At 60.6% G+C, this 113,027-nt stretch carries 109 protein-coding genes, 4 tRNA genes and 2 pseudogenes (1 of these 115 running past the window's edge); 28 read left to right on the forward strand and 87 right to left on the reverse strand.

Annotated features, from left to right (window positions below; genetic code table 11):
* From AB4N41_RS01005 to AB4N41_RS01020, 4 genes are all read left to right on the forward strand, one after another.
* On the forward strand, positions 1-410 hold the 3' portion of the coding sequence (locus AB4N41_RS01005; protein ID WP_252876719.1) for an N-acetylglutaminylglutamine amidotransferase. It extends 1,363 nt beyond the left edge of the window; 410 of the gene's 1,773 nt are visible here — the last part of the coding sequence; its start codon lies beyond the left edge, outside the window; the stop codon is at positions 408-410.
* Positions 411-413: 3 nt separating this feature from the next.
* Entirely contained in the window at positions 414-2,162 is a 1,749-nt protein-coding gene (gene ngg / locus AB4N41_RS01010; RefSeq protein WP_252876720.1) for an N-acetylglutaminylglutamine synthetase, read from the forward strand.
* Positions 2,163-2,322: 160 nt separating this feature from the next.
* Complete coding sequence (locus AB4N41_RS01015; protein ID WP_024013890.1) at positions 2,323-3,513, forward strand: osmoprotectant NAGGN system M42 family peptidase; 1,191 nt, start codon at positions 2,323-2,325, stop codon at positions 3,511-3,513.
* A 170-nt stretch (positions 3,514-3,683) separates the two neighbouring features.
* The gene (locus tag AB4N41_RS01020; protein ID WP_003172962.1) at positions 3,684-3,911 is read left to right on the forward strand and encodes a YheU family protein; all 228 of its coding nucleotides are present in this window, start codon (positions 3,684-3,686) and stop codon (positions 3,909-3,911) included.
* A 5-nt stretch (positions 3,912-3,916) separates the two neighbouring features.
* On the opposite strand, the gene csrA is transcribed toward AB4N41_RS01020, so the two are convergent.
* The 3 genes from csrA to AB4N41_RS01035 all read right to left on the reverse strand — a co-directional run bounded on the left by csrA (position 3,917) and on the right by AB4N41_RS01035 (position 5,447).
* Positions 3,917-4,102 (reverse strand): carbon storage regulator CsrA, encoded by a 186-nt coding sequence (csrA, locus tag AB4N41_RS01025; RefSeq protein ID WP_024013891.1) that lies wholly within the window; start codon positions 4,100-4,102, stop codon positions 3,917-3,919.
* A gap of 133 nt (positions 4,103-4,235) precedes the next feature.
* Entirely contained in the window at positions 4,236-4,568 is a 333-nt protein-coding gene (locus AB4N41_RS01030) for a YnfA family protein (protein ID WP_016770946.1), read from the reverse strand.
* Positions 4,569-4,631: 63 nt separating this feature from the next.
* On the reverse strand, positions 4,632-5,447 hold the full coding sequence (locus AB4N41_RS01035; RefSeq protein WP_016770947.1) for an SDR family oxidoreductase: 816 nt from the start codon (positions 5,445-5,447) through the stop codon (positions 4,632-4,634).
* A gap of 330 nt (positions 5,448-5,777) precedes the next feature.
* Here AB4N41_RS01035 and AB4N41_RS01040 point away from each other — a divergent pair, with 330 nt between their 5' ends.
* Entirely contained in the window at positions 5,778-5,930 is a 153-nt protein-coding gene (locus AB4N41_RS01040) for a DUF3309 family protein (protein WP_003183939.1), read from the forward strand.
* Positions 5,931-6,002: 72 nt separating this feature from the next.
* Here AB4N41_RS01040 and AB4N41_RS01045 read toward each other — a convergent pair whose 3' ends face one another.
* From AB4N41_RS01045 to AB4N41_RS01090, 10 genes are all read right to left on the reverse strand, one after another.
* Positions 6,003-8,096, reverse strand: a complete 2,094-nt coding sequence (locus AB4N41_RS01045; RefSeq protein WP_150637678.1) for an LTA synthase family protein — start codon at positions 8,094-8,096, stop codon at positions 6,003-6,005.
* A 313-nt stretch (positions 8,097-8,409) separates the two neighbouring features.
* Complete coding sequence (locus tag AB4N41_RS01050; protein ID WP_071173184.1) at positions 8,410-9,015, reverse strand: START domain-containing protein; 606 nt, start codon at positions 9,013-9,015, stop codon at positions 8,410-8,412.
* A 40-nt stretch (positions 9,016-9,055) separates the two neighbouring features.
* Entirely contained in the window at positions 9,056-9,310 is a 255-nt protein-coding gene (locus AB4N41_RS01055; RefSeq protein WP_071173185.1) for a YkgJ family cysteine cluster protein, read from the reverse strand.
* A 163-nt stretch (positions 9,311-9,473) separates the two neighbouring features.
* A complete protein-coding gene (locus tag AB4N41_RS01060) occupies positions 9,474-9,947 on the reverse strand; it encodes a hypothetical protein (protein WP_056788307.1) in 474 nt (157 codons plus the stop codon).
* A 78-nt stretch (positions 9,948-10,025) separates the two neighbouring features.
* Positions 10,026-11,465, reverse strand: coding sequence for an aminotransferase-like domain-containing protein (locus AB4N41_RS01065; RefSeq protein WP_041478242.1), 1,440 nt, complete (start codon positions 11,463-11,465; stop codon positions 10,026-10,028).
* A 201-nt stretch (positions 11,466-11,666) separates the two neighbouring features.
* Positions 11,667-12,479: an OmpA family protein gene (locus AB4N41_RS01070; RefSeq protein ID WP_056788304.1), complete on the reverse strand. Its 813-nt coding sequence runs from the start codon at positions 12,477-12,479 to the stop codon at positions 11,667-11,669.
* Positions 12,476-12,838, reverse strand: a complete 363-nt coding sequence (locus tag AB4N41_RS01075) for a DUF4398 domain-containing protein (RefSeq protein ID WP_038860459.1) — start codon at positions 12,836-12,838, stop codon at positions 12,476-12,478. Before AB4N41_RS01075 ends, AB4N41_RS01070 begins: the two co-directional genes overlap by 4 nt.
* Positions 12,839-12,847: 9 nt before the next feature.
* The gene (locus AB4N41_RS01080) at positions 12,848-13,669 is read right to left on the reverse strand and encodes a substrate-binding periplasmic protein (protein WP_056788301.1); all 822 of its coding nucleotides are present in this window, start codon (positions 13,667-13,669) and stop codon (positions 12,848-12,850) included.
* A gap of 82 nt (positions 13,670-13,751) precedes the next feature.
* Positions 13,752-14,681 carry an electron transfer flavoprotein subunit alpha/FixB family protein gene (locus AB4N41_RS01085; protein WP_016770954.1) on the reverse strand — a complete coding sequence of 310 codons (930 nt, stop codon included), beginning with the start codon at positions 14,679-14,681 and terminating at the stop codon, positions 13,752-13,754.
* Complete coding sequence (locus AB4N41_RS01090; protein ID WP_007908338.1) at positions 14,682-15,431, reverse strand: electron transfer flavoprotein subunit beta/FixA family protein; 750 nt, start codon at positions 15,429-15,431, stop codon at positions 14,682-14,684.
* Between the two features lie 550 nt (positions 15,432-15,981).
* Here AB4N41_RS01090 and AB4N41_RS01095 point away from each other — a divergent pair.
* On the forward strand, positions 15,982-17,646 hold the full coding sequence (locus tag AB4N41_RS01095) for an electron transfer flavoprotein-ubiquinone oxidoreductase (protein WP_024013896.1): 1,665 nt from the start codon (positions 15,982-15,984) through the stop codon (positions 17,644-17,646).
* A gap of 183 nt (positions 17,647-17,829) precedes the next feature.
* Here AB4N41_RS01095 and AB4N41_RS01100 read toward each other — a convergent pair whose 3' ends face one another.
* Complete coding sequence (locus AB4N41_RS01100; RefSeq protein ID WP_090288604.1) at positions 17,830-18,720, reverse strand: AraC family transcriptional regulator; 891 nt, start codon at positions 18,718-18,720, stop codon at positions 17,830-17,832.
* A 190-nt stretch (positions 18,721-18,910) separates the two neighbouring features.
* Between AB4N41_RS01100 and AB4N41_RS01105 the strand changes: the two genes are divergently transcribed.
* A complete protein-coding gene (locus AB4N41_RS01105) occupies positions 18,911-19,963 on the forward strand; it encodes an NAD(P)-dependent alcohol dehydrogenase (protein ID WP_071173192.1) in 1,053 nt (350 codons plus the stop codon).
* A 9-nt stretch (positions 19,964-19,972) separates the two neighbouring features.
* Here the strand turns inward: AB4N41_RS01105 and AB4N41_RS01110 are convergent, their stop codons facing one another.
* From AB4N41_RS01110 to AB4N41_RS01135, 6 genes are all read right to left on the reverse strand, one after another.
* Positions 19,973-20,776, reverse strand: a complete 804-nt coding sequence (locus tag AB4N41_RS01110) for an IclR family transcriptional regulator (protein ID WP_016770958.1) — start codon at positions 20,774-20,776, stop codon at positions 19,973-19,975.
* A 62-nt stretch (positions 20,777-20,838) separates the two neighbouring features.
* Positions 20,839-22,149, reverse strand: coding sequence for an MFS transporter (locus AB4N41_RS01115; RefSeq protein ID WP_041479405.1), 1,311 nt, complete (start codon positions 22,147-22,149; stop codon positions 20,839-20,841).
* A gap of 177 nt (positions 22,150-22,326) precedes the next feature.
* Complete coding sequence (dgoD, locus tag AB4N41_RS01120) at positions 22,327-23,475, reverse strand: galactonate dehydratase (RefSeq protein ID WP_016770960.1); 1,149 nt, start codon at positions 23,473-23,475, stop codon at positions 22,327-22,329.
* A 61-nt stretch (positions 23,476-23,536) separates the two neighbouring features.
* A complete protein-coding gene (locus AB4N41_RS01125; RefSeq protein ID WP_056788288.1) occupies positions 23,537-24,157 on the reverse strand; it encodes a 2-dehydro-3-deoxy-6-phosphogalactonate aldolase in 621 nt (206 codons plus the stop codon).
* 19 nt (positions 24,158-24,176) lie between these two features.
* Positions 24,177-25,166 (reverse strand): 2-dehydro-3-deoxygalactonokinase, encoded by a 990-nt coding sequence (locus tag AB4N41_RS01130; RefSeq protein WP_150637665.1) that lies wholly within the window; start codon positions 25,164-25,166, stop codon positions 24,177-24,179.
* A gap of 178 nt (positions 25,167-25,344) precedes the next feature.
* The gene (locus AB4N41_RS01135; RefSeq protein WP_056788283.1) at positions 25,345-25,827 is read right to left on the reverse strand and encodes a GNAT family N-acetyltransferase; all 483 of its coding nucleotides are present in this window, start codon (positions 25,825-25,827) and stop codon (positions 25,345-25,347) included.
* A gap of 386 nt (positions 25,828-26,213) precedes the next feature.
* Here AB4N41_RS01135 and AB4N41_RS01140 point away from each other — a divergent pair, with 386 nt between their 5' ends.
* The 3 genes from AB4N41_RS01140 (at position 26,214) to AB4N41_RS01150 (ending at position 27,342) form a co-directional block, all read left to right on the forward strand.
* Positions 26,214-26,558, forward strand: coding sequence for a hypothetical protein (locus AB4N41_RS01140; RefSeq protein ID WP_076563793.1), 345 nt, complete (start codon positions 26,214-26,216; stop codon positions 26,556-26,558).
* A gap of 44 nt (positions 26,559-26,602) precedes the next feature.
* Complete coding sequence (locus AB4N41_RS01145; RefSeq protein ID WP_041479421.1) at positions 26,603-26,857, forward strand: hypothetical protein; 255 nt, start codon at positions 26,603-26,605, stop codon at positions 26,855-26,857.
* Between the two features lie 104 nt (positions 26,858-26,961).
* Positions 26,962-27,342: a Rho termination factor N-terminal domain-containing protein gene (locus tag AB4N41_RS01150; RefSeq protein WP_095182257.1), complete on the forward strand. Its 381-nt coding sequence runs from the start codon at positions 26,962-26,964 to the stop codon at positions 27,340-27,342.
* A gap of 134 nt (positions 27,343-27,476) precedes the next feature.
* On the opposite strand, the gene AB4N41_RS01155 is transcribed toward AB4N41_RS01150, so the two are convergent.
* The 29 genes from AB4N41_RS01155 to AB4N41_RS01295 form a co-directional block, all read right to left on the reverse strand.
* Positions 27,477-28,313 (reverse strand): IS3 family transposase, encoded by an 837-nt coding sequence (locus AB4N41_RS01155; protein ID WP_041475818.1) that lies wholly within the window; start codon positions 28,311-28,313, stop codon positions 27,477-27,479.
* Positions 28,310-28,612, reverse strand: a complete 303-nt coding sequence (locus AB4N41_RS01160; RefSeq protein WP_252876575.1) for a transposase — start codon at positions 28,610-28,612, stop codon at positions 28,310-28,312. Before AB4N41_RS01160 ends, AB4N41_RS01155 begins: the two co-directional genes overlap by 4 nt.
* A 93-nt stretch (positions 28,613-28,705) precedes the next feature.
* Positions 28,706-29,635 (reverse strand): PfkB family carbohydrate kinase, encoded by a 930-nt coding sequence (locus tag AB4N41_RS01165; protein ID WP_252876721.1) that lies wholly within the window; start codon positions 29,633-29,635, stop codon positions 28,706-28,708.
* Positions 29,628-31,094 (reverse strand): purine-cytosine permease family protein, encoded by a 1,467-nt coding sequence (locus AB4N41_RS01170; RefSeq protein WP_041479425.1) that lies wholly within the window; start codon positions 31,092-31,094, stop codon positions 29,628-29,630. Before AB4N41_RS01170 ends, AB4N41_RS01165 begins: the two co-directional genes overlap by 8 nt.
* 202 nt (positions 31,095-31,296) lie before the next feature.
* Positions 31,297-32,295 carry an ADP-ribosylglycohydrolase family protein gene (locus AB4N41_RS01175; protein WP_252868081.1) on the reverse strand — a complete coding sequence of 333 codons (999 nt, stop codon included), beginning with the start codon at positions 32,293-32,295 and terminating at the stop codon, positions 31,297-31,299.
* Positions 32,292-33,005 carry a GntR family transcriptional regulator gene (locus AB4N41_RS01180; RefSeq protein WP_095182261.1) on the reverse strand — a complete coding sequence of 238 codons (714 nt, stop codon included), beginning with the start codon at positions 33,003-33,005 and terminating at the stop codon, positions 32,292-32,294. Before AB4N41_RS01180 ends, AB4N41_RS01175 begins: the two co-directional genes overlap by 4 nt.
* A 1,058-nt stretch (positions 33,006-34,063) precedes the next feature.
* Positions 34,064-35,032 carry an L-arabinose ABC transporter permease AraH gene (gene araH, locus AB4N41_RS01185; protein WP_122507882.1) on the reverse strand — a complete coding sequence of 323 codons (969 nt, stop codon included), beginning with the start codon at positions 35,030-35,032 and terminating at the stop codon, positions 34,064-34,066.
* Between the two features lie 12 nt (positions 35,033-35,044).
* Entirely contained in the window at positions 35,045-36,592 is a 1,548-nt protein-coding gene (gene araG, locus AB4N41_RS01190; RefSeq protein WP_236168407.1) for an L-arabinose ABC transporter ATP-binding protein AraG, read from the reverse strand.
* Between the two features lie 53 nt (positions 36,593-36,645).
* Positions 36,646-37,650, reverse strand: a complete 1,005-nt coding sequence (locus tag AB4N41_RS01195) for a substrate-binding domain-containing protein (protein WP_016770973.1) — start codon at positions 37,648-37,650, stop codon at positions 36,646-36,648.
* Positions 37,651-37,787: 137 nt separating this feature from the next.
* Positions 37,788-38,606, reverse strand: a complete 819-nt coding sequence (locus AB4N41_RS01200) for an SDR family oxidoreductase (RefSeq protein WP_252876722.1) — start codon at positions 38,604-38,606, stop codon at positions 37,788-37,790.
* 270 nt (positions 38,607-38,876) lie between these two features.
* Positions 38,877-39,752 (reverse strand): SMP-30/gluconolactonase/LRE family protein, encoded by an 876-nt coding sequence (locus AB4N41_RS01205; protein ID WP_252876723.1) that lies wholly within the window; start codon positions 39,750-39,752, stop codon positions 38,877-38,879.
* A 134-nt stretch (positions 39,753-39,886) separates the two neighbouring features.
* Positions 39,887-40,603 (reverse strand): FadR/GntR family transcriptional regulator, encoded by a 717-nt coding sequence (locus AB4N41_RS01210; RefSeq protein WP_041479437.1) that lies wholly within the window; start codon positions 40,601-40,603, stop codon positions 39,887-39,889.
* A 192-nt stretch (positions 40,604-40,795) separates the two neighbouring features.
* A complete protein-coding gene (locus AB4N41_RS01215; RefSeq protein WP_056788265.1) occupies positions 40,796-41,356 on the reverse strand; it encodes a DUF1285 domain-containing protein in 561 nt (186 codons plus the stop codon).
* Positions 41,357-41,370: 14 nt separating this feature from the next.
* Positions 41,371-41,976, reverse strand: a complete 606-nt coding sequence (locus tag AB4N41_RS01220) for a DUF4823 domain-containing protein (RefSeq protein ID WP_016770979.1) — start codon at positions 41,974-41,976, stop codon at positions 41,371-41,373.
* Between the two features lie 165 nt (positions 41,977-42,141).
* The gene (locus AB4N41_RS01225; protein ID WP_041479439.1) at positions 42,142-43,110 is read right to left on the reverse strand and encodes a GTP 3',8-cyclase MoaA; all 969 of its coding nucleotides are present in this window, start codon (positions 43,108-43,110) and stop codon (positions 42,142-42,144) included.
* Positions 43,111-43,248: 138 nt separating this feature from the next.
* Positions 43,249-43,887 carry a TetR/AcrR family transcriptional regulator gene (locus AB4N41_RS01230; RefSeq protein ID WP_016770981.1) on the reverse strand — a complete coding sequence of 213 codons (639 nt, stop codon included), beginning with the start codon at positions 43,885-43,887 and terminating at the stop codon, positions 43,249-43,251.
* A gap of 351 nt (positions 43,888-44,238) precedes the next feature.
* The gene (locus AB4N41_RS01235; protein WP_236168404.1) at positions 44,239-45,030 is read right to left on the reverse strand and encodes a TatD family hydrolase; all 792 of its coding nucleotides are present in this window, start codon (positions 45,028-45,030) and stop codon (positions 44,239-44,241) included.
* 15 nt (positions 45,031-45,045) lie between these two features.
* Positions 45,046-45,402 carry a PilZ domain-containing protein gene (locus AB4N41_RS01240; protein ID WP_016770983.1) on the reverse strand — a complete coding sequence of 119 codons (357 nt, stop codon included), beginning with the start codon at positions 45,400-45,402 and terminating at the stop codon, positions 45,046-45,048.
* Positions 45,403-45,444: 42 nt separating this feature from the next.
* Positions 45,445-46,428 (reverse strand): DNA polymerase III subunit delta', encoded by a 984-nt coding sequence (locus AB4N41_RS01245; protein WP_076563804.1) that lies wholly within the window; start codon positions 46,426-46,428, stop codon positions 45,445-45,447.
* Positions 46,421-47,053: a dTMP kinase gene (gene tmk, locus AB4N41_RS01250; RefSeq protein ID WP_016770985.1), complete on the reverse strand. Its 633-nt coding sequence runs from the start codon at positions 47,051-47,053 to the stop codon at positions 46,421-46,423. The genes AB4N41_RS01245 and tmk overlap by 8 nt, the downstream gene beginning before the upstream one ends.
* Before the next feature lie 19 nt (positions 47,054-47,072).
* Positions 47,073-48,242: an endolytic transglycosylase MltG gene (gene mltG, locus AB4N41_RS01255; protein WP_252876724.1), complete on the reverse strand. Its 1,170-nt coding sequence runs from the start codon at positions 48,240-48,242 to the stop codon at positions 47,073-47,075.
* 3 nt (positions 48,243-48,245) lie between these two features.
* Positions 48,246-49,061 carry an aminodeoxychorismate lyase gene (gene pabC, locus AB4N41_RS01260; protein ID WP_252876725.1) on the reverse strand — a complete coding sequence of 272 codons (816 nt, stop codon included), beginning with the start codon at positions 49,059-49,061 and terminating at the stop codon, positions 48,246-48,248.
* Entirely contained in the window at positions 49,061-50,305 is a 1,245-nt protein-coding gene (fabF, locus tag AB4N41_RS01265) for a beta-ketoacyl-ACP synthase II (protein ID WP_252868088.1), read from the reverse strand. Before fabF ends, pabC begins: the two co-directional genes overlap by 1 nt.
* A gap of 108 nt (positions 50,306-50,413) precedes the next feature.
* Positions 50,414-50,650, reverse strand: coding sequence for an acyl carrier protein (gene acpP, locus AB4N41_RS01270; protein ID WP_003175607.1), 237 nt, complete (start codon positions 50,648-50,650; stop codon positions 50,414-50,416).
* Between the two features lie 196 nt (positions 50,651-50,846).
* Positions 50,847-51,590: a 3-oxoacyl-ACP reductase FabG gene (gene fabG / locus AB4N41_RS01275; protein ID WP_016770989.1), complete on the reverse strand. Its 744-nt coding sequence runs from the start codon at positions 51,588-51,590 to the stop codon at positions 50,847-50,849.
* A gap of 16 nt (positions 51,591-51,606) precedes the next feature.
* Positions 51,607-52,545, reverse strand: a complete 939-nt coding sequence (gene fabD / locus AB4N41_RS01280) for an ACP S-malonyltransferase (protein ID WP_252876726.1) — start codon at positions 52,543-52,545, stop codon at positions 51,607-51,609.
* 123 nt (positions 52,546-52,668) lie between these two features.
* On the reverse strand, positions 52,669-53,679 hold the full coding sequence (gene plsX / locus AB4N41_RS01285) for a phosphate acyltransferase PlsX (RefSeq protein WP_290127503.1): 1,011 nt from the start codon (positions 53,677-53,679) through the stop codon (positions 52,669-52,671).
* A 4-nt stretch (positions 53,680-53,683) separates the two neighbouring features.
* A complete protein-coding gene (gene rpmF, locus AB4N41_RS01290; RefSeq protein WP_003179396.1) occupies positions 53,684-53,866 on the reverse strand; it encodes a 50S ribosomal protein L32 in 183 nt (60 codons plus the stop codon).
* Between the two features lie 13 nt (positions 53,867-53,879).
* A complete protein-coding gene (locus AB4N41_RS01295; protein WP_003204262.1) occupies positions 53,880-54,407 on the reverse strand; it encodes a YceD family protein in 528 nt (175 codons plus the stop codon).
* 105 nt (positions 54,408-54,512) lie between these two features.
* Here AB4N41_RS01295 and AB4N41_RS01300 point away from each other — a divergent pair, with 105 nt between their 5' ends.
* Positions 54,513-55,091, forward strand: coding sequence for a Maf family protein (locus AB4N41_RS01300; protein ID WP_071173215.1), 579 nt, complete (start codon positions 54,513-54,515; stop codon positions 55,089-55,091).
* 86 nt (positions 55,092-55,177) lie between these two features.
* Here AB4N41_RS01300 and sppA read toward each other — a convergent pair whose 3' ends face one another.
* Genes sppA through rluC form a run of 3 tightly spaced genes read right to left on the reverse strand, consistent with a single transcriptional unit; the run spans position 55,178 to position 57,800 of the window.
* Positions 55,178-56,167, reverse strand: coding sequence for a signal peptide peptidase SppA (gene sppA / locus AB4N41_RS01305; protein WP_056788236.1), 990 nt, complete (start codon positions 56,165-56,167; stop codon positions 55,178-55,180).
* A gap of 24 nt (positions 56,168-56,191) precedes the next feature.
* A complete protein-coding gene (locus AB4N41_RS01310) occupies positions 56,192-56,854 on the reverse strand; it encodes an HAD-IA family hydrolase (protein ID WP_236168399.1) in 663 nt (220 codons plus the stop codon).
* Positions 56,841-57,800 carry a 23S rRNA pseudouridine(955/2504/2580) synthase RluC gene (gene rluC, locus AB4N41_RS01315; RefSeq protein WP_016770994.1) on the reverse strand — a complete coding sequence of 320 codons (960 nt, stop codon included), beginning with the start codon at positions 57,798-57,800 and terminating at the stop codon, positions 56,841-56,843. Before rluC ends, AB4N41_RS01310 begins: the two co-directional genes overlap by 14 nt.
* A gap of 699 nt (positions 57,801-58,499) precedes the next feature.
* Between rluC and rne the strand changes: the two genes are divergently transcribed.
* Positions 58,500-61,772, forward strand: coding sequence for a ribonuclease E (gene rne, locus AB4N41_RS01320; RefSeq protein ID WP_252876727.1), 3,273 nt, complete (start codon positions 58,500-58,502; stop codon positions 61,770-61,772).
* A 191-nt stretch (positions 61,773-61,963) separates the two neighbouring features.
* Here the strand turns inward: rne and AB4N41_RS01325 are convergent, their stop codons facing one another.
* From AB4N41_RS01325 to AB4N41_RS01380, 12 genes and pseudogenes are all read right to left on the reverse strand, one after another.
* On the reverse strand, positions 61,964-62,560 hold the full coding sequence (locus tag AB4N41_RS01325) for a nucleotidyltransferase family protein (protein WP_252876728.1): 597 nt from the start codon (positions 62,558-62,560) through the stop codon (positions 61,964-61,966).
* Positions 62,557-63,537 (reverse strand): XdhC family protein, encoded by a 981-nt coding sequence (locus AB4N41_RS01330; RefSeq protein ID WP_122507597.1) that lies wholly within the window; start codon positions 63,535-63,537, stop codon positions 62,557-62,559. The genes AB4N41_RS01325 and AB4N41_RS01330 overlap by 4 nt, the downstream gene beginning before the upstream one ends.
* Positions 63,538-65,859, reverse strand: coding sequence for a xanthine dehydrogenase family protein molybdopterin-binding subunit (locus tag AB4N41_RS01335; protein ID WP_236168396.1), 2,322 nt, complete (start codon positions 65,857-65,859; stop codon positions 63,538-63,540).
* The gene (locus AB4N41_RS01340; RefSeq protein WP_252876729.1) at positions 65,856-66,326 is read right to left on the reverse strand and encodes a (2Fe-2S)-binding protein; all 471 of its coding nucleotides are present in this window, start codon (positions 66,324-66,326) and stop codon (positions 65,856-65,858) included. The genes AB4N41_RS01335 and AB4N41_RS01340 overlap by 4 nt, the downstream gene beginning before the upstream one ends.
* Positions 66,327-66,576: 250 nt before the next feature.
* On the reverse strand, positions 66,577-67,596 hold the full coding sequence (murB, locus tag AB4N41_RS01345) for a UDP-N-acetylmuramate dehydrogenase (protein WP_095181616.1): 1,020 nt from the start codon (positions 67,594-67,596) through the stop codon (positions 66,577-66,579).
* Positions 67,593-68,057 (reverse strand): low molecular weight protein-tyrosine-phosphatase, encoded by a 465-nt coding sequence (locus AB4N41_RS01350; RefSeq protein ID WP_095181615.1) that lies wholly within the window; start codon positions 68,055-68,057, stop codon positions 67,593-67,595. Before AB4N41_RS01350 ends, murB begins: the two co-directional genes overlap by 4 nt.
* Positions 68,058-68,060: 3 nt before the next feature.
* Positions 68,061-68,822 (reverse strand): annotated as a pseudogene (gene kdsB, locus AB4N41_RS01355) (3-deoxy-manno-octulosonate cytidylyltransferase); the annotation flags it as partial.
* Positions 68,819-69,004: a Trm112 family protein gene (locus tag AB4N41_RS01360; protein WP_003179363.1), complete on the reverse strand. Its 186-nt coding sequence runs from the start codon at positions 69,002-69,004 to the stop codon at positions 68,819-68,821. The gene AB4N41_RS01360 and the pseudogene kdsB, both read right to left, overlap by 4 nt.
* Before the next feature lie 23 nt (positions 69,005-69,027).
* The gene (lpxK, locus tag AB4N41_RS01365) at positions 69,028-70,038 is read right to left on the reverse strand and encodes a tetraacyldisaccharide 4'-kinase (protein ID WP_252876730.1); all 1,011 of its coding nucleotides are present in this window, start codon (positions 70,036-70,038) and stop codon (positions 69,028-69,030) included.
* Positions 70,038-70,466, reverse strand: a complete 429-nt coding sequence (locus tag AB4N41_RS01370; RefSeq protein ID WP_041479458.1) for an ExbD/TolR family protein — start codon at positions 70,464-70,466, stop codon at positions 70,038-70,040. Before AB4N41_RS01370 ends, lpxK begins: the two co-directional genes overlap by 1 nt.
* Positions 70,463-71,098 (reverse strand): MotA/TolQ/ExbB proton channel family protein, encoded by a 636-nt coding sequence (locus AB4N41_RS01375; protein ID WP_016771007.1) that lies wholly within the window; start codon positions 71,096-71,098, stop codon positions 70,463-70,465. The genes AB4N41_RS01370 and AB4N41_RS01375 overlap by 4 nt, the downstream gene beginning before the upstream one ends.
* 101 nt (positions 71,099-71,199) lie before the next feature.
* Entirely contained in the window at positions 71,200-73,434 is a 2,235-nt protein-coding gene (locus AB4N41_RS01380) for a DNA internalization-related competence protein ComEC/Rec2 (RefSeq protein ID WP_252876731.1), read from the reverse strand.
* Positions 73,435-73,570: 136 nt separating this feature from the next.
* Between AB4N41_RS01380 and AB4N41_RS01385 the strand changes: the two genes are divergently transcribed.
* On the forward strand, positions 73,571-74,089 hold the full coding sequence (locus tag AB4N41_RS01385; RefSeq protein WP_039760200.1) for a DUF2062 domain-containing protein: 519 nt from the start codon (positions 73,571-73,573) through the stop codon (positions 74,087-74,089).
* A gap of 139 nt (positions 74,090-74,228) precedes the next feature.
* Here AB4N41_RS01385 and AB4N41_RS01390 read toward each other — a convergent pair whose 3' ends face one another.
* From AB4N41_RS01390 to AB4N41_RS01405, 4 genes are all read right to left on the reverse strand, one after another.
* Positions 74,229-75,008, reverse strand: a complete 780-nt coding sequence (locus tag AB4N41_RS01390) for an ABC transporter permease (protein ID WP_056788203.1) — start codon at positions 75,006-75,008, stop codon at positions 74,229-74,231.
* The gene (locus tag AB4N41_RS01395) at positions 75,005-75,937 is read right to left on the reverse strand and encodes an ABC transporter ATP-binding protein (protein WP_041479460.1); all 933 of its coding nucleotides are present in this window, start codon (positions 75,935-75,937) and stop codon (positions 75,005-75,007) included. The genes AB4N41_RS01390 and AB4N41_RS01395 overlap by 4 nt, the downstream gene beginning before the upstream one ends.
* A gap of 133 nt (positions 75,938-76,070) precedes the next feature.
* Positions 76,071-76,694 (reverse strand): glutathione S-transferase family protein, encoded by a 624-nt coding sequence (locus AB4N41_RS01400; protein WP_095181610.1) that lies wholly within the window; start codon positions 76,692-76,694, stop codon positions 76,071-76,073.
* Positions 76,695-76,737: 43 nt separating this feature from the next.
* Complete coding sequence (locus AB4N41_RS01405) at positions 76,738-77,397, reverse strand: transglutaminase-like domain-containing protein (protein ID WP_252876732.1); 660 nt, start codon at positions 77,395-77,397, stop codon at positions 76,738-76,740.
* A gap of 247 nt (positions 77,398-77,644) precedes the next feature.
* Here AB4N41_RS01405 and AB4N41_RS01410 point away from each other — a divergent pair, with 247 nt between their 5' ends.
* Both AB4N41_RS01410 and AB4N41_RS01415 read left to right on the forward strand, forming a co-directional pair.
* Positions 77,645-80,092 carry an acyl-CoA dehydrogenase gene (locus AB4N41_RS01410; protein WP_150637617.1) on the forward strand — a complete coding sequence of 816 codons (2,448 nt, stop codon included), beginning with the start codon at positions 77,645-77,647 and terminating at the stop codon, positions 80,090-80,092.
* Positions 80,093-80,165: 73 nt separating this feature from the next.
* Positions 80,166-80,573 (forward strand): PA2817 family protein, encoded by a 408-nt coding sequence (locus AB4N41_RS01415; RefSeq protein WP_007967565.1) that lies wholly within the window; start codon positions 80,166-80,168, stop codon positions 80,571-80,573.
* A gap of 638 nt (positions 80,574-81,211) precedes the next feature.
* Here AB4N41_RS01415 and AB4N41_RS01420 read toward each other — a convergent pair.
* Positions 81,212-82,210: a LysR family transcriptional regulator gene (locus tag AB4N41_RS01420; protein ID WP_039764152.1), complete on the reverse strand. Its 999-nt coding sequence runs from the start codon at positions 82,208-82,210 to the stop codon at positions 81,212-81,214.
* Positions 82,211-82,299: 89 nt separating this feature from the next.
* Between AB4N41_RS01420 and AB4N41_RS01425 the strand changes: the two genes are divergently transcribed.
* The 4 genes from AB4N41_RS01425 to AB4N41_RS01440 all read left to right on the forward strand — a co-directional run bounded on the left by AB4N41_RS01425 (position 82,300) and on the right by AB4N41_RS01440 (position 86,355).
* A complete protein-coding gene (locus AB4N41_RS01425; protein WP_024013941.1) occupies positions 82,300-82,926 on the forward strand; it encodes a serine-tRNA(Ala) deacylase AlaX in 627 nt (208 codons plus the stop codon).
* A gap of 90 nt (positions 82,927-83,016) precedes the next feature.
* Positions 83,017-83,787 carry a 2OG-Fe(II) oxygenase gene (locus tag AB4N41_RS01430; RefSeq protein ID WP_071173235.1) on the forward strand — a complete coding sequence of 257 codons (771 nt, stop codon included), beginning with the start codon at positions 83,017-83,019 and terminating at the stop codon, positions 83,785-83,787.
* Position 83,788: 1 nt separating this feature from the next.
* Positions 83,789-84,427 carry a LysE family translocator gene (locus tag AB4N41_RS01435; RefSeq protein WP_016773667.1) on the forward strand — a complete coding sequence of 213 codons (639 nt, stop codon included), beginning with the start codon at positions 83,789-83,791 and terminating at the stop codon, positions 84,425-84,427.
* Positions 84,428-84,615: 188 nt separating this feature from the next.
* Positions 84,616-86,355, forward strand: a complete 1,740-nt coding sequence (locus tag AB4N41_RS01440; RefSeq protein ID WP_252876733.1) for a dipeptidase — start codon at positions 84,616-84,618, stop codon at positions 86,353-86,355.
* Between the two features lie 134 nt (positions 86,356-86,489).
* Here AB4N41_RS01440 and AB4N41_RS01445 read toward each other — a convergent pair.
* The 4 genes from AB4N41_RS01445 to AB4N41_RS01460 all read right to left on the reverse strand — a co-directional run bounded on the left by AB4N41_RS01445 (position 86,490) and on the right by AB4N41_RS01460 (position 86,902).
* Positions 86,490-86,565 (reverse strand) — tRNA-Gly (locus AB4N41_RS01445).
* Between the two features lie 3 nt (positions 86,566-86,568).
* Positions 86,569-86,644: transfer RNA gene (locus AB4N41_RS01450), tRNA-Glu, on the reverse strand.
* Between the two features lie 104 nt (positions 86,645-86,748).
* Positions 86,749-86,824 (reverse strand) — tRNA-Gly (locus tag AB4N41_RS01455).
* Positions 86,825-86,826: 2 nt separating this feature from the next.
* Positions 86,827-86,902 (reverse strand) — tRNA-Glu (locus AB4N41_RS01460).
* A 384-nt stretch (positions 86,903-87,286) separates the two neighbouring features.
* Here AB4N41_RS01460 and AB4N41_RS01465 point away from each other — a divergent pair.
* Complete coding sequence (locus AB4N41_RS01465) at positions 87,287-88,045, forward strand: hypothetical protein (protein WP_039764159.1); 759 nt, start codon at positions 87,287-87,289, stop codon at positions 88,043-88,045.
* Positions 88,046-88,299: 254 nt separating this feature from the next.
* Here AB4N41_RS01465 and AB4N41_RS01470 read toward each other — a convergent pair whose 3' ends face one another.
* From AB4N41_RS01470 to AB4N41_RS01485, 4 genes and pseudogenes are all read right to left on the reverse strand, one after another.
* On the reverse strand, positions 88,300-89,193 hold the full coding sequence (locus AB4N41_RS01470; protein WP_370695148.1) for a methyl-accepting chemotaxis protein: 894 nt from the start codon (positions 89,191-89,193) through the stop codon (positions 88,300-88,302).
* A gap of 15 nt (positions 89,194-89,208) precedes the next feature.
* Positions 89,209-90,267 (reverse strand): annotated as a pseudogene (locus AB4N41_RS01475) (HAMP domain-containing protein); the annotation flags it as partial.
* Between the two features lie 108 nt (positions 90,268-90,375).
* Positions 90,376-91,776: an aminotransferase-like domain-containing protein gene (locus tag AB4N41_RS01480; protein WP_076563828.1), complete on the reverse strand. Its 1,401-nt coding sequence runs from the start codon at positions 91,774-91,776 to the stop codon at positions 90,376-90,378.
* Between the two features lie 191 nt (positions 91,777-91,967).
* On the reverse strand, positions 91,968-92,729 hold the full coding sequence (locus tag AB4N41_RS01485) for an SDR family oxidoreductase (protein WP_252876734.1): 762 nt from the start codon (positions 92,727-92,729) through the stop codon (positions 91,968-91,970).
* Between the two features lie 237 nt (positions 92,730-92,966).
* Here AB4N41_RS01485 and AB4N41_RS01490 point away from each other — a divergent pair, with 237 nt between their 5' ends.
* Complete coding sequence (locus AB4N41_RS01490; RefSeq protein WP_460138320.1) at positions 92,967-93,971, forward strand: NADP-dependent oxidoreductase; 1,005 nt, start codon at positions 92,967-92,969, stop codon at positions 93,969-93,971.
* A 126-nt stretch (positions 93,972-94,097) separates the two neighbouring features.
* On the opposite strand, the gene pyrF is transcribed toward AB4N41_RS01490, so the two are convergent.
* Positions 94,098-94,796, reverse strand: coding sequence for an orotidine-5'-phosphate decarboxylase (gene pyrF, locus AB4N41_RS01495; protein ID WP_122746841.1), 699 nt, complete (start codon positions 94,794-94,796; stop codon positions 94,098-94,100).
* Between the two features lie 262 nt (positions 94,797-95,058).
* On the opposite strand from pyrF, the gene AB4N41_RS01500 reads away from it, so the two are divergent.
* A complete protein-coding gene (locus AB4N41_RS01500) occupies positions 95,059-95,808 on the forward strand; it encodes a response regulator (protein ID WP_095181601.1) in 750 nt (249 codons plus the stop codon).
* On the forward strand, positions 95,808-96,890 hold the full coding sequence (locus AB4N41_RS01505) for an ATP-binding protein (RefSeq protein ID WP_252876735.1): 1,083 nt from the start codon (positions 95,808-95,810) through the stop codon (positions 96,888-96,890). Before AB4N41_RS01500 ends, AB4N41_RS01505 begins: the two co-directional genes overlap by 1 nt.
* Positions 96,891-97,538: 648 nt before the next feature.
* On the opposite strand, the gene AB4N41_RS01510 is transcribed toward AB4N41_RS01505, so the two are convergent.
* The 9 genes from AB4N41_RS01510 to AB4N41_RS01550 all read right to left on the reverse strand — a co-directional run bounded on the left by AB4N41_RS01510 (position 97,539) and on the right by AB4N41_RS01550 (position 105,725).
* Positions 97,539-98,579 carry an AI-2E family transporter gene (locus AB4N41_RS01510; RefSeq protein ID WP_041479597.1) on the reverse strand — a complete coding sequence of 347 codons (1,041 nt, stop codon included), beginning with the start codon at positions 98,577-98,579 and terminating at the stop codon, positions 97,539-97,541.
* A 69-nt stretch (positions 98,580-98,648) separates the two neighbouring features.
* Positions 98,649-99,455, reverse strand: a complete 807-nt coding sequence (locus AB4N41_RS01515) for a DUF4892 domain-containing protein (protein ID WP_056788158.1) — start codon at positions 99,453-99,455, stop codon at positions 98,649-98,651.
* A 115-nt stretch (positions 99,456-99,570) separates the two neighbouring features.
* The gene (locus tag AB4N41_RS01520) at positions 99,571-100,425 is read right to left on the reverse strand and encodes an alpha/beta hydrolase (RefSeq protein ID WP_460138321.1); all 855 of its coding nucleotides are present in this window, start codon (positions 100,423-100,425) and stop codon (positions 99,571-99,573) included.
* A complete protein-coding gene (locus AB4N41_RS01525) occupies positions 100,422-101,228 on the reverse strand; it encodes an alpha/beta fold hydrolase (RefSeq protein ID WP_252876737.1) in 807 nt (268 codons plus the stop codon). Before AB4N41_RS01525 ends, AB4N41_RS01520 begins: the two co-directional genes overlap by 4 nt.
* A 313-nt stretch (positions 101,229-101,541) precedes the next feature.
* On the reverse strand, positions 101,542-101,985 hold the full coding sequence (locus AB4N41_RS01530; protein WP_016773655.1) for a hotdog fold thioesterase: 444 nt from the start codon (positions 101,983-101,985) through the stop codon (positions 101,542-101,544).
* Positions 101,986-102,016: 31 nt separating this feature from the next.
* Positions 102,017-103,672, reverse strand: a complete 1,656-nt coding sequence (locus tag AB4N41_RS01535; RefSeq protein WP_252876738.1) for an AMP-binding protein — start codon at positions 103,670-103,672, stop codon at positions 102,017-102,019.
* A gap of 203 nt (positions 103,673-103,875) precedes the next feature.
* Positions 103,876-104,325, reverse strand: a complete 450-nt coding sequence (gene sixA, locus AB4N41_RS01540; RefSeq protein WP_150637596.1) for a phosphohistidine phosphatase SixA — start codon at positions 104,323-104,325, stop codon at positions 103,876-103,878.
* Complete coding sequence (locus tag AB4N41_RS01545) at positions 104,322-104,669, reverse strand: DUF4389 domain-containing protein (protein ID WP_016773653.1); 348 nt, start codon at positions 104,667-104,669, stop codon at positions 104,322-104,324. Before AB4N41_RS01545 ends, sixA begins: the two co-directional genes overlap by 4 nt.
* Before the next feature lie 30 nt (positions 104,670-104,699).
* A complete protein-coding gene (locus tag AB4N41_RS01550; RefSeq protein ID WP_041479589.1) occupies positions 104,700-105,725 on the reverse strand; it encodes an NAD(P)H-dependent glycerol-3-phosphate dehydrogenase in 1,026 nt (341 codons plus the stop codon).
* A 245-nt stretch (positions 105,726-105,970) separates the two neighbouring features.
* Between AB4N41_RS01550 and AB4N41_RS01555 the strand changes: the two genes are divergently transcribed.
* The 5 genes from AB4N41_RS01555 to fabB all read left to right on the forward strand — a co-directional run bounded on the left by AB4N41_RS01555 (position 105,971) and on the right by fabB (position 112,876).
* A complete protein-coding gene (locus AB4N41_RS01555) occupies positions 105,971-108,046 on the forward strand; it encodes a TonB-dependent receptor plug domain-containing protein (protein ID WP_460138322.1) in 2,076 nt (691 codons plus the stop codon).
* A 1-nt stretch (position 108,047) separates the two neighbouring features.
* Positions 108,048-108,980 carry an ABC transporter substrate-binding protein gene (locus AB4N41_RS01560; protein WP_150637594.1) on the forward strand — a complete coding sequence of 311 codons (933 nt, stop codon included), beginning with the start codon at positions 108,048-108,050 and terminating at the stop codon, positions 108,978-108,980.
* Positions 108,977-110,881 carry an ATP-binding protein gene (locus AB4N41_RS01565; RefSeq protein ID WP_056788141.1) on the forward strand — a complete coding sequence of 635 codons (1,905 nt, stop codon included), beginning with the start codon at positions 108,977-108,979 and terminating at the stop codon, positions 110,879-110,881. Before AB4N41_RS01560 ends, AB4N41_RS01565 begins: the two co-directional genes overlap by 4 nt.
* 247 nt (positions 110,882-111,128) lie before the next feature.
* The gene (fabA, locus tag AB4N41_RS01570; protein ID WP_024013962.1) at positions 111,129-111,644 is read left to right on the forward strand and encodes a 3-hydroxyacyl-[acyl-carrier-protein] dehydratase FabA; all 516 of its coding nucleotides are present in this window, start codon (positions 111,129-111,131) and stop codon (positions 111,642-111,644) included.
* 11 nt (positions 111,645-111,655) lie between these two features.
* Positions 111,656-112,876, forward strand: coding sequence for a beta-ketoacyl-ACP synthase I (fabB, locus tag AB4N41_RS01575; RefSeq protein WP_016773647.1), 1,221 nt, complete (start codon positions 111,656-111,658; stop codon positions 112,874-112,876).
* The last annotated feature ends 151 nt before the right edge of the window (positions 112,877-113,027 follow it).

Genomic DNA, 113,027 nt, shown 5'->3' on the forward strand with positions numbered 1-113,027 from the left:
ACCCGGTCAAACGCGTCGATAACATGACCATGGCCTGGGGCCTGGAAGCGCGCACGCCGTTCCTCGACTATCGACTGGTCGAGCTATCGGCTCGTGTACCAGGTCAATTCAAGCTGCCCGATGGCGGCAAGCAAGTGCTGAAAGAAGCAGCGCGTCGGGTCATTCCAAGCGAAGTGATCGATCGCAAGAAAGGCTATTTCCCGGTGCCGGGTCTCAAGCACTTGCAGGGTGACACGCTCAACTGGGTGCGCGAACTGCTGCTGGATCCAAGCCAGGATCGCGGCCTGTTCAACCCGACCATGCTCGACAAGCTTTTGACTGATCCGCAAGGCCAACTGACCCCGTTGCGCGGTTCGAAACTGTGGCAACTGGCGGCCCTGAACCTGTGGCTCAGTGAACAAGGAATCTGATTGATGAAACCCCATGCCACGTCCATCAACCAGCGCCTGTTGCGTGGTCAGGCCCCCTCGTATGAACGTTTGCAGGCGCGCCTGGCCGAAGACGGCAGCGAGCCTGCCAGCGCCCCGATTGCCGTGCATTGCGGCTGGGGCCGGCTGCTGATCGGCCATACCTTTCCCGACCCGGCATCGCTCGCGCAGGAGCTGCTCAACGAGCAGCCCGGCGAACGCGATATCGCCCTGTATGTTGCCGCACCGCAGCAGATTCTCGGCCTCGAGCCGACGCAGCTGTTTCTCGATCCATCCGACACCCTGCGTTTATGGTTCAGCGATTACCGACAGGCCACGCGGGTGTTTCGCGGCTTCCGCATTCGTCGTGCGCAAAGCGAAACCGACTGGCAGGGCATCAACCGTTTGTACCAGGCGCGCGGCATGTTGCCGATCGATCAGGAGTTGCTCACCCCACATCATCAGGGCGGCCCGGTGTACTGGCTGGCGGAAGACGAGGACAGCGGCGCGGTGATCGGCAGTGTCATGGGTCTCAATCATGAAAAAGCCTTCAACGACCCGGAACACGGCAGCAGCCTGTGGTGCCTGGCGGTCGACCCGCATTGCTCACGCCCGGGCGTCGGCGAAGTGTTGGTGCGGCATCTGGTCGAGCACTTCATGAGTCGCGGCCTGGCTTATCTGGACCTGTCGGTGCTGCACGACAACCGTCAGGCGAAAAACCTCTACGCCAAACTCGGTTTCCGCAACCTGCCGACCTTTGCCATCAAGCGCAAGAACGGCATCAACCAGCCGCTGTTTCTCGGCCCGGGGCCGGAGGCGAATTTCAATCCTTACGCGCGGATCATCGTTGAAGAAGCGCACCGACGCGGCATCGACGTGCAAGTGGATGACGCCGACGCCGGGCTGTTCACCCTCAGCCATGGCGGCCGTCGCGTGCGTTGCCGCGAGTCGCTCAGCGACCTGACCAGTGCGATCAGCATGACCCTGTGCCAGGACAAAAGCCTGACCCATAAGGTGCTGAAAAGCGCAGGTCTGAAACTGCCAGCGCAGCAACTGGCGGGCAATGCCGACGACAACCTGGCCTTCCTCGATGAACACCAACGGGTGGTGGTCAAACCTCTCGATGGCGAACAGGGCCACGGCGTCGCCGTGGATCTGCGCACCATCGAAGAAGTGCAGAAGGCCATCGAAACGGCGAAGCAGTTCGACAGCCGCGTGCTGCTGGAAAGTTTCCACGAAGGCCTTGATCTGCGCATCGTGGTGATCGGCTTTGAAGTGGTGGCGGCGGCGATTCGCCGTCCGGCGGAAGTGGTTGGCGATGGTCAGCATTCGATCGGTGCGCTGATCGAAGCGCAAAGCCGCCGCCGGCAAGCGGCCACCAGCGGCGAAAGCAAGATCCCGCTGGACCACGAAACCCAACGCACGCTGCACGCGGCCGGTTACGACTACAGCAGCATCCTGCCGGCCGGCGAGCATCTGTTCGTGCGGCGCACGGCCAATCTGCACACCGGCGGTACGCTGGAAGACGTGACCGACATTCTTCATCCGACCCTGGTCGATGCGGCAGTGCGCGCGGCGCGGGCGCTGGATATTCCAATGGTCGGGCTCGATCTGATGGTGCCGGCAGCGGATCAGCCCGAGTACGTGTTCATCGAAGCCAACGAACGCGCCGGCCTGGCCAACCATGAACCGCAGCCGACGGCGGAACGCTTTGTCGATCTGTTGTTTCCGCATAGTCAGCCGGCTGTTTCGTGATTATGAAGCGCCTCTACTGACGCCTTCGCGAGCAGGCTCGCTCCCACAGGGTGAATGCATTCCAAATGTGGGAGCGAGCCTGCTCGCGAAGAGGCCCTGAACGTCACCACCAATTTTCCTCATCGAAACCATCGATGTGCTCAACCCATCAGGAGTTTCCATGACCACACAAATCCCTGAACCGGATCTGGCTTACCTGCAAAAAGTCCTGCTGGAAATGCTCGCCATTCCCAGCCCTACCGGGTTCACCGACACCATCGTTCGCTATGTCGCCGAGCGTCTCGAAGAGCTGGGTATTCCGTTCGAAATGACCCGGCGCGGCACCATTCGCGCGACGTTGAAGGGCAAAAAGAGCAGCCCTGACCGCGCGGTGTCTGCGCACCTGGATACCATCGGCGCTGCTGTGCGTGCGGTGAAAGACAATGGTCGCCTGACCCTCGCCCCGGTCGGTTGCTGGTCGAGCCGCTTTGCCGAGGGCAGCCGGGTCAGCCTGTTTACCGACACCGGGGTGATTCGCGGCAGCGTGCTGCCGCTGATGGCGTCGGGGCACGCGTTCAACACCCAGGTCGATGAAATGCCGATCAGTTGGGACCATGTCGAACTGCGTCTGGACGCCTACTGCACGACCAAGGCCGATTGCGAGTCGCTGGGCATTCATGTCGGCGACGTGGTGGCCTTCGATCCGCTGCCGGAGTTCACCGAAAGCGGCCATATCAGCGCCCGCCACCTTGACGACAAGGCCGGCGTTGCCGCATTGCTCGCGGCACTGAAGGCAATTGTCGACAGCGGCCAGGAATTGAACATCGATTGCCATCCACTGTTCACCATCACCGAGGAAACCGGCAGCGGTGCAGCGGCGGCATTGCCTTGGGACGTCAGTGAGTTTGTCGGCATCGACATTGCACCGGTCGCCCCCGGCCAGCATTCCAGCGAACACGCGGTGAGCGTGGCGATGCAGGATTCGGGCGGGCCGTATGACTATCACCTGTCGCGGCATCTGTTGCGTCTGGCCGATGAACACGAATTGCCGGTGCGCCGTGACATGTTCCGCTATTACTTCAGCGATGCGCACTCGGCGGTCACCGCCGGCCACGACATTCGCACCGCCCTGCTCGCCTTCGGCTGCGATGCCACCCACGGCTACGAACGCACGCACATCGATAGCCTGGCGGCGCTCAGCCGTTTGCTCGGTGCGTACATTCTGAGCCCGCCGGTCTTCGCCAGCGACGCGGCGCCGGCCAATGCTTCACTGGATCGCTTCAGCCATCAGATTGAGCATGACACCCAGATGGAAAGCGAAACCCGCGTGCCGCCGGTGGACAGTCTGGTGGGGCAGCGTTCTGACAGTTGAACCTTCGGTGAACAGATAACCGCCTTCGCGAGCAGGCTCGCTCCCACAGGGGATCGCTTTCAAATGTGGGAGCGAGCCTGCTCGCGAATTGGCCGGCACGGCCAATACAAAAACTGGCAGGCAAAACCCAATCCCCGTAGCATCCCGACATCGATTTGACCGAGGTGCCCATGCTCATTCCCCACGACGCGCTTGAAGTCGACACCCTCACCCGCCTGATCGAGGATTTCGTCACCCGCGACGGTACCGACAACGGCGATGACACCCCGCTGGAAACCCGCGTCCTGCGCGTACGCCAGGCATTGACCAAAGGCCAGGCCCTGATCGTGTTCGACCCGGAAAGCGAACAGTGCCAGCTGATGCTCAAGCACGACGTACCCAAGCATCTGTTCGACTGAAGCCGTCAGCCAGCCTTCGCCGCGGCCTCCTTGCGCTTGATCCGGTCATAGACCTCGGCGCGGTGTACATGGACCTTTTTCGGCGCCTCGACGCCGAAGCGCACGCTGGAGCCGTTGACCGACAGAACACGCAGGGTGATGTCGTCTCCAATTGAAATCAACTCACCGACCACACGGCTGAGTACAAGCATGGGATTCATCCTTCAGGACTGGCAAACCCTGAAGATGCGCGGCTTACAGCGTCTTCACAATCCACGACGAGCAAAACAGTCTTGCCCTACAGCTGCCCACGCCCGCAGCTGTCAGACGCTTCGCACAAAACCCTCAGGCAGCGGAAAAGCGCGGCCCGAACAGAATGATGCTGGCACCGACCACGCACAGCGCCATGCCGATCCAGTCCGAGCCAAGCGGACGCACCCGCTCGACCACCGCCAGCCAGCCAATCGAAGCAACGATGTAGATCCCGCCATACGCGGCATAGGCGCGCCCGGCGTAGGCCGCTTCAACACGGGTCAGCAACAGCGCGAACAGGGTCAGGCTGAGCAACGCGGGAATCACCCACAACGCACTCTTGCCCTGGCGCAGCCACATGTAGAAGGCAAAACAGCCGGCGATTTCAAACAGCGCCGCAAGGAAGAACCACAAGTAATTGAGCATGGAGGCGTCTCGACAGGGTGACCGTGGCGGCCACCCTAACGACGCGGCGGGAATCGAACAAGATCAAGCGTTGTTTTGTTTGGCCTTGGCGCGCATTTTCTCGGCCATGGAAGTCATCTCGTTGTAGAGCAGTTGCGGATTCTTTTGCTTGATTGCCCAGGCCATGCGCCCTTGTTCGTGAGGCAGAATCAGGAATTCGCCGGCGGCGACTTGCTGGTAGATGTAGTCAGCGATGTCGGCGGCACTGATCGGCGAACTTTCCAGCAACTTGCCGACCTGGGCTTTCATGGCCGGCGTCGGGCCACGGAAAGAATCGAGCAAGTTGGTCTGGAAGAACGATGGGCAAACCACATGCACCGCCACTTCCTGCTGCGCCAGTTCGATCAGCAGACTTTCCGACAACGCCACTACGCCGGCCTTGGCCACGTTGTAGTTACTCATTGCCGGGCCTTGCATCAACGCGGCCATGGAGGCGATGTTGATGATCTTGCCCTTGCTCTGTTCCAGCAGCGGCAGGAACGCCTTGCAGCCCTTGACCACACCCATCAGGTTGATCGCGATCTGCCAGTCCCAGTCTTCCAGCGACAATTCGCTGAAGAATCCGCCCGATGCGACGCCGGCATTGTTGACGATGATGTCGATGCCGCCGAGCTTCTCTTCGCAGGCCTGGGCGAAGGCGGTGAGCTGGCTGTAATCGCGCACGTCACAGCGCTGGATGAAGCCGTCACCGCCCGCCTCGCGCACCAGTTTCAGGGTTTCCTGCAGGCCGGGTTCACTGACATCGGACAAGGCCAGCCGCCAGCCTTCACGGGCCCAGCGCAGGGCGATTTCGCGACCCAGGCCTGAGCCTGCACCAGTGATCATCATGCGATTTTGCATAGCGGACAGCCTTGTTGTTCCGGGAAAGATGAGCCGAGTGTAGCGAAGGAACTTCGTTCACCCACGCTCCATCCAGTTGCTGAATGGAGGATCAAAAGATTCCAGCCGTCATCGTTTTGGGGATGGTCTCCTGTAGGAGCTGCCGAAGGCTGCGATCTTTTGCTTTTTTGCTTTAAAGGAAATAACCAGCCAATCCAAATACATTAAAAAAACATTGAATTATTTTTCATCGGCGCAAGTCGGAACATATAAGCCGGCTGGAATTTAGTTGCTCTCCAGCTGCCCACTGAGCATCAAGACTCTTCCAGACTCTGAACAAGGAAATCACCCATGGGCACAATTCTAATCATCATCCTGATCCTGTTGCTGATCGGTGGTCTGCCGGTCTTCCCGCACTCAAGAAGTTGGGGTTATGGCCCGTCGGGCATTATCGGCGTGGTGTTGGTCGTGCTGCTGGTGCTGTTGTTACTCGGCAAGATATGACGATTTGACGCGGTAAAAAAAGAGGCCCTTGTTCAAGGGCCTCTTTTTTATTGCGTGGACTTTAAGAAGTGATCAGTCCGGCTTGCCATGAATAACACCGGCGGTGTTATCGAGCAGGCTCTTGGTCGCGGTTTGCAGGAACGCCTCAAGTTTGAGTTTGAGTTCGGCAGTGCGCGGCGCGTCCGGCACTACTTCGGCGTGCGGGTTGGCGCCGAGCTGGTATTGCCAGATTTTCGGGCCCATGTCCTTGTCACGCGGCAGCACCAGAATCTGTTCGGCGGTGACAATGGCGGTGGTCTGTTCGCTGCCCGAAGGCTTGATCACACCGAAACCGGTATCGCCCTGCGGCAAGTTGAGCAGGTCACGGCCCCAGCACTGGTGACGCACTTCGCCACCGAGACGGCCCATGATGGTCGGTACGATGTCGATCTGCGTGCCCACGGTGTGGTCGCGGGTACCGAACTTCTGCTGAATGCCCGGGGCAATCATCAGCATCGGCACGTTGAAGCGGCCCAGGTCCATTTCGGTGATCTGGCGCTCGTTGCCGAAGCCGTGGTCGCCGACGATGACGAACAGGGTTTCGTTGAAGTACTTCTCTTTGCGCGCCTTCTCGAAGAACTGGCCGAGTGCCCAATCGGAGTAGCGCATGGCGGTCAGGTGTTCGTTGAGGCTGCCACGGTCAGTCACGCGCTCGACCGGCAATGGCGTCGGCAAGGCGTACGGTGTGTGGTTGGACAGGGTTTGCAGCAGCGCGTAGAACGGCTTGCCGTTTTCCCGCGCCTTCAGTTCTTGCAGGCCACGATCGAACATGTCCTGGTCGGACACGCCCCAGGTCGGATCGGAGAACACCGGGTTGACGAAGTCATTGCGGCCAACGAAGTTGGTCATGCCCTGGTTGCTGAAGAAGCCCGACTGGTTGTCCCAGGCGAAGTCGCCGTTATAGACGTAGACGTCGTCATAGTCGCGGGCGCTGAGCAGCTGCGGCAGGCCGGACAGTTTGTGGCTGCCTTCCGGGGTCTGCATCAGGTATTCGAAACCTGGCAGGTTGGGGAAGCAGGCCATGGTCGCGAACATGCCCTGATGGGTGTGGGTGCCGTTGGAGAAGAAACGGTCGAACAGCAGACCTTCCTTCGACAGCTTGTCCAGGTACGGGGTGATATTGCCCGGCGCGCCCAAAGCACCGACCGAGTGACCGGCCATGCTTTCCATCAGGATCACCACGACGTTCTTGATCGGCAGGGTCTTGTCGGCCGGCGGCATGTAGTCGCGGCGAACAGCGGCGATGTCGGCATCGACCAGTTTGTCGTCCGGCATCAGCAGCATGTCGCGCACCACTTGCTGCGCCTGTTCCTGAGGCAGCGTGGCTTTCCAGATATTGTCGCGGTCTTCGCCCATGCGCGCCTTGGCTGCGGCGACCAGCGACAGCGTGCCATTGAGGCCGAGCTGGTTGGCGAAGTTGGAATCGGTGGTGTAGACGTCACCCCAGCGCATCGGCGGGCCCTGACGCAGGGTGCCGCGAGCGGCGACCACGCAGATCAGCAGGCAGACCACGAATACCGCCAGGCGGGTGTACCACGGCGCAACCTGACGGGAGCTGACGCTGCCGCCGCTGAACGGTCCGCGCGGGCGGGTGGCGCGGTCGGCACCTTTGAACGCCAGGGTCAGAATGACCGTGCCGATTACCCACGCCAGCACGTAGCGCACCACCGGGAAACCGTACCAGAGCATGCTCATTACGGTTTTCGGGTCTTCCTTCACGTACTGGAACACCAGACCATTGAGGCGCTGGTGAAACTCGCGGTAGAAGTCCATTTCCATCAGGCCGAGGAACAGCGCGATGCTCGAGGCGACGGTCAGCCACAGACGGAAGAAACCGCGCGCGGCCATGGCCCGGGCACTGAACAGCGCCAGCACCAGCGGAATGCACAGGTAGACCACCAGGCGCAGGTCGAAACGCAGACCGTTGACGAACGCTTCAAGGAAGGTCGCGGCCGGGGTGTCGAGGATCATCTCGCGGTTGTAGACCAGCAGCGCGAGGCGCAGCGCGGAAAACATCACCATCATGACCAGCGCGCACAGCAGCGTGTAGGCCAGATGCGATTTGACGGTCGGTTGCAGCAGACGAGCAGAAGATCGCTGCTGACTCAGGGCGTCCGGGTTTGCCATGTCGTTTTAGGACCCATTGGAAGTTGAAGTTGCAAAAATACAGCGGCGCCATGCCCTCTATTGGTCAATCCAGACCCCGGGGCGTGCGCGGTGCGCAAATGTTGCACGATCGTTCACACCATTGCCATTGATTACTGCCCAGCCCTTCGAGACTTTCATTCGAAGGCTGGCAACGCAATGGCAGTCAACAAGTGCGGGCGAATTGTCTTGGAGACTTTGTGAAAATTTCGTGCAACGCATATCTGGAAATACAATTTAGAGACAAAACAAAACGCCCCGAATGGTTCGGGGCGTTTTGCTTACAGCCAACTGATTATTTCTCGGCGCGTTCTTTCAGCGCTTTCAGGGTATTGAATGGCGCATCCACCACAAACTTGTTGGCGACCATGGCCGGCACGCTACCGCCCGGCTCGGTGTGCACCTGGTAAGTCACTTCAACCTGATCGCCTTTAGGCACGAACTTCCAGAAGCCTTTGACTTGCTGGACCCGCACGAAGCCTTTTTCTTCCGGCAGATAGGTCGGCACGCCCTCAAGATTACGGGTCAGGCTGCCATCGGCGCCCTCAACAGTGGTGATCTTCAACACCGAATCACGCGGGGTCACCGGCCATGGCGTATTGAATTGCGAATAGGTCCAGCTCAGATCGCCTTCGTGCTTGAGCAGTTTCTGGCTCTTGCATTCGTGAATCCACGCGCAGGCGCCGGAGACGTCTTCCTGCAAGGCGCGCAGTTTGGCAACGGTGGTTTTCATCAGCGCAACGCCTTGGTAGGACTTGTAATCCGAACCGGGTATTTCGCTCAGGGAAACCTTGATGCCGTCTTCGTTCTTGGCAACTTTCCAGTCTTCCGCGTGGACGACCGAAGTGGCAAGTACGGCAGTCAGACCACACAACACAGCGATACGGTGCAGCGAACCCATAGTGTTATTCCTTATTGTTGAAGTTCCGTTGGTGAACACATCATGCCGCCGTCATCTGCTCCCACCAGCCGATCAACCTGATCGCTTCTTGCGAACTGCTGCCGCAAACCTCGACATCCGCAGCGAAACCCGAGCAGACAGCCGGACGTTCCGGACGGCCGAAAATGCTGCACAGGTTATCGACCGACAGTTGCACGCAACGTTCGCCGGCGGGTTTGCCATCGGGCATGCCGGGAATCGGCGAACTGATGGAGGGGGCAATGCAGCAAGCGCCACAGCCTTCACGGCATTTCATGACGAACAGATCCTCGCGACGGGCGATGTGTAAAGAGACGGGGAACAGAGTAACCGCTAAAACAGCTGTTTCAAATTGCTACAAGCGGCTTTTCAACGATAAGTAAAAATGACCGGGCAGTCTCCGACGAAGCGTCTGCTCTGCGCGTTGCAGAGGGCTGCATCTATTGCTTGAATTCGAAATCCAGCGCCGCGCCTTCCACATCGCGTCGCGCTTCGTTGCGCAATTGCAACTCCATTTCATTGCTGAGCAAGCGGCCGTTGAGCTGGAAGCCGTTATCTTTTTCGCCAAACATCTGCGGCAGGATCGCCTCGCGTTTGGGCAGTTCTACGGTGCCCTGTGGCTTCAGGTCTTCAACCATATCCTTGGGCAGGCTGAGATCGAGTTTTGCCGGCGGCAATTTGGTCTTGGCCACCTCGCTGGCGGATTTCGACTTCGAGGCAACCGGGCGACGCTTCTTCACCGTGGCGTTTTTTTTGGCCTGGGCTTTTTTTGCCGGAACCATGGTTTTGACGGCTTTCTTCGTGGTACTGGTCGCTGCCGGTTTTTCCTGGGCTGCGGCCGCCAGGACACCCGGTGCCTGACCGATCATCAACAAACCCAGCAATACCCACGCGGCAGGAACAATGGCTTTCATGGACCCAACGAACTAACGGCAGAGGGCCACATGCTCGCTTGTTGTGCGTCACATGACAAGCCTCAGCGCCCTCCTCGTTCAGAATCCGCCAGCCATTTCCTGACACAGTTGGGTGGCCAACAGACCCAGCGTCATCAGCGCGCGCTCCGCCTCGCGATTCCACGGAATACCGCAATTGAGCCGGATACAGTGGTTGAACTGCTCGGTGTTGCTGAAGATCAGACCCGGCGCGATGCTGATGCCTTGTTGCAGTGCGCGGACATGCAATTCCTGGGTGTTGACCCGCCCCGGCAAGCTCACCCAAAGGATGAAACCGCCCGTTGGCCGGGACATCTGCGTGCCTTCAGGGAAATGCTGTTGAACCGCCAGCTGGAACGCGCTGAGGTTTTTCCGGTATTCCTGGCGGATGTAGCGTAAATGCCGGTCATAACCGCCGTTTTCCAGATAGGCGGCAATCGCCATCTGCGTGACGCTGCACGCCGAATGGGTGCTGAAGGTTTGCAGGCGCTGGATTTCCTGTTGGTATTTGCCGGCGATCATCCAGCCGATACGCACACCTGGCGACAAGGTTTTGGAGAAGCTCGAGCAGTAGATCACCCGATCCAGCCTGTCGTAAGCCTTCAGCGCCTTGGTACGGCCCTGCTCGAACATCAGTTCGCCGTAGATATCGTCTTCGACAATCTGAATGTCGAAATCCGAGGCCAGACGCAACAACTGTTTCTGCCGCTCTTCCGGCATGGTCCCGCCGAGGGGATTGCTCAGGCGCGTGGTGAGCACCAGCGCCTTGATCGACCATTGGTTGGCGGCCAGTTGCAAGGCTTCCAGGCTCATGCCGGTGGCGGGGTCGCTGGGGATTTCGATGACCTTCAGGCCAAGCAGATCGGCCAGTTGCAGCAGGCCGTAATAGGTCGGTGATTCGGCAGCGATCAGATCCCCCGGCCGGGTCAGCACACGCAATGACATCTGCAAGGCGTCGACACAGCCGTGGGTAATCACCACTTCCGACGGATCGACCACCACGCCGGCGTCACGCATGCGGATCGCCACTTGCCGACGCAGCGGTTCGAAGCCGGGGCTGAACATGTAGCTGAACGCCCGTGGGCTGTGAAACCGGGTGACTTTGGCCAGTTGCTGATGCAGCGCGCGCACCGGCAGATAATCGACGCTCGGCACCGCAGCGCCCAGCGGAAACACGCCTTCGCGGCGGGATTCGACCAATACCTGCTGAATGATGCTGCTGCGCGTCACCAGCCCCGGCCGTTCGACCCGGGCAATATCCGGCGTCGGCGCGGTCAGCGCTGGGGTCTGGTGCACGTAGTAACCCGACTGCGGCCGAGCGCGGATCAGGCCCTGATCTTCAAGGTTGGCGTAAGCCTGCAACACCGTCGCATGGCTGACGTTGAGCTGCGAACTCATCTTGCGCACCGAAGGCACGCGCTCCCCCGGTTGATAGACACCACGGCGGATGTCTTCGGCCAGTTGCTGAGCAATACGTTGGTAGAGCAAGAGATTGGTCATGACGCAGCACTCGATTTCACGGGCGTTTTATTCTTGTCTGAAACAATACCGGAACAGTTTAGAAGTGTACTGGGACAGTTGCCAGATTACTCGACCGTACAGTGGGGTGTCTGCCCCATCTGTACGGTTTTGCGCAGCAATCGACAGACATAAAAAAGCCCGGCACTGCATGACAGTCCGGGCTTTCCAGAGACGCAGCCCTCAGCGGGCGGCGCCGAGCTGGCCTTTTTCGTCGGAGAACACGATTTCCACCCGGCGGTTCTGCGCCCTGCCGCGCTCGGAGGCGTTGGCGTCAACCGGGAACTGGTCGCCATAACCTTCGACCTGAATGCGTTTTTCATCGATGCCCAGATCGACCAGCACGTCAGCTACCGACTGCGCACGATCGCGGGACAGTTTGAGGTTTTCCTGTTTGCCACCGGTGCTGTCGGTGTAGCCCTCGATGCGCACCACGCGCTTGGGGTTGAGTTGCAGAAACTGCACGATCTTCAGCACGACACGGTTGGCCGAGTTTTTCAGTTCCGCCTGGCCGGTGTCGAACAACACGTCGCCGAGGGTCATGACCAGCCCCCGGTCGGTCTGTGTGGTGGCCAGCGCCTCGATCTGTTCCTCCAGCCACTTGCCCTGCTGCTGCACACTGAGCAGCTTCGACTCGCGCAGAGCCAGTTGCAGACGCTGACGCTCAAGCTCGAGCTTGGCTGCGCGTTCCTCGTTGAGCGCCTGGTTGGTGTGCTCGCGGGCGATTTCGCTGTAGCGCTGGCTCAAGTAGGCGTAATGCACCACGTCGGCACCGCTGCCCCAATAGGTCGACAGCCGATCGGCACGGGCCAGGGATTCGCCGGCGCGGATCACGTCTTTCGGCGCAATGCGCAGGACGTTGGAATCTTCCTTGACCTTCTGGAAATCAGCGCCGGCCTGTTGCAGCGCCGCCTCGCTGTGCTGGCCAGCGCAGCCGTACAGGCTGGCGCAACCGGCGAGGAGCAGAATGCCCAAAGCGTTGGACTTGAGGCTCATTGCGCTTCCCCCAGTTGCAGCTGCTTGCGCAGGCGGACAATGCGGGTATTGAGCACATTGAGTTGCTCTTCACTTTTTTTCGTCAGCACCTTGGCTTCGGCCAGACGTGCATCCAGTTCGGCCTGCTCGGCACGCATGCGCGCATTGCGATAGGACTCGTCGGCCATGCTGCCTTTGGCGCGGTTGTACTTGGTTTCGGCCAGTTGCATTTCCGGCACTTCGTCAGCGGTGGCGCCGACTGCCTTGGCCTGCACGATGGCTTGTTCGGTCAAACGCATTTGTTCACTGGGTGCCGGATCGGATGCGCACCCGGCCAGGGCCAGAACGGCCACAGCCGCGAAAAGAGGTCGAATACTCACTAAGAATCCCTACTGTTTTGGGGCACTGACAGGTTGTGGCGGCTGTTGCTGTTGCGCCTTCCAGCGCTCGATGTTGCGTTGCAGCGCGGCTTCCGTCAGTCCGGACGCGGGCAATTCTGTCATCTTTTTGGCGAGCTGTCCGCGCAACCACGGATCGTTGCAGGCCGAGTTATGCGAAACCGCGAGGAACAGACCCGGCCGGTCGATGGGTTGTTCGAACGCCAACAGATCGCTGGTCATGCCCAATGTCTGCGCGGCGGCCAGGCCTGAGTAACGTCCGGCGAGGACATATTCCACCTCGCCCAACAGCAGTTTCTGTAATGCCTCGGTAAGGTTTGCTGTGCGGGTCAGGGTCAGATTCTGTTCGGCGAAAGTGCCGAATGCCTGGGTCATCCGCGACTTTTCCGACACCGCCCCGGCATGGCCTTTCAGGTCGCTGGCCTCGCCGTAGGTCAGCGTCGAGCCTTTGCGCGTCCACACCAGATAGTCGTTTTCCAGCAGTGGCGGATGGATGTAGTCGAGGTTTTCCAGCTCATTCACGGTCAACGGCGCGTCGGCCAGCATGTCCATGCGCCCGCTGCGCACTTCATCGAGGGCCTGCGAGCGTTTGCCGGCGTAGAGCAGGTCAACTTTGATGCCCAGATCCTTGGCCACTTGCTGCAGCAAATCGGCGCTAGCGCCGATCAGGCGTTTGGGATTTTGCGGGTCCTGCCACAGATAGGGCGGCGCATCCGGGCTGCCGGTGACAACCAGGCGCTCGCACTTGCCAGCGGCCGTGGCCAGACCTGGCAACAGCACCCATCCCAACAACCATCCGCAGCGCAGATCCATGGCTAAACGCTCCCGCTTGAAATTCGAGACAAAAAAAAAGCCCGACCAACAGGCCGGGCTCTTTATAAGTGAAGCCGCAGGATTAGACCAGCTTCTCCAGCTCAGGTACTGCTTCGAACAGATCCGCCACGAGGCCGTAATCGGCCACCTGGAAGATCGGCGCTTCTTCGTCCTTGTTGATCGCAACGATCACCTTGGAGTCTTTCATACCGGCCAGATGCTGGATCGCGCCGGAGATACCGACGGCAATGTACAGCTGTGGCGCAACGATCTTGCCGGTCTGACCGACCTGCATGTCGTTCGGTACGAAACCTGCGTCGACCGCAGCGCGCGAAGCGCCAACAGCAGCGCCAAGCTTGTCGGCCAGGGCGTACAGGTGTTTGAAGTTGTCACCGTTCTGCATGCCGCGGCCGCCAGAGACGACGATCTTGGCAGCGGTCAGCTCAGGACGATCGGACTTGGCCAGCTCTTCGCTGACGAAGCTCGAGGTACCGGCGTCGTGCGCAGCGCCAACAGCTTCAACGGCAGCCGAACCACCTTCAGCAGCAACCGGATCGAAACCGGTGGCACGCACGGTGATCACTTTGATCGCGGCGGTCGATTGCACGGTGGCGATGGCGTTACCGGCGTAGATCGGACGCTTGAAAGTGTCAGCGCTTTCTACCGAAATGATCTCGGAGATCTGGTCAACGTCCAGCGCAGCGGCAACGCGCGGCAGGATGTTTTTGCCGTTGGAAGTGGCGGCAGCGAGGATGTGGCTGTAGCCAGCGCCCAGCTCTGCAACCAGCGGCGCTACGTTCTCTGGCAGCTGATGCGCGTAAGCGGCGTTGTCAGCATTCAGGACTTTGCTCACGCCAGCGATTTTCGCTGCGGCTTCGGCCACCGGGCCTGCGCCCTGACCTGCTACCAGAACGTGGATGTCGCCGCCGATTTTTGCCGCAGCAGCCACGGTGTTCAGTGTGGCCGGGGCCAGCACTTTGTTGTCGTGTTCAGCAATAACCAAGATAGTCATTTAGATTACCTTCGCTTCGTTCTTGAGTTTTTCAACCAGTTCAGCCACCGACTTGACCTTGATGCCCGCGCTGCGTGCAGCCGGCGCTTCGACTTTCAGGGTCTTGTTGGTGGAGGCGGTGGAAACGCCCAAAGCGTCCGGAGTCAGCACTTCGAGAGGCTTCTTCTTGGCTTTCATGATGTTTGGCAGGGACGCATAGCGCGGCTCGTTCAAACGCAGGTCGGTGGTGACGATGGCCGGCAGTTTCAGCGAAACGGTCTGCGCGCCGCCGTCGATTTCGCGAGTCACGGCAACGCTGTCGCCGGAGACTTCGACTTTCGAAGCGAAGGTGCCCTGACCGTAGCCGCTCAGTGCCGCGAGCATCTGGCCGGTCTGGTTGTTGTCGCTGTCGATCGCCTGTTTGCCAAGGATCACCAGCTGAGGCTGTTCCTTGTCGACAACGGCCTTGAGCAGCTTGGCCACGGCCAGCGAGGTCAGGTCTTCAGCGGATTCGACGAGGATGGCGCGGTCGGCACCCAGAGCCAGTGCGGTACGCAGCTGCTCCTGAGCGGTGGTCGGGCCGATGGAGACGACGACGATTTCAGTCGCAACGCCCTTCTCTTTCAGGCGTACGGCTTCTTCCACGGCGATTTCGCAGAATGGGTTCATCGACATCTTGACGTTGGCGAGGTCGACGCCGGAATTGTCCGCCTTGACGCGGACCTTGACGTTGTAATCCACAACGCGTTTGACAGCTACAAGAACCTTCATGGATTCCTCGTTACTCTCCGGTGAAAAGAAAGTCGCCTAGGCGAACCTGGCGGATGATGCTCATCGGGCGACAAGGGCACCTCTAAAAACGCCGGCTTGAATGTGAGGTGATTCACTTCGCGAAGGGAGGTGACCGTTCGTCAGGGGTGACTGTCGGGTCATTCATTCTCACGCTGTGTAAACTGCGCGCCGGACTTGCGCTGCGCATCACCGTCTACTGCCTGTGCCCTGTCTTTAGAGGTGCTCTTGAAACCGCCAGTCTGCCTACGGCGAGCGCAAAACCGCCCGTATCTTGACCGGAACGCCCATTCTGGTCAATACGCCAAAATGCCCTGTCATAAGCCGCGCTTCTTTGATTTATCAGGGCTGGAGGCGATTCAAACAAACGTTTGTATTGGACGCTCGGAGTGGTGTAGATATAATGCGCCGCCTAGAGAGAAAGGTGGATTCGCCAATATTCCCTTTGACGTTAACGTAAAGGCAATACGGATGCGAGATCAAACCTCCATATTAGAAAAAAAACTGTTGAGCCTTGAGTAGGAGATAGCCTGTGGAACGCGAATACATGGAATTCGACGTCGTCATCGTCGGTGCCGGCCCCGCTGGTCTGTCCGCCGCCTGCCGCTTGAAGCAGAAGGCCGCTGACGCCGGTAAGGAAATCAGCGTCTGCGTGGTCGAAAAAGGCTCCGAAGTCGGTGCACACATCCTCTCCGGTGCGGTATTCGAACCCCGCGCCCTGAACGAACTGTTCCCGGACTGGAAAGAGCTCGGCGCGCCGCTGAACACGCCCGTCACACGCGATGACATTTTCGTGCTGAAAAACGCTGACAGCGCGCAGAAGATTCCTGACTTCTTTGTGCCCAAGACCATGCACAACGAAGGCAACTACATCATCTCCCTGGGCAACCTGTGCCGCTGGCTGGCTCAGCAGGCGGAAAACCTCGGTGTGGAAATCTACCCGGGCTTCGCCGCTCAGGAAGCGTTGATCGATGAAAACGGCGTGGTACGCGGGATCATCACCGGTGATCTGGGCGTCGACCGTGAAGGCCATCCGAAAGAAGGCCTGTACACCCCGGGCATGGAACTGCGTGGCAAATACACGCTGTTCGCCGAAGGCTGCCGTGGCCACATCGGCAAGCAACTGATCAAGCGCTACAACCTCGACAGCGATGCCGACGTGCAGCATTACGGCATTGGTCTGAAAGAGATCTGGGAAATCGACCCGGCCAAGCATCAGCCAGGCCTGGTGGTGCACACCGCCGGCTGGCCGCTGGACATCATGGGCACCGAGAACACCGGCGGCTCGTTCCTCTATCACCTGGAAAACAATCAGGTGGTGGTCGGTCTGATCGTCGACCTGTCCTACAGCAACACTTACCTGTCGCCGTTCGATGAGTTCCAGCGCCTCAAGCATCACCCGGTGCTCAAGCAATATCTTGAAGGCGGCAAGCGCGTCAGCTATGGCGCCCGCGCCATCGCCAAGGGCGGCCTGAACTCGCTGCCGAAAATGGTCTTCAAGGGCGGCGCGCTGATCGGTTGCGACCTCGGCACCCTGAACTTCGCCAAGATCAAAGGCAGCCACACCGCGATGAAGTCCGGCATGCTCGCGGCGGAATCGGTGGCCGATGCGTTGTTCGCCGAGCAGGACTGCACCGTCGAATTGACCACTTACGTCGACGCATTCAAGAACAGCTGGCTGCATGAAGAACTGTTCGCCAGCCGTAACTTCGGCCCGGCGATCCACAAGTACGGCGCGATCATCGGCGGTGGTTTCAACTGGCTGGACCAGAACATCTTCGGCGGCAAACTGCCGTTCACCCTGCGCGACACCAAGCCGGATTACGCCTGCCTCAAGCTCGCGGCCGACTGCAAGAAGATCGACTATCCGAAACCCGACGGCAAACTGAGTTTCGACAAACTCAGCTCGGTGTTCATCTCTGGTACCAACCACGAAGAAGAGCAGCCGTGCCACTTGAAGCTGACCGATCCGAGCATCCCGATCAGCAAAAACCTGCCGTTGTACGACGAACCGGCGCAGCGTTACTGCCCGGCCGGCGTATACGAAGTGATCACCAAGGAAGATGGCGAGAAGCGCTTCCAGATCAACGCCCAGAACTGCGTGCACTGCAAGACCTGTGACATCAAGGACCCTGCGCAGAACATCACCTGGGTGGCGCCGGAAGGTGCCGGCGGCCCGACTTACCCGAACATGTAAGACGAAACGCTGAACAACAAGGCTCCCGAAATGGGGGCCTTTTTGTTGCCCAAAATTCCCCTGACACCACAAAACAACTGTGGGAGCGAGCCTGCTTGCGAAAGCGGTGTGTCATATGAAGATGATGTCGACTGATCCAGCGCCTTCGCGAGCAGGCTCGCTCCCACAGGGAGTATCGGCGGATCAGGCAGCGCGCTCATCCCCCGGACTGCGTTCGAAGTAACGCTTGTACTCGCGGCTGAACTGCGACGTGCTCTGATACCCCACCCGATGCGCCACCTGCGCGACACCCAGCCCCTCCGCCACCAGCAGCGTCTGCGCCTTCAACAAGCGCAAACGCTTGAGATACTGCACCGGCGACAACAGTGTGCTGCGCTTGAAATGCTCATGAAACGTCGACACGCTCATGTTCGCGCAACTGGCCAGTGTCTCGACATTGAGCGGCTCGGTGTAATGCGCATGCAGATGGCTGATCGACGCCGCCACCCGGGCGAATTGCCCTTGTTGCTCGACCAACGCACGCAATACATCCGCCTGCGGCCCGCGCAACGCAACGAACAACAACTCGCGGACCCGCGCCGGGCCGAGAATCTGGCATTCCAGCGGATCGTGCAGACAGCTAAGCAGCCGTTCGACACAACCGCGCATGCCATCGTCAAGCACCACCGAGGTCATCGACTCCGGCGTCTGCGCCGGAATATGCCGACCCGGCGCCAGCCCCATAGCCAGCACCAATTCGCCGAGCAGGACGCGATCAATCGCCACCGACACACCGAGCAATGGCGCATCGGGCAAGGCAAAAGTTTCACATTCGAACGGCACCGGCAGCGCCTGGATCAGGTAATGCCCGGCGCCGTATTCCATGGTTCGTGGGCCGAGGAACGCCAGTTTGCTGCCCTGGGCGATGATCATCAGGCTCGGCTCGTAAATGTGCGGGCCACGGGCGACGTCGCAACTGGCGCGCAGGATCTGCACACCGGGCAGGCCGGTCTGGCTGTAGCCATCGCGCAGCGCCAGCGGTTCGATCAGCGAAACCAGCCGGGCATTGGCATCAAGATGACGGGTCAACTGCATCGAATAGGTCTTCGTAAAATTCACGGAAAAGGGGATGAAAACATCATCGCAGATCCGCTGACCAATGCGATCGCCGAAACCCGCATGCCGGAGGATTAGGCATGAGACCCGGAGAAATCGTCATGGCCGCACCCGCGTCTGACGGCCAGAATTCACCGCCTCACTTGTCACTGTTTTTGCGAGGTCCTTCATGTACACCGCCATCGGCTATGCCGCCCAATCGGCCACCACGCCCCTCGCCCCGATGAAATTCGAACGCCGCAGCCCGCGCGCCGACGACGTGGCGATCGAAATTCTCTACTGCGGCGTCTGCCATTCCGACATCCATCAGGCACGCAACGAATGGGGCATCGCCGTTTATCCGCTGATGCCTGGCCATGAGATCGTCGGAAAAGTCACCGCAGTCGGTGCGAATGTCACCCGTCACAAGGTAGGCGATCTGGTTGGCGTAGGCTGCATGGTCGACTCCTGCCGCAGCTGCGAAGCCTGTCAGGCGAACCTCGAGCAATATTGCCTCGAAGGCCCGACCATGACCTACGCCACCCCGGATCGGGTTGATGGCAGCAACACCATGGGCGGTTATTCGGACAGCATCGTGGTCAGCGAACACTTCGTTGTGCGCATCCCCGAGAAACTCGCACTGGCCAGCGCCGCACCGATTCTCTGCGCCGGCATCACCACCTACTCGCCGCTCAAGCACTACGGCGTCAAGGCCGGTGACAAGGTCGGCATTCTCGGCATGGGTGGCCTCGGCCACATGGGCATCAAGTTCGCCAAGGCCATGGGCGCGGAAGTGACACTGTTCACCCGTTCGGCGAGCAAGGCTGAAGAAGGTCGCCGTCAGGGCGCCGATCACGTCATCGTCTCCACCGATGCCGAGCAGATGAAGGCCGCTGCCGGCTACTTCGACTTCCTGCTCGATACCATTCCGGTGCAACACGATTTGAACCCGTACCTCGATACCTTGCGTTTCGACGGTGTGCACATTCTGGTCGGCCTGATCGAGCCGGTGAACCCGCCCGTCCACGCCGGCAAACTGGTGATGAGCCGTCGCGTACTGGCCGGCTCCTTGATCGGTGGTATCGCCGAAACCCAGGAAGTGCTGGATTTCTGCGCCGAGCACAACATCACCTGCGACATCGAAATGCTCGACATCCGCAATATCAATGAAGCCTATGCGCGGATGATTGCCGGTGATGTGAAGTACCGCTTCGTCATCGACATGGCGACGCTGAAGGCCTAAACCTTAGGGCTATACCTTCAAACCAAGCTCCGCCGACAGCCGGGTTGTGACCCCTTTGAGCAGGGGGATCAACTCGGCCATTTTTTCCAGCGGCATGTACGGCACGGTGCTGGCGATACTGATCGCGGCGACTATGCCCTTGCTCGCATCACGAATCGGCGCCGCCACACAGCGGATCGACGGTTCGTTGTCTTCCAGATCGAACGCGTAGCCACCGGCAACGTATTCGCCCATGCGCTGCTCCAGCTGCTCCCACGATTGCTGCGGATGCTGCGGCCAGAACTGACTTTTGCCACCCGCCGGCAGGCTGATGTCGTACAGCCGCCGCCAATCCTGCGGCGAATCATCGAGCATCAAGGCCTTGCCGATCCCGGTGCGTACCAGCGGCATGCGATGGCCAACCCGTGAGCGCATTTCCGGGCCGTTGCGCCCTGGATTCTTCAGCAGGTACAGCACTTCGTCGCCTTCCCTGATCCCCAAATGCACCGTGTCGCCGGTCAGCGCCGAGAGCTCGTCCAGATACGGCCCGGCCAGGGTCACCAGTGGCAACTCTTCGCGGGCCTGGAAGCCCAGTTCGATCAGTTTCGGCCCGAGCAGATAACCGATTTGCGGCACCACGCGCAGATAACGCTCGTCGACCAGACAGCTGGCCAGACGATGGGTAGTGCTGCGCGTGGTACCGATCAGCCGGGCAATCTCCTTGAGATCACGCGCGCCACTGGCCACCGCCTGCACCACACCGAGGCCGCGCAGCAGCGTCTGGGTGCCGGTGGGCGCGGCGTCCTTGGTTTTTTCCGGGGCGTCTTCCTGCATATCCAGCCTTTTTACCGTTGAGCGAAGGAACGGGCGGCATTATGGTCGCCCGACGCTGAGCACTACAACTCGATACGCTCGACCTTGCCCACCAGCAGCACGTAGGACAAGGCACCGACCAGCGCGAGCACGGCGATGTAGGTGATCGCCGGAGCGAACGAATCGCCACTGGCAAGGAAGCCGATCACAATCGGCGTAGCAATCGCCGACAGGTTGCCGATGAAGTTGAACACGCCACCGGTCAGACCGAGCAAACGCGCCGGCGCCAGCGTCGACACCAGCGACCAGGTGATCGACGCCAGCCCGTTGCCGAAAAATGCCAGGGCGAGGAAGGCAATCACCAGCGGCGTCGACTCGACAAAATTGGCGCCGATGATCGAGGTCGAAATCAGCAGCCCGCCAATGATCGGCAACTTGCGTGCGAAGCCCACGGTGTAGCCGCGCCGGATCAGGAAGTCGGAAAAGAATCCCGAGCACAACACACCGACGAAAGCGGCAAGAAATGGCAGCGATGCAAGCAGGCCGGACTTGATGAAGTCCATGCCGCGGTATTTCACCAGATAGGTCGGGAACCAGGTGAGGAAGAACCACAGCGTCGAGTTCAGACAGAACTGGCCGAGGTAGATACCCCACAACTTGCGTTTGCTGAGGACGATGCCCAGATCGGTCCAGCTGAATTTGGCTTTGACCTTGGCCGCTTCGGCCTGAATATCGACCAGCCCGCCGCCTTCGCGGATCAGGTCGATTTCCGCTTGGTTAGTGCCTTTGAAATCGCGCGGCTCGCGATACACCGCGTACCAGATCAGCGCCCAGAGAATGCCCACCGCGCCGGTGGCGACGAACACCATGTGCCAGCCGAATTCATGTTGCAGCCACGCCAGCACCGGGGTCAGGAAAGCCAGACCGACAAACTGTCCGGAAGTGTAGAAACCGATCGCCGTGGCGCGCTCGCGCTCAGGGAACCAGGTGGTGACCACGCGGCTGTTGATCGGATAGGCCGGCGCTTCCAGCGCACCGACGGCCATGCGCAGCACGAACAGCGCGATGAAGCTGCTGACGAAACCGAGCATCACCGTGGCCACCGACCACAGCAGCAGCGCGACGCTGTAAAGGATGCGCGGCGGCACGCGATCGACCAGCCAGCCGCCGGGGATCTGCATGGCAGCGTAGGTCCAGCCGAACGCGGAGAAGATCAGACCGACATGAACCGGATCGATGCCCAGCTCACTGGTCAGCGCCGGCGCGGCAATCGACAGGTTGCTGCGGTCGAGGTAGTTGATGACCACGGTGATGAACAGCAACACCATGATGAAAAATCGCTTGCGGCTAGGCGTGACTAAAGACGCCTGCCCGGAGAGGGTGTGCGTTTGCATGAGAGATGCCTCTTTTTATGTTTGTTGAGGTCATGACGCAGATCTCCTCTCCCTGGAGATCAAACTGTGGGAGCGAGCCTGCTCGCGAAAGCGTCGGGTCAGTCACATGGATGGCGGATGTGACATTGCATTCGCGAGCAGGCTCGCTCCCACAGGGATCAGTGCTGAATCAGGAGATCACCACTCGGCAAAGCTGCCATCGGCATGGCGCCAGATCGGGTTGCGCCAGCGGTGGCCGACGGCGGCGCGTTCGATCACGTATTCCTCGTTGATCTCGATGCCCAGCCCCGGGCCGTTCGGAATCTTCACGAAACCTTGGTCGTAGTCGAACACGCGCGGATCCTTCACATAGTCGAGCAAGTCGTTGCTCTCGTTGTAATGGATGCCCAGGCTCTGCTCTTGGATAAACGCGTTGTAACAAGCCGCGTCGAGTTGCAAACAGGCAGCCAGCGCGATCGGTCCCAGCGGGCAATGCAGCGCCAGCGCGACGTCGTAGGCTTCGGCCATGTTGGCGATCTTGCGGGTTTCGGTGATGCCGCCAGCGTGGGAGGCATCCGGCTGGATAATGTCGACGTAGCCTTCGCTCAACACCCGTTTAAAGTCCCAGCGCGAGAACAACCGTTCGCCGAGGGCAATCGGCGTGCTGGTCAGCGGCGCCAGTTCTTTCAGCGCTTCGTAGTTTTCGCTGAGCACCGGCTCTTCGATGAACATCAGCTTGTACGGGTCGAGCTCCTTCATCAGCACCTTGGCCATCGGCTTGTGCACGCGGCCGTGGAAATCGACGCCGATACCGACGTTCGGCCCGACCGCATCACGCACGGCGGCAACGTTGGCCAAGGCGAGGTCGACTTTCTCGAAAGTGTCGAGGAACTGCAGTTCTTCGGTGCCGTTCATTTTTACCGCAGTGAAACCACGGCTCACTGCTTCTTTCGCCGCACGCGCGGTGTCCGCCGGACGGTCGCCGCCGATCCACGAATACACGCGAATCTTGTCGCGCACCTGGCCACCGAGCAGATCGCTGACCGACACGCCGAGGGCCTTGCCCTTGATGTCCCACAACGCCTGATCGATACCGGCCAGCGCGCTCATGTGAATCGCGCCGCCACGGTAGAAGCCACCGCGATAGAGCACGGTCCAGATGTCTTCGATATTGCGTGGGTCTTTGCCGATCAGGTAGTCGGACAATTCTTCCACCGCCGCGGCAACCGTGTGCGCGCGCCCTTCGACCACGGGCTCGCCCCAACCGGTCACGCCCTCGTCGGTTTCGACCTTGAGGAAGCACCAGCGCGGCGGAACGATGAAGGTCGTGAGTTTGGTGATTTTCATCTCTGCTCTCTTTTGTAAATGCAGCTTTTATTAGATGCAGCGCACACAGCGCCCAAAAGTCTTAACTCAGGGCTTTCCAGGCAGCCACGTAGGCCTTGGCATTGACCGCCACCTGCTCGGGCGTCATGCCCGGTTTGAACAGACCGGAACCGAGGCCGAAACCTTTCACACCGGCGTCGATAAAGGCCTGCATGTTGTCCGGCGTAATGCCGCCGACCGGCGCCAGCACCGTGCCGGCTGGCAACACCGCCAGCCAGGCCTTGACGACCGCCGGGTTCATTTGTTCGGCCGGAAACAGCTTGAGAATGTCCGCGCCCTCAGCCAGTGCGGCGAAGGCTTCGGTCGGCGTGGCCACACCCGGCGACAGGAACAGCCCCGCCGCTTTCGCCGCGCGCAATACCTTGGCATCGCTGTGCGGCATGACGATCACTTGGCCGCCAGCCGCTTTGACCTGCTCGACCTGCTCGGGGCTGAGCACCGTGCCGGCACCGATCAGGCAATCGGCGGGCAGCGCATCACGCAGGATGCGGATGCTTTCGTACGGCGATGGGGAATTGAGCGGTACTTCGATGACGCGAAATCCGGCGGAATAAAGGACTTCTCCGACAGCCGCCGCTTCCTGCGGTTGCAGGCCACGCAGAATCGCGATCAGACCGTTTTGTGCCAGTGCTTGCTTGAGCATGTCAGGCCTCCAGTCAGGGTTAACGGGATGAGGAATCGATCAGTCCGGCGGCACGCGCCAGTTGCCACAGGCCACGCTCGGTGGCCTGCTCGGCCAGCGTCACCCGAGCAAAGCCGCAGGCGTCGAGGGCGCGTTGATAGCGTGCGCACAGAAGCGCATTGCCGATGAGCACGATCGCTGGAAGATTCGCTTGATTGCGCCGGCGCCGCTGCACATTGGCGAGCGCGGCCAGCTCATGGCCGATCATCAGGCCGGACAGATAGTCCGCCTGAGCAGTCGGGCTCAATTCACCGGTCAGGCCGAGGGTGCGGGCGCTGAACAAGGTCGACAGCACACCGAGCTCGGCATCTGTCGACAGCGCGATTTGCACGCCGCGATCGAACGCCTGCGCATCGAAGGTCGCGCTCGGTTGTTGGGTACGGCCGAGAATGCTGTGCTCGCTGAGCACGGCAAACACTTCGCCGGTCATGAACGTGTCGAAATGGGTGATGCGGCCATCGACCACCTCCACCCACTTCGAGTGGCTGCCAGGCAGGCCGATCAGCAGATCATCACCCGCCTCGACCGGCAGACTTTGCAGCACGCCGAGGACTTGGGTTTCTTCGCCGCGCATTACATTCGGCAGACGCGAACGCTGGATCACGCCCGGGACGATATGCACCGGCGTACCGCGCAGACTGACAACGGTTTGTAGGGAATTTCCGAGATGGGCGACGTCGGCTGGCGTTTCGCAGTAAGGCGCTTCGCGCCAGCCCTGCGCACTGCCGACCATGCCGCAAGCGATCACCGGCAGATCCGGCTGCGCATCGAGCCAGTCACCGCAGGCCTCGTCGAAGGCCAGTTCAAAACCATCGGCGCATTCACGGCCGTGGATGATTCGCGGGGTCTTGGGCAACTGCATGATCCCGGACGACAGCGCACGCTGCTCCAGCACCACACCGTCCGCCGCGAGTTTGTAAGCACGTAATGAGGTCGTCCCCCAATCGAGCGCGATCAATTGCGCCTGCATCGCTTCACCTGTTTTGTTTTTGGCAGTGAGTGCGACGGACTATAAACCCGGGCGGGCTAAAATCTCAATATATAAATATCAATCCCATATTTTGGGATATAAACAAAAAAAGATCACAGCCTTCGGCAACTCCTACAGAGGTGAACAGGAGCTGCCGACGGCTGCGATCTTTCAGGCGTCAATTTCCTTCAGCAAACTCTCGCAACACCTTGCCATCCATGCGATACCGCACCCATTCCTCCTGCGGTTGTGCGCCGAGAGATTTGTAGAATTCGATGGCTGGGGTGTTCCATTCCAGCACGCTCCATTCGAAGCGGCCGCAGTCGTTGGCGCAGGCGATTTTCGCCAGGTGGCGCAGCAGGGTTTTGCCGGCGCCGCCACCGCGTTGTTCGGGGGTGATGTAAAGGTCTTCGAGGTACAGGCAGTTGCTGCCCAGCCACGTTGAATAGCTGAAGAAGAACACCGCGAAGCCGATCGGCAAGCCGTCGCGCAGGCAAATCAGGCCATGGGCGGTCGCGCCTTCGCCGAACAGGCTACGTTCGATGTCGGCGACGCTGGCGATGACTTCGTGACGGGCCTTTTCGAAATCTGCCAGTTCGGTGATGAAGGCGAGGATTTGCGGCGCATCGCTGGGGGTCGCCGGGCGGATTTCGATCGTCATGGACGGGCCTTGTCTGCAAATTAAAGCGCCATACTAAGGCGCGCAGCGGCGCTCGTCACATGGCAAACATACTGACCTGCCCGATCGGGCGAACGCCGTTGCCCCTGTGGGAGCGAGCCTGCTCGCGAACGCGTCCTTCCAGTCAGCCTCGAGTCAACTGACAAAATGCCTTCGCGAGCAGGCTCGCTCCCACAGTTGATAGCGCACGTTCTGAAAGGATGCTTATGACCGTTAACTGTTTTGCACCGATGGAAACACTAAAGATTGGCATCGTCTGAACAACAGAGATGCGACCCCGGAGAAGACCGTTCGTCGATCATCAGGCACCAATCCTTCATCAGGGCTGACCAACCCAGTGTAAGGATTCCAATCACTGGAGAAGCCCTATGATCCCGTCAAGGTTGACCGCTTTAGTCTTCAGCGCCCTGCTCTGCCCTGCGGTATTCGCCGCCTCGTCCACGGCAGCGGGCACTGGCCCTACCGATCCGACCCCGCCACGCGCGCCCGCCATCAACAGTGCTCCCGGTATGAATACCGATGGTTCCGGCGTGCCGCTGATCAATCAGCCACCCGCCACCGGCACCGATCCGCGCACACAAGGCAGCGATCCGGGCCGTCAGGGTGGCATGAACACGCCTGACTCTCCTGCCACTCCGCCTGACAATGCCGGCCCCGGTGTCGGCTCGAAAACCACCACCGGTGGCTCCGGTTCCGAAGGTGCCGGTCAGTAGTTCGCCGACGCGAGCGCCCTATTCACTCCCATGAAGAGGTAACCATGAACGTCGACAAAGACCTGGAAAAAGAAGTTCTCACCCGCCTGCTGCACGCGCATCCCAACGGCTTGGGCAAGGAGGTGCTGGACAATTACCGGGGCGAGAAAGTCGTGGCCAGCGCCCTCGCCGCCCTGCAGGATCGCGGGCTGATTCACCATGGTCATGTGACCTGCAGCGAAGCCGGTGAGCACTCGCTGAACCTGCCGATCAAGCTCAGTTCAGCCGGGGTTGAAGCGGCGAAGAAACTCGATAGCTGACGCTGGTTGGGGCTGCGGATCTTCGACTTCGAACGGGTAATTCGTCTCGAGTGATTCGCAGCCTTCGGCGTAACGCAGCACATCCTGACGCAAGGAGAAATCCCATGCCTCGTGGAAGCAAAGACAAATACACCAGCGAACAGAAGCGCAAAGCCGAGCACATCGAAGACAGCTATGAGAAAAAGGGCGTGTCGAAAGATGAAGCTGAGGCGCGTGCCTGGGCGACGGTGAACAAGCAATCCGGCGGTGGCGAAAAGTCCGGCGGCTCAGGGCGCAAGAAGCCTGCAAGTGCCAAGTCGGAAGAGCGCAAAGAGTCATCGCGCCGTGCGGTGGCTAGCCGCAAGGGCCATTCACGCGATAGCGAGACTTCGAAGGATACGCAGACTGTCGATAGCTTGATGAAGGAAGCCCGAGCGAAGAATATTCCGGGACGCTCTTCGATGCGCAAGCAGGAGTTGATTGAGGCGTTGCGCAAGGCAGGTTAAGTCTGATGGCCTCATCGCTGGCAAGCCAGCTCCCACAGATTTTTCGGGTAGTTGCACTATTACACTTACACACGAAGACCCTGTGGGAGCTGGCTTGAACTGGTCAAGTAATATTGGACACCAGTTAGGGTTTTTCAGGCCGCCATTTTCTCCATGGCGACCGGTGACCGGTAGTTGTTGTAGCTATGGAGTCTGGTGTTGTTGTAGCGCATTAGGTAGCGCTGCAAATCAACCCGTGCTTCGTACTCGGAGCGGTACCCCGCTTCAGGTACCCACTCCGATTTCAGACTTCCAAAGAAACGCTCCATCGGTGCGTTGTCCCAACACTCTCCCTTGCGACTCATGCTCTGCCTCAGCCCGTGCGCTAGCAGCTCATTCCTGAATTTATGGCTGGTGTACTGGCAGCCTTGATCGGAGTGAAACAGCACGTCTTTAGGTCTGCCTCGCAACTCAACGGCCATTCGTAAGGCCTCACAGGTCAGTTCCGCATCCGAGATCATTGAAAACGCCCAACCCACCAGTCGGCGGGCGAAGAGATCCAAAACCGCAGCGAAATACATCCACCGGGTGCCGACCTTGATATACGTGACATCGGCGCACCACACCTCATTGATTGATGTGACATCGAACTGGCGCTTGAGCACGTGCGGTGCGACCAAAGCCTCTACGCCTGATGATTTGTATTTATGGCGCCGGCGCTGACGGCTAGTCACTCCGGCTTCACGCATCAAACTACGAGCCATGTACCGCCCGACTCGATGTCCTTTGGCCTGTAGTTCCCGGGAAAGGGTGCGTGCCCCGGCCGATGCTCTCGATTCCTTATGATGCTCAACCAGCATGGCTTTGAGTTTCTCCCGCTCAGGACTCACCTTGCCTTGGCGCTGACGCCAGGCATAAAAGCTGCTGCGGCAAACATCAAACACACGGCAACAGTCGTTAACGCCGTATAGCTCTGCCAGCTCATTGATCAATGAGAATGATCTTTGGCGTCCAATAGCAGCAGAGCACTGGCTTTTTTTAGGATTTCAATATCCCGGTCTTTTTGCCTGAGCAAGGCTTTGAGTTCTTGAATCTCTCGGTGGTCAGCTGTAATCGCTTTGGCCCCCACCGGCGTTGTACCCAGGCGCTCTTTGCGAACCTGGGCGACCCAGCGACGCAACGCGGTAGGGCCGATGTCTAGACTGGCACAGACTTCGGGAACCGATATCCCCTCGTCCAATACCATGCCGACAGCCTTGAGTTTGAATTCAATTGAATAAGAGTTACGCATATCCGAACACCTCAGATTTGGACGCCATCATAGCGCCTGATTGAAGTGTCCAAAATCATTAGGCCAGTTCAGCTTGCCAGCGATTGCGGTGCATCAGTCGCCGCAGGATTCGCGGATAAACGCATCCACCTCACCCGCCCCCGGCGATGTCGCCGGCCCCCAGCGAGTCACCGCCAGCGCCGCCGCAGCATTCGCCCGCCGCGCCGCTTCCAGTGCATCCAGCCCCTGCGCCAATCCGGCCACAAACACCCCGGCATGCGCATCACCGGCGCCATTACTGTCCACCGCTTTCACAGCAAACCCCGGCACCTGACGGCGCTCGCCGCGCTGCTGAATCCAGCAACCCTGCGGCCCGTCGCGCACCACCATCAGCACACTTTCCGGCAGCAGTTCCGCGAGGCAATCCATCGCGATACCAATCTCATCGGCTCCGGTAAACCGCAGCGCCTCAACGCTGTTGCTGGTCCACACATCGATGCGCGGCAGCAACGTCTGCATCATCGGCGCGTCAGGTGACTCCACCAACGGTCCCGGGTCGAACACCACATTGACCGACGCCGGCAGCGCCAGCGTCCAGTCGAGCAACGCCTGCGCCTTGCCCTCGTGCAGCAGACTGTAACCGCTGAGATAAACGTAATCGCCGGGCTCGGCAGCCACACTGTTCAAATCGTCTTCGGTCACCTCACCTTCAGCGCCGATATAGGAAATGAAACTGCGTTCAGCCGACGCATCGGTCAGCGCCACGCACAGACCGGTGTCGCGCTCGGCCGGTGCGCGGATGCCGATGCAGATACCTTCCGCCTGCATCGCTTGGCGCGCCAGGTCACCGAAACGCCCCGTGCCATGGCGACCGAGGTAAACCACCGGCAGACCGTTACGCACCGCAGCGGCCATCACGTTGAAGCCGCCACCGGCTTCGAACCCTGCCGACTGCGCCAGCACGTCGCCGCCAATCTGCGGCAGTTTATCCACGGCCATGACCAGGTCGATGATGACCTGGCCGGTGTGCAGCATCTTAGGCATGAGCATTCTCGGGTTGCGCGGCGCGGCGATCTTTCGCACCGCCAAGTATCAGGTAAATGCCACCGGCGACGACGAAGGTCACGATCCAGCCGAGGCCGTTGTGGCCCAGCCAGGAGTCGGACAGAAAGCCCTTGAACCAGACGTTTTCTGCCGTGGTGCCGATGGTGGTGAAGCTGAAACCAAGGACGATGGCGATCGCCCAGGCGCCAAACGCGCGCCACTCGATGCCGCCGCGATACCAGTAGGCGCTGCTCGGGCTGACGTCGAGCAGGTCTTTGGGGCTGTAGTAGTGACGGTGAATCAGATCGACGACGAAAATCCCCACCCATGCGGTGATCGGCACTGCCAGCAGGGAAATGAAGGTAATGAACGGGCCGTAGAAACTGTCGGCGATCAGCATGAAGTAGATCGAGCCGGCGAAGATCGCGACGATGTCGACCACCACCGCGTAGACGCGTTTGACCTTGAGGCCCAAGGTCAGCGTGGTCAGGCCGGCGGAGTACACCGACAGGTTGTTCGACAGCAGCAGACCACCGAACGCGGTGATCAGGTACGGCACGGCCATCCACGTCGGCAACATGTCCCGGATCGCCACGATCGGGTCAGTCGCCGACGCCAGATCATTGTTGCCCACCGACAACAAGCCGCCGAGGGTGATCAGCAGCACCAGCGGAATCCCTGCGCCGAACGCCGCCGACGCCACCAGGCGCACAGCCTTGACGCTGCGATGCTGATAGCGCGACATGTCAGCGCCAGCGTTGGCCCAGCCGATGCCGGTGCCGGCGGCCATGGTGCCGATGCCGATGATCATTGCGCTCAGCGGTGCTGGCGTGGCGTTGAACACCGCGCTCCAGTCGATGGTCGCGCAGAGAAAACCACCGACGAGAATGTTCAGCGCACCGAACACGTACGTCGCCCACTTCTGGATCACCAGCAAAGTCGCGTGGCCGAGGCCGGACACTGACAAGGTCAGCAGGACGAAGATGGCGATAAAGATCAGCGTCAGTACCGGCGCACTTTTCGCCTCGACCGGCGAGCCGAACAGGATCGAGCACAGCGACAGCAGGACAAACGCCGCAGTGGTGGTGTTGACGGTTTCCCAACCCAGACGCGACATCAGCGAAACCAGCGTCGGGCCGATGTTGCCGCGCACGCCGAAAATTGCCCGGGACAGCGTCAGGCTCGGCGCGCGGCCACGGCGCCCGGCAATCGAGATGATCCCGACCACGGCAAACGAACCGGCGGCACCGAGGATGGCGACGATGATCGCCTGCCAGATCGCCAGCCCGCGAAACGCCACCAGCGTGGCTCCCAGCGGCAGGCCAAGGATGGAAATATTGGCCGCAAACCAGACCCAGAACAGTTGCAGCGGATGGCCGTTGCACTCGGCTTCCGGCACCGGCTCGATGCCCCGGGTTTCCAATTGCCCGACGCTTTGCCCGGCGGTTGATGAACTCATGAAGATGCTCCTGTTTGCCTTTTTTGTGGTTGTGGCAATGATGCAAAACGACAAGACAACCGGCCTTCCGAGGCCTGTCTGTGCGATCCATTGCTGTGTGAATTCTTTAGAAATGCGCCGCCCCTTTCGCGAGCAGGCTCGCTCCCACAAGCAAATGCATTCCAATTGTGGGAGCGAGCCTGCTCGCGAAGAGGCCAGCCAGTCAACGCAAGGCCAACAGCCCCTGCACTAACGGCTCAAGCTGCAGATGATTAACAGCTTTCACCGTATCGACCATCGGCTCCGGCCAGCACTCAAGACCCAGGCAAGCGCCGAGCATGGCGCCGAGAATCGCCGCGATGGTATCCGTGTCGCCGCCGAGACTGGCGGCCATGCACAACGCCTCGAATGCCGTCATCTCGCCGATGGCCACTTGCTGGGCCAGGGCGAATGAGACCACCACCGACTCCTGCGACGCCACCGATGTACCGATCACGTCGTAGAGCAGATCGGCGAGCAGTGCTTTGTCACTGTCGACGCTGATACTGCGCGCCCAACTGATGCGCGAGGCCATGCGCCCGCCAGCAACCCAATGCCCGTGGGCTTCGGCTTGCTGGGCAATCTGCTGGCCAAGATTCAGCGCCTCGCCCAGATCGACGCCATTGATGCCAGCGGAAACCACCGCCGCCACCGCCGCCGCACTGGAAATCCCCAGCGTGGTGTTATGCGTCACCTGGCAAGCCTGCACGACCGCCGCGATGAAGCGCTGCGGGTCGGCCACATTCGCGGCGATCCCCACCGGGGTGATGCGCATCGCCGCGCCATTGGTGGTGCCGTAGCGTCCGGCTTCTTCCGGGGAATGCCCGGCGAGGATCATTTCAATGGCGCGTTTGGTCGAGGGGCCGAGCAAGTCCTGCGAGCCTTTGGCCTGCATCTCGGCTTCCCATTCGATCAAGCGCTGGGCGAGGACCGCCGGCTCGATACGGCCGTGACCTTCGACCAATAATTCGCCGACCAGGATCGCCTGCTCGGTGTCATCGGTGATCGAGCCTTTGGGCATGTTCGCGGCGATCGGTTGCAAGGGACCTGCGTCCTGCAAATCAGTGATCTGGCCGAAGCGCGCCTTGATCGTTTCACGATCGAGCGACTGCGTCGGCATGCCCAGCGCATCACCCAGGGCCAGACCATAGAAAGCGCCAAGCGCACGGTTGAGCGCGGTCATTTCGATTCTCCGAATTGCAGGTGCAGACGAAAGTGCACCGGGTCGAGCAGGCTTTCGACCTGTTCCATGAAACGGTTCTGCCGGTCGTAGGTGGTGCGCAGGGCTTTGAGAAACACCGTGCCGACCGGTCGACCAAGCAGCTCAGCGTCTTCGGCATTCAGCGGCTCGGCGCCGATCCACTGATCGCCGCGCTCACCGATATAGCCGTAGGCGGCCAGGGTGATGGTTAGGGAATTGTCGATCAGGCCGACGCGAGGCAGGCTTTCCAGGCCGCCGTTGGCCGGCATCAAGGATCGTTCCAGAGACACCAGCGTACCGTCGGTGGCGCGCCGGCGACGGTCGAGGGTGATGAATTGATCGGTGCCGAAACGCACCAGCAGATCCGCGCGAGTCACCGCTTCGAGGCGCAACACTTCGGTATTGATCAGCGCCCCGCTGTCGGCCAATGCCTGCGCCCAGCCGCTGCGCTGATCCAGCGCGACACCGTCGAAAGTGACGATGGAACCGACACCGCTTTGCGTGGCGATGTAATTACGCCGCTTCAGTTCGGCCAGCGCCTCACGCAAGGTGCCACGGCTGACCTGGAATTCTTGAGCCAACTGATGTTCGCCAGGCAACAGAAAGCCGTCCTCCATGAGGCCGCTTTCGATGCGTCGGACGAGCTCGTCGACCACCCGTTGTTTCTTGTCGAATCGTACCTGTCTAATCATGTACAAATTGATAACCGAAACGGGACGTGGCGGGCAACAAAAATTTGAGGGAGGTGACCGGTGGAGAGAGCAAAATCAAGAGCCCCTCACCCTAGCCCTCTCCCGGAGGGAGAGGGAACTGATTGGGGAGTGGTCAGGAAATGCGCCGAACTGATGTTGCTTTAGCGAATCCACAATCGACCCGATCTTTCAGGTCGATGTACAACGCAAGACACCTCGGTCGGCCCCCACTCCCTTTGGGAGAGGGAACTGATTGGGGAGTGCTCAGGAAATGCGCCGAAATGATGTTGCTTCAGCGAATCCACAATCGACCCGAACTTTCAGGTCGATGTAGAACGCAAGACACCTCGGTCAGTCCCCTCTCCCTTTGGGAGAGGGGACTGATTGGGGAGTGCTCAAGAAATGCCCCGAACTGATGTTGCTTTAGCGAATCCACAATCGACCCGATCTTTCAGGTCGATGTAGAACGCAAGACACCTCGGTCGGCCCCCACTCCCTTTGGGAGAGGGAACTGATTGGGGAGTGCTCAGGAAATGCGCCGAAATGATGTTGCTTTAGCGAATCCACAATCGACCCGATATTTCAGGTCGATGTAGAACGCAAGACACCTCGGTCGGCCCCCTCTCCCTTTGGGAGAGGGAACTGATTGGGGAGTGCTCAGGAAATGCGCCGAAATGATGTTGCTTTAGCGAATCCACAATCGACCCGATATTTCAGGTCGATGTAGAACGCAAGACACCTCGGTCGGCCCCCACTCCCTTTGGGAGAGGGAACTGATTGGGGAGTGCTCAGGAAATGCGCCGAAATGATGTTGCTTTAGCGAATCCACAATCGACCCGATATTTCAGGTCGATGTAGAACGCAAGACACCTCGGTCGGCCCCCACTCCCTTTGGGAGAGGGAACTGATTGGGGAGTGCTCAGGAAATGCGCCGAAATGATGTTGCTTTAGAGAATCCACAATCGACCCGATATTTCAGGTCGATGTAGAACGCAAGACACCTCGGTCGACCCCCTCTCCCTTTGGGAGAGGGCTGGGGTGAGGGGTAGCTTTTGACGTTACCGTTGTTTCAAGCGGTCAATGACCACGGCCAGCAACAGAATCGAACCACGAATCACATACTGATAAAACGTATCGATGTTCTTCAGGTTCATCGCATTCTCGATGATCGCCAGAATCAACACCCCGGCAATCACGTGGCGAATCATGCCGATGCCACCACTCAACGAAACTCCGCCCAGCACGCAAGCCGAGATCACTGTCAGTTCAAAACCCTGACCAATCATCGGCTGCCCGGAAGTCATCCGCGAGGCCAGAATCACACCCGCCAGCGCACCGATCAAACCATGCACGGCGAAGATGATGATCTTGGTCCGGTCGACGTTAACACCCGCCAGCAGCGCCGCTTCCTGGTTGCCACCGATGGCCATGGTGTTGCGCCCGTAGGTGGTGTAGTTCAGCAGCCAGCCGAAAAACAGGAAGCAGACAATGGTGATCAGGATCGGCACCGGCACACCGAACAGCTGGCCGTTACCGAAGACGAAGAACGATTCCTGCGACACACCGACCGCTTTGCCGTTGGCAAAGATATAGGCCAGACCGCGAACGATCTGCATGGTCGCCAGCGTCGTGATCAAGGCATTGACGCGCAACTTGGCAATCACGATGCCGTTGATCAGCCCGACGATCAGGCCCATCACCAACGCCGCGCTGACCCCGAGAAATACACTGTTGGTGTCACGCATTACCACTGCCGCGACCACGCCGGCACAGGCGATCACTGAGCCGACCGAGAGGTCGAAGTGTCCGGATGCCAGGCAATAAAGCATGGTGCACGCGGCGATGCCGGTGGTGGAAATCGCCAGACCCAGGCCACGCATGTTCAGCGGCGAGAGGAAGTTGTCGATCAGCAGTGTGCAGGCGACAAAGATGCCGATCGCCGCCAGCAGCATGACCCAGTCATCGAGGAAGCGCCGCATGTCCAGCGGTTTGCGCTCGGTCGGCAGGGTTTCGTTTTGCGTAGTCATCATAGTCACCTCTCAGTTCGCCACGCCGTCAGCGCGGTGGCGCGGCAAAGCCAGTTGCAGCAGGTTGGATTCATTGGCCTGGTCGCGGCTGACTTCGCCGCGCAGAGCGCCTTCGCACAGCACCAGGATGCGGTCGGAAATGCCCATCACTTCCATCAGATCGCTGGACACCACGATCACCGAAATACCGTCGGCAGCGAGGTTATGAATGATCTGGTAGATCTCGGCCTTGGCGCCGATGTCGATGCCACGGGTCGGTTCGTCGAGCAGCAGGACTTTCATCGGCATCGACAGCCAGCGGCCGAGAATGGCTTTCTGCTGGTTGCCGCCGGAAAGGAACTTGATCTGCTGGCCAGCGTGCGGGGTTTTCACTTTCAGGGCCTTGATCTGCTTGTCAGCATTGCCCTTTTCCCACAGGCCGCGGATCAGGCAGCCGAGCCCGGAATGCGCACCGCGGGCACTGATGTTGATGTTCTCGGCGACGCTGGCCAGGGGGATGATGCCTTCCTTCTTGCGATCTTCCGGGCAGAGCAAAATGCCGGCGGCGATCGCGTCACGCGGCGAGCGCAGTTTCAGCTCATGGCCGCGCAGTTCGAGACGGCCAGCGGTGTTGCGCTCCAGGCCGCTGAGCAGGCGAAACAGCTCGGTGCGCCCTGCCCCGACCAGCCCGAACAGGCCAAGGATTTCGCCCTTGTGCGCTTCGAAACTGATCGGCTCACGCAGGCCCGGGCCGAGCAAACCATCGACCTTCAACGCCACGGCGCCACGCGGGCGATGACGGTAATCGTAGATGTCCTGAATGTCGCGACCGACCATGCAGGTCACCAGTTGATCGTGGGTCAACTGGCTCATGTCGTCGAATGTACGTACGTAGCGGCCGTCCTTGAACACAGTGACGGCGTCGCAAATGCGGAAGACTTCTTCCATGCGATGGGAAACGTAGAGCACCACTTTGCCTTCGTCGCGCAGACGACCGATGATCGCCATCAAGCGATCGATCTCCCGCGCCGAAAGGCTGCTGGTCGGTTCGTCGAAAGCGATGACGTGAGCGCCGCGCGACAGCGCCTTGGCGATTTCCACCAGTTGCCGCTGACCCAGCGACAAGCGTCCGACTTTGGTTTGCGGATCGATTTCGTCGGCCAGGCCTTTCAGGCAATTCAAGGCTTTCTGGCGCAGCTCACCACGATTGATCAGGCCGAAACTAGCCGGCAGATGGCCAAGAAACAGGTTCTCGGCCACGGTCATTTCCGGGACCAGATGCAGTTCCTGGTGAATCACCGCGACGCCGCTGCCGATGCTGTCGGCGGTGGACTTGAATGCCATCGCCTGCTCGCCGATCTGCAGCTCGCCGCTGCTTGGGATGTAAGCGCCACCGAGGATTTTCAGCAGGGTCGATTTGCCCGCGCCGTTCTCGCCCATCAAGGCATGAACCTGACCGGGGTGGGCGACGAAGCTGATGCCGTCGAGCGCTTTCACGCCGGGAAAGGTCTTGCCGATCCCGTTGAAGCGCAGGCTGCCGCTGGCGCCGTGTTGTTCTTGTGTCTGTACTTGCGCGTGCATAAAGCCACCTCTTCACACCGAAAGACGGCCCGGCTGCCCGGGCCGTCGCTGCCTCAGTTCCACAAGCCGATTTTTTCCAGCTCTTGCTTGAAGTTTTCGCGGGTGATCAGGGTGACGTCATCCATGGCGGTGTACTTCGGCGGCTCTTTGCCGGCGGTGATCCACTCGTACATCATCTCGGCAGTCTTGTAGCCTTCGATGTGCGGGCTTGGCAGCATCGAACCGAAGAAGCCGCTGTTAGGCTTTTTCAACTCGCCGATGGCGTCGGTGCCGTTGATGCCGATGCCGATCACGTTGCTCGCGGCAAACCCGGCCGCTTCGGTGGCGCGCACGCCGCCGAGCACGGTGTTGTCGTTCATGCCGCCGATGATCAGGTTTTTCGCCGCGCTCGGCAGTTTCACCAGCGCCGAGTTGGTGGCGTCCATGCTGCCCGGTACGTCGAGGGTTTTCAGCGCGGCGAAGAGGATGTGGTCCTCCGGCATGCCGGCCTTCTTCAGGGCATCGACCGAACCGTCGGTGCGCTTCTTGCCGGTGTCGAGTTCGTTGTAGGTGTTGACCACCGCGTAGGTGTCTTTCCAGTCCCAGTTACGCTTTTTCGCTTCGGCGGCCATCGCGGCGCCCTGCTTCTGGCCCACTTCAAACGCGGCCATGCCCAGGTACGGCACGTCTTCCATGAATTTGCCGTTGGCGTCGACAAAACGGTCGTCGACGGCAATCACTTTCAAGTCGTTGATCTTGGCTTTGGCCATGATGGCAGGGCCGAGGGACACGTCAGGCGGGCAGATCACAAAACCCTTGGCGCCGTTGGCGGCCAGGCTGTCGATCGCCGAGAGGGTCTTCTCGCCATCCGGCACTGCGATCTTGATCAGTTCAAAGCCTTTGTCCTTGGCGGCTTTTTCGGCAAAAGCCCATTCGGTCTGGAACCACGGTTCTTCGGCCTGCTTGACCAGAAAACCGATCTTCACCGCGTCGGCGGCGAGCAGCGCACTGCTCAGGCTGAACGCAGTGACCGCCAGGGCAGTGCTGCACAGGGTACGAATCCCGAAACGACGTTTCATCAGATGACTCCTTGTTATTTTTTTTGAGCAAGGTTTGAAAAGCGTTAAAGCGTGTTCTCAGTGAAGCTGGTTGAAAATAGTCATATCGTATGATGATTGGATTTCAAGCGTAGTTCAGCGCTGGAGATCCGTTTTATTCAGTCGTGGTACATCACCGAGCGGCCACCATCAATGGTGATGCACGAAGCGTTGATAAACGGTGCCTCATCGCTGGCCAGAAACACCGCCGTCATTGCCACTTCGATCGGCTGGCCGATGCGCTTGGGCGGATGCAGGTCGAAGGCGCGCTGCCTCTCGGCGTGCGGATCGGCAAAGCCGTTCCAGTAGTCGACGTTCAGCTGCGTTTCGATGTAGCCCGGCGCGATGGCGTTGACGCGAATGCCCTTGGCCGCGTATTCGATGCCGAGTGCACGGGTCAGGCCGAGCAAGCCGTGCTTGGCCACTGGGTACGGAAAGCAGCCGGGAATGATGTGGCTGGAATGGGTCGAGGCGATGTTGATGATGCTGCCGACGCCCTGCTCGATCATCTGCGGCAGTACCGCTTTGCAGCCATACCAGGCGCCGTCCAGATCGATGGCGAAGCAGCGGCGCCAGTCTTCTTCGGTCATCTGTAAAGGATCGCGGAACACATTGACCCCGGCACAGTTGACCAACACATCGATGCGGCCATGCAATTCCACCGCGCGTCGGGCCAGGGCATGCAGATCCTGCTGATTCGATACGTCGACCTTGAGCGCCTGCACGTCATGGCCCTGATCGCGCCATTGAGCGGCTACCTGCTCGACCTTGTCGGCCTGGATATCGCTGATGAGTAATCTGGCTTGCTGCGAGGCGAAGGCGGCGACGATGGCTTCGCCGATGCCCTGAGCGGCCCCGGTCAACAGCACGACCTTGTTTTTCAGACGCTCGCCTTTCGGCGGGGCCGACACTTGCGGCAATGTCAGCGCTTCAGCCATGGCTCAGGCCTCCCGCACGCAGGCGCAAAAAAACCGGCCATCGGTGGATGTCCGGTTCTGACGGCTGGGAAAAACAGACAGGCATGCGTCGTCAACGGCATTGAGCCGTGACGAAAGGCGGATCCCGCTGGCGCGGGCAACAAGAATTCGCTGCATCACTTCACCTGTTTTGTTCTTTTTAAGTGTGAGTGCGTGTTACTGCTGGAGCCGACTATAAACCCGACCGCCAAATAATCTCAATATATAATTTTGCATCCCATATTTTGGGATCTAGCCAGCAAAACGCGTACAGAGTTTTCCTGCAACGTCGACGCGCATGCTCAGCACGGCGCCATCCAATGGATGATTCAGTGGACTCTTGGCGCTGGTGATGAATAAGGTTTTCAAGTCTTCGCCACCGAACACGCAACTGGTCGGGCGACTGACCGGCAGATCGATTTTGCGATCCACCTGCCCGTCCGGCGTCAGGCGCAGCAGGCAACTGCCGTCCCAGCGTGCATTCCACACGTAGCCTTCGGCGTCCATCGCCGAGCCATCGGGACCACCGTGTCGATCGGACGAGTAGAACACCTGCGGAGCGTCGAGACTGCCGTCGGTGCGGATGAAATATCGATTGAGCGTGCTGTCGAGACTTTCACCAAACAGCAGCGTGGTGCCGTCGTCGCTCCACAACAAGGTATTGGGAATGCCCAGGCCGAGTAGCAGCGGTGTGACGCGCTGATCGGGATCGATACGGAACAGGCCACCGGAACGGCGCACCAGCGGCAGATCCTCACCGTGCTCGCCGATGTTGTTCTGCATGGTGCCCAACCACAACCGGCCCAAGGCATCGCAACGGGCTTCGTTGGGCCGGTTGCCCGGTTGCGGGTCGGCGACACAGAACAGCGTCAAGCGTGGCTCGAGGCCGGGCGAATCGAGATCGAGCCGGTAGACACCACTGCTCAATGTCACCAGCGCATCGCCGCTGGCGCAGGGAATGAAGGCGGAGATGTGCTCGGGCATCTGCCAGATCTGCACGTTCTGGCCGATCAGGCGCAACGCTTGTCTACCGGCGATATCCACCCAGTACAACGCCTGGGTCGGCGCATCCCAGAACGGGCCTTCGCCGAGTTGCGCGCGGTGTTGGGTCAGGGCGGTGCAGGTCATCTGGAATCCTTCATGTTCTTGTTGTTTCCAATGTGGGAGCGAGCCTGCTCGCGAAAGCGGCGTGTCAGTCAATGATGATGCATCTGACCTGACGCATTCGCGAGCAGGCTCGCTCCCACAGGGAATTTTCGGTCTTAGCTGGCTTTGCGGTCCGCCATGACTTTCGGGTAAAAGCGTTTTATCGCCAGATCGGCATTGTCGATCAAGGTCATGCACGCCCAAACGCCACGGGTCGAATCGCGCGCGGCGATGGCATCGGCCATGTCTTTATGGATCGGCAAGGTGCGGCGCAGTTCATCGGGGTCGGCGGCGGAGACTTCGAACGACACCGCCAGCAACGCGCCGAGGGCCGGGACCATTTGTTCGATGAACTGATTATGGCTGGCGGCCAGGATGCATTCGTGGAAAGCCTGGTCGGCACGGTTGTAATCAACGCCGCTGTCGACTGCACGTTCCAGCGCATTGAAAGCCAGTTGTACCGCTTCGATCTGCTCCGGCGTTGCGCGCTCACAGGCCCAGCGCACCGCCATCGGCTCGATGGTGCGGCGCAAATCCAGCAGATCATCGACGAAGTTTTCCGGCAACCCATTGCGCGATAGCCAACCGACCACCTGCGGATCGAACAGATTCCAGCGCCGTACTGGCAACACCCGCGTGCCGACCTTCGGTCCGACTTCGAGCATGCCTTTGGCGACGAGGGTTTTGATGGCTTCGCGAATCACCGTGCGGCTGACACCAAGCTGCTCGCCCAGATCCGCCTCGACCTTGATGGTCTGCCCCGGCTTGACCTGACCGGCAGCAATCCAACTGCCCAGCCAGTCAACGGTCGACGCATGAAAACTGCTGGACATGAACACCTCAAGGCGAATCGCGATGGGTGCCTACGCTAATCATCATACGATTAACAGTCAATCGGATTTTTTCAGCTTGCGCAAACCATTGTGGGAGCGAGCCTGCTCGCGAAAGCGTCGTGTCAGTCAACATTGCTGGCGACTGATACAGCGCGTTCGCGAGCAGGCTCGCTCCCACATTTTGGTGTTGTGTCAGGGTTCCAGGCCGATGCGAAAGAACTCGCCGCCGCTCCACACGCCCAACCAGCGCTGACCATCGATCTCGCGGCTCACCGCCAGTTCCACCAACTGGTAAAACACATTGCGGTGAATCAGCGCTTCAAGGTTGCTGCGCACGTGCACATAGGGCGCAGGCTCCTGGGTCTCAGGATCGATCTCGACACGCAGCGGATGCTCAGTCCCCGCTTCGGTGGTTTCCTCGACGTTGGTGGTAAAGCGCAAAACCTGCGCATCACCCTCGCCTTGCACTTCCACGGCAACCGCTACGAACGGCGCGTCATCGACCTTGATCCCGACCTTCTCGACCGGGGTAATCAGGAAATAATCATCGCCGTCGCGGCGGATGATGGTGGAGAACAGTTTGACCATCGGCTTGCGCCCGATCGGCGTACCCAGGTAGTACCAGGTGCCGTCACGGGCAATGCGCATGTCGATGTCGCCGCAGAAATCCGGGTTCCACAAATGCACCGGTGGCAGGCCTTTGGTCTTGGGGATCTGCCCCAGCAGGTCATTGGCTGTTTGCGGGTCACTCATGGCGTACTCCTTGATTACTGGTCGCCGATCCCCAGCAGGCTGCGTGCGTATTGCGCCAGCGGCGGACCGATGAGGTCTTCGGGTTTGGAATCATGGAACGTCAGTAAACCGCCACGACTCTTGATCCGTGCAGTATCAATCAAATACTGGGTGCTGGTCTCGATCAACATGATCTGAATCACGCCGCCATCGATACCGAGGCGATCCACGGCTTCCTGGTCCAGCCACTCGTCGGAGTTGCCGATGCGGTCATCAGCCTTGGCGAAACGTGTGTAGAGCAGGTAATGCGCCCCGGCATCACGGGCTTCGCCCATGGCTTGGTCGAGGCCTTCCGGCGCACGGGCGCGGCGGACCATCGGGAAGTATTCGACAAAGCCCTTGAAGGCTTCTTCGGCGACCACGTTCGGCCGTGGATAGGAACCACCCGGTGGCGCGAACGCGCCCTGGGCGATAAAGATGAACGAGTCCGGCTGAATGCGGAGATTGTTCACCCGGCGGCTGTCGCTATGGTCCAGAAGCCCCGCATCGCTCATGTGATAGCGAGTGCCTTCGGCCATATCGCTGACATTCATGCAGCCGCCAAGCGCCAAAACGGCCAGCAGCAAAACCAGGCTACGCATCCTATTCCTCCAGAAGCCGGTGTCGGAAAACCGGCGAATGGCCGTTGAATGCAGCTTTTGCGCCAGCTCGACAAATTCAGTGATAGAGGCATTCGCGAGCAGGCTCGCTCCCACAATTGAAATGCATTCCAAATGTGGGGCGAGCCTGCTCGCGAAAGCCGTTGTTCAACCGCCAATAATCTTCATGACAGTAGCGCCGCCAGAGAACGCCACCTCCTGTTTGTCACCCAACGCCTTGACCAGCAAACGTTGCAGCGCCGGCAACGCCTGGTGGCGCGGCTTGTCGAGCAGATCGCCGACATAGTGGCGGTTGCTCGACGATAAACAGCCATGCAGCCAACCGGTCGATGACAGGCGCAAGCGCGAACAAGTGCGGCAGAACGGCACACTTTCGTTGGCGATCACCCCGAAAGTGCCGCGACCGGGAATCGCATAGCGCACAGCCGTGGCGTCCACCGGTGCGTCGGTCTGGGCGTATTCATAACGTTCGCCGATCAGGCCGAGCAACTGCTCAAGGCTGACGAACTGCTGCAGGAAGGCATTGGAATCCTTGGCCAGATGGCCCATGCGCATCAGCTCGATGAAACGCAGTTCGAAGCCGCGCTCCAGACAGTAGTCGAGCAGCGGCATGACCTGATCGAGGTTCTGCCCGCGCAACGGCACCATGTTGACCTTGATCTTCATCCCGGCGGCGGCAGCCTGATCCATGCCATCGAGCACGCTGGCCAGATCGCCGCCACGAGCGATGCTGCGAAACGCAGCGGCATCAAGGGTATCGAGGGAAACGTTGATTCGACGCAGACCGGCATCGACCAGCAGCGGCAGTTTTTTCGCGAGGAGTTGACCATTGGTGGTCAGGCTGATGTCGTCGAGGCCCATCTGGCCGACGGCAGTCATGAACGATTCGAGTTTGGGGCTGACCAGTGGCTCGCCGCCAGTGATGCGCAGGCGCTCGATGCCGGCCGCTTCGATCAGGTATTCGACGCCGCGCGCCATGGCTTCGGCCGACAGCTCATCCTGCGCAGCGACCAACCGCTTGCCGTTGGGCACGCAGTAGGTACAGGCGTAATTGCAGGCAGAGGTCAGGCTGATGCGCAGATTGCGAAAACGCCTGCCTTGACGGTCAACGATCATGAAACACTCCGGCGAAAGAAAATCGAGCGAGCAAAACTTGACTGAGAAATCAGGTTTTAGCAAGCCCTATGCCTGAGTATATTCCTGTGCTATTGCGCCATGTTGTGAAAACACGGCGCAATCAGCCCGCTGAATGACTTATGTGCTCGGCGTTTCCGGGTCGCGCTTGCGCTTGTTGCCCATGCGCACGCCGATGTCCATCAGGAACTGGAAGAAGCCTTCCTGATCTTCCAGCACGTTGCTCCAGAACGGCGAGTGATACAGCGCCACCGCGCCGTGCACCAACGCCCAGGATGCGCAGTAGTGGAAGTACGGCGGCACGTCTTCGAGCTTTCCTTCGCTGATGCGACCCTTGATCAGCAGGGTCAGGCGTTCGAAGTTCGAGGCACGGATCTTGTGCAGTTCCTCGACCATCTCCGGCACCTGATTGCCCTTGACCACTTTCTCTTCGAGGCGGTCGAACAGGCGATAGCGCTGCGGGTCGCGCATGCGGAATTCGAAGTAAGCGCGGGACAGCGCTTCCTTGTCCTTGTCGACATCGGCCGAATGCAGCAGCTCGTTCAGATCGCGCTCGTAATCGAGCATCAGGCGCAAGTAGATCTCGGCCTTGGATTTGAAGTGCTTGTAGATCGTGCCTTTGCCGATACCCACGGCATCAGCAATCATCTCGACGGTGACACTGTCTTCACCCTGGTCGAGGAACAGCTTGAGCGCGGTATCGAGAATTTCCTGCTCGCGGCGACGAAATTCACGGACCTTACGAGGTTCTTTATGCATAAGAAAAAGGTCTGAAGGGTCAAAATTCGAAGCCGCGTATTATGCCTAACTTGCGCAAAAAAGCACGGTTCATCGACCAAATCTGTGTTTCTTGTTCATTTCGAGAACGAATCGGGTGCAATGAGAACTCAACTGAAGCAAACGTATTCCAAATTTGTTTAAAAACCCCGACCCGCTCACTGGACTGCACGCCAGACTGATCAATACTTGAACTGTCGGGCGACATCTCCCCCAAGTGTCGTGCCGGTAAAGGTACCAACGGACCGCGTGCCTTTGTTTTACTCCTAATGGTCTTAACCCGGATTCACCCCCCAGAACCCGGGTTTTTTTTGCCTGCGATTTGGCCTGCCGTCATACGGCAGATTTAACACTCGCCAGCGGGAACAAGCGCTTGAAGTTTTCCGTGGTCTGCTCGGCAAAGCGCTCGTAGTTCTCACCACGCAGCATCGCCAGAAACTCCGCCACTTCGCGCACGTACTGCGGCAGGTTCGGCTTGCCGCGATACGGAATCGGCGCCAGATACGGCGAATCGGTTTCCACCAGCAGGCGATCGGCCGGCACTTTGCTCGCCACATCGCGCAGAGCGTCGGCATTGCGGAACGTGACGATGCCCGACAGGGAAATGTAATAACCCATGTCCAGCGCCGCTTTGGCCATGTCCCAGTCCTCGGTGAAGCAATGCAACACACCGGCCTGGGGCAGCGCCGCTTCGCGCAGCAGTTCGAGGGTGTCGGCACGGGCGCCGCGAGTGTGGATGATCACCGGCTTGCCGGTCTGCTGCGCCGCTTGCAGATGCAGGCGAAACGACTCCTGCTGCAACTCGGCAGCTTCCGGCTCGTAGTGATAGTCGAGACCGGTTTCGCCGATCGCCACCACTTTCGGGTGATCGAGTTCGTGCAGCAGCCAGTCCAGCGCCGGTGCTGCGCCCGGCTGCACATCCAGCGGATGCACGCCGACCGAGCAATCGACATCGGCATAACGCTCGGCGAGGGCTTTGACGTCGGCGGCGTTGTCGGCGCTGACGCCAATGCACAAAAAGTGTCCGACCCCGCGCTCACGGGCCGCAGCGAGTGCGGCATCCAGCGAGCCTTCATGGGCGGCGAGGTCGAGACGGTCAAGGTGACAATGGGAATCTACGAGCATAAAAAGGACTGCAACTTACATCGTATGAGTGGGACGGTCGGATTTCAGCGCTCCGGCCAGATGAGTTTCGATGCGACTGCGCGCGGTGTCGTCGCCGTCGTTGAATTGCACACCGACACCGGCGGCGCGATTGCCTTGTGCGCCTTTGGGGGTGATCCAGGCGACTTTGCCGGCGACCGGAATTTTTTCCGCTTCATCCATCAGGTGCAACAGCATGAACACCTCGTCGCCCAACCGGTAGCTTTTGTTGGTCGGGATGAACAGTCCGCCATTCTTGATGAACGGCATGTAGGCGGCGTAGAGCACCGACTTGTCCTTGATGGTCAGGGACAAGATGCCGTTACGCGGCCCCGGGCTGACAGGTTCAATCATGTTCACCTCCACTGCTGATCTTCAGAGTCTAGGTACACATTCTTATCTTTGACCAGGCAATCCCACCCATTGCACCAACAATGCTTCCAGCAACAGGGCCGGATTGAGGTTGGCCTTGCTCAGCACTTTCTGTCGCTGGGCGAGAATCCAGTCTTGAATATCCAGCACTTTACCCTGCGGGCTTTTCTGGGCCAGGTACTGCACGACCTTGCGCATATCGGCCAGGCCGAGGCCGGCTTCGTCCTGAGTCAGTTGATAGCGCAAGATCAGGCTCGACCAGTCGCAGAACCAGTCGAACAGACGCAGCATCGGAATGCTTTTCCACTCTTCCGCCAGTTGCGTCGGCGATTGTTGTCCCTTGAGCAGCTTCTTCACGCCTTCGACCACTTGTGCACGTTGTTCACGCACACCTTGCGATTGCAGGCTGACCGCCATCAGCGGCGACCCGGCGGCGAGGGTCAGCAGTTCGACGCGCTCTTCCTCCGCGCAATCCGGCAGCGCCTGGGCCAGCCATTGCAGGCTCATCGCCTCGCCCGGCAGCGGGCAGGCCTGCTGCACGCAACGGCTCTTGATGGTTGGCAACAAACGGCTCGGCTGATGGCTGACCAATAGCAGCACGGTATCGCCGGACGGCTCTTCAAGGCTTTTGAGCAAGGCGTTGGCAGCGTTGATGTTCATCGACTCGACCGGCTCGATCAACACCACTTTGCGCCCCCCGAGCTGCGCGGTCTGCACGACGAAACTGACCAGATCACGAACCTGATCGACCTTGATCGCCTTGTCCGCCTCTTCCGGCTCCAGGATGTAATTGTCCGGATGACTGCCGGCCTTGAGCAGCAGACAGGATTTGCACTCGCCGCACGCCTCAGGCGTAGGGCGCTGACACAGCAGGCTGGCCATCAAGCGCTCGGCCAGCGCACGCTTGCCGATCCCGGCCGGACCGTGGAGCAGGTACGCGTGAGCATGCTGACTGCGGCCGGCCAGTTGCTGCCAGAGGCTGTCCTGCCATGGATAGGCCTCAGCCACGGGCCAGCTCCAGCAAATTCGGTAGCAAGGTGTCCAGCGATTGCTGCACCTTGGCCAATGGCTGACCGGCATCGATGCGCACGTAGCGCGACGGGTCGGCTTCGGCGCGTTTCAGGAACGCATTGCGCACGTTCTCGAAAAACGCCCGGCCTTCGAGTTCGAAACGGTCCAGGCGACCACGGGCACTGGCGCGGGCCAGGCCGATTTCAACGGGCAGGTCGAAAATCAAGGTCAGATCGGGCCGCAAGTCGCCCTGCACGAAAGTTTCCAGCGTGGCGATGCGCTCGAGTGACAAACCACGACCGCCGCCCTGATAGGCGTATGTTGAATCGGTGAAACGATCACACAGCACCACGGCGCCACGGGCCAGCGCCGGGCGAATCACCTCTGCCAGATGCTGGGCGCGCGCGGCGAACACCAGCAACAGCTCGGCGTCCGGGTGCATCACTTCGTCGGCCGGGGTCAGCAACACGTCACGAATCCGCTCGGCCAGCGGCGTACCGCCAGGCTCACGGGTGAGCAGCACTTCGATACCGGCGGCGCGCAGGCGCTCGGCGAGGTATTCGCGATTGGTGCTCTTGCCCGCGCCTTCCGGGCCTTCCAGGGTAATAAACAAGCCAGTCACAGGCAGTCCTTCATCAAAGTCATTGCGCGTTCTGTGGTGCAGCGGCGTCCGGTTCCGGGGCTGGCGCAAGTTCTTGCGGCGGCACTTGCGGCAGCGCCTCGGGCGCGGTGTTCGGCGAGGCCGCCGGAATGGCCTCATCGGTGGCCGGCGCGGTTACTGGTGCCGGGCTGGAACGGTAATCGGCACGGCGCTTGAGCTGGTATTCGCGCACCGCGTTGTTGTGCGCATCCAGATCATCGGAGAACACATGGCTGCCATCGCCACGGGCGACGAAATACAGGCTGCTGCCCTCAACCGGGTTGAGCGCAGCATGAATCGCCTCGCGCCCGACCATCGCAATCGGCGTAGGCGGCAAGCCGGGAATCACGTAGGTGTTGTAAGGCGTCGGCTCTTTCAAATGTGCGCGGGTCAGTTTGCCGGTGTAGCGATCACCGAGGCCATAAATCACCGTTGGATCGGTCTGCAACTGCATGCCCAACGCCATGCGCCGCACAAACACCCCGGCAATCTGCCCACGCTCCTGCGGAACGCCAGTCTCTTTCTCGACCAGCGAGGCCATGATCAGCGCTTGATAGGGTTCGCTGTAAGGCACATCGGCAGAACGCTGCGCCCACTCTTTGGCGAGCACTTCATCGAGACGATCAAAGGCCTTTTTCAGCAGCTCGGCATCGGACATGCCGCGCACGAAGCGATAGGTATCCGGGAAAAACCGACCTTCCGGGAACAAGCCTTTGTGGCCGATCTTCGCCATCACGTCGCTGTCGCTCAGGCCATTGAGGGTCTGCTCGAGCTTGTCGTCCTTGGCCAGGGCGGCGCGCACTTGATGGAAAGTCCAGCCTTCGACCAGGGTCAGGCTGTACTGAACCACGTCGCCGCGCTTCCACGAATCGATCAGACCGTTGACGGTCATGCCCGGCTGCATACGGTATTCGCCGCTGTGAATCGGTGTGCCGGCGAGATTGAAGCGCCAGTAGACGCGCAGCCAGAACGCGTCCTTGATGACGCCATCGGTTTCGAGTTCAAGGAAGGTACGGGTCGGTGTAGAGCCTTTCGGCACATCCAGCAGTTGTTCCTGCGGGATGTTCAGGGGCTGTTCCAGCGCCGAATGAATTTTCCAGGCGCTGGCGCCCAACAGCAGCCCTGCCAGAACCAGTCCGGTTTCCAGCAGCAGCAAAAGTTTACGTCTCACGAATCAAGCATCCAGTAGCGCGCGGGCAATGGTTTGCAGTTTACGGGTGAGCGGGCCAACCGGCCAGCTCAGTGCAGCACAGGCGCGTACCGGCCAGACGCCATAAACGCTGTTGCAGACAAACACTTCATCAGCCCATTGCAGCTGTTCGAGGCTGATATCGGCGATTTGCGTGGGGATGGCCAGCGACTCGGCCTGAAACAATATTTCCGCGCGCATCACACCTGCGACGCCGCAGCGCTTCAAGTCGGGCGTGATCAAGCCACCGTCGCGCACCAGGAAAATATTGCTGTACACACCTTCGACGACGCGCCCGGCCTGATCGAGCATCAAGCCTTCGGCATGCTCGCTGTCCTGCCATTCGGCGCGGGCGAGTACCTGCTCCAGTCGATTCAGATGTTTGAGCCCGGCCAACAACGGCTGCGTAGATAAACGCGTGTTGCAGGGAAACAGGCGGATGCCGTGCTCGGCATGGGTAGCGGGATAAGCCGCCGGCGGATTGCCTTGCAGAATACGTCGGCCCTGCGCCGCAGGATCGGGCGCATAACCGCGCAAGCCGTCGCCACGCGTGAGGATGAGCTTGAGCACGCCCTCACCCATCGCTGCTGCATAGCTGAGCAGTTCATGGCGAACCAGCTCGAGATCGGTCGCAATGGCCAGACGCGCACAGCCATCGGCCAGGCGCGCCAGGTGCCGATCCAGCAGGACCGGCTGACCGCTGCGCACGGCAATGGTCTCGAACAGACCATCGCCGTAAGCCAGGCCGCGATCTTTCAGCGACAGCGCGTCAGCCGGTTGACCGTCGACCCAGCTGTCCATCAACTGGCGAACCGGCGAAACGCCAGAGTGCCGTTGGTGCCGCCAAAACCGAAGGAGTTGGACAGCACGACATCGATGTCCATGTTACGCGCGGTGTGCGCAACGAAATCGAGATCGCAGCCTTCGTCCGGTTCATCAAGGTTGATGGTCGGCGGTGCCACCTGGCTGTTGATCGCCAGCACGCTGAAAATCGCTTCGACCGCGCCCGCCGCACCCAACAGGTGGCCGGTCATCGACTTGGTCGAGCTGACGGCCAGCTTGTAGGCGTGATCGCCGAACACCGACTTGATCGCATTGGCTTCGGCAAGGTCGCCGGCCGGGGTCGAGGTGCCGTGGGCGTTGATGTACTGCACTTGATCGACATTGATCTTCGCGTCGCGCAGGGCATTGGTGATGCAGCGCGCGGCACCGGCGCCATCGGCGGGTGGCGAGGTCATGTGGAACGCATCGCCACTGGTGCCGAAACCGATCAGCTCGGCGTAGATCGTGGCGCCACGGGCCTTGGCGTGCTCCAGCTCTTCGAGAACCAGAGCGCCAGCACCATCGGACAGAACGAAGCCGTCGCGGCCCTTGTCCCACGGACGGCTGGCGCGGGTTGGCTCGTCGTTGCGGGTCGACAGCGCACGGGATGCGCCGAAGCCGCCCATGCCCAGACCGCAAGCGGCCATTTCCGCGCCGCCGGCAATCATCACGTCAGCTTCGTCGTACATGATGTTGCGCGCCGCCATGCCGATGCAGTGCGTACCGGTGGTGCACGCGGTGGCGATGGCGTAGTTGGGTCCCTGTGCGCCCAGATGGATCGACAGGAAGCCGGAAATCATATTGATGATCGAGCCAGGCACAAAGAACGGCGAGATCCGTCGCGGACCGGTCTCGTGCAGGGTGCGGCTGGTCTCTTCGATGTTGGTCAGACCGCCAATCCCCGAACCCATGGCCACGCCAATGCGTTCACGGTTGGCATCGGTGACTTCCAGACCGGCGTTGCGCACGGCTTGAAAGCCTGCGGCGAGGCCGTACTGAATGAACAGGTCGAGCTTGCGCGCTTCCTTGACCGACAGGTATTCCTCGACATTGAAGCCTTTGACCGAACCACCGAAGCGGGTCGAATAGGCAGAAAGGTCGGTGTGTTCGATCAGACCAATGCCACTGCGGCCAGCCAGAATGCCCTGCCAACTGCTCGGCACATCCGTGCCCAGTGGCGACAACATACCCATACCGGTGACTACGACGCGTCTACGCGACACAGCACTCTCCTTTTTCAAATGACGACTTTGCATCAGGCCTAAAGAAAAAACCGCACGCCATGATGGCAGTGCGGTTTTTCCATGACAGCAAGCAACGATTACAAACTATTACGCCTGGTGGCTGGTAACGTAGTCGATTGCAGCTTGTACAGTAGTGATCTTTTCAGCTTCTTCGTCAGGGATTTCGGTCTCGAATTCCTCTTCCAGAGCCATCACCAGCTCAACGGTGTCAAGGGAGTCGGCACCCAGGTCTTCTACGAAGGAAGCGGTGTTGACCACTTCTTCTTCTTTAACACCCAGTTGCTCGGCAACGATTTTCTTGACGCGCTCTTCGATGGTGCTCATACCTTGTTTTCACTCCTAATGGACAAATTCAGGCAGCTGGCCAGTGGGTAAGTGTATAGAAAGCCTTTTCAGTTTTTCAACTGAAAGCTTCACTCCTCAAACCCTGCGGCCCTCTGCCTATAAATAGATTGCAGCTTTATAACGGATTTTAGACAGCTCGTATGACATTTTTTTGAAGCAATCCGTCACATTTTACTTACATGTACATCCCACCGTTCACCGGGATTGTAGCCCCGGTAACGTATGCCGCACCGTCGGATGCAAGAAAAGCGACCACGGACGCGATCTCTTGAGCTTGCCCCAGACGACCCAGCGGAATCTGCGTCTGCAAGGCTTCACGCTGTGCTTCAGGCAGCTCGCGGGTCATATCGGTGTCGATGAACCCTGGGGTTACCGAGTTGACCGTAATCGAACGCGAACCGACTTCACGCGCCATCGCCCGGCTGAAACCTTCCAGACCGGCCTTGGCGGCTGCATAGTTTACTTGGCCGGCGTTGCCCATGGCACCCACTACCGAGCCAATACTGATAATTCGACCCCAGCGCGCCTTGGTCATGCCACGCAAAACGCCCTTGGACAGGCGATACAGACTGTTCAAGTTGGTATCGATCACGTCGTACCACTCGTCGTCTTTCATGCGCATCATCAGGTTATCGCGGGTGATGCCGGCATTATTGACCAGAATCGCCACCGGCGCACCGAACTGCTCCTGAATGCCTGCCAGCACGGCGCTGACCGACTCGTCGCTGGTGACATTGAGTTCGAAACCGGCGCCCTGAATACCGTTCTCCTTCAGGGTCGCGGCAATGCGCTCGGCGCCCGACGCGGAGGTCGCGGTGCCTACAACGATGGCGCCCTGACGACCCAGTTCCAGCGCGATGGCCTGGCCGATGCCGCGGCTTGCACCGGTAACCAGTGCAACTTTACCTTGCAGACTCATGCAAGTTTCTCCTGATTCAGGCCTGCGCTGCACGAGCGGCAGCGAAGGCGTCTGGGGTATTGAGATTGGAAGTCGAAACGCCTTCGGCGCAACGTTTGTTCAGGCCAGCGAGGACTTTGCCCGGGCCGCATTCGACCAGATTGGTCGCGCCCTTGGCGGCCAAAGTCTGCACCGATTCAACCCAGCGCACTGGCTTGTAGAGCTGTTCGAGCAGATCGCGCTTGAGGGTTTCCAGATCGGCTGGCACTTGTGCGCTGACATTCTGTACCACCGGGATCTGCGGCGCCTGCCAGTCGATGGCGGCGATGGATTCAGCGAAGCGCTCGGCAGCCGGACGCATCAGCTCGCAGTGCGACGGCACGCTCACCGGCAACGGCATGGCGCGTTTGGCACCACGGGCCTTGCAGCCTTCGATGGCGCGCTCGACGGCTGCCTTGGCACCGGCGATCACCACTTGGCCCGGCGAGTTGAAATTCACTGCGCTGACGACTTCGCCTTGCGCCGCTTCGGCGCAGGCAGCCAGCACGTCGGCATCTTCCAGACCGAGGATCGCGGCCATGCCGCCCTGCCCGGCCGGCACCGCTTCCTGCATCAACTGGCCACGGCGCTCGACGAGCCTGACCGCGTCAGCCAGGCTCAGGCCGCCGGCGGCAACCAGCGCACTGTATTCACCCAGGCTGTGGCCGGCGACAAACGCCGGACGCGCGCCGCCTTCGGCCAGCCACAGACGCCACAGGGCGATCGAAGCGGTCAGAATGGCTGGTTGGGTTTTGTCGGTTTGATTGAGCAGCTCTTCCGGACCCTGTTGGGTCAGTGCCCACAGGTCGTAGCCCAGCGCAGCAGAGGCTTCTTGAAAGGTTTCGAGGATCAGCGGATGTTGCGCGCCCAGCTCGGCCAGCATGCCGAGGGACTGCGAACCCTGTCCTGGAAAGACGAATGCGAGGGAAGCAGACATGTAACAAGCCCCTAATGATCTTGTCGTCGGAAAATAACGCCCTGTTGGGGACGCCAGAAACTGACAGTTTGGATGGCCCTTTGAACCGGGCGGTCACATTTAAGCATTGTCCGACGAAAACGCCTAAGACAACAGCTCCTCCAGACGACCGTGGAGACGCTCGGGGAGGTTCTCTTGAATCTCGATCAGCGCCCGTTGAATGGCACTCTGAAAGCCCTGTACCCCGGCCGATCCGTGGCTTTTCACGACGATGCCCTGCAAGCCGAGAAAGCTTGCGCCATTATGCCGCGCCGGGGCCAGGTCGGCCTGCAGACGCTTCATCAACGGCAGCGCGAGAACGCCGACAGCGCGCGAAGCGAAATTTTTCTTGAACAAAGCCTCGATCCGCGCAGCAATCATCGTCGCCAGACCTTCGCTGGACTTGAGCAGGATGTTGCCGACGAAGCCGTCACACACCACCACATCGGCCTCGCCGCGATACAAGCCGTCGCCCTCGATAAAACCGATGTAGTTGATCCCGCGCGCAGCCTGCAACAACGTGGCGGCCAGTTTGACCTGCTGATTGCCCTTGATGTCTTCGGTGCCGATATTCAGCAGTGCCACACGCGGACGGGCGATACCCAGGGTCTGTGCAGCGACCGAGCCCATCACCGCAAACTGCAACAGGTGCTCGGCACTGCAATCGACGTTGGCGCCCAGATCGAGCAGCTGGCAATAACCGGTCTGCGTCGGAATCGCCGCGACCATGGCCGGCCGATCAATGCCGGGCAATGTCTTCAGCACGAATCGCGACAAGGCCATCAACGCACCTGTATTGCCGGCACTGACACAGGCCTGCACCTTGCCATCGCGCAGCAGTTCAAGGGCTACACGCATCGACGAATCCGGCTTGCCACGCAGGGCTTGGGCGGGTTTTTCGTCCATGGTGATGACTTCGCTCGCCGCGACAATCGTCAGGCGCGCGCGATCGGCAACCGACTGGCCGTGGATCAGTTCTTCAAGAAGGGAGGGTTGACCGACGAGGGTCAGGTGCAGCGAGGGTGTAGCAGACAGGCAAGCGAGACTGGCCTGAACAATGCTGCGGGGACCGAAGTCCCCGCCCATTGCGTCAATCGCGATGACTTGAGCAGACAAGTGATTACTCGTCAGCGCCCTTGTCGATCACTTTACGGCCACGGTAAACGCCTTCTGGCGATACGTGGTGACGCAGGTGAACTTCACCAGTGGTTTTTTCTACAGACAGGGTGCTAGCCTCGAGAGCGTCGTGCGAACGGCGCATGTCACGGGCAGAGCGGGATTTTTTGTTCTGCTGAACAGCCATAATTGATTAACTCCTAAACGTTTGGGTCACGCTTTAACTGCGCCAATACACTGAACGGGTTGGACCGCGTTACCTCGTCCTCGCTCGGTTCGGGCTCATCTGCTCCCGCCGGCTGCTGGCATTCTTCCGGATGATGAGCAGGCACAATGGGCAAGGCGAGCAGAAGCTCCTCCTCGATCAGTGACTGCAGATCCAATGGATCTTCGCCCAGTTCCAGCACGTCATAACCTTTCGGCAACGACTGGGTATTCGCACCCTCCTTCACCACCGCGTAACTGCATTCGCTGTGGATCGGCAGGGTGACCAGCTCAAGACAACGCTGGCAAACCATTTTGACTTCGGTGTCGATAAAGCTGTGGATGACCACAGACTTACGTTCATCTCGTTCAAAAACGAATTTGGCCTGCACCGTACCGACATCGTCGGAAAGCGGGTCGCAGAGTCTCTTCAAATCGGCCAGCAGCAGCTCACCTTGAAGGGTGGTGCCACGGTCAGCCAATTTGCGCGGGTCAACGTGAGGTGGAATCGGGTCATTCAACATAGGCGCAGCATTATAGGGATGCACCCACCCATGTCAAAGGAAATTGTGCCCTGTCCGTCACTTGCGCGCCTCCGCTAGAATCCGCACCTGCCTCAGGAGACGTCCATGCTGCCTTTATTACTCGCTTCAAGCTCGACTTATCGCCGCGAATTGCTCGCCCGCCTGCACCTGCCGTTCGTCTGCAGCTCGCCGGACATCGACGAAAGCCACCGCCCGGGCGAGTCCGCAATCGATCTGGTCAAACGTCTCGCCGAAGAAAAGGCCCGGGCCTTGGCGGACAGCCACCCTGCTCATCTGATCATTGGCTCGGATCAGGTTGCCGTCCTCGGCGAACAGATCATCGGCAAGCCGCACACCTTCGAGAAGGCTCGCGAGCAATTGATGGCGGCGAGCGGCGCGAGCGTGACCTTCCTGACCGGCCTGGCGCTGCTCAACAGCCAGACCGGGCAATGCCAGGTCGACTGCGTGCCGTTTACCGTGCACATGCGCCAGCTGGATCAGGCACGCATCGAGCGCTATCTGCGCATCGAGCAGCCGTACGACTGCGCCGGCAGCTTCAAGGCCGAGGGACTCGGCGTAAGCCTGTTTCAATCGACCGAAGGCCCGGATGCCACCAGCCTGATCGGCCTGCCGCTGATTCGCCTGATCGATATGTTGTTGGTCGAGGGTGTGCAAATCCCTTAAAGGCAAAAGATCGCAGCCTTCGGCAGCTCCTACACCGATTGTGCAAGAGCTGCCGTTGACCTGCGATCTTCTGACCTTGAAACGATTTACCGCAACGAAGGCCCGTGAAAACCCATCCACATCGCCAACTGCTCGGCCACGCTGGCGCCGAGCTTTTTCGAGAAGCGATCGAACGGCGATTCCTGCACGGTGAAGTCCACCAGCTCCTTCTCGCCAATCACATCACGCGCCACCGAACTGGCATTGCCCAAGCCATCGATCAGGCCTAGCGGCAGCGCCTGCTCACCCGACCAGACCAGCCCGGAAAACAGCTCCGGATGCTCTTTGTCCTTCAGACGATCGCCACGGCCCTGCTTGACGCTGTTGATGAACTGCTTGTGCGTGGTGTCCAGCACGCTTTGCCAGAATGCGGTTTCTTCAGGCTTTTGCGGCTGGAACGGATCCAGGAATGCCTTGTGCTCGCCCGAAGTATAGGTGCGGCGCTCAACCCCGAGTTTTTCCATGGTGCCGACGAAACCGTAACCCGCCGCCGTCACACCGATCGAGCCGACCAGACTGGCCTTGTCGGCATAGATCTGATCCGCCGCGCTGGCGATGTAATAGGCGCCCGAAGCACCAAGATCGGAAATCACTGCGTAGAGCTTGATCTCCGGATGCAACCCACGCAGACGCTTGATCTCGTCATAGACATAGCCAGACTGCACCGGACTGCCACCCGGGCTATTGATGCGCAGGACCACGCCCTTGACCTTCTTGTCTTCGAACGCCGCACGCAGGCTGCCAACGATATTGTCGGCGCTGGCCGGCTCCTTGTCGGCGATTACGCCGTCGATCTCGATCAACGCCGTATAGTTCGGGCCGCGGGTGGCGGTTTTTTCCATGTCCATCAGCGGCGTGAACAGCAGCAGCGCAACAAACAGATAAACAAACGTCAGCAGCTTGAAGAAAATCCCCCAGCGCCGCGAACGGCGTTGTTCCTGCACGCCGGCCAGCAAAGTCTTTTCCAACAGCTTCCAGCTTTTCGCGTCACCGTCGTCGGCACTTGCCTTGGCCGGTGCTTTCCATTCGTCGGTCATGCCATCTACCCCAGCAAAAACGTATTAAGCCTGCTGACCCAGCCAGGCGTGCAATTCAGAAAAACGGTCGATCGACAGGCGCGGCTCGAACTGTTGCAGGGACTCGATCGATTGCGCGCCATAACTGACCGCCACCGAATCCATCCCCGCGTTGCGTGCCATCAGCAGATCGAACGACGAATCACCGACCATCAACGCCTGCTCCGGACGTACGCCGCAGTGGCTGACAATCTGCTCAAGCATCAGAGGGTGCGGCTTGCTGGCAGTTTCATCGGCGGCGCGGGTGATATCGAAATAATCTTCCCAGCCATTGGCCTTGAGCACCCGATCCAGTCCGCGACGGTTCTTGCCCGTCGCTACCGCCAGGTGATAACCCTGCTCGCGAAACGATGCCATCGACTCGACCACGCCCTCGAACAGCGGCGACGGCACGGCTTCGGCAGCGATGTAGTGATCGGCGTAATACTCACGAAACGCGAGCATTTCTGCGTCGCTGATTTCGGGGTACAGCGTGCGAATCGCCTCCGGCAAGCCGAGACCGATGATGCCTTTGACAGCGAAGTCATCGCGCAGCTCGAAACCGGAACGCCCGGACGCCGAGTGCATGGCCTCGACGATCCGATGGATGGAATCGGCGAGGGTGCCGTCCCAGTCGAAAATCAGCAGCTTGTAATCAGATGGGCGCACTCAATCGCTCCACGGTCTTGGCCCACATTTCATCGACGGGCGCTTGCAGATTCAGCTTGCCGCCGTCGGGCAGCGGCACCGTCAGCATGTAAGCGTGCAGGAACAGACGCTTACCGCCCAGATCGCGGATTTCCTTGGTGAAATCCTCGTCGCCATACTTACTGTCACCGGCAATGCAATGGCCAGCATGCAAGGTGTGCACGCGAATCTGGTGGGTACGACCGGTAACCGGTTTAGCTTCGACCATGGTGGCAAAATCACCGAAGCGGCGCAGCACCTTGAACAGCGTCAGGGCTTCTTTGCCCTCGTCATTGACTTCGACCATGCGCTCGCCGGAACGCAGATTGCTCTTGAGCAGCGGAGCGCGAACCTGCTTGATCGAGGTTGCCCAGTTGCCACGGACCAGCGCCATGTAGCGCTTGTCGACGCCATCGCCGCGCAACTGCTCGTGCAGGTGGCGCAACATGCTGCGCTTCTTGGCGATCATCAGCAGGCCGGAGGTGTCACGGTCAAGACGGTGAACCAGCTCCAGTTCCTTGGCGTCGGGACGCAACTGACGAAAGGCTTCGATCACGCCGAAATTCAGCCCGCTGCCGCCATGCACCGCAATGCCGGCGGGCTTGTTGATCACGATCAGGGCCTTGTCTTCGAAGACAATCGAGGCTTCCAGGCGCTGCAACAGCCCCTGGGCCAGCGGCACCGGTTCGTCGCGCTCAGGCACGCGAACCGGCGGCACGCGCACGATGTCGCCGGCCTGGAGCTTGTATTCGGGCTTGATCCGACCTTTGTTCACGCGCACTTCGCCTTTGCGCAAAATGCGGTAAATCAAGGTCTTGGGCACGCCCTTGAGCCGGGCGAGGAGAAAGTTGTCGATTCGTTGGCCGGCATACTCCGGCGAGACTTCAAGCAGTTGAACGCCTGGAGTCGAAGGGGCAGTAGTTGTCATGCCGCGGATGATAACAATTTTTATGGAATTGAAGCACTTAATCATTGCTGCTATAGTCGCGAACGCCGCCAAAAGCGGCCTGGACAGCGGAACCACGGTCAAAGACCGGCCCTGACCAACGCAATTCACCAGGGCGCGAGGCCGTCCTACGGGGCTTTCGCTACGTAACGGTGGAGTTTGCGGTTGTAACGAGCGCAGGTGACATGAGGCCTGAATTACACCGCCGGGCAGAGTTCTGACTCGCCAGGCAGGCGACATTCGAGGCCAGTTCACAAAGTGCAGTCGACTGCGAATGACCCCGAGCGATTGCTTCGGAAACATCGCCTGAATTAGCCATGATGCGTGACCTCCCCTTTCGGAGCTCACGGTAAATGCCAACCCGCTGCGGATTCTGCGCGCGGCAGCACCCGAATTATCAGGGATACGTGTAGGGTGGAGATGCACAACCGCCGGACTGTGTAGCAACAAGCTTTGATCAAGACGCTTCATCTCGTCCACAGCCGCTGGTTGATTCCTCCTCCTGACTGAGTGCTTAAGTAGCCACAGCAAGCAGGACGCGTACGTCGCGGTATCGGCCCAATTGGCCGCACATCGCTGGACACGGGAATGGCCAACCACTCCCGACGCACCTGACACCGACCGTGAGAAGTCGTGTGTGCCGAACGCCGTTTCCGGCAGCCCGGAAACCGACGGTACTACATGAAAAGAATGCTGATTAACGCAACTCAACCCGAAGAGTTGCGTGTTGCACTGGTAGATGGCCAACGCCTCTACGACCTGGACATCGAATCCGGTGCACGCGAGCAGAAAAAGGCCAACATCTATAAAGGCCGTATCACTCGCATCGAACCAAGCCTTGAGGCTGCCTTTGTCGATTTCGGCTCCGAGCGCCACGGCTTCCTGCCCCTCAAAGAAATCTCCCGCGAATACTTCAAGAAAGCCCCAGAAGGCCGCGTCAACATCAAGGACGTCCTGAGCGAAGGCCAGGAAGTCATCGTTCAGGTCGAGAAAGAAGAACGTGGGAACAAGGGCGCCGCCCTGACCACCTTCATCAGCCTGGCCGGTCGTTACCTCGTACTGATGCCGAACAACCCGCGTGCCGGCGGCATCTCCCGTCGCATCGAAGGCGAAGAACGCAACGAACTGCGTGAAGCGCTGAACGGTCTGGTTGCTCCGGCCGACATGGGTCTGATCGTGCGCACTGCCGGCCTGGGCCGCAGCAGCGAAGAAATGCAGTGGGACCTCGACTACCTGCTGCAACTGTGGACCGCCATCAAAGAAGCCTCGCTGGATCGCTCCGCGCCATTCCTGATTTACCAGGAAAGCAACGTGATCATCCGCGCCATCCGCGATTACCTGCGCCAGGACATCGGCGAAGTGCTGATCGACAGCGTTGAAGCCCAGGACGAAGCCCTGACCTTCATCCGCCAGGTGATGCCGCAGTACGCCAGCAAGATCAAGCTGTACGAAGACAGCGTGCCACTGTTCAACCGTTTCCAGATCGAAAGCCAGATCGAGACCGCGTTCCAGCGCGTCGTCGAACTGCCTTCCGGCGGCTCCATCGTCATCGATCCGACCGAAGCCCTGGTGTCCATCGACATCAACTCGGCGCGCGCCACCAAAGGCAGCGATATCGAAGAAACCGCGCTGCAGACCAACCTTGAAGCCGCCGAAGAAATCGCCCGTCAGTTGCGCCTGCGCGACATCGGCGGCCTGATCGTCATCGACTTCATCGACATGACCCCGGCCAAGAACCAGCGCGCCGTGGAAGAGAAAGTCCGCGAATGCCTGGAAGCTGACCGCGCCCGTGTGCAGATCGGCCGCATCTCGCGTTTCGGTCTGCTGGAAATGTCCCGTCAGCGCCTGCGTCCATCGCTGGGCGAAAGCAGCGGCATCGTCTGCCCGCGTTGCAACGGCACCGGCATCATCCGTGACGTTGAATCGCTGTCGCTGGCCATCCTGCGCCTGATCGAAGAAGAAGCCCTGAAAGACCGCACCGCCGAAGTTCGCGCGCAAGTGCCGATCCCGGTCGCCGCGTTCCTGCTCAACGAAAAACGCAACTCGATCACCAAGATCGAACTGCGCACCCGTGCCCGCATCGTCATTCTGCCGAACGATCACCTCGAGACGCCGCACTTCGAAGTTCAGCGCCTGCGTGACGACAGCCCGGAAGCCGCGACCAACCAGTCCAGCTACGAAATCGCTGCCGCCGCTGCCGAAGTCGAAGAAGTCCAGCCAGCCGCTGCGACCCGCACTCTGGTTCGCCAGGAAGCTGCGGTGAAAACTGCGCCGGCCCGTGCCAACGCACCGGTGCCGACTGAAGTTGCACCTGCCGCACCAGCTCCAGCACCAGTTGCCGCGCCTGAGCCAAGCCTGTTCAAGGGTCTGGTGAAGTCGCTGGTCAGCCTGTTCGCCACCAAGGAAGAGCCAGCCGCACCGGTCGCTGTCGCGAAACCGGCTGCCACCGAGCGTCCTGCCCGCAACGAAGAGCGTCGCAACGGTCGTCAGCAGAGCCGCAACCGCAACGGTCGCCGCGATGAAGAACGCAAGCCGCGCGAAGAACGTGCTCCACGTGAAGAGCGCGCACCACGCGAGCCGCGCGAAGAGCGCCAGCCACGCGAAGCCCGCGAGCCGCGTGAAACCCGCAGCGAAGCGCCGGTAGCCCGCGAAGAGCGCGCACCACGTGCCCCGCGTGAAGAACGTGCACCGCGTGCACCGCGTGAAGATCGCAAGCCGCGTGGCGAGCGTGAAGAACGCGTACGTGAACTGCGCGAGCCACTGGACGCCGTGCCAGCCGCAGCCGCTGCTGTTGCTGCCGTGACCGCTGAAGAGCGTCCGGCCCGTCAGCCACGCGAAGAACGCGCCCCGCGTGCGCCGCGTGAAGAGCGTCAACCGCGTGCCGAGCAGGCCGCTGCTGCCGTTGCTGAAGAAGAAGTGAACAGCAACAACGAAGAGCAACTGCCGGAAGACGGTCAGGACAACGCCGAAGGCGATCGTCCACGTCGTCGCTCCCGTGGTCAGCGCCGTCGCAGCAACCGTCGCGAGCGTCAACGTGATGCCAACGGCAACGTGATCGAAGGTTCGGAAGAATCCGAGTCCGCTGAAAACGCTGGCGAGCCAAGCACTGCCGATCTGGCCGCTGGCCTGGCTGTCACCGCTGCCGTTGCCAGCAGCACCATCAGCGCTCCGGCAGAAGCCGAAGCTCACGAGCAGGCTGAACGCGCCACTGCCGCCACACTGGAAACCGCTCCAGTCGAAGCGCCGGTTGTCGAAGCCAGCACTCCAGTGGAAGTGACTGCTGCACCGGAAATCGAAGTCGCCCCGGTCCGCGAAGCTCAGCCTCAGGTTGAAGCGCCTGCCGAACCGGAAGCTGTCGTTGAAGCGCCAGTTGCTGAATCCGAACCAGCGACCGAAACCGTCAGCGAAAACGTGACCAAAACCGTGCGTGAAGTTCGCGAAGAGCAGACTGCGTTCAACTGGGTTGCCGAGCCAGCCGTCACCGAAGCTCCAGCGCCAGTCGCTGAAGCCGAAGTACCGCAGGCCATGGTTTCCGAACCAGTAGTTGCAGCAGCAGAACCGGCGCCGACACCAGTAGTTGAAGCTCCGGTTGCCGAAGCTCAGGCTGAAGAAGCACCAGCCGCAGTCGAAGCGCCAGCCCCGGTGGTTGAAGCTCCGGCTCCGGTCAGCGCCCTGACGCCAAACGGCCGTGCGCCAAACGACCCGCGTGAAGTGCGTCGTCGCAAGCGTGAAGCCGAGCGCCTGCAGAAGGAAGCCGAACTGGCTGCCGCTGCAGCGCCAGTGGCTGCCGAACCAGCCGCTGCGGCTGAAGTGATCGAGGCAGCCCCTGCCCCGGTCGCGGAAGAAGCATCGGTTGAAGCGGTGATCGCTGAAGCACCACGCTCCGTTCAGGACGCGGTTGAACAGCGCGAAGAAGCCCAGGAAAAAGAGCACGAGCCTAAACCACTCGTGTAATTCCTGAAGCCATTAAAAAGCCCCGCCCGGTGAAAGCCTGGCGGGGCTTTTTATTGCCTGAGATACCAGCATCATCCACAACCTTTGTGGGAGCGAGCCTGCTCGCGAAAGCGCTAGGTCAGACAATATTCATGTAGCTGAACCAGCGCATTCGCGAGCAGGCTCGCTCCCACAAGGAATTTCAACACGGCTCAGGGCCGAGGAAATACCAGAGATTCAGGCATATCGATATCCCACAACACCCCCGGATCTTCCACCGCTACTTCCACCACCCTGCCCTGCGCAAACAACGGCCGTGCGCCACGATCGCCGGTCAGCGCCTGCAACTGCGCGCCAAACGAGCGGCCAAACCCCACCGGATGGCCAAACTCGCCACCCAGCACCGGCACACTTACCGCGTCATCAGCCATCGCCGCGACCACTCTCTCGATACTCGAAGGCAAGATAAACGGCATATCGCCGAGAACAATCAGCCAGCCATTCGCGTCAGGACAAGCAGCAACACCTGCGGCAATGCTGTCGCCCATGCCGGTCGACTCGATTGACACCACGTCGCAGCCATATGCCTGGGCCATGCGCATCGCCTGTGGTCGCGCTTCGGTGGTGACCAGTACGCGCTTGTCGAGACTGGCCGGCAGGTTCACCAGCACCTGCTCGATTACCGAGCGCACCGCGCCGTCACGCCCGGTGCAATCAGCGAGCAATTTGTCTTTGTCGGGACCGGCGATCTGGCGAAAGCGTTTGCCCTCGCCTGCTGCCAGCACGATCACTGCGATGGAATGGCTCATGCACCCTCCAGCGGTTTTTTCTGCTTCAACTCCACACCGTTCTTGATCGCGACAATTTCCGCCAGCAAGGACAAAGCGATCTCTGCCGGCGAATGACTACCGATGTGCAGGCCGATCGGCCCGTGCAAGCGATCAATCGATGCTTGCGACAAGCCTAGCTGAGCCAGATTTTCCCGGCGCTTCTGGCTGTTGACCCGCGAACCGAGCGCGCCGACGTAAAACGCCGGCGAGTCGAGCGCGGTGAGCAAAGCCATGTCATCCAGGCGTGGATCGTGAGTCAAGGCGACAATCGCCGTGCGCTCGTCGGTCTGGATGTTCAGCACAGCTTCATCCGGCATGCCGGGGACGAAACGGCCATGCTGCTCTTCCCAGCCGTAAACGAACTCGGTGCGCGGATCGCAGATCAGCACTTCGAAATCCAGCAGCCGCGCCATGTCGGCGACGTAGCGCGACAACTGCCCGGCACCGATCAGCAACAAGCGCCAGCGCGGACCGTAAATCGCCCGCAGAACCTTGCCGTCGAACACCAGCGAATCGGTTTTACTCGCCGGAGCCAGGCGCACCTCGCCGGTTTCGATGTTGAGTTCACGGGCAACGATTTCATGGTTTTCGCAACGCTGCAGCAGCTCGGCCACCCACGCCGGGTCGCCGACGCGCTCTTCGGTCAGGCGCAGGGTGCCGCCGCAAGGCAGGCCGAAACGCGCGGCCTCTTCGCGGGTCACGCCGTAGGTAATCATCTGCACTGGCGGACCATCGGTGGCAATGCGGCCGTCGTGCAGCCGCGCGATCAGGTCATCTTCGACACAGCCGCCTGACACCGAACCGATCACCACGCCGTCCTCGCGCAAGGCGAGCATGGCGCCGGGCGAGCGCGGCGCGGTGCCCCAGGTCTGCACCACGCTGAACAGCACCACCCGCTGCCCGGCACGGCGCCACTCGAGGACGCTGCGCAGGACGTTGAGATCGACGCTGTCCATTTACGCCTCCGCCTTCTGCCAGCCTTGCAACTGATACCGCACCGGCAGATTGCGGATGCGCTTGCCGGTGGCGGCGAAGATCGCATTGCACAGCGCCGGAGCAATCGGCGGCACGCCCGGTTCACCAACGCCACCCAGCGGCACGTCACCCGGCGGCGTGACCAGATGCACCGCGACTTCCTTGGGCGCCAGCGACATGCGCGCGACCTCGTACATATGGAAGTTGTCCTGCTGGACTTTGCCGTCCTTGAAGCTGATCTCACCGAGCACAGCGTTGCCCAGGCCCATGACGCACGCACCTTCGAACTGCGAACGGATGCGCTCAGGGTTGATCTGCGGCCCGCAGTCCACGGCGATGTCGGCCTTGTGCACGATCAGTGAACCGTCATCCTTGACCTCGACTTCGATCACTGCCGCCACATAGGTTACGAAGCTGTAATGCACCGCCAGACCGAGGCCACGGCCCTTGGGCAGTTTGCGCCCCCAACCGGCGGCCTTGGCGGCAGTTTCCAGCACCGTGCGCATGCGCCCGGTGTCGATCGGATAACGCTCGGGCGATTCGCCGTAGTTCCACTCTTCGCTCAAGGTGCGAGGATCGATCTGCCGGTCCGGGCCGAGCAATTTGATCTGGTACTTGAGCGGATCTTCCCCGGCCTTGTGCGCCAGTTCGTCGACGAAACTCTGAATCGCGAAGCCGTGGGGAATGTTCGACACCGAGCGATACCAGCCAACCCGCGTGTGTACCTTGGCTTCGGGGTTTTCCAGGCGCACGTTAGGAATCGCGTAGGCCATGTTGGTAAAGCCCATGCCCAGCTCGAACGCCGCCTCATGGTTCATGTCCGGCGCAAACAACGCGGTGATGCTCGGCGCCACGGTGCGATGCAGCCAGCCGGACGGCATGCCGTTCTTGTCGATTCCGGCCTTGAGATATTCCGCCGACACGGTGTGGAAATACGAATTGTGGATGTCATCTTCGCGCGTCCACTGCACCCGTACAGCCTTGCCCGGAAATTCCTTGGCGAGAATCGCCGCTTCGACGACGAAGTCCGGTTTCGACTTGCGCCCGAAACCACCGCCCAGCAATGTCACGTTGACGGTGACCTTTTCGAACGGCACGCCCAAGCGCTCGGCGATGCGCTCGCGGGTGACCTGCGGTGCCTGACTCGGCGCCCAGGCTTCGCACACGCCGTCCTTGTAACGGGCAATGGCAACCATCGGTTCCATCGGCGCCTGCGCCAGATGCGGCAGATAGTACGAGGCTTCGAGGGTGCTGGCGGCACCGCTCAAGGCCTTGTCGATGTCACCGGTGTTGCGCACCACTTTGCCGGCCTTCAGCGACGCGGCTTCAAGCTCTTTGCGATAGGCAATCGAGTCATAACTGGCATTCGGGCCGTCATCCCACTCGATCTTCAGCGCCTCGCGGCCCTTGATCGCCGCCCAGGTATTGCTGGCCACAACCGCGACGCCGCCTAGTGGCTGGAACTCCGACGGCAATGGCCGGCCTTCGATCTGCATGACTTTTAGCACGCCAGGGACTTTCAGCGCGGCGCTGTCATCGAGGCTTTTGACCTTGCCTCCATAAACCGCCGGGCGAGCGATGGTGGCGTAGAGCATGCCATCGAAATGCACATCGGCGCCGTACACTGCGCGGCCATTGACGATATCGGCACCGTCGATGGCCTTGGTGCCTTCCTTGCCGATGTAGCGAAATTCCGACGGCTGCTTGAGTCGCAGGCTGTCACGCGCCGGTACTGCCAGCGCACTGGCGGCAGCGGCGAGTTCGCCGTAACCCAGTTCACGGCCGGACGGTTTGTGAATGACTTTGTGCAGTTGCGCATGGCATTCGCCGACCGGTACTTTCCACTGTGCAGCGGCGGCCTGTTCGAGCATGGTTCGCGCGGCGGCGCCGCAACGACGCATCGGCTCGTACCAGTGACGCATGCTGCGCGAACCATCGGTGTCCTGGTTGCCGAAGCGCACTTCGTCACCCGGCGCCTGCTGCACTTTGACCTGCGCCCAATCGGCCTCAAGCTCATCGGCAACCACCATACTCAGGCTGGTGCGCACGCCCTGGCCCATTTCCGAACGGTTGCACACCACGGTGACGCTGCCATCGGCAGCAATGCTCACGTAGACCTTGGGATCGTCGATCCAGCCATTGGGCATGCCATCGGCGCCAAACTTCTTCGCAGCGTCATCGGCTAGCGCATCCTGCCAGCCCCAGCTCGCGGCGAGGACCAGCGCGCTGGTGGCGCCGACGCCTTTGAGAAAGCCACGGCGGCTGAGGTTGCTCAGGGCGAAATCATTCGGGACGCGGCTCATGCCTTCACCTCCTTCAGATGGGTGGAGGCCTGGCGGATCGCGGTTTTGATCCGGTTGTAAGTACCGCAGCGGCAGATGTTGCCGACCATGGCTTCTTCGATCTGCTCGTCGCTCGGGTTCGGATTGGTTTTCAGCAGAGCGGTGGCCGACATGATCTGCCCGCCCTGGCAATAACCACATTGGGCCACGGCACTGTCGAGCCAGGCTTGCTGCACGACCTTGCCTACCGGGTCGGCGTGGACATTATCGATGGTGGTGACGTTCTGGCCGATCACCGAGCCGATCGGCGTGATGCAACTGCGTGCCGGCAAGCCGTCGATATGGATGGTGCAGGCGCCGCACAGGCCCATGCCGCAACCGAATTTGGTGCCGTTGTAACCGGCGACGTCACGAATCGCCCACAACAGCGGCATGTCTTCGGTGACATCGAGGGAGTGGTCTTGACCGTTGAGTTTCAGGGTAATCATGGGCACGCCCGCATATTTTTTAGTGGTTATGGGGTCGAGCAATCTGCCGCCGGAAAATCAGCGGTGGGTTCGCGCAGATCGACTCAGGCTAATCAGGCTCTCTTGCGCCGACGGGAACGTCTGCACCGGGCCTTTGGGTGGAGCAAATGGTAGGTATCGTTAGGTCGCTAAGTTAACCCAGCATTAACAAAAAAGCCCTGCACTTTTTTCATCAGTGCAGGGCTTTGGATGGCGTCAGGCAAGCGTAGCCTCAATACCGATTGGGCTCCATTTCCAGTTCGACATGGAAGCGCTCGGCGATGTCTTTCTGGATACGTTGCGCCAGGTCGAGCAGTTGCGGGCCGGTGGCCGTGCCGTAGTTGACCAGCACCAGCGCCTGCAACTTGTGCACGCCGGCATCGCCATCGCGAAAACCCTTCCAGCCGGCGCGTTCGATCAGCCAGCCAGCGGCCAGTTTCATCTGCCCGTCCGCTTGCGGGTAAGCCACCAGATCCGGGTGCTGCGCTTTGATCTGCGTGACCACAGCGGCAGGCACCAGCGGATTCTTGAAGAAGCTGCCGGCATTGCCGAGCACCGCCGGGTCCGGCAGTTTTTCGCTGCGGATGCTGCAGATGGCGCGGCTGACATCGGTGGGCGTCGGCTGCTCGATGCCCTGCTCGCTCAGGCGCTGGCGCACCGGACCGTATTCCAGATGCAGGTGCGCTGCGCGATCAAGCTTGAAGCGCACCCGCAGAATCAGCCAACGTCCCGGCTGCTGCTTGAACAGGCTGTCGCGGTAGCCGAAATTGCAGTCTTCCAGACTGAAATCACGCAGCTCGCCGCTCTCGCGGTCCAGCGCGGTCAGGCCAGCAAACACGTCCTTGATCTCGACGCCATAGGCGCCGATGTTCTGCATCGGCGCGGCGCCGACGGTGCCGGGAATCAGGCTGAGGTTTTCCAGCCCGGCAAAACCCTGGGCCAGCGTGTGCTGCACGAACGGATGCCACGGTTCGCCCGCTTCCGCCTCGACCACCACGCGACTGCCATCATCGCTGAGCACGCGGATGCCGCGCGTGACCATGCGCAGCACCAACGCCGGAATATCCGCCGTCAGCAGCAAGTTGCTACCGCCGCCGATCACCAGTAACGGCACGTCATGGGAAGCGGCATAGGCCAGCGCTTCGCGGACATCGTCATCGCTGTGGGCTTCGGCAAACAGCTGCGCGCGCACATCGACGCCGAACGTATTGAAGGCCTGCAACGATACTTGCGGTTGCACCTGCAAACTCATAAACGGCCCTTCACTTCGATCAGCAACTGGTCGCAGGCCGCTTCTATCAGATCCAGCACCTGCTCGAAACCCTGATCGCCGTCGTAATACGGGTCCGGCACTTCATCGACCAGCCCGGCATAACGACGCAGGAACAGATCCAGCTCGGCCCTGCCGGTGGATGGCTGCAAAGCCTTGAGGTTGCGCAGATTGCTGTTGTCCATGGCGAGAATCAGGTCGTAGCTGGCGAAATCGGCCCGGCTGACCTGCTGCGCGCGTTGCGTCGACAGGTCATAACCGCGCAGTTTCGCCGCCGCCTGGCTGCGCTTGTCCGGCGGGTTGCCGACGTGCCAGTCACCGGTGCCGGCGGAGGCTACTTCGACCACATTTGCCAGCCCGGCTTCACGCAACTTGTGGCGCAACACGCCTTCGGCGGTGGGCGAACGGCAGATGTTGCCCAGGCACACAAACAGAACGCGCATCAGGCCCCCCAGCAGGCGACGAACCCGCTCAAGGTCTTCGACGGTGTCGACACCGGTCGGCGGCGCGATCAGCGCGTCAGCGACATGAATGCGCACGCCATGCCACAAGGCACGCAGTTGCTCGAGGGATTCGGTGTTTTCCAGCCAGCACGGCCCCCAGCTCACGAAGTCGTGGAGGAACCCGGCGCGATAGGCATAAATACCGATGTGGCGGCGATAGGGCACGCCTTCCGGCAGCTGCTCGCGGCTCTTGGCAAATGCATCGCGAGCCCACGGCAAGGTCGCGCGGCTGAAAGTCAGCGCGAGGCCGTTGATGTCGCTGGCGACCTTGACCACGTTGGGGTTGAACAGGGTTTCCACGTCTTCGATCGGCTCAGCCAGCGTGGCCATGCGCGCTTCGGTGTGAGCGGCCAGGTTAGCGGCGACCTGATCAATCACGCTTGGCGGAATCAGCGGCTCATCGCCCTGGACGTTGACCACGATCGCATCAGGCGCAAGACCGAGTTTCGCTGCGACCTCGGCCAGACGATCGGTGCCGGAATTGTGATCTTCACGGGTCAGCACCACTTCGGCGCCAAAGCTTTTGCACGCCTCGACGATGCGCGCGTCATCGGTGGCAACCACGACGCGGGTCGCGCTGCTTTTGCTCGCCTGTTCCCAGACATGCTGGATCATCGGCTTGCCGGCAATATCCAGCAACGGCTTGCCCGGCAGACGGGTCGAGGCGAACCGCGATGGGATGACAACGGTGAAGGCTGTGGTCATTTATCCAGGCGCTCGTCGGTGGTCAGGGTGCGCGCTTCGCTTTCCAGCATCACCGGGATGCCGTCGCGGATCGGGTACGCCAGGCCGGCGCCCTTGCTGATCAGTTCGGTCTTGTCGGCACTGAGCTTGAGCGGGCCTTTGCACACGGGGCAAGCGAGGATGTCGAGCAGTTTGGTGTCCATGAACATTCCCAGAAATAAAAGAGTTAAGGCAGCAGACGATCCGGCAACAGGCGCATCAGCTGGGTGTCGAACCAGGCCACGAAGGCTGGCGACGGCACGGCATCGACCGCCAGATACCACCAGTCGGCAGCAGCAAAGGCACGGCACTTCACCGCGTCCTTTTCGGTCATCACCAACGGCAATGACGGGGTGAAATTCAACGCCTGCACGCTGTACTCGGCGTGGTCGGCAAATGCATGCGGGACTGGCCGCCAGTCTAGCGCTTCGAGGGTATTGAAGAAACGTTGCGGATTGCCGATACCGGCCACCGCGTGCAGCGCTTGCCCGGGCGGGAAATGCTCCAGTGACTGACGTTCGCCGCTGCGCAGATTGACCAGGGCCGTGGGTTGCAGGCGGAAGGCGAAACCATCGTCGCGATCATCAAGGGCACCGTTGAACAGCACGCCATCGACACTTTGCAGGCGCTCGACCGGCTCACGCAACGGCCCGGCCGGCAGACAGCGCTGGTTGCCCAGGCCACGTGCAGCGTCGATCAGCACCAGTTCCAGATCCCGCGCGAGGCGATAATGCTGCATGCCGTCGTCAGACAGAATCAGGTCCAGCGGTTCACTGGCGATCAAGGCTTTGACGGCGGCGCTGCGATCGGGATCGATCATCAGCGGCACGCCGGTGCGCTGGACGATCAGCAACGGCTCGTCACCGGCAACCTCGGCGCTGTGCTTGGCCTCAACCCGCCACGGCAGTTGCGGCGGTTTGGCGCCATAACCACGACTGACCACGCCAACGCGCAGTCCACGGCGTCGGCAATGTTCGATCAGCCAGAGAATCATCGGCGTCTTGCCGGTACCGCCAACGGTGATATTGCCGACCACGATCAGCGGCACCGGCGACTGGTAGATCTCACCTTCACCATCGAGAAAGCGCTGACGCTTGTTGATCACCACGCGGCGATACAGCATTTCCAGTGGTCGCAGCAGCGTCAGGGCCGGGTGCCCCTGATACCACGCGGCGAGCAGGCGATCGGACAGGCTCATCAGGATTTCGGCGCCGCCTCGACCGTGGTCATGCGCAGATGGCTGAAACCGAGCTTGCCGGCCGCGTCCATGGCAGTGATCACCGATTGATGCTGGGCCTTGCCATCGGCACTGATCGACAGCGGCATGTTGGTGTCGCCGTTGGATTCTTTCTGCATGGCTTCCATCAGCGTCGGCAGATCATTCTTCGGCAGAATCTTGTTGTTCACCGAGAACACGCCTTCGGCACTGATCGCGACATCCAGCTGTTTGACCTGCTGATCTTCGGCGGGCGAACCGCTGACCGCTTCCGGCAGATCCACGCGCAACTGGGTTTCCCGAGTGAAAGTGGTAGTGACCACGAAAAACAGCAGCAGGATAAACACCACGTCGATCAGCGACGCGAGGTTGATGTCCACGGTTTCCCGGGGCTTGCGACGGAATTTCACGCTTTGCCCTCGGCCAGGTCGACATCACGGTCGCCCTGCACCACTTCCACCAGTTTGATCGCTTCCTGCTCCATGCCGACCACCAGCTCGTCGATACGACGTTGCAGGAAGCGGTGGAAGAACACCGCCGGAATACCGACCATCAGGCCCGCTGCGGTCGTGATCAGCGCTTTGGAAATACCGCCGGCCAGTACCGAAGCATTGGTGGTCATGCCGGACCCGGTGAAGGCACTGAAAATGTCGATCATGCCCAACACGGTACCAAGCAGGCCGAGCAACGGCGCCATGGCGGCGATGGTGCCGAGCGCGTTGATGTAGCGCTCGAGTTCATGAATGACCCGCGCGGCGGCCTCTTCGATGCACTCTTTCATGATCTCGCGACCATGCTTGGAATTGGCCAGGCCTGCGGCGAGGATTTCCCCCAGCGGCGAGTTGGCTCGCAACTCCTTGAGCTTTTCCTTGTTGAGCTGCTTGTCCTTGATCCAGACCCAGACCTGACCCAGCAGATGCTCGGGGGTGACGCGACTGGCGCGCAGTGTCCACAGGCGCTCGGCGACGATCGCCATGGCCGCGATGGAACTCAGAATGATCGGCAACATCATCCAGCCGCCGGATTTGACCAATTCCCACACAGTGACAGTCCCCTCGAAAAAGTGCGCCACTTTACCATACCGATCCGCGATTAAGAGCCGCCGCCCCGACGACCGTGAGGTGGCACCCATGCTGGCACCGATCAACGGCCCGGGACCGGCGGATCACGCCAGAAACGCCGCTGTTGACGCATCGTCCACGGCGGTTTGAAGCTGCCCAGTTGCAGATGAATGGCACCGTGCTCGGCGCTGTCGTAGATGCGCAGACCTTGCTTGCGGTAGCGCGCCAGCACGGTTGGATGCGGATGACCGAAGGAGTTGCCGTGGCCACGGGAGATCAGTACCGCTTCGGGCTGCAAGGCTTTGAGCAGAGCCATCGATGATGAACTGCGACTGCCGTGATGTGGCGATTGCAGCCACTGCGTCGGCACGGCCAGTGGGCTGTCGAGCAGAACGCGCTCGGCGTGAATGTCGATGTCGCCGGTGAGCAGCAGGCGTTCACCGTTGGCTTCGATCTGCAATACACAGGAGCGCTGGTTGCTGTCATCGGCCGCCGACCATTGCCAGATCTGGAACTGCACGCCATCCCACTGCCACTGTTCGCCACTTGCGCAGGCTTCGGCGTTCAGCTCCGGCGGCAGGTTTGGCGGATCGCCGCTGACCACGCGGTGCACGTTCAATCCACGCATGACCGCCCGGGCGCCGCCAGCGTGATCGGCGTCAGCGTGGCTGAGCAGCATCAGGTCGAGCTGTTGCACGTTGAGTTTGCGTAACGCTGGCAACACCACTCGTTCGCCGATATCGAAATCGCCGAAGCGCGGGCCGGCGTCATAGAGCAGTGCATGATGTCGCGTGCGCACAAGAATCGCCAAGCCTTGGCCGACGTCGATTTGCCAGACATCGGCTCGCCTTTCTTCTATTCGCTCTTGAGGCGGCCATATCAAAAGCAACATCAGCGGCCAGCCCAATGGACGCATCGGCACGCCACGGGGAAACAGCAATAAAATCGCGCCAAGGCTGCCCAGGATCAACGCCCAGAGTGGAATGGCGGCTGGTATCCACGCCGGCCATTGCCCGGCAATCAGCGCCAGCCCGATAAACAGCCAGTCGATCAAACCACCGGCCAGCCACAACAGTCCTTCGCCAACATAAGGCACGGGCAGCAATAGCGTGCCGAGCAATGCCGGCGGCAGCACCACGAGGCTGACCCACGGAACGGCCAGCAGATTGGCTACAGGCCCGCTGACGCTGATGGGCAAGCTCAGCGCCAGCAACACCGGACACAAGCCGATCGCGATCAGCCACTGCGCGCGGGTCCAGGTCTGCCACCAGCGCCAGGCCCCAAGCCGCCCGCCGAAGGTGAAAATCAGTACTGCAACGGCCGCGAAGGACAGCCAGAAACCTGGACGCAAACTGGCCAGCGGATCGAACAACAGCACGCCATTGAACGCCAGCAATAACGGCCACCACGCGCCGAGATGGCGAAAACGCAGGCGCCACAACAATACCAGCGCCACCATCACGCAGGCGCGCTGCACCGGCACATCGAACCCGGCGAGCAAGCCGTAACCCAGCGCCGCCGCGAATGCCAGGCCACACGCCCACGGCAACCAGGGCCAGCGCAACGGCCAGATTCCGAAACGCGCCAGCCCGGCAACCAGCAGATACATCACTGCGGCGAGCAAACCGATGTGCTGGCCGGAGATCACCAGCAGATGCACGGTGCCGGTGTCTTGCAGTACCTGCCAATCCTCGCGACTGAGCCCAGAGCCATCACCGAGCACCAGCGCTGCCAGCGCGCCCTCGCGTCCTTGCGCATCCACCGCCAGCAGGCGTTGGCGAACGCCGTCGCGCCATGCATGCCGGGCCTCAGCCAGGCGCTGGCCATCCTTGATCGTGCCGGTTGCGCCGATCCGTTGCGCGAGCAGCCAGGCCTCGTAGTCGAAGGCGTGCGGGTTGAGCAGGCCACCCGGGCGCTTCAACTTCACCGCCAGGCGCCAGCGTTCGCCGCTGTTGACCGGCGGCCCGGCGTACCAGGCCAGGCGCAGCAGCGATGGCAGTTTTTCGTGGCGTGAGCGCGCATCAGCCAGCTCGAAACGCACCACGCCATCGCTGTGCTGCGGTAAGCCGACCACGCGCCCTTCAAGCCAACGGGTTTCGCCGTCCAGGCTCGGTGGCAAGCGGTCATTTAGCGCCCACTGCGCGCCAACGCAGGCCCAGGTAAAGCCAAACAGCAAAAATGCCAGTGGAAAGCTGCGAAACGGCAGCAACATCAGCGCCACCATTGGCAGCACCAGCAACCAACCGACCGGCGGCAAGGCCGGCAAAAAAACCGGGGCCAGCAGACCGACTGCCAGCGCCATCATCCCTGTACGCATATGCCCGTCCTTGAGAGTCCCCCCACTAGGCATAGCCGGTCTGCGGCACCACCGTCGTCAACAATTGTCACAAAGTCTGAATGGGCGGTTCGTAGAATCCAGACATACTTGCCGCCTTAACCGACCGAGAAGCCCTATGCCCCGGCGCTTATTCAAACGTTACATGCCCGACCCGACGAGCATCAGGGAACACAAATCCTTACGCTTTCTCGGCACGTTGCTGCATGACCCTAACCTCTGGCATCTCAACCGCCACTCGGTCGCCCGGGCGATGGCGGTCGGCCTGTTTGCGGCATTCCTGCCGATCCCGGCACAGATGCTGGTGGCGGCGGCATTGGCGGTGATGGTGCGCGGCAATATGCCAATCGCGGTGAGCCTGGTCTGGCTGACCAATCCGATCACCATGCCGGCGGTGTTTTTCTGCACCTACCAGGCCGGGGCGTTCCTGATGGATGTGCCGGCGCGGCATCTGCCGGACGAGTTGACCTGGGAATGGATCAGCGGTGAGCTGTCGACATTGTGGCAGCCGTTTTTATTGGGCTCGGTGGTTGTCGGCCTGGTGCTGGGCGTCCTCGCCTATTTTCTGGTGATGCTTTACTGGCGCTGGTGGGTGGCGCGGCAATGGCGGCGGCGCAAGCAAAGTCGGCAGAAATGAATGCAAAACGGCCTCCGCGATGGGAGGCCGTTTTTTGTTGTGTCTGGGCTGGCCCCTTCGCGAGCAGGCTCGCTCCCACAGAGAACATCATTCCAATGTGGGAGCGAGCCTGCTCGCGAAGAAAGCGACGCGGTCGGGATCAGGTACGCATCCCGCGCCCGCTCACCAGCAACCGCGCACAGCCGAGATACAGCACCACGGTCGCCACCAGCATGAAGGTAATGGCGATGCCGATGCGGATATCCGAGACACCAAGGATGCCGTAGCGGAAGGCGTTGACCATGTGCAGCACCGGGTTGGCCAGCGACACGGTCTGCCAGAACGGTGGCAGCAAAGTGATCGAGTAGAACACGCCGCCAAGGTAAGTCAGCGGGGTCAGCACAAAGGTCGGGATGATCGAAATATCATCGAAGTTGCGCGCAAACACCGCGTTGATAAAGCCCAGCAGCGAAAAGATCGTCGCGGTCAGTACCACCACCAGGATGGTCACGCCGAGGTGATGCACCTGCAGATGGGTGAAGAACAGCGACAGGATCGTCACGATCAGACCCACCGCCAGACCGCGCAATACCCCACCAATGGTGAAGCCGATCAGGATCGTGTGCGGTGACACCGGCGAGACCATCAGCTCTTCGATCGAGCGCTGGAACTTGCTGCCGAAGAAACTTGAGACCACGTTGCCGTAGGAGTTGGTGATCACTGACATCATGATCAGACCCGGCACGATGTACTCCATGTAGGTGAAGCCACCCATGTCGCCGATCTGTCGGCCGATCAGGTTGCCGAAAATCACGAAGTACAGAACCATGGTGATCGCCGGCGGCAGCAACGTCTGCGGCCAGATCCGCATGAAGCGTTTGACCTCGCGGTAGACGATGGTTTGCAGGGCGACGAGGTTGGGACCGAACTCGGAACTCATACCGCCACCTTCGACAGATTTTTCTCCACCAGGGACACGAACAACTCCTCGAGGCGATTGGTTTTGTTACGCAGGCTCAGCACTTCGATGTTCTGCTGCGCCAACTGGGTGAACAACGCCGTGATGCCCATGGATTTATCGACCTGCACTTCCAGGGTGTGGCCGTCGAGCAATCGGGCCGGGTAGCCGAGCAATTGCGGCGCCGCGTGCAAGTCGTGTTTCAGGTCGAGCAAAAAGGTTTCCACGTGCAACTGGCCCAGCAACTGTTTCATGCTGGTGTTTTCGACGATGGTGCCGTGGTCGATGATGCCGATGTTGCGGCACAGCTGCTCGGCCTCTTCCAGATAATGCGTGGTCAGAATGATGGTGATGCCCTTCTGATTCAGCTCGGTGAGGAAGGTCCACATCGAACGGCGCAGTTCGATATCGACGCCCGCAGTCGGTTCATCGAGGATCAGCAGACGCGGTTCGTGCACCAGTGCACGGGCGATCATCAGACGCCGTTTCATGCCGCCGGACAGTGAACGCGACGGCACATCGCGCTTGTCCCACAGGCCGAGCTGGGTCAGGTACTGCTCGGCGCGTTCCTTGGCGACTTTCGCCGGAATGCCATAGTAGCCGGCCTGGGTTACGACGATGTCGAAGGTCTTTTCGAACTGGTTGAAGTTGAATTCCTGCGGCACCACGCCGATCGAGCGCTTGAGCGCCGCCGGGTTCTTGTCCAGGTCATTGCCGAAAATATTCACGGTGCCGCTGGTCTTGTTGACCAGGGTCGAGAGGATGCCGATGGTTGTGGATTTGCCGGCGCCGTTGGGGCCGAGCAAGGCGAAAAAATCACCTTCGGCGACGTCCAGATCGATACCACTCAAGGCCTGGAACCCGTTGCCGTAGGTTTTGGTTAGCTGCCGGATGGACAGAGCGGAACTCATATCGGATTTACGCACCAAGAAGGAAGGAAAGAAGTAAATAAGGGCGGGCGGCGAGGGAAACAACCGCGGCGCAAGTTCGCAATGGTGCTTGCCGCCGCCGCACAAGTACAGTCAAGTGTGTCGATAGTAATTATCAAGTCAACGCGGTCATGACCGCTTTCTGATAGGCCACACGCTGCTTCAAACGTTCATACCAGGCTTGGAGATGTGGTTGCGGGGCGCGCTCGATGGGCATTTCGAACCAGGCATAAATGAAGCTGCCCAGCGGGATGTCGCCCATGCCGATGTCATTGCCGGAGAGATAAGGCTGGCTGATCAGGGCATGGTCGGCCATGTTCAGCAATTCATCGCATTCCTTGATCGCGGCGTTGATCGCCTTCCAGTCCTGCTTCTCGGAGGGCGTGCGCAGCACACCCCAGAACACCGTGCGAAACGGCCCGGCGAAACTCGACGTGGTCCAGTCCATCCATTTGTCCGCCGTGGCGCGGGCTTGCGCATCCGCCGGATACCAGGCGCTGTCCGGGGCGTGTTTGGCCAGCAGATAGCGAACGATGGCGTTGGATTCCCACAGCACGAAACCGTCATCCTCGATCACCGGCACCCGGCCATTGGGGTTCATCGCGCGGTACTCGGGCGTATCGACTACACCGAACGCGCCGCCGGCATCGATGGCCTCGTAAGCCAGGCCCAACTCTTCGGCAGCCCACAATGGCTTTCTGACGTTCGATGAATTTTTTCGTCCCCAGATCTTCAGCATGACCGCCTCTTTGCAAGTGAGTGGACGGCCAGCATACGCCGGATCAGGTGCGACTCAAATCAGTCTGCATGTCGCCCAACAGCACCGGCAGTTGCTCACTGAACAGATGCGGATAGCACTTTTGCAGGTGCTCGAAGAAGAACGTTTCCGGCACATCGGTGAACTGGCCGTGATCGAGCAGATATTCCATCAACTGCGCGCCATCACGGTTGAACGGGTGGAAAACGCTGTCGTTGACCCCGTCGAATTCCAGCGCTGCGACGTTGAACAGCTCGCACAGTTGCTGGTTGAACGCCGGCGTCGCCTTGACCCAGCGGCCGTCGAGAAACAGCTCGGTGTAGCCATGCATAGCGAACACGTCGCTTTTCAGCAGCTCGAGCAAACGCGGCGTCGACAAATGATTGCGCACATCGGCCAGACCGATGCGCGCCGGAATCCCGCAATGCCGGGCACAACCGGCGAGCAGCGTAGCTTTCGGCACGCAATAACTCTCCCCCGCCGCCAGTGCGTAACTGCCACACAAAGTTTGCGGATCACGACTGAAGGTGTAGGGGTTGTAGCGCACCGCCTCGCGCACGGCGTAATACAGACTGATCGCCTGCTCACGCGGATCGTTACTGGCGCCGCGATGCTGATCGGCGAACTCCACCACCGCCGGGTGGTCACTATCGATGAAGCGGCCGGGGCTCAGATACTCGTGCATGACGGCAATCTCCTGGGTAAGCCACGAGTCTAGCGACAGCCTGAGCACAGAGATAACGACGTTTCGGCCAAACCTGAAAGCAAAGCTGCGCAGCAACGAACGATTTCCCACACGTGTTGCCCACCGAACCTACGAAAACCATCCGGGGTTTCCCACGATTTCAATCACCATGCTCTGACCACCCTTGTTTGCAGATGCCGTCTAAGCTCTGGAGGGTCGATTTGCCTTGGTTCACGGAGGACTGAATATGCTGTTGTTGTGGATACTGGTTTTGATCGTCGGCGTGGCGTATCTCGCCCATCGACGCATCGCCCCGCTGCCCGCGTTGGGCATCGTTGCGGCCTATCTCGTCGCCATGGGGATTTTCAGTCACGCGCCGGGCTGGCTGCTGTTTGTCTTCTGGGTCCTGTTGGCGGTGGTCGCCGCGCCATTGTTGCTGCCTGACCTGCGCCGCAAGCACTTCACCGCGCCGCTGTTCAACTGGTTCCAGAAAACCCTGCCGCCCATGTCACAGACCGAACGCGACGCGATCGATGCTGGCACCGTATGGTGGGACGGCGAGCTGTTCAGCGGCCGTCCGGACTGGGACAAACTGCTGTCCTATCCAAAAGTGCAACTGAGCGAAGAAGAACAAGCCTTCATCGACGGCCCGACCGAAGAACTCTGCGCAATGGTCAGCGACTGGCAGATCGGCCAGTCCATGGACCTGCCGCCCGAGGCCTGGACGCACATCAAGGAACATGGCTTTTTCGCCCTGATCATTCCCAAGGAATACGGCGGCAAAGGCTTCTCGGCCTACGCTCACTCACAAGTGGCAATGAAACTGGCGACACGCAGCGGCGACCTCGCCTCCACCGTGATGGTGCCCAACTCCCTCGGCCCTGCCGAACTATTGCTGCATTACGGCACCGACGAACAACGTAATCACTACCTGCCGCGCCTGGCCCGTGGCGACGATATTCCGTGCTTCGCATTGACCGGTCCGCTGGCCGGTTCCGACGCCGGCGCGATGCCCGACACCGGGATCATCTGCAAAGGCCAGTGGGAAGGACAGGAAGTCATCGGCCTGCGCCTGAACTGGGAAAAGCGCTACATCACCCTCGGCCCGGTCGCGACTCTGCTTGGCCTGGCATTCAAGGCTTATGACCCGGATCACCTGCTCGGTGAAGAAGAAGACCTCGGCATCAGTCTGGCGCTGATCCCGACCGATACCGCAGGTGTGGAAATCGGTCGTCGTCACCTGCCGCTGGGCGCCGCGTTCATGAACGGCCCGAACTCCGGCAAGGACGTGTTCATTCCTCTGGACTACCTCATCGGTGGTCAGGAAATGCTCGGCAAAGGCTGGATGATGCTGATGAACTGCCTGTCGGTCGGGCGTTCGATCTCGCTGCCAGCCGTCGGTACCGGTGCGGCCAAGTTCACCAGTCTGGTAACCGGCCAGTACGCGCAGATTCGCGAGCAGTTCAATGTACCGCTGTCCGCTTTCGAGGGCATTCAGGAAGCCATGGCGCGCATCGGCGGTAACGCGTGGATGATGGACGCCGCCCGCATGCTCACCGCCAACGCGGTGGACCTGGGTGAAAAACCATCGGTGCTGTCGGCGATCCTCAAATACCACCTCACCGAACGCGGCCGCGAATGCATCAGCCACGCCATGGATGTGCACGGCGGCAAAGCCATCATCATGGGACCGAACAACTACCTCGGCCGCAGCTGGAACGGCGCGCCGATCTTCATCACCGTCGAAGGCGCGAACATCCTGTCGCGCAACCTGATGATCTTCGGTCAGGGCGCGATCCGTTGCCATCCGTTCGTACTCAAGGAAATGGCCTTGGCCGGTCGCCAGGATAAAGACCAGGCACTCAAGGAATTCGACGGTCTGTTGCTCAAGCACATCGGTTTCGCCGTCAGCAATGCCGCCAGCACACTGGTGCTGAACCTCGGCCTTGGTCACTTTGAACATGCGCCGGGCGACAGGATCAGCCAAGGCTACTTCCGCGCGCTGAACCGTCAGGCCGCCGCATTCGCGATGCTCGCCGACTTCAGCATGATGCTCCTGGGCGGCGAACTGAAACGCCGCGAACGCCTGTCGGCGCGCCTCGGCGACGTGCTGAGCAACCTGTATCTGGCCTCTGCGGCGCTCAAGCGTTATCACGACCTGGATTCGCCGGCGTACATGGAACCGCTGTTCCGCTGGGCCATGGAAGAAAGCCTCGGCCAGTCGGAGCGTGCGCTGGATGAACTGCTGAGCAACTTCCCGAACAAAGTCTTCGGCTGCCTGCTGCGGGTCATCGTCTTCCCGTTCGGGCGCCGTCACAAAGGCCCATCGGACAAACTCGGCGCCGAAGTCGCTGCGGTCATCGGTCGCGCCAAAGGCGATCCGGCCCTCGAAGAATTGCTCGCCGGCTGCTACCGCCCGCAATCGGCGGACGATGCCGTGGGCGCGCTGCAACACGCCAGCGACCTGCTCAATGCCGCGCAACCGCTCCACAAGAAACTGCACACCGCACTGAAGAGCGGCCAGGTCAAACCGGCAGCCGGCGAACACGCCATCGATGCCGCGCTGGAAGCCGGCGTGCTGCAAGCCGTCGAAGCGCAAAGCCTGCGCGACGCCGAAGCGGCCCGCCGCAAGGTGATCGACGTCGACGATTTCGCCAAAGAAGAACTGACCCAGGCAGAGGGCAAAGTCCGCTGATCCCGGTTTATGTGAAAAAACGGCGCGAGGGCTTTATACTCCCGCGCCCGTTTTGCTCTTGAGGACTTATCTCGTGTCCAACGTCGTTGCCGATCATCTCGTGTTGCTCGACCACCTGCGCAGTATCCTGGTCGCCGTAGGTGAGGCCGAACAAGTGCCCGAAGAAAGCCATGCCCTGTTCCTCGAGCGCTTCGACGAACTGCTGGCCTCCCTGCCTATCGACCCTATCGAAAGCCAATACCTGGGCCAGGACATCCTCACCCAAGTCATCACCCGCTACCCGCAAATCGCCCACCTGATCCCACGCGACCTGCTGTGGTTCTTCGCCGGCGACTGCCTGCACTACCTCTCCGACGAAGAAATCGACCTCTACCAGGCCCTCGAAGAACGCCGCTACGAAGCCGAACAGAACGACGAACCGTTTGACTGGAACCAGGAAAAACAACTGCTGGCCATGTCGGCGCAGGACAGCAAGCACTGATTTTTCAAACGATAATGAAAGGCCCGCACTGGTGGTTCCATGCGGGCCTTTTTTTCAAGATCAAAAGCCCCTCACCCTAGCCCTCTCCCGGAGGGGAGAGGGGACTGACCGCTTTGTTTGGACGAGGTACCCCAGTCTGAATTACCGAGTCGAATGAGATTTCGAAAAGCCAAAAAATCGGCTCCCTCTCCTCGGGGAGAGGGCTGGGGTGAGGGGAAAATTCACCACAAAAACAGCCAGACACCACCCGCCCCTCACCACTCAAAACAATGAGCGCAAGCTCGAGTACCGCTTTTGATCTTGATTCACAGGCGACGTCGGAAGGCTGAGTGGAGGGATTGATCCGGGCGTGGGAGCGCAGCGACCGTACGACGCAGTCGTACACAGCGAGTGTAGGTGCAGCGAAGCAAACCGGAGCCGCTGCGCCCGGATCAGTCCCGGAGCGAAGGTACCCCGAGCCCCAGCGAGCGGGCCGAACGTAGGAGCTAGCGTTTTTTGCTTACTTTTTTAGGCGCTTGTAAAAAAGTAAGTCGCCGTAAGGGCGAAACCCTAAGCAGCCGTTACCGCAGAAACGGATATTCACCCAAACCACCAGAGCCTGGTCGGCCCAAAGGCCGCCAAGTCCCACCAAAAAAACCTCAAAGCAACCCCTCACTCTCCGGCAGCTCATACGCCACAGCCAAATTGCCCCCGCCCACCGACTTCCCGGGCCTACCCAACGTCGGCTCCTTCTGCAAACACTCCACCAGATAATCAATGAACACCCGCAATTTCGGCGGCAGATACCGCGTCGGCGAATGCAGCAGCCACAACCCACCGTGATAAGAGGCAAGAAACGTCCAGTCCGGCAACACCTGCACAATCAACTTCTGCTCCAAGGCGTAACGCGCCGTGAAATACGGCAGACTGCCAATGCCGATGTGCTGCAACACCGCCCCCAACCGCACACCCGTGTGATTGGCGGCATAACGCCCACGCACCCCGACCGTGACAGCTTTACTGCCCTTCTTGAACTTCCAGCGCGCATCGCTCGGCGTTTCGCCCAGATAAATACAACTGTGATTGAGCAAATCATGAGGATGCGTCGGCGTGCCATGTTCGGCCAGGTATTGCGGCGTGGCGCAAAGCAAATGATCGATGGTCAGCAACTGCCGCCCGACCAGACCGGCCGGTGGACGATCAGTGATGCGAATCGCCAGATCGACATGATCATCGATCAGATCGACCTGACGATCTTCCAGCAACAACTCCACATCAACCTTGGGATAGCGGCGCAGAAACTCCGGCATGTGCGGATGAATCACAAAACGCCCCACTGCTTTCGGTACGCTGACCCGCACCAGGCCTTCGGCTTCGTGGGTGAACTGACCGCTTATTTCCATCACCGACCTGGCCGCGCTGACCATTTCCTGGCAACGCTTGAACACCTCCTCACCGCCATCGCTCAAGCGCAGTTTGCGCGTGGTGCGTTGCAGCAAGCGCGTGGCCAACGCCTTTTCCAATCGGGAAATACTGCGACTGACCGCCGAGGGTGAGGAACCCATCTGCCGCGCCGCTTCAGAGAAGCTGCCGGTCTCGACAACCTTGACGAAAATCGCCATTTCACCCAACAACGGCAGCGGAAGATTGATGCTCACGACGCACAAGTCCTTTGATGTTCGAACGGATTATCACGTTATTGCACGATTCATATAATAAAAACAGAACTTCGATCAGGGCATGGAATATGACGCTTCGCCTGTTTTTTCACAGTGACGACCTCAAGGCGAATGTCGAAGTCCTCGACTGCACACCCCACGAGAACGAATTCGCCGTAGTGCTGCGCGCTACCCTGTTTCACCCGCAGGGCGGCGGTCAGCCTTGCGACACCGGCTGGATCGGTGAAAGCCGGGTGTCGCGCGTGGTGCAGGAAGCGGAGCGCATTGTGCATTTCGTCGACCGCCCGCTGCCGCTGGGCATGACCGTCATCCGTATCGATGAAGAGCGCCGCCGCTTCAACACGCGCATGCACTCGGCCGGGCACCTGATCGGTCATTTCATTCAGGCCATGGGCTGGATGCCGATCAAAGCGCACCACTGGCCGGACGAAGGCCGGGTGCAATTCAAACCGGGCGATGGCGCGGAAGAAGTCGATGCGCCAACCGTGCAAACCGGTATCGAGCAGTGGATCGAACACGATCTGCCGCGTCTGACTTCACTGCGCGAGGGCGCGCGGGAAATCAGTTTCGGTGAGCTGCCAGCCTATGGCTGCGGTGGCACCCACGTACGCAGCCTGAAGGATTTGGGCACAGTCACGATCGCGTCGCTTTCGCAGAAGAAAGGCACGCTGTCCGTCCACTACAGCGTGGATTGAGCATTTCGGACGCTGCCATCGCGCAGCGCCCGACGCCGGGGAGCCGCACTCGCCGGTTCCGTTGACTATCGATAGATGGACCTAAAACAAATGATGCTAGACGTCGAGCGTCTCGATGAGACGTGCATAAAAAAACTGGCCAACGAAGAAGTCCTCGCCATCCGCGTCAAACGCTTTCTCCCCGAGCCGCTGGCGATCGAAATTGGCGACAAGATCCTCGCCCCGGGCTTTGAGGGCTACATCAACGCACCAAGCATCGGCCGAATCGGCATGGCCTTTTACGAGGCGGAAAACCAGCCGCTGCTGATCGAGGATTACTTCGAACGCGCCACCCGCAACATCGACGAACTGCGCCAGCGCTGCGCGCCCTACTCTTCGCCGATCGACACGTTGCGCTGCATGCTCGACGAATCCTGGCCCGCGGGCGCGCATCTGGAAAACCTCTACGGGCGCAAGATGTATGTCGGCTTGTCGCGCGTGGTCAAACCCGGCGTGTGCTTTCTTGCTCACCACGACATCTTCGCCAAGGACGCCCCGGACAGTTTTCAGGCGCGCAGCCTCGAGGCGCAATTTGCCTGCAACGTCTACCTGAACATGCCCACCAAGGGTGGCGCCTTGCAGATGTGGAATGACCACATCACCCCGGATCAATTCGACGAAATGCGCGGCGACAGTTATGGCATCGAGCCGTCGCTGCTGGGGCCGCCCGCCCTCGAAGTACGACCGCAGCCCGGCGATTTCATCATGTTCAATTCGCGGCGCATGCACTCGGTGACTCCGGGCGTGGCTGATCCGCGTTTGAGCCTGTCGTTCTTTGTCGGCTATCGCGGCAATGCCTCCCCTCTGACTTTCTGGAGCTGACATGCTTTCCAATTACCTGGGCGAGTTTCTCGCATTGGCCACCATCCACTTTCTCGCCGTGGTGGCGCCCGGTCCGGACTTCGCCGTGACCATCCGCCAGAGCGTGCGCTTCGGCCGCCTTGTCGGCATCTGCACTGCGCTGGGCATCGGCGCGGGGATTTCCGTGCACGTGCTGTATACCCTGCTCGGCGTCGGCGCCCTGATGCACACCACGCCGTGGCTGCTGACTGTGGCCAAAGTGGTCGGTGGGGCTTACATCCTCTATCTGGGCGTCAGCCTGATCCGCAGCAAACCCAAGAGCAGCGTCGAAGGCGAAAAAACCGCCGATGAGCCACTGGTTGAACAGTCACTGTTCAAGGCATTCAGCACCGGTTTTCTGACCAACGCGACCAACCCCAAGGCCACGCTGTTTTTCCTGGCCATCTTCACCACGATCATCAGTGCCAGCACACCGCTGCAGATCCAGGCGTTCTATGGCTTGTGGATGTGCTTCGTCAACGCGCTGTGGTTCGTGATCGTCGCGCTGTTTTTCTCCAGCAACAAAGTGCGCCTGCTGTTCATGCGCCTTGGACACTGGTTCGAGCGCAGCATGGGCGTCATCCTCATTCTATTTGCCGGCCGCCTGATGCTGTCGATGTAACCCACACAAAAAAGTCCCGGCCATCACCCGCCGGGACTTTTTCATTTGTGCGTCTCTTTTGCATTTCTGTGCGACAGATCAAGTTTGCGACTCCCTTTCCCAGCGCTCGCAGTGTTAGGTTTACAAAATGTTTCTGTCACAAGCGTCAGAAATACTTTCCCAATCCTTTGCAAAGGAATGCCTGTTCCATGGTCTTTTCCCTGAAAAAACTGGCCGCCGCCACTCTGGTCATGGCCAGCCTCGCCACGTTTACCAGCGCCGCACAAGCCAACATCACTGCCGAGCAAAGTGCAGCGATTCTGAAATCCCTCGACGGCAAGAACCTGACGGACTTCCGCAGCTTCCTTGGCAGCCTGGCGAAAAGCGACCTAGCCAAGTCGGATAAGCTCACCCCGTCCATCAGCGCCTTCCTCGACAACAAGACCCTGAACGCCGACCAGCAGAATGAAATTCATCGCTTGCTGGGCATTTATACCCGCGTGAAATATGGCAAGGCCGCGCTGGAAACCCTGCGCCAACTCGTCGAGATCCCGACCTTCCGCAAGGACGGCGTGGAGCAACACGACAACCCGGAATTCATCAAGATTGCCGGCGAGATCCAGAAACTCGCCGAATCCTTCGGTTTGAAATTCCGCAACATCGATAACCGTGTCTACGAAATCTCTCTGGATGGCAAAGGCGACGAAGTCGTTGGCATTCATGCCCACGCCGATGTGGTGCCGGTGACGCCGGAAAACTGGGTGCTGAAAGATGGCACCAAACTCGACCCGTTCAAAGTCACGCTGATTGGCGATCGCATGTACGGTCGTGGCACAGAGGATGACAAGAACGCCATTGTCGTGGCGCTGTACGCCATGAAAGTGATCAAGGACGAGAAACTGCCACTGGCGCGTAACTTCAAGCTGCTGGTCGACACCACCGAAGAAACCAGCGGCGACGCCATTCCCTATTACTTCGAGCGCAACCCGACGCCGAACTACAACATGGCGCTGGACGGCGGTTATCCGGTAGTGATCGCCGAAAAAGGTTACGGCACCGTCATGGCCAACTTCGCCAAACGCAAAGGCGAAGGCAACGGCGCGGAAATCATTTCGATGACCGGCGGCAAGGCGACCAACCAGATTCCGTCCGCTTCGGTGGTCACGCTGGTAACCGACAAGCCTGCCGAGCTCGCCGCCAGTCTGCAAAAAGCCGGCGACGCCTACGCCAAAGCCAACGGCGGCGACTTCGAAGTCGCGGCAAAGGTTGATGGCAAAGACGTCAAACTGACCGTGACGGGGGTTTCTGCGCACTCCTCCGAACCAGAGTCCGGCGTCAACCCGGTCGCGCGAATGCTGAGTTTCATCAACAGCCTGGACGGCAAAGTCGCGCTCAAGCACAACCAGTTCACCGACGCGGCGCGTTATGCCGACGACAACTGGGGCCTGGATTACTTGGGTAAAAAACTTGGCGTGGGCTTCTCCGATTCGTTCATGGGACCACTGACCACCTCGCTGACCTATGTCGGCGAGGACGACAAAGCCTTCAAACTGGCGGTGAACCTGCGGGTGCCGAAGGGTAAATCCCCGGAAAAGCTCAAGACTGAGATCGCCGAGAAACTGGACGCCTGGAGCAAGAAGACTCATGTCGCTGTAGCGTTCGACTATTCCGTGGCCGAACCGATGTATCGCAATCCCGAAGGTGAGTGGGTCAAGGCGCTGCTCGCGGTGGCCAGCGAAAACCTCGGCATGAAGTCGGAATTCGGTACTTCCGCTGGCGCGACTTCGGTTCACGAATTGCCCAACGGCGTGCAATTCGGCCTGGCGCGACCTGAGGCCAAATACACCGGCCACACCGATGGCGAATTCAAGACCGTCGATCAGTTCCTGCTGGATCTGCAGATCGTCACGGAAATGATGGGGCGTGTCGGGCAGTTGCCGAAGCTGTAAGCACGGCCTGAGCCCGATCATTGATGACCGGGCTCAAAATAAAAAAGGACCTGTGAAAAGGTCCTTTTTGTTGCCGCCATAAAACGCGCACAAACAAAAACGCCGATCATCACTGATCGGCGCTTTTGTGAAATTGGAGCGGGAAACGAGACTCGAACTCGCGACCCCGACCTTGGCAAGGTCGTGCTCTACCAACTGAGCTATTCCCGCAAATGGCGTCCCCTAGGGGACTCGAACCCCTGTTACCGCCGTGAAAGGGCGGTGTCCTAGGCCACTAGACGAAGGGGACACGCTACCCGGAACACATGGTGTGTGTTTCGGTGTCCAGATCCGCATCCGAAGACTTGGTTCTGGTTTCACTCAGCACCGCCCGAAAGCACTGCTGTTTAAAATTGGAGCGGGAAACGAGACTCGAACTCGCGACCCCGACCTTGGCAAGGTCGTGCTCTACCAACTGAGCTATTCCCGCATTGGCGTCCCCTAGGGGACTCGAACCCCTGTTACCGCCGTGAAAGGGCGGTGTCCTAGGCCACTAGACGAAGGGGACACACTACAACATTCACTCCCTGCCGCGTTTCGCTGTGTGCTTTACGCTGCAAGTGGCGCGCATTCTATGGATGGATTGAGGGGTCGTCAACCCCCTGATATAAATTTATTTAAATCAATGACTTCGACCTGGATTACGGGCCGCGTAGGGCTTTTCCGTCGTCCGAAACCTGACGCCTATATTCCGCCACTCGCCAAGACGTTATAGTCCACCGCACAGTGATGGCAATCTGCACATCAAGCGCCAGCATTCATCTATACCGCTGGCGGCCGATACAGATTGCAGCAGCCGATCAAACCCGTCGAGCGGCGCTAGGCGCCTAAATGCCCAGCCACTACACTCGCATGCGAACCCTATAAAGAGGTCTTACCGGTGACACCACTCATGATCACCCTGCTAGTCGTAGCCGGGATCGCAATTCTGATCGCCATTGGCTACATGAACCATGTGGTGGAAAACAACAAACTGGAGAAGGCCCGCACCAAAGTCGAACTCAACGACCGCCTGCGCCGCTGCGGCGAACTGACCGAAACCTTCCCCGGCCAGTTCATGACCCCGGCGCTCAAGCTGCTGCTGACCCGCCTGGAACTCAACGTCTGCCAGCGCCTGCTCAATCTGGAAAAGACCAGCGCAACCACCAAGGCCCGCATCACCGAACTCAGCGCCCTCGTTGCCCAAGGCGAATCGATCCCGGTGAACAACCCGCCCGCGCCGATCCTCACCGAAGCCAAAGCCAAAGACGTGCGCTTCCTCCTCGAAGCCCTGCACGGCCAGATCACCCGCGCCGCCCACGACGGCTTCCTGCCACCGAACGAAGCCAAACAATGGATCCGCGAAGTGCGCCACATCCTCGTGCTGCTGCACATCGAATTCTTCAACAACCTCGGCCAACAGTCCCTGCAACAAAACCAACCCGGCCAGGCCCGCCTCGCCTTCGAACGCGGCGTGCAATATCTGCGCAAACAGCAGGACCCGCAGATGTACGCGGAGCAACTGCAATACCTGGAAAAACTCCTCGCCCGAGCGAACGCCCAGGTCATGGACAAGATTGCCCCGGTGGAAGGTGAAGAAAACCAACTGACCGCCGGTTTGAAGGATGTCGAAGCCGATGCGGACTGGAAGAAAAAAGTGATTTACGACTGAGGCGGGAATGCTGGAAGAGAAGCCACCGTTATTGGTGGCTTTTTTGTGGGCGACTTGAAAGAGAATGTGAATTGAAGGCCGCTTTCGCGAGCAGGCTCGCTCCCACATTGGGAAGCAGTGTTCTCAGGTAAAAATCGGTCGGGTGTCAGGCCGCCGTCGCTGGCAAGCCAGCTCCCACAGAACAGCAAAAGCAAGACTGGGCCATCCCCACGCGGCGAAGCCGAGAGCCTGGCCGGCCCGAGGGCCGCCAAGGCTCAAAGCCGAAAATGCCCAACCATCGAGCGCAACTCGCCACCCAACTGCGCCAGCTCAACACTCGAAGCCGCATTCCCGCGCATGGCCACGGAAGAGTGATCCGCACTCGCACGAATCTGCGTAACACTGCGATTGATCTCCTCCGCCACCGAACTCTGCTCCTCCGCCGCCGCCGCGATCTGCTGATTCATCTGCTGAATCAACGACACCGCCGCGGCAATACTCCCCAGCGCACTCTCGGTCTGCAACGCATCACTGACCGCCAGCTTCACCAGTTCGCCACTGCTGCGAATCTGCTGCACCGACGACTGCGCCGCCGCGCGCAGGGCACTGACCAAGCGTTCGATCTCCTCGGTCGATTGCTGCGTACGCCGTGCCAGCGCACGCACCTCATCGGCCACCACCGCAAACCCCCTGCCCTGCTCGCCGGCGCGCGCGGCTTCGATTGCCGCGTTCAGCGCCAACAGATTGGTCTGCTCGGCCACGCTCTTGATCACCTCCAGCACCGTGCCGATATTCTGAATTTCGGCGCTGAGGCTCTCGATGCTGGAACTGGCCGAGGTCGCTGAATCCGCCAACTGCTCGATCCGCGCCATGCTTTGACGCACCACCTGCTGGCCGCTCTCGACCTTGTCATCCGCCGTCTGCGCCGCGAGAGCTGCTTCTTCGGCATTGCGCGCGACGTCATGCACGGTGGCGGTCATCTGGTTCATGGCGGTGGCGACCTGCTCGGTTTCCTCCTTCTGGCTGTTGACCTCCAGATTGGTCTGCTCGGTCACTGCCGACAGCGATTGCGCGGAACCGGCCAAGCGCTCGATGCCGGCCTGCAAGCCGCTGACAATCGTGCCGAGACCGGCAGCCATCTGCTGCATGGCCAACATCAATTGCCCCATTTCATCGCGGCGCGTCACCTCGACCTTCGCCGTCAGATCACCCGCAGCAATCTGCTGCGCCACGCGAATCACACTGCGCAGCGGCGCCACGATCAGGCGCGTGATCACCCACGCGGCGAGCAATCCGACCAACAAGGCCAGCGCCGAAGAGCCAATGATCAACACCGTGTTCTTTTTCAGCTCCGCCTGCATCGAAGCATCTTCGGCGACATAGGCCTGATTGACCCGGTCCACCACCTGCGCAGCGCGCTGATGCAGTTGCTCGTACACAGTTTTTTCTTGCGCCAGCAAACCGGTGTATTCAGCCAGTTTCTCGTTGAATCCGGCGATATGCCCCGACACTTCGTTGAGCACAGTCAGATAGCCCTCGTCCTTGACCGTGGTTTTCAGCGCCTCGGCCTGCTCCTGCGCTTGCGCGGCCTGCTCGATGTTGCCTTGGCCGGCATTGTCGGCATCGCCCTTGCGGCTTTGATCCAGCCGCACCCGCGCTTCGTTCATCGCCTGCAGCATCAGTCGCGAGACCTGACTGACCTGATTCGCCTGTTCGATGAACTGGGCGCCGTCCTTGCCCTCGGTGTCTTTCAACGTATAGGCGCCATCATCGGCCAGCCCGCTCTGCAACACGTCGAGGTTATTGGCCACGCTGGACACCGACCAACTGGCCATCTCCAGCGCGAGGTCCTTGGCCTGGCTCAGCGAGACGAATTCATCGAAGGCCTTGCGATACGCGCCCAGCGCTTGCTCGACATCGCTCATCACCGGCACATTGGCCGGGGAATGTGCCTTGAGCTCGCCGGCTAGAACAACCAGCCCATCGACGCCTTCGCGCAAGGCATCGGCGGTTTTCGGATTGCCGCGCAGGGCGTATTCCTGCTCGAGCAGGCGCACCTTGAGCAGGCCGCTGTTGAGCGCGGACATCTGCTTCAAGCCGTCGAAACGCAGACTGATGGTTTGCAGCGACCAGACGCCGATCGCCGCCACCAACGCAGTCAGCAACAAGACGAGCACAAATCCGATACCCAGTTTTTTCGCCATACCGAGGTTGGCAAAACGTCCTTGCACGGCCGAAATCATTGCGCGTAGTCCCCTGCCAGAGTCTGTTGCCGAAGATTCGCAACGGGCTCGAACCAGCACAAGACTCTGGCGTCGGAATAATGGCAAAAAGCTACGCCCGCGTCGTTTTCAGAATGCTGGAGGTCGATCCGCGCAGGTATTGCGAAAAAACTGCCGCGCCCGTGGGTCGCAGGCACAGGCCACATTGATGCGCTGCCAGTCACCGCACTCACCGCTGGGACTGAAAGCGTCCGCTGCTGACAACTCCAGCCCGCAGTGCTGGGCCTGCCTGCGCACCGACGCCTGGTCGCGCAAGCGTGCCCGCGCCCAGATAAACAGCCCGCCAACCGGCTTGCCGAACACTTCCCACTCGGCGTCTTCCAGTGCCTGCAAGGCCGCCGCGCGATCGGCATTCAAGCGCTGACGCTGGCGCTGCACCAGTTTGCGATAGGCGCCGGTCGCCATCAGTCTGGCCAATACCGCCTCGGCCAGCCTCGAACAGCCCAGGCCGCTGATCATCTTGACCTCCGCCAGGCGCTTCAGCAGTTCGCTGTCCGCCAGGACAAAACCGACCCGCAACGAGCTGCTCAGTGTCTTGGAGAAGCTGCCGACATAAATGACCCGGCCGCCATGGTCCAGCGCCGCCAACCGCGTACCGTTGCCGGTGTGCAGATCAGCGTAGACGTCATCTTCGATCACGCGCAGGTCGTAGGTCTTGCTCAACTGCACGATACGCTGGGCCACCGCAGGCGTCAGGCAACTGCCGGTGGGATTGTGGTGATGACTGCCGATGAACAGGGCGCCGGGACGAAACTGACGCAGCACTGACTCGAGCATGTCGATGTCCGGCCCGCTCGGTGTCCGACGAACTTCGAGCATTTGTACGCCGTGCAGACGCAATAGGTCAAACAACGGTGCATAACCTGGCGTTTCCACCACCACGCAATCGCCAGCCTTGAACAGGGTGCGCACGATCAGATCGAGCGCATGACTGGCACCGCTGGTGCTCATCAGCCGGGTATTGCAGGCGTCGATATTCAGCAGTTTCAGACGCTTGGCAATTTGCTCGCGCAGCGCTGGCAGGCCCAGTGGCGAGCTGTAGTTGAACAGGCTGGCCATGTCGGTGCGTGCCACCTCGCGCAGCGCGTAGCTGAGGTCGTCGGGCTCACGCCAACTCGGCGGCAAGCCTCCTTGCCCCAAAATCAAGCGACTCGTTGCGGCGTCCACCTCATCACGCCATGCGGGGCGGCCCTCGCACGCTGCCCATTCCGAGTCCGCTTCGCGCAATGCCGGCGAGGCCGCGACGATGAATCCCGCGCCCTGGCGCGTGGTCAATACGCCTTGCGAGACCAGGCGCTCGCAGGCTTCGACAACGCACGACTGGCTGAGCAGATTCCCCCGGGCGATTTGCCGTACGGAGGGTAACCGGGTGGCCGGCGGGATGCCGCTTTGCACAATCCAGTCAGTCATTCCGTCGACGATCTGCTGCACGACCGGCACCATTGCCTGTCGGTCAATTCTCAGTTCCATGAGCTCGCAAACTCCTGTCAGTTTTGCTGGCAGCAGTAAATCACAGCCGCACCGCCGAGGCTGTGCGACAACACCGCCAAATGCGCCAGTTCTAACGGTTTGATACACATTGTTTAACGGTATTCACAGGGACCGACCGCGAGGTACAAAAAAACCCGCACGCAGGCGGGTTCTTTGTATTTCGGCAACTTTCAGAACGCTGTCACGCCGCCGTCCACCGCCAATGAGTGCCCAGTGGTGAACGTTGCGCCATCGCTGCACAGATACAGCACCGCGCTGGCGATTTCCTCGACCTTGCCAATGCGCCCGACCGGGTGCATGGCGTTGGCGAACTCGGCCTTCTTCGGGTCGGCTTCATAGGCACGGCGGAACATGTCCGTATCGATCACTGCCGGGCACACTGCGTTGACGCGGATTTTCTTCTTCGCGTATTCGATCGCCGCCGACTTGGTCAGGCCGATCACCGCATGTTTCGACGCCGCGTAGATGCTCATCTTCGGTGCCGCACCCAGCCCGGCCACCGACGCCGTGTTGACGATCGCGCCACCGCCCTGCGCCAACAGCAGCGGCAACTGATACTTCATGCACAGCCAGACGCCTTTGACGTTGACACCCATGATCGCGTCGAATTCGTCCAGCGAACCGTCGGCGAGTTTGCCTTTCTCGATTTCGATGCCGGCGTTGTTGAAGGCATAGTCGAGACGACCGTAGGTATTGATCACCTCATCCATCAGATTTTTCACATCGCTTTCCAATGTCACGTCGCATCGCACGAAGGACGCTTCGCCACCGGCGGTACGAATCAGCGCCACCGTGCCTTCGCCGCCGGCCGCGTCCAGGTCAGCCACCACCACTTTCAGGCCCTCGGCGGCAAACGCCAGGGCTGTCGCGCGACCGATGCCGTAGGCGGCTCCCGTGATTACAACCACCTGACCGGAAAACGTCATGCTCATGGGTATGTCCTCGAATGCAAAAAAACTGGGAGATGTTGGCGTCGCAGCATAGCCAAGGGCAGCGAAAGCACGTCAGCACTATGCAATCGCTGTTTAGCGGCGCATGCGCCGCAGTGATGAAACCCGCCCCGTCACCATCACTGCACTGGATCGACTCGCATTCGCCGTATCAGCCAACCTTGCGACATCGCCGTTGAAGAGCTATCAACAAGGCTTCATTCCATTCGAGTGCCTGTCATGACCAACCAGACCAATCGCCAGTTCCTGCTCGCCAAACGCCCGGTGGGCGCCGCGACCCGCGAGACTTTCACTTATCAGGAAGTACCGGTCGGCGAGCCACAGGCGGGACAGATTCTGGTGAAAAACGAATACCTGTCCCTCGACCCGGCCATGCGCGGCTGGATGAACGAAGGCAAGTCCTACATCCCGCCGGTCGGTCTCGGTGAGGTCATGCGCGCACTGGGCGTGGGAAAAGTCATCGCGTCGAACAATCCTGGCTTCGCCGTCGGCGATTACGTCAATGGCGCCCTCGGTGTGCAGGATTATTTCCTCGGCGAGCCGCGCGGTTTCTACAAGGTCGACCCGAAACTCGCGCCATTGCCACGCTATCTGTCGGCGCTGGGCATGACCGGCATGACCGCCTACTTCGCCCTGCTCGATGTCGGCGCCCCGAAAGCCGGTGACACCGTGGTGCTGTCCGGCGCGGCCGGTGCGGTGGGCAGCGTGGCCGGGCAGATCGCCAAAATCAAAGGCTGCCGCGTCGTCGGCATCGCCGGCGGGGCCGACAAGTGCAAATTCCTCATCGACGAATTGGGTTTTGACGGCGCCATCGATTACAAGGCCGAAGACGTCGTGGCCGGTCTGAAGCGCGAATGCCCGAAAGGCGTGGACGTGTACTTCGATAACGTCGGTGGCGACATTCTCGACGCGGTGCTGAGCCGCTTGAACATGAAGGCGCGCGTGGTGATCTGCGGCGCCATCAGCCAGTACAACAATAAAGAAGCGGTCAAAGGCCCGGCCAATTACCTGTCACTGCTGGTCAATCGCGCGCGGATGGAAGGTTTTGTGGTGATGGACTACGCCGCGCAGTTCGCCAGCGCCGCGCAGGAGATGGCCGGCTGGATGGCCAACGGGCAGCTCAAGAGCAAGGAAGATGTGGTTAAAGGGCTCGAGACGTTCCCGGAGACGCTGATGAAACTGTTCAACGGCGAAAACTTTGGCAAGTTGGTGTTGAAGGTTTAAGGCCAGCCTGAAACCAATGTGGGAGCGAGCCTGCTCGCGAAAGCGGTGGATCAGTCGATAATGATGCCGACTGACACTCCCTCTTCGCGAGCAGGCTCGCTCCCACAGTTGGATCTTCAATAAGCTTTAGGCAATTTCGGCTACGACTGCGGCCAACGCCTGCGCCGGATCTGTCGCCTGGCTGATCGGACGGCCGATTACCAGGTAATCGGAACCGGCATCCAGCGCCTGACGCGGGGTCAGAATGCGCCGTTGATCATCTTGCGCGCTGCCCGCCGGGCGAATCCCCGGCGTCACCAGTTGCAGCGACGGGTGCGCGGTTTTCAGCGCCGACGCTTCCAGCGCCGAACACACCAGACCGTCCATCCCGGCCTTCTCGGCCAGTGCCGCCAGACGCAGCACTTGTTCCTGCGGCTCGATATCCAGACCGATACCGGCCAGATCCTCGCGCTCCATGCTGGTCAGCACGGTCACACCAATCAACAACGGTTGCGGACCACTGCGCTTGTCCAGCTCTTCACGGCAGGCGGCCATCATGCGCAGACCGCCCGAGCAGTGCACGTTGACCATCCACACACCCATCTCGGCAGCGGCTTTCACAGCCATCGCAGTGGTGTTGGGGATGTCGTGGAATTTGAGATCCAGAAACACTTCAAAACCCTTGTCACGCAGGGTGCCGACGATTTCCGCCGCGCAACTGGTGAACAGTTCCTTGCCCACTTTGACCCGGCACAGTTTCGGGTCCAACTGGTCGGCCAGCTTCAGTGCGGCGTCACGGGTGGGGAAATCCAGGGCGACGATGATAGGAGTCTGGCAGGCGGACATGGATGGGCTCTCAGGCTGGTCGAAAACGGCGCGCATTGTAGCGGAACCGGCGGCGGCGCGGCACCCGATGATCGGTAAATCGTCGCGCTGGCGGTTATCAGCTTAGCCGGCGCGGCTATTGTGTCGACTCCGATACACAACCGACACGCCGGCAACACGCACCCGGGTTAGCCTCGCCCGGCGCAACACGTCCTTACAACAGCACTTCCCGCCCCCCGGCCGGACGCCTATGCTGAAACCACCCCTGGTAGTGAACAGCCCCATGCCCAACGCCCCGACAACCGTGACGGATGAAAGCAAAGACGACAAGCGCTGGAGCATCCGCGCGCTGATCGTCGACGATGACGTGCCGATCCGCGAGCTGATGATCGATTACCTCGCCCGTTTCAACATTCACGCCAGCGGCGTCACCGACGGCGCGGCGATGCGCCAGGCGCTGCAGGGCGAACATTTCGACGTCATCGTCCTCGACCTGATGCTGCCCGGCGAAGACGGCCTGTCGCTGTGTCGCTGGCTGCGCGCCGAATCGGACATCCCGATACTCATGCTCACCGCCCGCTGCGAACCCACCGACCGCATCATCGGCCTGGAACTGGGCGCCGACGATTACATGGCCAAGCCGTTCGAACCACGCGAACTGGTCGCCCGCATCCAGACCATCCTGCGCCGCGTGCGCGACGACCGCACTGACCAGCGCGCCAACATTCGCTTCGACAACTGGCGCCTCAACAGCGTCCTGCGCCAAGTGGTCGCCGACAACGGCCTGGTAGTGCCCTTGTCCAATGCCGAATTCCGCCTGCTCTGGGTCTTCATCGAACGCCCGCGCCGCGTGCTCAGCCGCGAACAACTGCTTGACGCCGCTCGCGGTCGCTCGATCGAAGCCTTCGACCGCAGCATCGACCTGCTGGTCTCGCGCTTGCGGCAAAAACTCGGCGACGACCCGAAAGCCCCGCAGTTGATCAAGACCGTGCGCGGCGAGGGTTACCTGTTCGACGCGCGGGACATCGGCTGATGAAGGCGCGCTTCGACACCCTGTTCGGTCGCCTGTTCGGGGTGCTGTTCGCGGCGATTGTCCTGGCGCACCTGCTGGCCTTCGCCTGGTTCAGGCTCTACGGCCCTCCTCCGCCCCCACCACCGCCCGAGTTCTCAGCGAACATCGACGGCCAACCGCCCATGCGCGACGCCGCTTATCCACCGAGGCAAGCGCGGCCCTGGTTCGGTGGCCCGGTGGTGCCGCTGACCTTTCAATTCATCACGCTGATGATCGCCGCCTGGTACGGCGCCAAACTGCTCACCCGGCCGATCCAGCGCCTGAGCGACGCCGCCGAGCGCCTGAGCGAAGACCTCGACAGCGCCCCCCTCGACGAATCCGGCCCGCGCGAAGCCCGGCAAGCGGCGCACACCTTCAACCTCATGCAACGGCGCATCCGCGAACAGGTCCAGCAACGCGCGCGCATGCTCGGCGCCGTCTCCCACGACCTGCGCACGCCACTGTCACGCCTGAAACTGCGTCTGGAAAACATCAGCGACGACAAACTGCAAAGCCAGATGCGCCAGGATCTCGACGATATGATCGGCATGCTCGACGCCACCCTCACCTATCTGCACGAACAACGCACCAGCGAAGCCTTGCAGTTGCTGGACGTGCAGGCGCTGGTCGAATCGCTGTGCGAAAACGCCCAGGACCAAGGCGCCGATGTACAGGTCAGCGGCCACTGCGCGCCTTTGCCAGTGCAACCGATGGCGCTGCGTTCGTGCATCAACAACCTGCTAGACAACGCCCTGCGCTACGCCGGACAGGCACGGATTGAACTGCTGGAACAGCGCGAAGAACTGCTGATTCGGGTAATTGATCACGGACCGGGGATTGCTGAAGACCAGCGGGAAGCGGTTTTTGAGCCGTTCTATCGACTGGAGGGATCGCGTAATCGCAACTCCGGCGGCGTAGGGCTGGGCATGACCATCGCCCGCGAAGCCGCGCAGCGGTTGGGTGGGCAATTGACGCTGGAAGACACACCGGGCGGCGGGTTGACCGCAATTGTTCGGTTGCCGCGGTGCTCGCTCCCACATTGGAGTGGTGTTCATCCGGGATAATGGGTTGGCTGTGAGGGCGCTATCGCTGGCAAGCCAGCTCCCACAGGGGATCGAGTGATCTCAGAGGGCGATGGGTTGGCAGTGAGGACGTCATCGCGAGCAGGCTCACTCCTACACTTGGACTGGGTACAACCTCAAGAAACAGGTCGGCTGTCAGGCCGCCTTCGCGAGCAGGCTCGCTCCCACAAAATCAAAAGCAAAAGCAAAAGCAAAAGCAAAAGCAAAAGCAAAAGCAAAAGCAAAAGCAAAAGCAAAGCAGCGCAGCTGCCCGCGGCGAAGCCGCCCCACTCAACAATGAGCGCAAGCTCGAGTACTGCTTTTGATCTTGATCCACCGGCGACGTCGGAAGGCTGAGCGGAGGGATTGATCCGGGCGTGGGAGCGCAGCGACCGTACGACGCAGTCGTACACAGCGAGTGTAGGTGCAGCGAAGCAAACCGGAGCCGCTGCGCCCAGATCGATCCCGCAGCGAAGGAACCCGAGCCTGCGAGGGCCGAACGCAGGAGCAAGCCTTTTGGGTTACCTTTTTGGCGTTTGAAAAAGGTGACCCGCCGTAAGGGCGGAACCGCCAGCCGCCGCAGCGAAACATTCGGATATTCACACCAAACAAACCCAAGCATGGTCGGCCCAAAGGCCGCCAAGCCCCCCCCTAGACCCGAGCCTGACTCTTACTCCAATCCGTCAAAAGACTATAAGCCACAGCCAACAACGTAGGCCCAATAAACAACCCGATAAAGCCAAACGCAATCAACCCGCCAAACACCCCGAGCAACACAATCACCAACGGCAGATTACCGCCACGGCTGATCAGATACGGCTTGAGCACGTTGTCCACGCCACTGATGATGAACGTCCCCCAGATCCCGAGAAACACCGCCATCCCGTACTCGCCCTTCCACGCCAACCACGCCGTGGCCGGCACCCACACCAGCGGTGGCCCCATCGGAATCAGACTCAGCAGAAACGTGACGATCCCCAGCACCAGCGCCCCGGGAACCCCGGCAATGAAAAAGCCGATCAACGCCAGCACCGCCTGCGCCGCCGCTGTACCAATCACACCGTTGACCACCCGCTGCACCGTACCGGCGACAAGTTCGATGTAATAGCCGGCACGATCGCCAATCAAGCGCTGCAGCAGACTGTGCACAAACGCCGCCAGTCGCGGCCCGTCACGGTAGAAAAAGAACACGAACACCAGACTCAGCGTCAGCTCGAGAATCCCCCCGCCGATCTGCGCGCTGCGTGCCAGCAACCAGTTGCCGACCTGCCCCAGATACGGCTTGATCGAGACCATCAACGCCGCGCCCTGTTGATCGATGCTATCCCACATCGACACCAGCCGCTCACCAACCAAAGGCACGCTGCCAAGCCAGGTCGGTGCTTCCGGCAAACCGTCGACCTGCACATCCTTGATGAATGCCGTGGCATCGCGCACATGATCGGCGAGGTTGAAACCCAGCCACACCAGTGGCGCCGCCACCAGCAACATCCAGCCCAGTGTCAGGATCAACGCGGCCAGCGATTCGCGGCCATTGAGCCAGCGCGTGAGCAAACGCATCAGCGGCCAACTGGCAAACGCCAGCACCGCGCCCCAGAACAGCGCCGACCAGAACGGCGCCATCACCCAAAGGCTGGCACCAAACAACACCAGCAGCAGAATCTGCACCAGCAGGCGATCGTTATTGAGCATGGGAAGTCCCGGCAAAGTCAGTCAGCGAAAGAGTAGGCGAACACTGTGTGCGTGCTCGCCCGGCACAGCTTATCGCAACAAGTCGATGCGCAGGCCCGAGCCTTCGAGATTGCCGGCTTCCAGACGTGCCGCCCGTACGCCCTGATTGATCAGCGCCTGGCGCCAGGCTTCGGCCTTGGGCCCGGAAACCGTGACCCGCAAGGTCGTGTCGAGATTCAGACCACGGGAAATCAGGCGCAACCAGGTGGCATCCGGTTCATCGACCAGTTTCGGAAAATCCAGCTCGCCGGTGCTTTTCAACTGACGCAGCAGGGTCGCCGAGGTCGGCAGCAATTCGCCCAACGGCGCCGCAGCCTCGAATTGCTCGACATGCAGATAGGCTTTGCGATTGCCGCGAGTGATGCTGTAAAGCGCCACCAGCGTGTTGTCCTTTGGCGCCGCCAGCCTCAACAACAGATAAGCCTGTTGCTCGTCAGAGCCATACAGCTTGGCGTTGCCGAACACCTCGTTGGCCCACAGGCTGCTTTCGCCGCAATCGCGGGCCTGGCACCAGAACAGCAATTCGGCATCCTGCTGTTGCAGGGCTTCGCGGGCGGCAGTAAAGGCTTCGGTGGCGGAATGTTCCGGCGGCAACTCGTAGGTCACCGAGGTAGTCTGGCCGCGGGCGGTGACCTGACCGTCGAACCGCAACTGGCCGCTGATCTTGCGGATCGAGCCCAGCGGGTAGATGCGCTCCAGCTCGGCCGCCGGGCGATAGTCGACGATCTGAGCATCGGCCAGACGCGGCACGATTTGCAGATCCTGGCTGCCCGGCACATCGGCAGCGAAGGACAAGGAGCTGAAGCAGCACAGCGCGAAGAGACTGAGTGACCGCATAGTCAGCCTCACCGGACGGTCATGGCTGGGCGGGTCGGGGTCGCAGCGGTATAGAAATCCATCGAGTTTGTCTCCCATTTCAACCCGCCCAGCCTCGACAGTTGCCCGCTGCAAGTCAAGGCATGGCGAAGAAGCGATTGAAACAGTCTGCTACAAGACCTGCGCCAGCCTCGTCATTCAGGTGCAAATGATGCCCGCCCGGCAACTCTTCGTGGCTGAAGGGTAGACGCTCCAGCAACTCAGGATGCCTGGCCAGCATGCCATCCGCCGCGACCACCAGACGCGCCGGGCAACTGACGCGCGAGGCAAACGCCATCGCCTGTTCTTCAGTAAGGCGCAGCGGCGATGGCAGAGTCAGGCGATTGTCGGTGCGCCAGGTGTAACCGCCGGGCACCGGCATCAACCCGCGCTGGGCCAACAGTTCAGCGGCTTCGCGACTGACCGCCACCAGGCCTTTCATCCGCGCCTCGATGGCACGCTCGAGGGTGGTGTAGACCGGTTTGCGCTTTTCCCGCAGATCAAGTTGCGCCTGCAGGGCCATGCCCATGCGTTCGGCAGCGTTTTCGCCCTTGTCTGTCGGAGGAATCACGCCGTCGATCAGCGCGAGATGGCTGATGCGCTCGGGCAGCGAACCGGCCAGCACCATCGAGACAATCGCGCCCATCGAATGCCCGAGCAGGCCGAAACGCTTCCAGCCCAGCTGCTCGGCGACTTGCAGTACATCATGGGCGTAGTCCCACAGCGCATAACCGGCGCCGCTTGGTCGATGAGCGGAATGACCGTGGCCGGCCATGTCCAGCGCGACGATGCGCAAGCCATCAAGCTTGGGCGCCAGCCGGGCGAAGCTATTGGCGTTGTCGAGCCAGCCGTGCAACGCGATCACCGGCAGGCCGTCCTCGGGGCCGAACATATGCGCGGCCAATTCGATGTGCGGCAGGTTCAGGCGCACTTCTTCGCAGGTCGGGCTCATGCGCAATCCTTGTTCTGCCGCTGTTCCCAACGCATGAACAGGCTCTTGAGCAATCGCGCCGTGTCCTGCGGGCGCTCCAGCGGAAACATGTGCCCGCCGGACATGCTCAGCGCCTCGCCCTGGGGCAGGCGCGAGACGAAACGTGTGTGATGGCGCATGACCACCCGGCTCTTGTGCCCGCGCACGATGGCCAGCGGCACCTGCAACTGGCGGGTGCGCCCGGGACTGGTGTGCGGCACGCCGCGATAAATGCTGATTTCGGTGGCCGGGTCAAAACGCAGACGCAGCTTGTCGTCGACCTGATGCAAACCGTGTTGCAGGTAGGCATCGAAGCATTCCGGATCGAAGCCGCGAAACAGGGTTTTGCCGGAAAAGTAACTGCGTGCACTGTCGAGATCGGCGAATTCTTCACGCCGCCCGAGGGTGCGCCCGGCGGGTGTCAGCCGGTCGATGAAACCAAAGCGCTTGGCCGCGCGAATCACCCACTGATCAGTGCGGGTCAGTACTGGCGAGTCGAGCATGACCACGCCGCGATACAGCTCGGGACAACGCAACGCCGCGTGCAAATGCAGCAGACCGCCAAAAGAATGGCCGACGCCCCACACCGGCTGCTCCTGCTGCTCGAGGTGATGGATCAGTTCATCGACCAGGTTGTACCAGTTGTCGTCCGCCGGAAAACGCGGGTCATGGGCATGCTGCTCCAGATGCGCGACCCGATACTCCGGCGCCAGCGCCGCGAACAACTTGCCATAGGTCCCCGAGGGGAAACCGTTGGCGTGGGCGAAAAAGATCGGTTGCGACATGCGGGCAAATCCATGAGCGGGAATCGTGGCGTTGATTGTCCGCAAGAGCCGGCGTCGCAGCAATGACTGTAAGTGCCAGGAATGATGACAGTCCGGTCAGGGTGATGTGCATCAGCGAGACCGCTGCCCCCTCACCCCAGCCCTCTCCCCCAAGGGGGCGAGGGGGAAAGGGAGCAGATCGGGGGAGTGTCCGGGACCTGAGCTCGACTCGAATTATCAGGTCGACGAGGATCGCGAAAACCACACGGTAGGCTCCCTCTCCCTCTGGGAGAGGGCTGGGGTGAGGGCTCGACCTGACGGAACCCGATAGATGTCAACGCAGCGGCGGCTGTTCCCCCAGCGGCACCACCGCCATGGTCAGGCGCGACACGCAACTGGCCTTGCCTTCGTCGCTGGTCAAACGGATGTCCCAGACATGCGTGGTGCGGCCGATATGAATTGGCGTGGCCACCGCCGTCACCCTTCCGCTACGCAAGCCGCGCAAGTGGTTGGCGTTGATCTCCAGGCCGACGCAATAGAACTTGCTGGCATCGATGCACAGATAACTGGCCATCGAACCCACGGTTTCCGCCAGCACCACCGATGCACCGCCATGCAGCAGACCGTAAGGCTGGTGGGTGCGATGGTCGATGACCATGCTCGCGGTCAGCGACTGTTCGTCGAAGGCTTCGAAGCGAATATCCAGCACTTCGCCAATGGTGTTCTTCTGGATTGCGTTCAACTGTTCGATGTCGGGAGTAGTACGCCACAAGCTCATCGCAGACTTCCTTTGTTGTTGTAATCGACGCTCAATCCTGCCACAGCACTGCCTCGCTGCGCGCGCTCCATTCTTCGAAACGCGCGCCGTAGCGGTCTTCGATGACGTTGCGTTTGATTTTCAGGGTCGGCGTGAGGAAGCCGTTGTCCACCGCCCAGTTGTCCTTGACCACTACCAGTCGGTGCAGGCGTTCGTGCTTGTCGAGGGCGGCGTTGACCTCCTCCAGCAGCTTTTCCAGGCTGGCGTGCAGACTGGCACGAGGCTCTTGCTGATTGACCGTCGACAGCACGCACAACCCCAGCGGTGCACTCAGGCCATCGCCCACCACGCATACTTGCTCGATGCGTGAATGCACGGCCAGACGGTTTTCGATCGGCGCCGGCGCGACGTATTTGCCCTTGCTGGTCTTGAAGATTTCCTTGAGCCGGCCGGTCAGGCGCAGGCGCCCTTCGCTGTCCTGCTCGCCCTTGTCGCCGGTGCGCAGAAAGCCGTCGGCGGTCAGCGTCTCGGCAGTTTTCTGCGGTTCCTTGAAATAGCCGAGCATGTTGGCCTGGCTGCGCACCTGCACCTCGCCGGACTCATCAATGCGCACCTCGACTTCCGGGCACGGCTGGCCGATCCAGCCCTGTTTGTATCGCCCCGGCAGACAGATATGCGAATAGCCGCAGCCCTCGGTCATGCCGTACACCTCGAGCACATCGAGGCCGAGTTTCTGATACCAGGCGAGCAAGGTCTGCGGTACCGGCGCGGCACCGGACAACGCCACGCGCAAGGCATCCAGGCCGAGCCCGGCCAGCACTTTGTGCCCGACCCGCTTGCCGATGAAGGGCAACCCGAGAAGGAAATCCAGACGCTGCGCCGGGATCTTGCTGTACACACCCATCTGGAATTTGGTCCAGATACGCGGCACGCCGAACATTGCCGTCGGCCGTGCGCGCTGCAGATCGGTGATGAAAGTCTCGAGGCTTTCGGCGAAGAAAACGGTCTGGCCGGTATAGATCGAGGCCAATTCGACAAACATGCGCTCGGCGACGTGGCACAGCGGCAGATACGACAGCAGCCGATCGTTCTCGTTGAGCCCGAACAACTGCGTGCCGCGACTGGTAGCGAAACCGAGATTGGCGAAACTGTGCATCACGCCTTTGGGCAGGCCGGTGGTGCCGGAGGTGTAAATGATCGTCGCCAATTGCTCGGCGGCGGGACGTGGATCGTCCTGGATTGGCGCACAGCTCTGCAGATCCGCCCAGCTGTAATCGAACTCGCCCGGCGGATGCAGTGGCAGGCTGATGGTCGGTAAACCCGTCGGCACGCCTTGCGCCATGCCTGCCCAGTCATCGAGCTTACCGATGAACGCCAGCGCACTTTCCGAGTGAGTCAGCACCTGCGCAACGGATTCAGCGGTGAGATTGGGGTACAGCGGCACCGACACATGCCCGGCCATCCAGATCGCCAGGTCGGCGATGATCCAGTGCGCGCAATTTTTCGAGATCAGGGCGATATGGCTGCCGGGCGGCAACTCCCGCGCCCGCAACCAGTGCGCGGCGCAGCGGGCCTGATGGCCGACATCGGCCCACGTCAGCGTCTCGACCTGACCGCCGCCGATGGGCTGCACAAGAAAGCGCTGGCGCGGGTGCCGGGCTTCCCGTTCGTAGAACACGTCCAGCGGCAAACGGAAGGCGGCAGACATGCGACTCGCTCCTGTTTTTTTGGTCTGGAGCAAGCGTAGTCAACCAAGCAAGTGCTTGGTTGGAATTTTCAAACAAATAATTTCATGGGTTGGCAGAAATCAATGTGGGAGCGAGCCTGCTCGCGAATGCAGTATGTCAGCCCCAAAAAGGGTGAATGACACGCCGCCTTCGCGAGCAGGCTCGCTCCCACAGGGATATGGCGTTAAGGGTGCTTGAGGCTGTTGAGCTTCATCGAGCCAATCAGCAGCTCGCTGTGCTCAAGCTCCGCCAGCCCCGCCGTACTCACCCGCTCCGGCGGATGTCCGGCGCCGTGCTGCAGATAGCTGAGCAGGTTGCCCACCAACGGGTTGTGGCTGACCAGCAAAACATTACTGACGGACACCAATTGCTCGGCGACCTTGTCCGGATCGCTATCCGGCGTCAGCCACTCGACCGTGCGAATCTCCGGCTCGAAACCCAATGCGTCGCGCACGATCTGCGCGGTTTGCTGCGCGCGCAGATAAGGGCTGGCGTAAATCGCCGTCAGCGGCTGGCCCATGAGATGCGCGGCGCTGCTCAGGACTTCTTTACGACCATGCTCGGTCAACTCGCGCTCGGAATCGATCTTCGAGTGAGGCACCGCCTCACCATGACGCAATACCCACAGTTTCATAGTTTGGGCTCCTCATCGCGCACCGGATGCGCGGCCGGGGCGACAGTGTGCGGCGCTTCACCTTCCGGGGTGCGCGGCGCCGGCCAGTCGGCGAACGGCCAGGGCTTCTGGTCACTGTGAAACGTGCCGAAGCGGCCAATCTGCGCGAGGAACTGGCTGAGGCTGTCGCCGAAATTCATCAGGCTGGCGCTCGGTGCGCCGTAGATCAGGCGGTAGATCAGTTGCACCAATACCACCGCGCCGAGGATGAACTGCGCGACTTGCCAGACCAGCAGATAAACGATCATCCACAACACCCGCAGGAGGATGGATTCGTACTGGGTTTCGCTTTTCGGATCGTTCATGGCTTGCTTCCTGTCCGTGTAACAGCTGAATCAGTTGAAACCGCTGGTGGAAATAAAGTCGACGTCGGTTTTCGGCTCGGCACGCATCAGTAGACCGATCACCTGCTCCAGCGTGCGTCCTTCGAACAGGATCGCGTGCAGCCCGGCGACCAGCGGCATGTACACGCCGACTTCCTGGGACTTGGCCTTGAGCACCTTGAGGGTGTTGACCCCTTCGGCGACCTCGCCAAGACGCGACACGGCTTCGTCAAGGCTCAAGCCCTGACCGAGGGCGAAGCCGACCTGGTAGTTGCGGCTCTTGGGTGACGAACAGGTGACGATCAGATCGCCAACCCCGGCCAGACCAAGGAAGGTCATCGGGTTGGCGCCCTGATTCACCGCAAAGCGGGTCATCTCCGCCAAGGCGCGAGTGATCAGCATGCTCTTGGTGTTCTCGCCCATCTCCAGCGCCACCGCCATGCCGGCGATGATCGCGTAAACGTTTTTCAACGCACCGCCCAGCTCGACACCGAAACGGTCGGCGCTGGCGTAAACGCGGAAGGTACGACCGTGCAGGGCGGCTTGCACCGCTTTGCACAGTTCTTCGTCTTCGCTGGCGACCACCGTGGCGGTCAGCGCGTGCTCGGCGATTTCCCGCGCCAGGTTCGGCCCGGACAACACGCCGATCCGCGCCTGCGGGGCGATCTCTTCGAGAATCTGGCTCATCAGCTTGAAGGTCTGCGCTTCGATGCCTTTGGTCAGGCTGACCAGCATCTTGCCGCTCAGGCGCTCGGCGTGGGCGGCGAGTACGCTGCGCAAGGCGCTGGACGGCAGCGCGACAAAGCACAGATCACAAGCGTCGAGAGTGGCTTGCAGGTCGGTGACAGCGGTCACCCCTGGCAAAATCTTGATGCCTTTGAGGTAACGCGGGTTTTCGCGGTTGACCCGGATGGCCTCGGCCTGCTCGGGGTCACGCATCCACTGAAGGACTTGATGGCCGTTCTCGGCCAGCAGATTGGCCACGGCGGTACCAAAACTTCCGCCTCCCAGGACCGCAATCGGGCGCTGTTCAGTCATATGCAATCCGTTAATCCATACCAGTGGCGATGCCGGGCATTATACGGGGCGACCCGGTGGCGGCCAGCCCCAGCAACAATTACCGACATTTGTAGGAAGAAGACCAATAAAACCTAGGAAAATGCCTGCAACGTCACTGGAAAAGTCGCAGCCCTCGGTTAACATGCGCGCCAATTCTTCTCTCTGCAGGCTGTGTCGTGTTTTCTGGCCCTCCTTCCCCGCGCTCGCCCCTGTTACTCGCGCTGATGTTCAGCCCGCTGGTGCTGGCGGACGATCTGTTCGTCGACAGCCAGACGCTGCCGCCGGTGCTTACGGCCACGCGCCTGAAGCAGACCCCGGCCGAAGTACCGGGGAGCATGACCGTTCTCGACAGCGAATTGATCAGCGCCAGCGGCGCCCGCGACATCAGCGAATTGCTGCGACTGGTACCGGGGATGATGGTTGGCAGCATCAACGGCAATCAGCCAGCGGTGAACTACCACGGCACCAACGCCAGCGAAGCACGGCGCATGCAGGTGTTGATCGATGGCCGTTCGGTGTATCGCGCCGGGCTGGCGACGGTGGACTGGAGCGATATTCCGGTCGCGATGGAAGATATCGAGCGGATCGAGGTGTTTCGCGGTCCGAACACTGTCAGCTATGGCGCCAACGCGTTGATGGCGGTGATCAACATCATCACCCGCCACCCGGCCGACAGCCATGGCACGCGTTTGAAGATCACTCGCGGCCAGCGTGGCATCAACGACTTTTATGCCAGTCAGGGCACCGGTTGGGATGGCGGCGATCTGCGCTTGTCGCTGTCCGGCCAGGAAGACGACGGTTTCGACAGCGACCGCAACGGCGCCGATTATCGCGACAGTCGGCGCTTGAACCGTCTGAGCTTGGCGGTCAGCCATGATCTCAATGAAGATCAAAGCCTCGACTGGCAGCTCAACGCCAAAGACGGCAGCAATCAGCGGCCTTATACCTACCGCCCGGTGTTCTCGGGGATTACCGACGCCGGGAACAATTCCGACGTGGTGGCCAAGGATTACGCCGGTTCGGTGCGCTGGAACCTCGACATCAATCCCGAACACAGCCTTTATGTGCAAGGTTCGGCGCAGCACTGGGATCGCCAGCAGGTCTGGCGCGCCTGCGATGCCGAAGTGTCGTTCAGCCCTGAACTGACGCAGCTGTGGCAGCTCAACCCGAATTACGCCGAACGGCTGGCGCGCAACATCACCCGGTTCACCGGCCCCGGCGCGGCGCCCGGCACGCCGCAGGAAATGGCGCTGGCCAATCAAGTGCTCGAGCAATGGCGCAACGGCGCCAGCCAGACCTTGTGCGGCGATATCGACCAGAGTGCCCGCGAGTCGCGTTACGACCTCGAACTGCAGGACACCCTCAGCCTGGCCGACAGCCTGCGTCTGGTCAGCGGCCTGAATTACCGCTACGACCGCGCCGATTCCGAAACCTACTTCAACGGCACCCTCGACGACACCACCTGGCGCGCCTTCGGCCAACTGGAATGGCGCGCTACCGAGCACTGGCTGGTGCAGGGCGGTGCGATGTTCGAAGACACGCAACTGATCGGCAGTTCGCTGACCCCGCGCTTCGCGGTCAACTACCTGATCAACCCGCGTCACGGCCTGCGCGCGGTGTACTCGGAGGCAATCCGTTCGCCGGACATGTTCGAAAACAACGTCAACTGGAGCTATCAGGTCAGCAACCTGCGACCCTCGGCCTATGGCCAGTCGTCGGCGCGTTATTTCGTCAAGACCCGCGGCCCCGGCGATCTCGATCAGGAACACATGCGCTCGCGGGAATTGGGCTACAACGGCTACTTCGCCGAGCTCGGACTGGCCGTCGACGTGAAGCTGTTCTACGACGAAATCACTGGGATGATCAGCGAGCCACTGCGCAACAATCAGTACATCGCCAGCAATGCCAACAGCTCGCGCTTTCGCGGCACCGAAACGCAACTCGACTGGCGCCTCAATAGCGCCGACCGTTTGCGTTTGACCTACGCCTTCGTCGACGCCGAGGCGAGCAATCCGCTGGATCAGCAGTTGACCTCGCGCAACAGCGGTTCCGCCGGTTGGCTGCGCAACTGGGGGCATGGCTGGAACAGCGCCCTCTTCTATTACGGTGACAACGCGCTCAACGGCTATCGCTTCGAACGCGTCGACACGCGCATCGCCAAACGCATCGCCATTGGCAAAGCTCAGCTGCAATTGGCCGGCGTGCTGCAACAGCGCCTCGATCATCAGCCGAATACCTTCGTCGACAATAATTACGATGAACGCCGGGTAATGTATTTCAGTGCCGAGCTGGAGTTCTAGGATGCGCAACGGCCCGTCACGGAAGACGCCAACCCTTGGCCACTGGCTGGCGGGGCTCTGCCTGTTCTTGACCGCGTGGCTGCACGGGGTCGCGGTGCAAGCGGCGGATATTTTGTTGACCGGCGCCGAGGAAAGCCCCGGCGTGCAGGCTTTCGTACAAGCACTGAGTGAACTGCGCCCGACCGACAATGTGCGGTTCCAGCCGCTGGCCAGTTTGCCGGCACCGGGCAAATTACCGGCCAGTCTGCGCTTGATTCTGCTCGACCTGCCCAGCCTCGACTGGCGTCTGCAAGACTCACAAGGCCCATCGACGCTGGTGTTGCGCATCAGCCGCTTGCAGGCGCGCCAGCGTTTCGCCGATGCCCAACCGGCGCGCCTGAGTCTGCTCTGGAGCGACCCGCCGCTGAGCCGGCAATTGCAACTGATCCGGCGAATCTTGCCGCAGGCCCGGCGGGTCGGTGTGCTGTTCGATGAGCACGGCGAGTTCCTGCTCGACGAACTGCGCGTGGCTGCGCGGCCATTGAACCTGGAGATTGTCAGTCAGCGCTGGGACAACATTCACGACAGCCGTCCGCTGCAAGCGGTGCTGAAAAGCAGCGACGTCTTGCTCGGCCTCGATGACCCCGATCTGTACAACTCGCAAACGGCGAAAAACCTCCTGCTCAGCAGCTACTCGCGGCAGGTTGCGCTGATCGGCCCCAACATTGCATTCGTTCGCGCTGGCAGCCTCGCCAGTACCTACAGCGACCAGAGCGACTGGCTGGCGGTCCTCGACCATTTGCTCGATCAGCCCACCAGCGCCTGGCCGCGAGCGCTTTACCCCGCTCGTTTCAAAGTCTCAAGTAATGCGCAGGTGGCTCGTTCCTTAGGCATCGAACCGTTGAATGAAGCATCTGTCGCCAGTGCCTTGGCCGAAGGAGAGCGCCGCCCATGAATTTTCGCCGCCGTTGGGACATCAACACCCGCACGCAGCTGATCAGCCTCGGCCCGGCGCTGCTGCTGACGCTGCTGTTGATCAGTTTCTTTACCTTCGTCCGCATCCAGGATTTGCGTCAGGAGCTGAATCACACCGGCCAACTGATCGCCAACCAACTCGCCCCGGCCACGGAATACGGAGTGATCTCCGGCAACAACGAAGTGCTGGAAAGCCTGCTCAAGGCGACACTCGCCACGCCCAACGTGCGCTTTCTCGAAGTGCAGGACAGCGCCAACCGGATTCTGGTGTATGTCGAACAACCGGCCGACAGCCACAGTCGCCCGCACCAGGTCGAAGTGTTCCAGGCCCCGGTGCGTCTGCAACGGATCGCCTTGCACAACGACTTCTTCCAGGACGGCAAGGTCAGCAACAGCGCCGCCGGCGAGGATTATCTGGGGCGAGTGATCGTCGGCCTGTCCAATGACGCTTTCAGTCAGCGCCAGCAGGAGATCCTGTTCAAGGCCGGGATTCTCGCGCTGTTCGCCCTGCTCTTCACCTTCGTCGTCGCCCGTCGTTTGGCCGGCAGTCTGTCGCAGCCGATCCGTGACATTGGCGATGCGGTCAAGGCGATTCAGGAAGGCGATTACAAAACCCCGCTGCCGATTGTCGACGACACCGAACTGGGTGCGCTGTCGCAGCACATCAATAACCTCGCCCAGGCGCTGGAGCAGGCCAGTCGCGAACAGCAGCAAGCGATGGCGCAACTGATCCAGACCCGCGAAGAAGCGGAAAAGGCCAACAACGCCAAATCCGACTTTCTGGCAATGATGAGCCATGAATTGCGCACGCCCATGAACGGCGTGCTGGGCATGTTGCAGTTGCTCGAAACCACCGAGATGACCGAGGAGCAGGTCGAATACGCCGCGCTTGCTTCGGAGTCGACCGAGCACTTGCTCAAGGTCATCAATGACATTCTCGACTTCTCGCGAATCGAGCGTTCGGAGCTGGAGCTGGAGCACATCCCGTTCAATCTCGCCGAGCTGATCGGCGCCTGCGCGCAATCGTTCCAGCACAGCGCGGTGCAGCGAGGCCTGGCACTGAATCTGCGCATTCCCGACGACATGCGCGGCTTGCAGGTGCAGGGCGATCCGACGCGGATCCGGCAGATTCTGGTCAACCTGGTTGGCAATGCCTTGAAGTTCACCGAGCAGGGCCGGGTCAGCATAGAGGCGCAATGGCAATCGCTGGATCACGAACTGCTGTGGTTCACCTGCTCGGTGCGTGACAGCGGCATCGGCATTTCTTCGGAAAGTCTGGAGCTGATGTTCAATGCCTTCCAGCAGGCCGACAGTTCGATCTCCCGTCGTTACGGTGGCACCGGTCTTGGTCTGCCGATCGCACGGACTCTGGCCGAACGCATGGGCGGTACGTTGCGCGCGCAGAGTGAGGAAGGACGCGGTTCGGTATTCACTCTGGAAATTCCATTGGCGCTATATAAGCAGGCAATGCCAGCGCTGGCCGCGCCGCGAGCGCCGAACGGTAGTGGTCAGGGTGAAGGACGCCATGTGTTGCTGGTCGAAGACAACCCGGTCAACCAGACCGTGATCGAAGCGATGCTGCGCAGTCTGGGTTTTGCCGTCAGTGTGGCGACCGATGGCGCGCAGGCGGTGCGCAGTGCCGAGGGCAGCGAGTTCGAAGTGATTTTGATGGACTGCCGGCTGCCGATCATCGACGGCTACGAGGCCACACGGCAGATCCGCGACCTGCCCGGACGCCGCGATGTGCCGATCATCGCGCTGACCGCCAACGCCTTGCAGGGCGATCGCGAAACCTGTCTGGCAGCGGGGATGAACGATTACCTGGCCAAGCCGTTCAAACGCAATGACCTGCAGCAGATTTTGCAGCGCTGGGTGTCGTAGTGTGGGCCTTTCGACCATCTGCGACTGGCGTGAAAAGCGAAAGTGCGGCAGTCTTAGGCACCCGAACGAGCCCCAAAAGGGGCTTGATTAAAAATTTCAGTGCACAAGTGTACATTCATGTCCTTGGTGCTGTGACTTTCACCACAACGCAATAGTCTATGAGTAGGCTGCCGGTTCGAGGCATGAACGCTTTGAACGGTCGGGAAGATCTGCCCCACCTGCCGCATGGGATTATTGAGGAGCTCGCATGACCAAACAAAACGCCTTTACTCGGGAAGACCTGCTGCGCTGCAGTCGCGGTGAGCTGTTCGGCCCGGGTAACGCGCAACTGCCCGCCCCGAACATGCTGATGGTGGATCGCATCACCCATATCAGCGAAGAAGGCGGCAAGTACGGCAAAGGTGAATTGGTCGCCGAGCTGGATATCAACCCTGACCTGTGGTTCTTCGCCTGCCATTTCGAAGGCGATCCGGTAATGCCGGGCTGCCTGGGTCTGGATGCCATGTGGCAACTGGTCGGCTTCTTCCTGGGCTGGCAAGGCCTGCCGGGCCGCGGCCGTGCGCTGGGTTCGGGCGAGGTGAAATTCTTCGGTCAGGTGCTGCCGACCGCCAAGAAAGTCACTTACAACATTCATATCAAACGCGTCCTCAAGGGCAAGCTGAACATGGCCATCGCCGATGGTTCGGTCAGTGTCGACGGACGCGAAATCTACACCGCCGAAGGCCTGCGCGTCGGCGTGTTCACCTCCACTGACAACTTCTAAGGGTTATTCGCATGCGCCGCGTCGTTATCACTGGTCTGGGCATCGTTTCGTGCCTGGGCAATGACAAAGAGACCGTCTCCGCTAACCTGCGTGCAAGCCGCCCTGGCATCCGGTTCAACCCGGAATATGCTGAAATGGGTCTGCGTAGCCAGGTTTCCGGCTCCATCGACCTCAACCTTGAAGAGCTGATCGATCGCAAGATCTATCGCTTCGTCGGTCATGCAGCGGCTTACGCCTACCTGGCCATGAAAGACGCCATCACTGACTCCGGCCTGACCGAAGAGCAAGTGTCCAACCCGCGTACCGGCCTGATCGCTGGTTCCGGTGGTGCTTCCACGCTGAACCAGATGGAAGCGCTGGACATCCTGCGCGAGAAAGGCGTGAAACGCGTTGGCCCGTACCGTGTAACGCGGACCATGAGCAGCACCGTTTCCGCTTGCCTGGCCACGCCTTTCAAGATCAAGGGCCTGAACTACTCCATCGCTTCTGCCTGCGCCACCAGTGCTCACTGCATCGGTACCGCCATGGAACAGATCCAGATGGGCAAGCAGGACATCGTCTTCGCCGGTGGCGGTGAAGAAGAGCACTGGAGCCAGTCGTTCCTGTTCGACGCGATGGGCGCCCTGTCCAGCAAGCGCAACGACACCCCGGAACAAGCTTCCCGCGCCTACGACAAGGACCGCGACGGTTTCGTCATCGCTGGCGGCGGCGGCATGGTTGTCGTCGAAGAGCTGGAACACGCTCTGGCCCGTGGCGCGAAGATCTACGCCGAGATCGTTGGCTACGGCGCAACGTCCGACGGCTACGACATGGTTGCCCCGAGCGGCGAAGGCGCGATCCGCTGCATGCAGCAGGCGCTGTCCACCGTCGACACCCCGATCGACTACCTGAACACCCACGGCACTTCGACTCCGGTCGGCGACGTTGCGGAAATGAAAGGTGTGCGTGAAGTGTTCGGCGACAAGGCTCCAGCGATCAGCTCGACCAAGAGCCTGTCCGGTCACTCCCTGGGCGCCGCCGGCGTACACGAAGCGATCTACTGCATGCTGATGATGGAAGGCAACTTCATCGCCGGCTCCGCCAACATCGACGAGCTCGACCCGGAAGTGGCCGATCTGCCGGTGCTGACCAAGACCCGCGAGAACGCCACCATCAACACCGTGATGAGCAACAGCTTCGGCTTCGGCGGCACCAACGCCACGCTGGTACTGAAGCGCTGGGAAGGCAAATAATTCCCCGCTGCTGAGCCACACAAAAAACGCCCCGACTGGTTCGGGGCGTTTTTTTTTCGTCTGCAGAATATAGCAGGTACACCGCAAAACCCTGTGGGAGCGAGCCTGCTCGCGAATGCGATATTCCAGTCACCCTATCGTCGTCTGACCC

This window comes from Pseudomonas sp. S2_A10 (assembly GCF_054668465.1).

What these genes read in the sequence shown, in the direction of transcription:
- AB4N41_RS01560 (WP_150637594.1), top strand. Translation starts at nt 108,048, where the DNA reads ATGCGCAACGGCCCGTCACGGAAGACGCCAACCCTTGGCCACTGGCTG.
- AB4N41_RS01535 (WP_252876738.1), bottom strand. Translation starts at nt 103,672, where the DNA reads ATGTCTGCCGCCTTCCGTTTGCCGCTGGACGTGTTCTACGAACGGGAA.
- AB4N41_RS01105 (WP_071173192.1), top strand. Translation starts at nt 18,911, where the DNA reads ATGTACACCGCCATCGGCTATGCCGCCCAATCGGCCACCACGCCCCTC.
- AB4N41_RS01545 (WP_016773653.1), bottom strand. Translation starts at nt 104,669, where the DNA reads ATGAACGATCCGAAAAGCGAAACCCAGTACGAATCCATCCTCCTGCGG.
- AB4N41_RS01065 (WP_041478242.1), bottom strand. Translation starts at nt 11,465, where the DNA reads ATGACCAATCTCTTGCTCTACCAACGTATTGCTCAGCAACTGGCCGAA.
- AB4N41_RS01410 (WP_150637617.1), top strand. Translation starts at nt 77,645, where the DNA reads ATGCTGTTGTTGTGGATACTGGTTTTGATCGTCGGCGTGGCGTATCTC.
- AB4N41_RS01425 (WP_024013941.1), top strand. Translation starts at nt 82,300, where the DNA reads ATGACGCTTCGCCTGTTTTTTCACAGTGACGACCTCAAGGCGAATGTC.
- AB4N41_RS01135 (WP_056788283.1), bottom strand. Translation starts at nt 25,827, where the DNA reads ATGACGATCGAAATCCGCCCGGCGACCCCCAGCGATGCGCCGCAAATC.
- AB4N41_RS01060 (WP_056788307.1), bottom strand. Translation starts at nt 9,947, where the DNA reads ATGAAAGCCATTGTTCCTGCCGCGTGGGTATTGCTGGGTTTGTTGATG.
- AB4N41_RS01150 (WP_095182257.1), top strand. Translation starts at nt 26,962, where the DNA reads ATGCCTCGTGGAAGCAAAGACAAATACACCAGCGAACAGAAGCGCAAA.
- AB4N41_RS01180 (WP_095182261.1), bottom strand. Translation starts at nt 33,005, where the DNA reads ATGATTAGACAGGTACGATTCGACAAGAAACAACGGGTGGTCGACGAG.
- AB4N41_RS01520 (WP_460138321.1), bottom strand. Translation starts at nt 100,425, where the DNA reads ATGAGCCCGACCTGCGAAGAAGTGCGCCTGAACCTGCCGCACATCGAA.
- AB4N41_RS01295 (WP_003204262.1), bottom strand. Translation starts at nt 54,407, where the DNA reads ATGTTGAATGACCCGATTCCACCTCACGTTGACCCGCGCAAATTGGCT.
- AB4N41_RS01145 (WP_041479421.1), top strand. Translation starts at nt 26,603, where the DNA reads ATGAACGTCGACAAAGACCTGGAAAAAGAAGTTCTCACCCGCCTGCTG.
- AB4N41_RS01385 (WP_039760200.1), top strand. Translation starts at nt 73,571, where the DNA reads ATGCCCCGGCGCTTATTCAAACGTTACATGCCCGACCCGACGAGCATC.
- AB4N41_RS01325 (WP_252876728.1), bottom strand. Translation starts at nt 62,560, where the DNA reads ATGAGCCATTCCATCGCAGTGATCGTGCTGGCAGCAGGCGAGGGCAAA.
- AB4N41_RS01390 (WP_056788203.1), bottom strand. Translation starts at nt 75,008, where the DNA reads ATGAGTTCCGAGTTCGGTCCCAACCTCGTCGCCCTGCAAACCATCGTC.
- fabD (WP_252876726.1), bottom strand. Translation starts at nt 52,545, where the DNA reads ATGTCTGCTTCCCTCGCATTCGTCTTTCCAGGACAGGGTTCGCAGTCC.
- dgoD (WP_016770960.1), bottom strand. Translation starts at nt 23,475, where the DNA reads ATGAAAATCACCAAACTCACGACCTTCATCGTTCCGCCGCGCTGGTGC.
- AB4N41_RS01030 (WP_016770946.1), bottom strand. Translation starts at nt 4,568, where the DNA reads ATGCTCAATTACTTGTGGTTCTTCCTTGCGGCGCTGTTTGAAATCGCC.
- AB4N41_RS01035 (WP_016770947.1), bottom strand. Translation starts at nt 5,447, where the DNA reads ATGCAAAATCGCATGATGATCACTGGTGCAGGCTCAGGCCTGGGTCGC.
- sixA (WP_150637596.1), bottom strand. Translation starts at nt 104,325, where the DNA reads ATGAAACTGTGGGTATTGCGTCATGGTGAGGCGGTGCCTCACTCGAAG.
- lpxK (WP_252876730.1), bottom strand. Translation starts at nt 70,038, where the DNA reads ATGAGCCTGTCCGATCGCCTGCTCGCCGCGTGGTATCAGGGGCACCCG.
- AB4N41_RS01220 (WP_016770979.1), bottom strand. Translation starts at nt 41,976, where the DNA reads ATGCGTAGCCTGGTTTTGCTGCTGGCCGTTTTGGCGCTTGGCGGCTGC.
- AB4N41_RS01205 (WP_252876723.1), bottom strand. Translation starts at nt 39,752, where the DNA reads ATGACCTGCACCGCCCTGACCCAACACCGCGCGCAACTCGGCGAAGGC.
- AB4N41_RS01430 (WP_071173235.1), top strand. Translation starts at nt 83,017, where the DNA reads ATGATGCTAGACGTCGAGCGTCTCGATGAGACGTGCATAAAAAAACTG.
- araG (WP_236168407.1), bottom strand. Translation starts at nt 36,592, where the DNA reads ATGCACGCGCAAGTACAGACACAAGAACAACACGGCGCCAGCGGCAGC.
- AB4N41_RS01480 (WP_076563828.1), bottom strand. Translation starts at nt 91,776, where the DNA reads ATGGAACTGAGAATTGACCGACAGGCAATGGTGCCGGTCGTGCAGCAG.
- AB4N41_RS01040 (WP_003183939.1), top strand. Translation starts at nt 5,778, where the DNA reads ATGGGCACAATTCTAATCATCATCCTGATCCTGTTGCTGATCGGTGGT.
- AB4N41_RS01500 (WP_095181601.1), top strand. Translation starts at nt 95,059, where the DNA reads ATGCCCAACGCCCCGACAACCGTGACGGATGAAAGCAAAGACGACAAG.
- AB4N41_RS01550 (WP_041479589.1), bottom strand. Translation starts at nt 105,725, where the DNA reads ATGACTGAACAGCGCCCGATTGCGGTCCTGGGAGGCGGAAGTTTTGGT.
- AB4N41_RS01215 (WP_056788265.1), bottom strand. Translation starts at nt 41,356, where the DNA reads ATGAGTGACCCGCAAACAGCCAATGACCTGCTGGGGCAGATCCCCAAG.
- AB4N41_RS01515 (WP_056788158.1), bottom strand. Translation starts at nt 99,455, where the DNA reads ATGCGGTCACTCAGTCTCTTCGCGCTGTGCTGCTTCAGCTCCTTGTCC.
- AB4N41_RS01395 (WP_041479460.1), bottom strand. Translation starts at nt 75,937, where the DNA reads ATGAGTTCCGCTCTGTCCATCCGGCAGCTAACCAAAACCTACGGCAAC.
- AB4N41_RS01530 (WP_016773655.1), bottom strand. Translation starts at nt 101,985, where the DNA reads ATGAGCTTGTGGCGTACTACTCCCGACATCGAACAGTTGAACGCAATC.
- AB4N41_RS01085 (WP_016770954.1), bottom strand. Translation starts at nt 14,681, where the DNA reads ATGACTATCTTGGTTATTGCTGAACACGACAACAAAGTGCTGGCCCCG.
- AB4N41_RS01440 (WP_252876733.1), top strand. Translation starts at nt 84,616, where the DNA reads ATGGTCTTTTCCCTGAAAAAACTGGCCGCCGCCACTCTGGTCATGGCC.
- AB4N41_RS01490 (WP_460138320.1), top strand. Translation starts at nt 92,967, where the DNA reads ATGACCAACCAGACCAATCGCCAGTTCCTGCTCGCCAAACGCCCGGTG.
- AB4N41_RS01465 (WP_039764159.1), top strand. Translation starts at nt 87,287, where the DNA reads ATGATCACCCTGCTAGTCGTAGCCGGGATCGCAATTCTGATCGCCATT.
- AB4N41_RS01070 (WP_056788304.1), bottom strand. Translation starts at nt 12,479, where the DNA reads ATGAGCCTCAAGTCCAACGCTTTGGGCATTCTGCTCCTCGCCGGTTGC.
- acpP (WP_003175607.1), bottom strand. Translation starts at nt 50,650, where the DNA reads ATGAGCACCATCGAAGAGCGCGTCAAGAAAATCGTTGCCGAGCAACTG.
- AB4N41_RS01225 (WP_041479439.1), bottom strand. Translation starts at nt 43,110, where the DNA reads ATGATCGTTGACCGTCAAGGCAGGCGTTTTCGCAATCTGCGCATCAGC.
- AB4N41_RS01235 (WP_236168404.1), bottom strand. Translation starts at nt 45,030, where the DNA reads ATGCTCGTAGATTCCCATTGTCACCTTGACCGTCTCGACCTCGCCGCC.
- AB4N41_RS01555 (WP_460138322.1), top strand. Translation starts at nt 105,971, where the DNA reads ATGTTCAGCCCGCTGGTGCTGGCGGACGATCTGTTCGTCGACAGCCAG.
- AB4N41_RS01015 (WP_024013890.1), top strand. Translation starts at nt 2,323, where the DNA reads ATGACCACACAAATCCCTGAACCGGATCTGGCTTACCTGCAAAAAGTC.
- AB4N41_RS01020 (WP_003172962.1), top strand. Translation starts at nt 3,684, where the DNA reads ATGCTCATTCCCCACGACGCGCTTGAAGTCGACACCCTCACCCGCCTG.
- AB4N41_RS01170 (WP_041479425.1), bottom strand. Translation starts at nt 31,094, where the DNA reads ATGAGTTCATCAACCGCCGGGCAAAGCGTCGGGCAATTGGAAACCCGG.
- AB4N41_RS01210 (WP_041479437.1), bottom strand. Translation starts at nt 40,603, where the DNA reads ATGTCCAGCAGTTTTCATGCGTCGACCGTTGACTGGCTGGGCAGTTGG.
- AB4N41_RS01080 (WP_056788301.1), bottom strand. Translation starts at nt 13,669, where the DNA reads ATGGATCTGCGCTGCGGATGGTTGTTGGGATGGGTGCTGTTGCCAGGT.
- rpmF (WP_003179396.1), bottom strand. Translation starts at nt 53,866, where the DNA reads ATGGCTGTTCAGCAGAACAAAAAATCCCGCTCTGCCCGTGACATGCGC.
- fabA (WP_024013962.1), top strand. Translation starts at nt 111,129, where the DNA reads ATGACCAAACAAAACGCCTTTACTCGGGAAGACCTGCTGCGCTGCAGT.
- AB4N41_RS01045 (WP_150637678.1), bottom strand. Translation starts at nt 8,096, where the DNA reads ATGGCAAACCCGGACGCCCTGAGTCAGCAGCGATCTTCTGCTCGTCTG.
- AB4N41_RS01470 (WP_370695148.1), bottom strand. Translation starts at nt 89,193, where the DNA reads ATGGGGCAATTGATGTTGGCCATGCAGCAGATGGCTGCCGGTCTCGGC.
- AB4N41_RS01115 (WP_041479405.1), bottom strand. Translation starts at nt 22,149, where the DNA reads ATGCAAACGCACACCCTCTCCGGGCAGGCGTCTTTAGTCACGCCTAGC.
- AB4N41_RS01405 (WP_252876732.1), bottom strand. Translation starts at nt 77,397, where the DNA reads ATGCACGAGTATCTGAGCCCCGGCCGCTTCATCGATAGTGACCACCCG.
- AB4N41_RS01300 (WP_071173215.1), top strand. Translation starts at nt 54,513, where the DNA reads ATGCTGCCTTTATTACTCGCTTCAAGCTCGACTTATCGCCGCGAATTG.
- pabC (WP_252876725.1), bottom strand. Translation starts at nt 49,061, where the DNA reads ATGGACAGCTGGGTCGACGGTCAACCGGCTGACGCGCTGTCGCTGAAA.
- csrA (WP_024013891.1), bottom strand. Translation starts at nt 4,102, where the DNA reads ATGCTTGTACTCAGCCGTGTGGTCGGTGAGTTGATTTCAATTGGAGAC.
- fabG (WP_016770989.1), bottom strand. Translation starts at nt 51,590, where the DNA reads ATGAGTCTGCAAGGTAAAGTTGCACTGGTTACCGGTGCAAGCCGCGGC.
- AB4N41_RS01165 (WP_252876721.1), bottom strand. Translation starts at nt 29,635, where the DNA reads ATGCCTAAGATGCTGCACACCGGCCAGGTCATCATCGACCTGGTCATG.
- AB4N41_RS01160 (WP_252876575.1), bottom strand. Translation starts at nt 28,612, where the DNA reads ATGCGTAACTCTTATTCAATTGAATTCAAACTCAAGGCTGTCGGCATG.
- AB4N41_RS01055 (WP_071173185.1), bottom strand. Translation starts at nt 9,310, where the DNA reads ATGAAATGCCGTGAAGGCTGTGGCGCTTGCTGCATTGCCCCCTCCATC.
- rne (WP_252876727.1), top strand. Translation starts at nt 58,500, where the DNA reads ATGAAAAGAATGCTGATTAACGCAACTCAACCCGAAGAGTTGCGTGTT.
- AB4N41_RS01195 (WP_016770973.1), bottom strand. Translation starts at nt 37,650, where the DNA reads ATGAAACGTCGTTTCGGGATTCGTACCCTGTGCAGCACTGCCCTGGCG.
- AB4N41_RS01335 (WP_236168396.1), bottom strand. Translation starts at nt 65,859, where the DNA reads ATGAGCCGCGTCCCGAATGATTTCGCCCTGAGCAACCTCAGCCGCCGT.
- ngg (WP_252876720.1), top strand. Translation starts at nt 414, where the DNA reads ATGAAACCCCATGCCACGTCCATCAACCAGCGCCTGTTGCGTGGTCAG.
- AB4N41_RS01125 (WP_056788288.1), bottom strand. Translation starts at nt 24,157, where the DNA reads ATGCTCAAGCAAGCACTGGCACAAAACGGTCTGATCGCGATTCTGCGT.
- AB4N41_RS01435 (WP_016773667.1), top strand. Translation starts at nt 83,789, where the DNA reads ATGCTTTCCAATTACCTGGGCGAGTTTCTCGCATTGGCCACCATCCAC.
- AB4N41_RS01400 (WP_095181610.1), bottom strand. Translation starts at nt 76,694, where the DNA reads ATGCTGAAGATCTGGGGACGAAAAAATTCATCGAACGTCAGAAAGCCA.
- AB4N41_RS01090 (WP_007908338.1), bottom strand. Translation starts at nt 15,431, where the DNA reads ATGAAGGTTCTTGTAGCTGTCAAACGCGTTGTGGATTACAACGTCAAG.
- AB4N41_RS01140 (WP_076563793.1), top strand. Translation starts at nt 26,214, where the DNA reads ATGATCCCGTCAAGGTTGACCGCTTTAGTCTTCAGCGCCCTGCTCTGC.
- murB (WP_095181616.1), bottom strand. Translation starts at nt 67,596, where the DNA reads ATGAGTTTGCAGGTGCAACCGCAAGTATCGTTGCAGGCCTTCAATACG.
- AB4N41_RS01510 (WP_041479597.1), bottom strand. Translation starts at nt 98,579, where the DNA reads ATGCTCAATAACGATCGCCTGCTGGTGCAGATTCTGCTGCTGGTGTTG.
- araH (WP_122507882.1), bottom strand. Translation starts at nt 35,032, where the DNA reads ATGACTACGCAAAACGAAACCCTGCCGACCGAGCGCAAACCGCTGGAC.
- AB4N41_RS01230 (WP_016770981.1), bottom strand. Translation starts at nt 43,887, where the DNA reads ATGCATAAAGAACCTCGTAAGGTCCGTGAATTTCGTCGCCGCGAGCAG.
- AB4N41_RS01330 (WP_122507597.1), bottom strand. Translation starts at nt 63,537, where the DNA reads ATGGACAGCGTCGATCTCAACGTCCTGCGCAGCGTCCTCGAGTGGCGC.
- pyrF (WP_122746841.1), bottom strand. Translation starts at nt 94,796, where the DNA reads ATGTCCGCCTGCCAGACTCCTATCATCGTCGCCCTGGATTTCCCCACC.
- AB4N41_RS01175 (WP_252868081.1), bottom strand. Translation starts at nt 32,295, where the DNA reads ATGACCGCGCTCAACCGTGCGCTTGGCGCTTTCTATGGTCTGGCCCTG.
- AB4N41_RS01200 (WP_252876722.1), bottom strand. Translation starts at nt 38,606, where the DNA reads ATGGCTGAAGCGCTGACATTGCCGCAAGTGTCGGCCCCGCCGAAAGGC.
- AB4N41_RS01130 (WP_150637665.1), bottom strand. Translation starts at nt 25,166, where the DNA reads ATGCAGGCGCAATTGATCGCGCTCGATTGGGGGACGACCTCATTACGT.
- AB4N41_RS01360 (WP_003179363.1), bottom strand. Translation starts at nt 69,004, where the DNA reads ATGGACACCAAACTGCTCGACATCCTCGCTTGCCCCGTGTGCAAAGGC.
- AB4N41_RS01340 (WP_252876729.1), bottom strand. Translation starts at nt 66,326, where the DNA reads ATGATTACCCTGAAACTCAACGGTCAAGACCACTCCCTCGATGTCACC.
- AB4N41_RS01110 (WP_016770958.1), bottom strand. Translation starts at nt 20,776, where the DNA reads ATGCAGGAAGACGCCCCGGAAAAAACCAAGGACGCCGCGCCCACCGGC.
- AB4N41_RS01100 (WP_090288604.1), bottom strand. Translation starts at nt 18,720, where the DNA reads ATGCAGTTGACCCGTCATCTTGATGCCAATGCCCGGCTGGTTTCGCTG.
- AB4N41_RS01350 (WP_095181615.1), bottom strand. Translation starts at nt 68,057, where the DNA reads ATGCGCGTTCTGTTTGTGTGCCTGGGCAACATCTGCCGTTCGCCCACC.
- rluC (WP_016770994.1), bottom strand. Translation starts at nt 57,800, where the DNA reads ATGACAACTACTGCCCCTTCGACTCCAGGCGTTCAACTGCTTGAAGTC.
- AB4N41_RS01380 (WP_252876731.1), bottom strand. Translation starts at nt 73,434, where the DNA reads ATGCGTACAGGGATGATGGCGCTGGCAGTCGGTCTGCTGGCCCCGGTT.
- AB4N41_RS01505 (WP_252876735.1), top strand. Translation starts at nt 95,808, where the DNA reads ATGAAGGCGCGCTTCGACACCCTGTTCGGTCGCCTGTTCGGGGTGCTG.
- fabB (WP_016773647.1), top strand. Translation starts at nt 111,656, where the DNA reads ATGCGCCGCGTCGTTATCACTGGTCTGGGCATCGTTTCGTGCCTGGGC.
- AB4N41_RS01485 (WP_252876734.1), bottom strand. Translation starts at nt 92,729, where the DNA reads ATGAGCATGACGTTTTCCGGTCAGGTGGTTGTAATCACGGGAGCCGCC.
- AB4N41_RS01565 (WP_056788141.1), top strand. Translation starts at nt 108,977, where the DNA reads ATGAATTTTCGCCGCCGTTGGGACATCAACACCCGCACGCAGCTGATC.
- AB4N41_RS01050 (WP_071173184.1), bottom strand. Translation starts at nt 9,015, where the DNA reads ATGGGTTCGCTGCACCGTATCGCTGTGTTGTGTGGTCTGACTGCCGTA.
- AB4N41_RS01525 (WP_252876737.1), bottom strand. Translation starts at nt 101,228, where the DNA reads ATGTCGCAACCGATCTTTTTCGCCCACGCCAACGGTTTCCCCTCGGGG.
- AB4N41_RS01240 (WP_016770983.1), bottom strand. Translation starts at nt 45,402, where the DNA reads ATGATTGAACCTGTCAGCCCGGGGCCGCGTAACGGCATCTTGTCCCTG.
- sppA (WP_056788236.1), bottom strand. Translation starts at nt 56,167, where the DNA reads ATGACCGACGAATGGAAAGCACCGGCCAAGGCAAGTGCCGACGACGGT.